A 105,557-nucleotide genomic window follows, 5' to 3' on the forward strand; every position below is an offset into this window, starting at 1 on the left:
GTAGCCCGGAAGCGTTAATTGAAAGTGCTAGAATTGCAAAGGAAAATGATTTAATGATACACATCCATGTATCAGAAACTGATTATGAAATCTTAGAAATTGAAACTCGTTATGGAAATCGACCTGTTGAGCACCTTCGTAAACTAGGTATATTAGATCAACTAACAGTAATGGCTCACGGTGTTGTTCTTAACGATGAAGAGAGAGCAATATTAAAGCAATATGATGTAAGGGTTGCTCACAATCCAATTAGTAATTTGAAGCTAGGTTCTGGTATTGCTGATGTTGTTAGTCTTTTAGATGCGGGGATTAAAGTAGGAATTGCAACAGATAGCACAGCGTCTAATAACAATCTAGATATGTTTGAAGAAGTTAGAACTGCTGCATTATTACAAAAAGGGATATATAAAGATGCAACTAAATTCTCTGCACAAACAGCACTAACCTTGGCTACTAGAGGTGGGGCTGAAGTGATAAGGATGGGACATACAGGCTCTCTTGAAGCAAATAAAAAGGCAGATTTTATTACAATTTATCCTTATAATAAAGAGCACTTACAACCGATTACTGCAGCATATTCACATTTACTTTACTCTGCACGAGGAAGTGATGTATGTGATGTATACATCGATGGCAAAACAATTGTAAAGGATGGTAAATGCTTATCGATTGATGAGGAAAAAGTGATTGCTGAATCAAATCGCCTTCTTAATAATCTTACAACTAACTAAAATCAATGGAACAATGTTGTTCCCATATTTACCTTAGAATTTTAGTTGGTTATGGTAGTAATTAAATTGATTTCTAATATTACTAATGCATGCGTTAGTTGAACTAGGGTTTATCCGTATTTTCAAAGATCTCAATTAAAAGTTAATTTAAGAAAAAAATCAGTTAAGTCTCATTCTTGATTTATGGGGATGAGGCTTATACTTATTTGTATATTTCTTTTTTGTAATTAGTACAAATAGAAAATATTCCCCATATCTAAACTCTAAAAAAATATAGTTGACACATTCAACTGTAAATAATAAAATTACAGTATACTCATTTAAATTGAGTATAGAGGTCAACCTAATTTGTTTTATTGGTAATACATTAATAATCGTTTTTATCTCAACTGTAATTTTTTTTATTACATTTTAAATATAAGGAGAGTGTAAAAAAATGGTGAATCTATATGTAACACCAAGTTGTTCATCCTGTCGCAAAGCAAAATCATGGCTAGAGGAACATCATATTGATTATAGTGTTAAAAATATTATGAATGAATCACTTACACTTGAGGAGATTAAATCTATTCTTCGCATGACAGAAAATGGTACGGAAGAGATTATATCGAATAAATCAAAAACGTTTCAGGAATTAAATATAAATATTGAATCGCTCCCACTTAATGAATTATTTAAATTAATAATAAATAATCCTAAAATGTTGCGCATGCCAATAATCTTAGACGAAAAAAGATTACAGGTTGGTTATAATGAAGATGAAATTCGTAGTTTTCTTCCTCGTAAGCTACGAACATTCACATACATTAAATCACAAAAAGTAGCTAATTAATAAACAATATTGAAAGTGAAAAAATGTCAGTTTTCTTGACAAGACAATCTGTAACACATAATATTACAGTACTAAATAATATCATCGAAGTATATTAAGAAATTAATGATTTTTAGGAGGCAGGCCATGAATAGTGATTTCACTCTTGCCATTCATAGTTTAACTTATCTTGCACTGCAGCCGGATCGGATGTCTACAAGTGATGCAATTTCAGAGAGTGCCTGTGTTCATCCAGTACGTATTCGTAAAGTGCTTAGTTTGTTAAAAAAGTATGGATTTATTAAATCGAAAGAAGGAACTGGTGGTGGATTTATATTTGCCTTAGATTTAAATGAAGTTAATCTATGGGATATTTATATGATCACCTCTGAGGGGGCATTACAACCTAAGTGCCCTGAATCAAATGAAAAGTGTGTTGTTGGGGCAAATATGCAAAATGTACTTTTTAATATTTTCATAGGTGCAGAAGAACACCTTGGGGGATATTTAAAGCAATACACTATTAAGGATATTGTCGATCATATTAAATGTGAGAAGTGAGCAGCTAAAAAAGTGAAGGCTAAGCCTTCTTTTAATCGAAATGTAATAAAAATAATTACAGTTTGATCTAAGTGCCATTATGATCACAAATTTTTTAACTTATAACTTTAAATTAGAAGGTGGAAAAAATGAACTTAAATAAAGATTCTATTTTAAAAAAAGGTGACTGGGTTAAAGGTAAATCACTGAATGGAGAATTAGTAATAGGTTATATAGAATCACTTACTATTATTGATGAAAAAGTAAAGGTAAATGTAATAACTTCAGATAATAAAACGACTGTTGGGAAAACCATTCATATGCTAAATAAAAACGTAAAGAAAATGCCTGATTCGAAAGTGACAAACAAAGAACAGATTCGCTTTCTAATTGACTTGGCCCTTTCGACGGGGGATGAGGATTGGTTTAATGAACTATCTTCTCAGTTAAACTCCATGAGGCAACTTGTGAATGGTGTAAAATAGGGATCTTGAATCAATGATAGATCAAATAAAATCTAGTTCAAAAAACGTTAACAAAGTAATAAAACTTATTCAATTAACGCATGCGTTAGTTGGAAATCATGAGTCACTGTTGTGGCTCTTTTTTTGTTGTAAATTAAAAGCAACTCATCGTGGAGGCACATTCGATTGCAGATGGGCGACTTCAAAGTAAGAAATCTTAGATTTTTAAGGAAATTGTCATTACGGCCTCCTTATTGAACTAACTCAAGAATTGGTTGAATAACACGATCGGCTGTAAAGTCGATTTTTTTTATTGTGCTAAAATACAGATTAGTTATCGGTTTCTAGCTTTTATCATTGTGAAGGAAACTTAATAATAGTATTTTAAAATGAAAAAGTTAGGAAAACAGGTAGGGATTATTATGCAGATAATAGAAAATAATAAGAGGTAGCATGACTTTTATTGAAATAGTCTACAATATAGTCAGCCACACATGGTGTATAATTCAATTTATATAAATTCGTATCAAGAGAGGCGTGAAATGAAATGGAATCAACTAAAAAAGTAACAGTAGAAACTACTATTCAGGCATCAGTAGAAAAAGTATGGGAACTTTGGACAGAACCCACACATATTAAAAAATGGAACAGTCCTTCAGACGACTGGCACACACCAATTGCTGAGAATGATTTAAGAGTTGGTGGGGAATTTCTATCGAGAATGGAAGCGAAAGATGGCAGTTTTGGTTTCGATTTTGGTGGAACTTATGACGAAGTGAAAATTAATGAGGTTATTGCTTATACTTTAGGTGATGGAAGAAAAGTTGATATAACTTTTAAAGGGAAAGAAGACCAAACAGTAGTAATTGAAACATTCGATCCTGAAACAACTAATCCTGTTGAGTTTCAACAACAAGGATGGCAAGCAATTCTAGACAATTTCAAAAAATATGTGGAACAAACAAATATATAAGTAGATATTCAGAGAATGGTGATAATGAATCATTCTCTTTTTTGTCTTATCAGGCTTTATTTCACAGCAAAAATAGAAAGATTTAAACAAAGAAATATCGAATTTTATGCAACTAACGCATGCGTTAGCTATCCATGAATCAGAGATTCACAACAGTGAATGACAGATTAAATCGTTCTCACATAGTAATTGAATATAGTGATTGGCTGCTAACAGCCTTTTTATTATGCTATCTGACAGTAAAATGAATTGTGAGAAGATTATCCTTTCCCTTTTAATTCATAATTGACACAAAAAATAAATTAATTATTTATTAATCGAGTTTCGTCTGAGTCTTTTAAACTGATATCTATTAATTATCTGAATGGGCGAAGATACACTTCAAATCGAAGTTTGAATATGATGGGTATAAATGAAAATTAATGAAAATTAATACTTGATGTTGAAAAGAGGTAAATTATGAATCAATTTTCGGGGATGTCAATTCAACAGCTGAATGAAGATCCGACGGTAAATGCATATCGATCCATTTATGAATTTGAGCGCATGTTACGAAATAATATCACATTAAGTGCAAGAGCCATGTTTCAAAGTGGAGTGAGGTTTGCAGTATTTGAAAGATCTCGATGCAATCCTATGTTCTGGCAGTTAATGAGAAGCGGAGGATTCCTATTGAGGCAAGGTGTAAAACCTTCTGATGCAATTAAAGATATTTACTTTAACAGTTCATATTATGCGTTTGAATGTGCAACGGCAATGGTCATTATCAATTACCATGCGATCCTAAGTCTTATTGGGGAATACTTATTTAATCAAATATTTCAAAACATCTATTTATACGGCTGGCATGCTGATCCTGACCTTGGAATAAATGCACAATATTCTGCCCGTTTTTATCCTGGAGATATCGTATATTTTAATAATCCAGATTTTAATCCAATAACCCCTGAGTGGAGAGGAGAAAATGCTGTAGTTCTAGGAGATGGTACGTATTTTGGACATGGATTAGGAATATTGACAGCTGAACAAATGATTTATGCTCTAAATAAAATGAGAATGCCAGGATCATATCGGTCAGCCTACCTGACTAATTCAGTTACAAGACCGAATTTTAATCATTTGGCGGAATTATCAAATTGGCAACGAGACAATTCAAATAAAAAGTATAATATAGTCTTCCATCATAACGAAAATTCGATTTCATTTGATCGATATAATTACTTGTTAAATTGGATAGAAAGTAAAATGGACTTGAAAGAGATCTGAAATTATTATTGAAATATTTTAAAATTCATTTAGCCAAAATAATATGTAGCAATAGACAAAGGTCATAGAGTTTTTATTAATTCTGTGACCTTTGATTATATAAGTTTTAAGGTTTACCTAAAATGAAATTTAATAATTTGTGCAATTACTTGATTTTATACAATAATTGTTTAATCCTTTTTGAACTAACCCAATCGTTAGTTGAAGATCATAAGTTGCTCAATATGGTTTTTTTTATTCAACATAGGCAGATTTGTTGAAGAAGGATATTTTCCAGTTTTAAGCGAATTAGAATTTCAAACAAACCTTACACGAATACAGGTATTGAAAATAACAGGTACATAGGAGGTAAGAGATATGAAGATCAATAGAATAGATCATGTGAGTATAAACGTAAATAATCTTTCAGAGGCTAAAGCATTTTTTCTTGATTTAGGACTTGAAGTGCAAGCGGAATGGGAAATGGATGGAGAACAGTTGGACAGAATAGTTGGGCTTAATGACGTTAAAACGGCATGTGTAGGATTGGGGATGCCAGATGGTCAGGCATGGATCGAGCTAGTCAAATTTTATACGCCGTTAGATGAAAAAGATATTCAGCAACCTTTTGCAAATACACTGGGTATCCGACATATTTGCTTTGCTGTTGAAGATATTGAAGCTATTATTGCAAAATTGAAAAAGAAGGGCACGGAAATCTTTAGTGAGATACAGCAATATGAAGAAAGTTATAAGTTATGTTACGTTCGTGGTCCAGAGGGAATTATTTTAGAGTTGGCAGAGAAAATCAGATAAATATTGAATGGGACTATAAATGATTAAGATCTCGAATTTTAAAGATTTCTTCTTCTAGTATATGGTGCGATAGTTGAATAAAATAGAAGAAACTTGAAAAACAGTGATGAGTTTTCTTTCCTTTCGAAACCTTTAAAGAAGCAAATGGCTCAGTCCAATACTGAGCCGTTTGCTTTTCTCTCAACTACAAGGTCAAATGTTTTGTTTTGGTAGCATTGCGATCATCGGATAAAATTCTGTTGTCATTATACCAGCTATTACGGCAGGGTCTTCTGCTATAAGTTTTGGAACTTGAGCTTCATTTTCAACTTCAATGATAGCAATTCCATAAGGCGATGAAGGATTTCTAACAGGTCCGAAAACTAAAGCAATTCCCTGGTTTTGCTTGTCCGCCCAATAAGCAATATGTTTGCCCATGATATTCCGTTCTTCATCTGTCATGTCCTGTTGAAAAGTTGTTCTAGGGGGATTAGATTTTAGCATAAAGTGCATTTTAACTGATTCATTAATTGGGGTGTTGTCTGTCATTTCTAATTTACCTCCATTAATTCAAAATTTCTTTTATGACACTCAATTTCAATTATTTCACACATCACTATCGAATACAATGAACCAACTTTTGTGTTACTAACGCCTGAATTAGTTGAACAAGTTCAAGAGTCGCAAGTAGGCTTAGCAATTTTAGTTTAATAGGGTATGCAATACTTAAGATAGTAAAAAAATATAAGGAATTTCAAATCAAAAAATGAAAGAATTAGAAAAGATGAAACCTGCCGAACTACATTAACGATACAAATCCAGATAGGACTTTCTTGATATCTGTAGAATTTTTCTACAATAGAGGTGAAAAAAAGATGAAAAAAAGTTGGTTTCTTATTGTTTTTGGTTTGTTCTGTTTCCTGTCTGCTTGTTCAACGAATTCAGATGAACATGTGTTTAGTCAGAAAATTTTTCAATCTTTTGTTGATTCGCCGGACAATACCATTCCGGATACGATTCAAGATGGTGCGATTCAAATATCGATGATTCTTGACGGACAATATTACCCGTCTGGAACCAAGGACCTTACTCTGTCAATCGTTAATAATGGTGATTCGCTATTTTACGGAACACCGTATTCAATCGAACGGTTCGATGAAAAAAGACATACGTGGAGAGAGATTCCATTCCGAAAGGATTTCGGGTTTGATCAAATTGGTTTAACGATTAACCAATCAGAGATAAAAGATGAAAAGATAACGATTGGTTCAGCGAGGTTTTCGAAACCACTTGAACCTGGGTTTTATCGGGTGATTAAGTCGTTTTCAACAAATGGAGACAAATCCGTTAAAATATCCGCTATTTTTCAACTTCTTTAAAGGTCGCTTAGAACATTTCATAGGTAAGTCGATTATAGGATAAAATTTTAAATGTATTGTGCTAACTGTCAGTATTGATCAATTTAGTAAAGGGGAATCATCAAAGATTGGAAAGGAATTTTTTCCAAGTGAAGAATATAGGAAAAGGAAAGCATTAAGAAGAAAAATGTCTTCTAAACAAAATAAACAGTTAGTAATTCATTGTTTACTTAAATATAAGAAAACATTACTTAGTAAATAGGAGGATTTTATGAGAAAAGTTATATTATTTTTACATTCTTCTTTAGATGGCTTTGTAGAAGGGCCGAATGGTGAAATGGATATTGGATGGGTAACTTACAATGAAGAATTGGAAAAGCATGCAAAAAAAATTTTAAGTACTGTGGACACAGTTTTATGGGGTAGAGGGACATATCAAATGATGAAAAATTATTGGTCTTCAGTACCTTCTAACCCTGCATCAACAAAAAATGAAATAGAACATGCTAATTGGATAGAAGAGACATCAAAGGTTGTTTTTTCTACGACACTTGAAAAAGCTGAATGGAATAATTCAAGATTAGTAAAAGAAAATATCGAAGAAGAAATTAAAAACATAAAAAAACAGCCAGGTAAAGATATTATTATTTTAGGTAGCCCAAGGTTTGCACATCATCTTATGGAACTTGATTTAATCGATGTAATTAAAATTACTATTTCACCAGTTATTATAGGAAGTGGTTTACCTTTATTTAAGGGCTCGGAATATAAACGAAACCTCTCACTTGTCGAAAACAAAACATTTAATTCTGGTGTAATTGGTCTTGCTTATAATATTGTAAAATCGTAACTAAAAAAAATAACCCTAATCAACTAACGTATGCTTTAGTTGAACAACAAATAGAGGATAATCATAATCGATCATCCTCTATTTTCACTATATAGCAGTTTAATGTAAGTGTAATTATACACAATCTTTATTTATAAATGTCTTTTTCCTCAGCACAAAGAGACTCAAAAAGGAGAATGAGTTCATTATCAAATCATCCCCTCAAATGGCTTGAAAATGCTTATTGTGATATTACTCTTCAATTACTAGCTAAACGTTTTTCAAAATCCGCCTTAAACAACAGAATAGCATCAATATTTACAGCGAAATCGTGGTCACTGATATTAAAATTAGTTATAAATTCGTTAGACCTCTCACGAACCATAATTGTCGGACGGATATTGTCTCCAATAGTGTCCTGAGTTACACCACTTCCATAAATATACCAGTTAGTTTCAGTAGGTTTATTCGCTGAATTTTTAGATAAGTCATTTTTAATTATTTCGCATAAATTATCCATAAAATCTTCATTAAGATTAATGATTTTTCCAAATTTACCTTCAACAGTTATATCAGCATCTCCATACCAAATATTCCTGCTTGTTCGCTTTCCGTCATCTGAAGTGTAAGTTTCATCAAACAAAATCTTCATTTTCATTACCTCCCCGTTAAAATACAATTTCTTCACACTATTATACAACAATTAGAAATTGTAAAATAGCTTGCTGTTGGTCTCACTAAACTTGTAAGAGTTAGGCAAATTAACTTCATAGTAGGATTCCTCCTAAAGTTGTGAGTCAGAGTGACTTCTAAATAAAAAATGTATATTCTATATTACCGATAGTAGGCAAGTCCAAAAAGTAAAAAAAATATTAAGAGATACTGGTTGGGAAAAGGCACAAGTAAATAATATGGATAAGTCCCGTCCAGCAGATTACCTATTTGTATTTAAATTCAAAAACCCTGACATTAAAGCAAAAGAGATATTGTACAGGATATGGATTAATCCAAATAAAGATAGGTTAGAAATACACAAAGGAGAGTCTCAATATGTTCAGTACGCTCTATTAACTAAAGAAAATTCAGCAGATTTATATTATATTATTACGAGTGATGAATTAGATTAAAAAGATGAATGAATGAAAAAAAGTATATGCTAAACTAAGTGGTCTTATACAACTAACGCATTAATAGTTTAATAACATTTAGGAGCCGGTGCATGTTTACCGTCTCCTATTCTATTATTTGACAGGATTGTTGAACAGAATTAGACAAGTTATTTATGTTAACCGTGTTACCATTTTCATAAAAAGTAAATGTAATTATTTACCAAAATATTTTAGGAGGTTAATATATGAAAATGAAATTAATATTATCCAAGGAGGAAAAGTTTTGAATAACTATATTTGTGAGACTTGTGGAATTCAATATGTAAGTTCTATACAAGAACCAACTAAATGCATTATCTGTAAGGAAGAAAGACAATTCGTTAGTGCTAAAGGGCAATCTTGGACCACATTAGAAAAGATGATTGAAAGTGGTACATATACTACTCTGGTGAATTTAGTAGAAGAAAGTCTTTATAGTATTAGTACGAATCCAAGTTTCGGGATTGGGCAAACAGCCTATTTAATACAAAATAATGAATTTAATTTGTTGTGGGATTGTATTACATATTTTGATCAAAATACCATCAAAACGATTAATGAACTAGGTGGAATTGATGCGATTGCCTTATCACATCCTCATTATTACTCTAGTCAGGTAGAGTGGGCGGAAACTTTTGATGCTCCGATCTATATACACGAAGATGATAGAGAATGGGTGACAAGAAAAAGCGAAAAAATCATTTTCTGGTCAGGCGAAACGCTTGAATTAAGTAAAGGTCTCGTCTTACAAAGGATAGGAGGACATTTTAAAGGCGGTACTGTATTAGAATGGAAAAATGGCAATAGACAAAAAGGAATTCTACTCTGTGGAGATATTATTCGCGTCGTAGCCGATCAAAATTGGGTAAGTTTTATGTACAGCTATCCTAACTTCATCCCATTACCAAGTGTGACTGTTGAGAGAATCTCTAAAAGGATGAATGAATTAAAGTTTACTCGATTATATGATGCATTTCATCGCGTCATAAAAGAGGATGCTGCTGTTCATGTACAGAGATCAGCAAACAGGTATGTTGAAGCAATAAATGGAAAATTATTTACTACTTAAAACTATATTTAACACTCGAGTGCTTTTTAAATTACGAACAAACTGTTTGGTAGATTGTGATTTTTGTAGAGAAGGCAGTTAAAAAAATTTACTTGTCTTATGTAACTAACCTATGGGAATTTAGGAGTCGATGATGATACACCCCTTTTAAATATTTGGCGGCATCATTCTATAAGAGAAGGACTTACTGGGATTAAATGGAATATTTATTAAGTGGTAATAACCTCACAAACTGAACGGTGAATTCTAACTCTCATAACTAATTAGCTGACACCGTTCCTCAATAATCGGCTGTTTAATGGAAGTGCAGGAATTTTTATAATGTAAATCGGAATTCTGAATTATACATTTTCATTTTCTGTAATTGAACAAGCTAATGAAAGAAAAAATCTCTTTGTTCTTTTACAGAAGAAAATTTAAGTTCTATAATGAGGTAATTACAAATTGCTTGGAGGGTTTCAAATGACAGCAGAACAAACCATACCGTTTATATCAGAACAAAGGATTACTCCATTTCTTACGTTTTGCGGCAATGCCGAGGAAGCAATGAATTATTATGTTCGTACTTTTCCGAATTCAAAACTCGTTTCACTTCGAAGAATTACAAAAGATGACCGAGGTGTAGAGGGGAAAATCCTGAATGGCATAATTGAAATTTTAGGGCAGACTTTTATGGTTTTGGATATGGAAAAAGAATTTTGTCCCGAATTTACTTGGGCAGTTTCCTTTTACTTAGAATGCAATGACGACGCGGAGTTCGATTTAATTTTTGACGGATTAAAGGGGGATGGGAAAGTGCTCATGGGGCCAGTAGAAATGTATGACTTTAGTAAAGTAACTTGGGTTACTGATTGTTTTGGTGTTACTTGGCAGCTAGTGTTAAGAAAATCTTAAACATTCAACGGTAAGTTTTTGAATACTCCTTTTACTCTTATTCAACAAGTTATATATATTTGGTTAGAAGTAATTTTAAAAAATTGAACAACAAAATACATGATTTTCCTATTAAATAGTCCAATAAAAAGTAGTGTAATTCAGGTTTGGATTTGCACTGCTTTTTTGTATTTAAAAAAATTGTACTAAAAGCGTTATTGTAGAAATAGATACTAAAATAAGCAACTACAAATCAAGTAGCTGCTCTAAACAAATCATAGTATGATGTCATACATATCATTAAAATAGTAATTAGAATTATTTTTAATTGATTTAACTTTTTCTTCTAATTTCTCAGATTCTATTAATAACTCCTTGGCCAATGAAAAAATCTTTAATCCTGCAACTGATGGTATAACACTAGAATCCCAGTAATGCTCAAATAGTTTAATTTCTAATTCATTTTCTAAACAAGTTATTGACTTTCTAATAACAGATTCACTAACAAAATTCTTTTGAGCTGCAATCAAAAAGGAGCCACTGTTTACAACTTCAGAGAAATATTTTAATTGTACTATTTTCATATAATCCTCCAATAATATCCCTTTAAAAAAAGTGCTTACTAAACTCTGTGTTTCTTCTATCTTTGACTGAGCAATCTATTGTGAAGTTTACTTGATCAATCAGTAACAAAGGAATAAACTAAATGATTAAGAATAATCTTAATAACTAAACTTATTAATGTTATTGTACTTAAGCTTGTATTTTATGTATATTGGGGGAAATTTTAGTTAGTTAATGTGTTTTGGTTAGAGAAAAATCTGCAAAATTACAGTTTTATTATCGAAAAATGTTATAAAACGTTAAAAATTACCATAAATCCACTAAATTATGATGTGAATTGAAAATGAATTAGAAAAAATATTATATAAACTTGGGGGAAATACCTATAAAAAGACGGTTTGTTGTCTATTTGACAGGGGTAATTCCAAAATCAGAACTTATTCTTATTGAACTAACGCATGCTTTAGTTGAACAACAAATAGAGGATGATCGTAATTCGACCATCCTCTATTTGCTATTTTAAAGTGTAAGAAGGTATATAAAATCTTAATAATATGAATAGCACATTGAAGAAAATTAATGCAAAAAATGACAAGATAGAGTGATCAGTTAATTACTAATTAATTTTATACCCTATTGTAATTAACGTATACAGTAAGTGAATAGAAAAAGGAGCTGATCATTATTCCCCTCCTTTTTCAATATATGGGAAGTTATTTATATTGAAAATACAGAATGTAAGTGGTTGAAGGGAATAACCCCTTCAAAGATGAATAAATATTACCATATAGAAAATAAAATATAGATTTAGAGGAAATGGGAGTTGGGTTATGAAAGAAAGGACAGAAAATAGATTTAATGTTCCAGCTGGTTCAAAAAGTGCAATTACTTTTGGTTCTGCTTTAGCCATTACAATATCTTGGAGTATTCATAAATCAGTTCTCTGGGCAATAATTCACGGGTTCTTTAGTTGGTTCTACGTTATTTATTATGTGTTGACTAGGTAAGACTTTTAGTCAAATTATAGAAGTATTTATAAATTTTTGTTACATGATTACAGTTACAGGGGGTTAGATCCAGGTGGATATAGCCTTTTCTGTCTGTTGAAAATTGAGTACCATTGAAAAATCAGGTGAACATTATTCAACTTACGCATGCGCTAATTGAATAACATGAAGACTGCTTTGGCAGTCTTTTTATTTTGCTAGCTGGCAGTAAAAACAAAGTATTTTTATTTTTATTATTTAACTACTTGATGACCTTGCTACTAAGTGTTACAATGCAGAGGTACTAAGTAGTACTGAATATCTTTAACACAAAATAGTGCCAATATATTTTATATAATTTTAACAAAACGATGCACATTTCATCTACTTAGTAATACAATATACTATTACTAAGTAATACTGAATATCAGTCAAGCTAGCTGAAAAGTGTTCACAAATAATTAACAAAAGAAATCTTTGATGTATAATCTATTCAGTGTTACTGTATACTGGTACTAAGTGATACTGAATATGAGGATTACTAATTTGCTTGTGAGGTGCTTTTATGAAAATACTATTCAATATTTTTGAACCTCCGCTACTCGTGTTACAGTTATCCTTTACTAAATAGACAGAGCTTTAATTTAACTAAACAAATAAGGGGGGTGTATGATATGGAAAATTTAACAGAAATGCTTAAAGGTTCGTTGGAAGGTTGTGTACTGGAAATCATCAGTCGGGGCGATACTTACGGCTATGAGATTACTCGTCGCCTTAATGAACTAGGTTTTACAGAGGTTGTTGAGGGTACGGTCTACACCATTTTGGTGCGACTAGAAAAGAGAGAATTAGTGAATATCGAGAAAAAGCGTTCTGAAATGGGTCCTCCTCGCAAATTTTATTCATTAAATAATGAAGGATACGAGGAACTCGAACAATTTTGGGGAAAATGGAATTTTGTTTCATCAAAAATTAATAGCCTAAAGGGGGAGAAATAATATGAAGAAATTTATAGAACTAATCATTGGCGATTTAGAAAGCAAGAAGGAATACAAAGCATTTATGAAAAAAGTAAATTCCCTGCCGAGAGATTACGCCTTTGTGTTCAAGAAGATTCAAAAGTACATGTGGAATTTCGGATATGGATTTGGTGAAGAAATTATCAATTTGTATGAACTGTTTGAAGCTAGTGCAGCAGAAGGCAAGCATGTGCTAGATGTTACCGGTGAAGACGTGGCAGCATTTGCCGACGAATTGATGGCTGCATCAAACCTAGATGGAGAATCGGCGAGCATATTAGGAGGGCAAGTAGATCTGAAAAAAGAAATTGAGAGTAGAGTTGAAAAGCAAGTAAAAATATGGACGAATAAAAAATAAGGTAGGAGGTTAATTATCATGTTAAATTTCATCAAAAAGATACTTGACGACAAAAAAGAATACAAAGAAATGATGGCGCGTGTGGAGGCTTTGCCAGGCGACTACCCAGAAGCCTATAAAAAAATATGCAACTATATGTGGGGTTTCGCATCTGGAAGCGGCATGGATATGCTAAGAATCCAATACGATCTCATTGATTTGTTTGAAGCTGGTGCGGCAGATGGCAAAAACGTTTTTGAATTGACAGGTGAAGACGTAACTGCATTCGCCAATGGACTTATCGACCAAGCGAAAAGATGGGATGATAAGTTACGCAATAATTTGAACAAAAGCATTCTGAATCAAGTGGGTAAGCAAAAATAAGCGTTGAATAACCCAACTGAATTTTTAGCTATTAAATTAATACCCTATGGATACGGTTCAAGTTTATTGAGCCGTATTTTTATGGACCTGATATGAAATAATTTTTTCGATAGACTTTCCATCTTGTGTCCGATTAAGTAATTAGAAAACCAAAAAGAACTTAATAAAGTAAAAAAGAGGCAATATGTTAGGATAACCTTTTTTTTAGAACTTAATATATTGCAAAGGGAGGCCCATAATCCTCAAATGTGTAGTATAACTTACCCGAATCTGGTGAGGGTATATTACTTTAGTTAAGAGCGATTTGGAACTTTTTTTGAAATGAAGCGTTGGGCTAATCTCCAACGAGGCGGACTTCTTTCAAAAAAGAAGGTGTCAAAAGAGTAAAAGTTAGAAACTGTGAAGTAGAACTTTTTAGTAATCACAATTTTACGAAGATGTTGTGAATCCCTAATTTACTGAAACTTCTGGAATGGAGATAAAATTACCATAAAAGGACAAGTTCGTATAATCGAATTTGTCCTTTTATTACTCAATTAAGACCTTTCCTTATGCAATTAGATGACAGGATAGACGAACATGGAATTTTAAATAACCCAGTACTAGAAGAAGGGACACCATATAAATCATATTAAAATAAACAGAAAGCGGATTCAGGAAAAATCCGTAAGAAAAAGAGTATAAATTCATTGACTCTCCCCTTGGGGGAGGCTTTACATTATGTTTTGTAAGCTTTTAAAAGGAGTTGAACAATATGAAGAAACAAAACATGATGTTAACTATTGTATTGATGAATTTATTCATTGTCTTTTTAGGGATTGGCCTAGTAATTCCGGTTACTCCTTCAATTATGAATGAGTTAAATATTTCTGGTTCGGTTGTAGGTTATATGGTTGCTGCTTTTGCTTTAACACAATTAATGATTTCACCAATTGCAGGTCATTGGGCAGACCGATTTGGACGTAAAAGAATGATTATTATTGGTCTAATAATCTTTAGTATTTCAGAGTTTTTATTCGGAATTGGAAAAACAGTAGAGGTTCTATTTATTTCGCGTATGCTTGGAGGCATTAGTGCAGCATTCATCATGCCAGCTGTAACAGCATTTATTGCAGATATTACAACGGTAGATACAAGAGCAAAAGCGCTTGGTTATATGTCAGCAGCTATTTCAACAGGTTTTATTATTGGTCCAGGTGTTGGAGGTTTTTTAGCAGAGATTAGTCCTCGTTTACCGTTTTTCTTTGCTGCTGCCCTTGCTGTATTCGCAGGTATTTTATCTATTAGTGTCCTTCCTGAACCAGTACGAAATTCAGAGAATAATGAAGAAACAAGGCAAAAACCAGGGATTAATCGTATTTTTTCACCATTGTACTTTATATCTTTTATGGTGATATTAATCTCACAATTTGGTTTAGCAGCCTTTGAATCGTTATTTTCTCTATATACGGATCACAAATTTGGATTTACACCTAGGGATATTGCTATTATGATAACAGGCGGTGGTATTATTGGTGCGATTGCTCAACTGGCATTATTTGATCGCTTAACGAAATGGATGGGAGAAATTCGATTAATTCGATATAGCTTAATTCTCTCTACGATACTTGTATTTTTAATTACAATCGTGAACTCATATTTTACGATTTTACTTGTTACAATTACAGTATTTCTAGGATTTGATTTAATGCGACCAGCAGTGACAACTTATTTATCAAAAATAGCTGATAATGAACAAGGTTTTGTAGGCGGAATGAATTCAATGTTTACAAGTATCGGGAACGTAATTGGTCCTATTATTGGTGGGGTTTTATTTGATATCGACTTAAACTATCCATTTTATTTTGCGACAGTCATATTGGCATGTGGGGTAGGGTTAACTATTTCTTGGAAAGTACCAGTTTATAGAACATCTTAAGTAACCAGAAAAAGCATATTCTTAATTTGCGAATAAAGAATATGCTTCTTTTACTAAACTAAGATTGAGGAAGTGATAGAAATGAAAGAGAAATTTTACACAATAGGTGAAGTCTCAAAATTGGTGAACATCTCGATTAAGGCCCTTCGTTATTGTGATAAAATCAACTTATTTAAACCTGCATATGTCGATCCACAAACTAACTATCGATATTATAAAGACTCACAAATTCATCTTCTCGATCTAATCAAATCTTTGAAATATATTGGTACTCCATTAGAAGAAATGAAAGAAGTACAGGGATTAAAGAGAGATGATTTTTTCGTCTTTTTAACGGAACAAGAAAAAATCGTAAGAAAAAAGATAGAATCCTTATTAGAAATCGAAAAGATTATCGTAAATGCTAAAAAGGGATTACAAAAGCAAAAGGAATATCCGGCAATTGGAGATGTATTTCTTTCCTATGAAGAAGAAATAGAAATTATACAGACAAAGGCGGAAGGAATTGTTCCGAAAAGTATTTTAAATGCTTCATATAGTAAATTGAAGAAATTTGCTGCATCGACGGAAGGATTTAGAAATAATGGTTATGGTGCCATTTTTCCTTATAAATCTTATACAAGTGTTGATGAAGTTACTTATCGGTATTTATTTACACCTGTTTTAACAAAAAAACAGATTTCATTACTTATGAAAGGTACTGAAGTTGCCAAAATACCGGAAGGAAATTACGTATGCATTACATTTAAAAGCGTATCAACAGAAGATTATTTTCTAAATTTACTAAAACTAATTAAATATGTGGAAGTTCATCAATTGACAGTTACCAGTGATATTTATGAGTCCTTAATACATAATAATTATGCTCAGAATCAAAAAGAAGAATTTCTAATTGAAATGAGAATTCAAGTAACAAATCTACGAACAACAAGTGAAAGTTAAAAGTAGTGATAGGTAACCTTATTTGATCACCGATAGACTGCTTCGGCAACTTTTTTTATTGGAGTAAATGCCAGGGGGTTAAGTAGCACTGAATTAATTAACTTTGAGATTAAAAGGGTATACTACAACTGAGGTGATGATATGAAAAAAATTTTATTACTATCAATAATTTTATTTTTAATTTCCCCAAGTGTTACATACGGTTCTGGCATAACAAATCCAAAATGTCCTAATACTGATATTCTAGTACAAACTTCTGAAAATGATATGGCTCAACTATTAAGCGCTTTAAATGAAATTATTCCAAATGTATACGGTGATGATCAATTATATAAAGAATGGAAAGTCGTTAATATACAGCCTGCTTCACAATTAAAAGGTTACCAAGAAGTATATAAAAAAATAGCAACTACCTATTGTGGAAAAAATGTAGCAGATCATTCATGGTTTGTTAGATTGGTATTCCCTAAGATTCTTCCAGCAACAAGCGCAGCTACTGGTGAACTATTCATCGTTAAAGACAAAAATAATAAGTGGATACCCTGGTACCAGTATCATTAACTGTTAATTGTAAGACTTTTTCAACTAAAGCATGAGTTAGATTTATAAAAATTTGCTATGATAATTCATTTTGTTATGTTTTACCACAAGGTTTAAATTATATTTCGTTCAAATAGGAGATTATGGCTTTGAATTGGCTCAGAGAAATGAATGTCATTACAGTTGTAAATGGTACATTAGGTAATGGGATAAGTAATGAAAAACTCGAAATAAATAGGATTCAAATAGATGGGAAATGTAATGATATAACTATCATTGCTCAATTCTTTATAGCGATACATACACTTTTTGATTTACCTATTGTGACAGCTTTTCCGATTACCAATGAAGAAGTTGAAGAGATAGTCATGGAACAAATTGCAATTCACTTCAATAAAATTCAAAAAATAATCATTAATAATCGCTTAGAACGAATTCAATTGATGGAAATAAAGGACTTCTCTAAAAACAAATTCTTAGAAATGTCTCGATTTAATCAAATTCATCCGATCATCAGGGAATTATATTTTTCGTCAGAAATTATTCCTTTAGAGCACAATTTTCTAACCTTTAGGGAAAATAAAAAACGTTACCAAGTTTTAAATGAAAAAATTGGGATACCTTCTCAAGCAGATTCAAGTTTTTTAGATGTCATCATGTTTATAAAAAAATCATTTGGTGTTTCTAAAGAAGATAATCACACATCTGTAATATCACCAGCAGGATGGAAAATAAAAAATGATATAAAAAAACTTGAATCAATTAAGTTATTCAGCCAATATTTTAATTTAGAGTTAATTGTAGACAGTGATAATGGTCAAATATTAGCAATCGATCTATTAAATCGATAAATAGAAGAAAAAATGTAGTTTATGAGTTTCTTATGCAACTAACATATCCGTTAGTCGAAGATAAAAATTGATATTACTGATTAGAGTTTACTCAACTAATGTTTGCATTAGTTGAATTTTTTTTGTTTTAATTCTATGTAGGAGATTTGATTACTTTTCTAGAAATAAAAAGATTGGACAAAATTGAGAGGGGTTACAACAATGTTTGGAGATTTATTATTAGTTGGGGAACAAGATGGGGTTAAAGGAGATTTTAATACATTAAAATCAATGATGAATTATGTTAGATATACAACACTGGAAGCTATTACAGACATAACTGTGGAAGAGCTAGATTATCTGCACACTCCGACAGGAAATTCAATTGGGATGTTACTTACTCACATAGCGGGCGTTGAATACTGGTATCAGCTTAATACATTTGAAAATCGAGATTTAAATGAGGCAGAAGAAGAAAAATGGTTACCTGGTTTAGATTTGGATGATAAGGCACGAGAGAAAATTAAAGGCAACGATGCAACATATTATATTAATCTTTTAAATGCGATTCGAGAAGATACTTATGCAAAATTTAATACACTTTCAGATGAGTGGTTGCATGAGAAGTCAGAGTTTGGAAGAACAAAAGCGACAAATTATTTTAAATGGTTTCATGTATTTGAAGATGAAATCAATCATCGAGGTCAAATAAGAATGATTCGTAAGTTATATAAAAATAGTTAAAATTAGATAGTAGGTATCGAGGATAGTTTAGCAATCGAAGTTAAAGATATAATCTTTTTTACATATGTATTTGAACCTTTTACTTAAAGTAGAAAAAATCTAACATTCGTAATGAGAAACACTTTTAGATAATTAATTAACCCATGCGCTAATTTCAAAAAAAAGATCGACACTTTCGTCGATCTTTTTTTGTTGACCTAAACTAGATTCTCTTTTTTTACTATTTCTTTTTTACTTGCTCTCAAAACTTTCATTTCTATGTAGATGCTACTGCTACTGCAAATATAGAGAATATATTTGTTTGTATTTGAAAAGATGTAGTTAGATTTTAAAACAGCAAAAAATAAGATCTATCTAAAAATGAAAGATTTGACTCTTTAACTTAATCAGTAACCAAACCAGTAAACAATACCCTTAATCCATATAAAAATTGCTCTTTAAAATCGAAGCCAAATTGATATTTTTCTCCTAAAAATGAAGTGAAAGCGGCAACTTCTTCGGGTGAGAACGAGATATGTTTTGCGCGCTGTTCGTCAGCTATGAATGACATGACGTAATTGTTAAAAAGGTTTCCTGCAACTAAACAGTTTTTATCAGAAACTCCGTATTTACTTAGAGAATCTATTGTGAATTTCACTGCTTTTAATCTGCTCGGTGTAGTTGGCATAGATTGTGAAAAGACCTCAACTGAATCCCGTGTGTCTAATAAAACTCTTCGGATCTCCAAAGCAAGGTTAGTTAAAGCTTCTTTTGGATCATCAATTTCCTCAGGTAGGACGATTTCTTTATTAATGTGTTCGGAAATTAAATTATACAAATCCTGTTTATCTTTTATATGCCAATATAAGGATGCGGCCTTAATCTCAAGTTCCTTAGCTAATGTGCGCATTGTTAAATTACTTATTCCGTCACGATTTAATATATCTAATGATGCTTTTACAATTGATTCTTTTGTTATAGGCATAAAATCTCTCCAAAAAATTTAATAATAATGCATTGACTCTAACGTTGTTAGATGATACTCTAACAACGTTAGGTAATCTAACGGTGATAGTTGTTTTCTATTCTTAATTGTACAAGAAAAGCAAAACATTATAAAGTTACTGACTTTGTTTTCCATTTAAATATATAAATTGACTCGTTAATTATGATTGAAAAATAAAAGAGATAATAGATTGGGGAAGAGTAAAATGAAAAATATGCGTAAGAAAAAAGATGTAGGTATATATGGATTAACAGCAAAATGGTATGACAAAAATTCGCGGAAGAGTCGTATGAAACAAATGCAAGAGTATGCAAATGAAATTTCAACTTTAGTTGAAAATGGGGCGAGTATATTAGAAGTAGCACCTGGCCCAGGCTATTTATCTATTGAACTAGCGAAGAAAGGGTTCAATGTTACTGGAGTAGAGTTAAGCCAAGATTTTGTTGTCATTGAAAAAAATAACGCGAAAGAAGCTAATGTTTCAGTTGATTTTAAAGAAGGTAATGCATCTAATCTACCTTGTGAAGATAACTCATTTGATTTTATTGTTTGCAGTGCCGCGTTTAAGAATTTTAAAGATCCTGTAAAAGCACTTTCCGAAATGTACAGGGTGTTAAAACCGGATGGAAAGGCTCTTGTTATCGATATGAATTATAATTCAACTTCTGAAGACATTGAAAATGAAGTAAGAAATTCAGGAATGAAAGGTTTTGATAAATATTTTGTGAAATTTGCATTTAAAACTTTCCTTAAACAAGGTGCCTATACTAAGGAAAATTTTGAGATGTTTTTACAAGAAATGCATTTCAGGAACTATAATATTAAGCAAGAGGGTATCAGTTTATATGTTTATCTTTATAAATAAAAACTTCTTTATTTCACGATATTTCAAGAATAAGAAATTACAATAATAATGGATTCCAAACCAAATTGTTTATTTATAATTAAATAAATTGTTATTGAACTAACTTATACGTTAGTTCAATAACTTATTGGAGCTAATCGATATGCTCCCATTTTCACTTTTGGGAAGGCATTATTTTAGATTCGATAGCCAACAATCACTCAAAATACAAGTGATAGTGATTTTTACACCTAGGATTAAAGTTAGACTGGCAATAAGGACATGAGTAGTTGCAATCTTGATATTCTTGAATCGTCAATTCTTTATGACAGTTACCACAAAGAATCGCTTTTATTCCCGATTCCTCTTTACTCCATACTTTTGGTTGATGATCAGCAACCTCCTCATGGCAAAAATAACATCCATAATAGAAATCACAACATTTAAATTTAATGGCAATAATATCATTATCTGTATGGTAATGTTTGCAGCGTGAATAGTTATCAATCGAACCTATTACTTTCATCATTTTGCTCCTTTTCAAATGACTTACTTGTTAATCTAGTTGTACGAATTGTGCAGGTCTTCGTAACTAAAAGGAATCTCATATTTTCATTCATATTACGACCTCTAATAAGACTGCTACACCAATTCCTCCACCGCTGCCTATTGCAGCTAATACATATTTTAGATCTTTTCTCCTTTGCACTTGGTGGAAAAGTCTTGTGATCACCATACTGCCCGAAGCCCCATAAGGATGACCTAATGTTAAAGCCCCTCCACAAACATTTAACTTTTCATAAGGAATAGAAAGTTCTTTTGAACAAGCAACTATCTTAGAAGAAAAGGCTTCATTTATTTCGAAAAGATCGATTTCTGAAATGGATAAATTGTTTCTTTTTAATATTGCTAGAATTGCTGGGATAGGGGCTTCACCTGGATAATTAGGATGTACACCTGAGACTTCACTATCCATAAATCGTAGAATAGGCTGTAATCCATTGTTTACTGCTATATTTTCTTCCATGATTAGTACAGCTGACGCCCCGTCATGAATCCCACAACTATTTGCAGCGGTAATTGTACCGTTCTTTTTAAATATAGGTTTCGCCCTAGGTAAAAGATCTTCCAAATTTCTTTTTTTGAAAAAGGCTTCATCTTCGTGGATATCAATAACGGGAATAATCTCTTGCTTAAAAAATCCTTTATTATAAGAATCCCAACTACGTTTATAACTTAATAGAGCATACTCATCCTGTAATACTCTTGAAATGGAATACTTTTCAGCGACATTCTCTGCTGCAACACCCATATCTGGATCACCTATTTTATCAGGAGCAAATTTTGCTCTAGATTGAAATGGAGAGGTACTTGTACTTTCTACACCACCAGCAATGTAACAATGGCCAGCTCCTCCTTGGACTAAGTAACAAGCCATTCGAATTGCTTCTAACCCTGCACTACATTGACGGTCGATTGTCATCCCAGTTACAGAATGAGGAAATCCTGCTTCTAAAGCAGCAATTCGAGATATGTTACCTCCAGGTCCAACTATATTCCCTAAAATGATGTCGTCGATTTTTTGTACTAATCCATTCGCTAAATGTGATAGAAGTGGAGCAGCAAGTTCATGTGATTGAATGTCTCGAAAGATTCCACCCATTTTCCCAATAGGAGTTCGTTTTGCTTTGACAATTACAGCTCTGTTAATGTCTAGTCACCTTGCTTTCTATTTGTTTTATTAGTTCAGCACGAGCGATCTTGCCACTCGTTGTGTATGGCATATCATTTTGAAAAAACCATTTTCGAGGAATTTTATAAGAAGATAAATACAACTTACAAAATCTTTTTAACTCCAATGAGTTACTCTTTCCTTTTATAACAGCAGCAACAACCTGACCCCAATATGAGTCTTCTAGGCCAATGACAGCAACTTCTTCAACATCGGGGTGGGTTGAGATGACTTTTTCGATTTCTTCAGGAAAAATATTGATTCCACCATATAAAATCATATTTTGTTCTCGACCTACAATCGATAAAAAGCCGTCGTCATCAAAGTAGCCCATATCATGGACTGTTGCCCATCTGTGAACATCTTGTATCGAATTGATGATTCTTTTACTCTGTTCAAAGTACCCATTTATCACATAATTACTTCTTACATATATTTTTCCTGTTTCATTTGGATTTGCCAATTCCTGATTTGGTCTTCGGATTTGGATCTCCACTCCATAACAGGGCTTACCTACGGTGTTTGCCTTTTGAAGTCCATCTCGATCAGAAAGTACAGTAATGAAGCTTAATTCGCTAGCACCAAAAAACTCAAACATGGTCATATTTGGAAACAGTTGTCGAATTTCGATTTTTGATTTCTCGGCCCATTTTGCGCCAGATGAAAGCATTTTTATTGGTTTATCAATTTGGATACCTTCTTTTAGAAGTGCTTCAATCATTGTTGGAACGACATAGATTGTTGTAATCGGAAAAGATTCAATCCAGGATAAGATAGTAGAAGAAGAGAACTTTTCACAAAGAAAAACGGTTCCACCTAAATATAAAGTACTAATGGCACCATAAAGAAAGTGCGAATGGATTAAGGCTCCAGGAATTAGAATTTGATCGGATTCATTTAATCCAAAATCAAAACGATTGCAATCGAAGCTAGAGACCCATGAGTCTTGAGAGCGAATAAATGCTTTGGGACTTCCAGTTGTACCAGAAGTAAATCCAATATAAAAAGATGGATCATCATCCAATTCGACTGCAGGAGATGGCTCAAATTGAGCGATTTCCTGTAAACATTCATCAAATGCTGTTAAACATGGAATAATATGGTTGATTTTGGCGTAAATATCTCTTGTTGTGACAATTATCGAGGGATTTGACAGTTTTGTCCTCTTTTGCAATTCATTTATATTCCATTTCAAATCATAAGGAACAGCAATCCATCCTGCTTTGGATGCTCCTGCAAAGAATTGCAAGAAGGGAATACCATTCGGCAATAGGATTCCAATTGTTTTCGTTTCTGAACGGAGTGAATTCAGCCAATTAGCTGTTCGATTAATTAATTCATCCCATTCTTGATAACTAATTTGTTGATTGATTGTATGGATTGCGATTTTTTTTGGTGATAATTTTGCGATAGTTTGGTAGGTTTCTGTAATATTTCCCACGATAGTTCTCCTCTATAAAAAAGAGACACTAATGTGTCTCAAAGATTTAGATATTTTTAGATGATTGATATGAATAACTTGTTGCCAATGAACGTGAAAAAACTGGGTGTTTTCTTAGTTTGTAAACTAAGAATGAAGCAAGTATAGCTTTTAACACATCTCCTGGAATATAAACGAGACTTAATTTTACAGCAGTTAAAAAAGGAATCTCCATGATTACAGCTTGGATCGGAATACCAATTAAATAGATTAATAGTATTCCTACTGTCAAATTAATCAATAAGACATGTTGTAATTTTAACGTTTGAAAACGTGATAATAGAAATCCGATACAAAAAGCCGTAATTGGCCATGAAATTAAATAACCAACACTTGGTCCGGCAAAGACACTTAGCCCACCTCGTCCTCCTGATAGAAGAGGCATCCCAACAGCAACAAGTAATAAAAAGACTGTTTGACTCATCGCTCCTAATCTTGCTCCTAATAATCCACCTGAAAGAATAACTCCTAATGTTTGTAAAGTAATTGGAACCGGGGTAAAAGAAAGCATAATCGGGGGAACTTGTCCGAGAACGCCCATAACAGCTGCAAACATTGCGACATATGTAATTTCTTTGATTTTCATCGTTCTTGCTCCTATCGTTCAATTTGTGATTACAAATATCATAATAATGATTTTAAAATTATATGTCAACCTGTATTAATTTTTGGTTAACATATAATCTTCCATATTGAAATGATATGAGCTGTTTAGAAGTTCTTTGATTAACTAACGCGTGCGTTAGTTACACAACAAATAGAGGGTGATCATTCGAACATCCACTATTTAACTATTTAACAGTAAAGTTGAAGAAGGAAAATTTTAAAATTACGGTGAATCTAATAGTAAAATTAATAAATTTATTGATAAGGATTACTTAGTGGGGTGTTTTAAATGTCAGATGTTTCAAAGAATGAAGAGAGATTAATAGAAGTTACTGAAGAATCAGATGAGTTAACTGATATTGAACGTTTTAAGATTTTTACACGTAAAAACACTAAAAAATATATAGAAAGATTAAATCTAACTAGTCAATCCGACTATGATTATCTTAAGAAAGGCAAAATCATTAGTTGGAACTGGGCAAGTTTCTTTTTAGGTATCTATTGGATGGCCTACCGAAAAATGTGGAAGTTCGTTGCGATCTATTTAGTTTATTTCGTAGTTGTTGACACGCTATTAAGAGACCAAAAAGGATTATCTTCAAGTATTAACTTTGTTGTCAATCTATTACTTGGAATGTATGGAAACTCACACTATTTTTCTTATTCTTCTAAAAAAATCGATGGGATTAAAGCAAAAGGCCTAGCGAAGGATGACGAGCTATCTTCTTTACAAAAAGCAGGGGGGCCCAGTATAGTTTCGTTTTTAATCTCTATCTTTATTGTACTAGCTTTCGCATTCATTATGGTTTTACTAGAAGAACATTGGAGCTATCAACATAACTAAAATTAATTATCTACTTAATATCTAATCTTCTTCAACTACCGCATTTAATTTTTGAATGATAAACATGAAAAATAACCTGTATCTTTAATTACTCAGTAATCATAGATACAGGTTTTATATTTAGGTTACTTTTATAGATTTGTTAATCTGCCTCGCATTTTAATACCGTTATTTTAATAATAGTATTGTTATAGTTTGTGGCGTAGACCCCGGAATTCCAGGTTTCATATTGATTGCCCCATTTGCGTTTCGGCATTCTTATTAGAGGAATTATCATTATTTCGTTTACGAGGCGCAGACATGAAATATAACACCATCCATACGCAAATGCTGAAATAGCCGCTGTGCCAAATGAAGAATCCAATGCCTCCCCAAACATCAAAATTTCTGGTTGCTGTAAAGTTGAAAATAGCTTGTTTAAGGGCATCATGTGGGACAATATTTCCGATATCCCGTGATAAATTAGCATAGTGGATGAATGGTAGTGTATAGCTCTGGAAAATTAAATATCCGCAGCACCAAACAGCCAAAATTATAAGAAAACGATTGTAACTTTTTTCTAAGGGGATGTGTTTATTAATTTGTTTCAGTCCGACTACTATCAAAGGTGAAATACTTAAAAAAGCGAACGCCCATAACGTTTCTTCTATGGCAAACAATATACGATATTGTGTTATAAGTCCACCAAAGGCAAAAAACTGTGCAAGGAAAATACAACCTAAGGCAATAAACGGTGATTTCACTAACATTAAATTAATTAGTTTATTGTTTTTTCTATAGCTATTAAACTCCATTTCATTGATTAGTTTCAGCAAGATTATTGCAATCATCCCGATAAAGCTCAATTCGGCAAAAAATGCTAAGCACCGGATAATAAAGGGGCTATTGAAAATCGTGTCAAACCAAGCCAATCTCTCTGGATAACTAGATACAAATATGGTGCGATATAATGCAACTGCAACAAATATGATCCCTAAAACTCGCAAAGTCAAAAAATACTTCGCGTTTTTCGATTCTTGAAGCTTCCATTTTAATGATCTAAAGAAGATTAATAGTGCTATAAACAAATTAAACGTACTGATAACCACCATAGTGATCCACCATTGCATGTCCAAGTTCATAAAACAACTTCCTTTCTTTTAGATAAAATTCGTTCGCTTTTTTCTTCAATTTTTTCATTGAAGTTACTTACTATTTCTACTCATTTACATTTTGCTAACTTTTTAAATTAGAAATGAATGTTTAGTCTCAATCATTTAAACCTTACTTTTCATTTACTTATATTCTATTAACTATTTGGGACTTCCTTTAAATGAATGTTTTCATCTTTAATAATATTTCTGACTTATTTCTTCAATAATAACTATAATTATCCGACTCTATTTTTTTTGAATCTAACTAACCATATTCAATTATTATTTTTTATCATTTATTTTCCAAACATAGATTTTATTATAGTAGGAACAACTAAAGACTGTTTAATAGTCATTTGTGTTATTTAACTAACGCATGCATTTGTTTAACTTAGTTTAGGGTTGTAAATGTGGTTTTTTTGGAAGTAAATGGAAGTTTGTCTGCATAATAAAAGGACTATTTGATTAATCAATAGAATTAATAAAAGTAGTTATAGTGTTTTTGGAAGATATATATATAATCACTTACCTTATACTTGAGTTCACAGTTGGGCAGGAGGAATTACGTTGAAAAGAAGGATCTATTTGATCATAACAATACTAATATGTCTAATAGTCATTGGGTATTTAAAGTTCGATAGAAATACTAACTATTCACCATTATCACAAGATGAAATTGGAAAATTTATTAAAAAGAATAATATTGCACCATTATCAGTTGTAGAAGTTAAAGATACTTCAATGATTTTATATGAGAACGGTATTTATGAACTTTCCAATTACGACGGAAAGATTATACAAAATCATACTGAATGGGGGAGCACCAGACAAGAAAAAGTTCAAATAGGTATGTCAAGTATGGGTAGTCCTTATGTTTCAGTTATTATCGATGATAAAAACTTATTGAAAGAAGCAAATGAAGTAAAAATCATATTTGAGGATGGAAAAACTGTTACAAAACTTTTTAAAGGAAAGCGTGGTATGTTTGTTTTTTATAATAAAGTGAAATCGAACTTAGCAATCGAAGACCAATTTGAAATATTAATAAAAAATAAAGAGGGTATTGTAATTTATAAGAACACACTTTAAAGATTTTTTGTAAATAGCCTTTGGTTACAAAGTGAATTCAATAAGTATTTATTACTTAGGAGATGGTATGCAATGTTTTTAGGGATAATTCTTCTATTAGGTGGAATTGTACTTACTGCATTTCCACAATTTGTTTGGCTCATATCAGAAAGTTGGAAGTCAGAAAATGCAGATGAACCCTCAACTTTATATATATGGTCAACCCGTTTTGGTGGAATTATGTGCATTTTAATTGGTACAGCTAATATAATCGCTTTATTGTACTATAAATGAACCCAGATACCCTATAAGGGGAATAGATATCGGCTGCAATTTCACTATGATATTACTACTGGAGTAGTTATTAATTTATGTTATTTAAGCAACTAAAGCATAGGTTAGTTCAAGTAAGAAGGGATTGGGTTAGACAACTTTTTTGTTGGTAGAAAATTCAAAATATAAAATGAAAAGTTTTATATAATATTTAAATGTATGAAACAGGTTAGGAGAATAGTTGAAATGGATTTTCATATTACTAAAGATTTGAATGAAAAAGATAAAAATTATATTAATAAAAGCTTGTATGAATATAATTTAAAACATTTTCCAGAAGATTTAAGAGGACGATATCAAGAAATTAATTTATTTCTTAAGGATGAAAACAATAATGTACGTGGTGGAATATTAGGTGAGATTTGCTGGAATTGGTTAGAAATTCATACTTTTATGATTGATGAAGATATTAGAAAACATGGATATGGAACTAAATTATTACTTGAAATTGAACAAATTGCATTGGAAAAGAATTGTGACTTCATAAAAGTAGATACTTTGAGTTTCCAGGCATTAGATTTTTATAAGAAACTCGGTTATCAAGTGTATGGCACTCTAAATAAAGTTGGCAGAGATTATAAGCATTACTTCTTAAAAAAGGACTTATCATATTAGGCGTTCTTATTTTACTAATATATTCGTTAGTTAAAGTTCATGAGTCACTGATGTGGCTCATTTTTTATTGAAGTAAATGGAAGATTTATTAAATATAGAATGATTTAATTTTTATGTTAATGCGTTAGTTACATAACATCTGGAAGCCAATCATGGCTCCTGTTCTATTTTTTGGCAGTTTAGTGGAATAAGAATAATCAGATGAAGAAAACTATAAAAACGATGGCATTACTTTAGAATGCGTATCGATCGGTTTTGGGTGAAAAGTAAAATAGAAAGGATGATTCAACGATGGATATGGACATTCCGAAAGATGATGATATTGAAATGGAAGAAAAGGTAGAGCTAATTGGCAGTATTGAAAAATTAACAGAGCATAAAGTATGGAGCGCACAAGGTTTCATGGATATTCCAAATCAAGGCAAGACGTACAGGAAAAGATATTTAGGAAACCGATATCAATAATTCGAGAAAACGTTGGCCAAGAAAAATATGTGAAGGTTTCAAAGTAAGAAAAGGATAATACAGCCTTTTATGCTAAGGTGATTTTTTCGATTGGGTAATATTTATTTTTCTGATTTATCCAGTTTTATATCCATTTCAACCAAGTTTTTTGAGTGAATAAATTTTGATTTAGAACAAACACATACTTTAGTTGTAGATAACGAGTTGCTTGCAGCTCGTTTTTTTATTGAAGTAAATGGCAGTTTAGTTTTAGTTCAAATATTTACAATTTCGATTGTATTATCCAACGAAAAAATCAAATTACCTTCAAACGTTCTTCAACAATTGAGGCATTTAATTGAAGAACAAAGAAATTTATTCTAATTTTGTAAATGGATATAGGGTTACTATGTATGTATAGTTCTTAGTTAAAACGATCATCAAATCGAAGATCGTTTTAACAAAAAAATCTTTCATATTAATCCAAAATTTAGTACACCTACAAGGTACCTTTTTATAATATTAAAAAGGGGTTCGACAAAATGGAAATCATCTTCATTTATTTGATTATAGGGATATTGATTAGTGCATCAATTTATGTAGTGGCAGATTTTCGATCTTGGTATGTTTTTTCTGCATCGTGTATTGCCTGGTTACCTCTAATGTTAATTGGAATAATAATAACTATATTTATGAATTTAGAAGAAATTTCCAATAAGCTAAACAGATAAATACACAAAACCAAGAAATAAATCCAAAAACCGTGACAATTGTATTTTCGGACCACCCATATTTTAAGCCAAAGTGATAGTGAATCGGTGTCATTCTGAAAATACGCTTTTGAGTAAGTTTAAATGACGAAACTTGTAAAATAACCGAAAGTATTTCAGCAAAATATATAAAGAATAAAATGGGAATTAAAATTTCAACTTTCTCAAGAACAGCAAGAAATGATAGCGATCCTCCTATTGCTAATGATCCCGTATCCCCCATAAAAGCTTTGGCAGGATATATATTATAAATGAGAAAGCCAAGTAAACATCCAATCATAATTAAACAAAAAATTTGTACCTCTGATCTGTCTGAAACCATAAAAAAGAAAAAGTAAGTAGGAATTGCAACAACGCCTAAAAGACCGTCTAAACCATCCGTAAAGTTAATGGCATTTGCAGAACCCACGACAAATAATGTGATGACAAAAACATATAACAACATAGGAAGATCCAGGGAAATATTTTTATAAATATTAATGCTGGTGTCTACGCCTAGTTCGTTGATCACGTAAAAAAGCAGAGTACCTGTAAAAATAAATTGAAAAATAAGTTTAGTCTTACTCGAAACCCCTCCTGGATCTTGACGAGAAGCTTTCCAAAAATCGTCCAAAAACCCAACAAAACTAAAAAGAATGTAGGTAATAGATAAGAAATACATTAATGGAGTAGGAGAAAAAAGAATTGATACTATAATTCCTACAAAAAGAATCATTCCAAACATTAACGGAGTCCCTTTTTTTAACTGATGACCTGAAGGAAGTTCTTTTCTTATCGGTTGAATGAGTTTAAGTTGTCTCAAAACAGCAATTAATAGTGGAGATAAAATTGAAACAACTACAAAAGAAATTAACGCTGGGATTAATTGATTAATCAATTTTCATTTACTCCTTTTCTCTTTATTGTCTATAATAAATTCTAAAAAAAACTTTTATTTCCTCTATTTCAAACAATCCAAAATAATGAGTTACCTATGAAACAATTTTCTTTGATGTGTATACGAGAAGATTTCCCATTCAATCGATTACTTAGAAAAAAACACCTTAAAAATCCTATTCTTTGATTATTTAATACAATTACTTAGTTCTGAATTCCTGTAATTTCCACTCCATTTTTAGCTGTTTTCGTCTATCCGTTTTTTCATTTACTTTTCTTAATTAGAGTACTAAAGGAACATTAAATTTAAATATTTATTTTTGTAATAAGCTCTTCATAAAAAGGGGTCACTTTCGAAATGAAATGAGAGTTACATAATAGCTAATAATTCCTTATGTAACTAAGGAATGCGTTAGTTGAACATCTTGAGTTGAATCGGTGGCTCTTTTTTTATTTAACTAAATGACCGAAAGGGTGAAGAAGGATACTTGGATTTAGTACAGAAGAAATTAGTAAAGAAATTATTTTATTGGAGGCATTAAATTATGACTCAACTTGCATTGAAAATGTACGATTATCATGTTTGGGCGAACCAAACACTATTTAAAAGATTAAGAGAACTATCTGATGACGTATACAATAAAGAAATTAAGAGCGTTTTCCCTTCTATATCGAAAGTAGTTTCTCACATGTACATAGTCGATCAGCTTTGGTTTCACATTATATCTGGTAAAAACATGACTGAAGCATTGAAAGTAGAGAAAGAAACAGGGGAGGGGAAAGGTATTGAAGAAATGGATAAATTGTTTTATGACTTATCTCAGAAGTATAAAGAATTTTTAAACCAGCAGGAAGATTTTGAAAAGTTGGTGGAACTTGATATTCCATGGGAAGTGAAACGAGAAACGAGCCTATCTGAAATGGTCTTGCATATTGTCACTCACGCAACATATCATCGCGGAAATATAACGTCGATGTTGCGCCAAATGGGTTATGCATCTGTCACGACTGATTATACGCGGTATTGGTATGCAGGCAAATAGTGTTCCTAAAGGGGAACCACAACCACGGTCGATATAATGATTTACAATGTAAAGATATTCCAGTGAAAAAATCCCAAACTCTCAGTGATTTGAATGAGAATTTGGGATTTCATTATCCATCAATTGTTTCCTTTGATGGATTAGCAAAGGAGTAATTATTATGATTTGATGTAATTCAATTAAAAGATATTTTTATTTCAATTAACAATTCCATGTTTCGTAATTTCAACTTTTACTTTTCCATTAAACTCAACTATTGGATATTCTTTTCTCCAATTAATTTTTTTCCAAGTATCATGATGAAAGGCATTAATTTGCCTTCCAACTCCTAGACTGTCCGAATTAGCTTTTTGCATTTTTTTTATAATGACATTTACTTTTTTCGTAAGCAATTTGGATAACACTTTATTCAAGTCATCAACTCGTTTGTTTGAATTTAATCCGTCTATTGGATATTCCATGATTTGTACTTGCAAATCTAACTTTAAGTCCACTGAAATATTATCAGGATTTTTTGCTTTTACAATTAAATCTCGTTTTAATTTCTCCACGTTGAATAAAATGAAATTTTTCATTTCTGGTTTTTTATCTTCATGAATTTTAAGTTTGAGCCATGCCCTTTTTTGCTTTTGATCTGCCATCAATAAATAAAGAGTTGAATCTTCGTGAGGTAAATATTGGCCAGTATATTTATTGCCACTAAACATAGCTAATCCTAAGATTTGTGCCTCGTCTTTCTTTGGTTTAATGAGCGGCAAGACAAAATCCACACCTGGATCAAACATATCTGAGATGAGTGGTCTCTTTTGTAAAGGTAAAAATGTGGAATCTTGTTCGCTTCGAATCAGTGAACTTAAATACTCACTCATAAGTCTGTTTTTTTGAATTTTAATGTTGAGCAGGTCACTAACTTTTCCTTTTACAACTGCTACGTTTGCAAGGAGAGAACTTTTTGGATCTCTATAAAATACGTCTAGTCCAGGGTAAATATCCTGCTTTGCATATTCTTCTCCTAACAGCAAAACCATTAATTTTGAAGAGTCGAACTGTTCAGCTATTCTATGATTAATTTTATTTCTAGCATCTCTTGGTGTGTCTCCGATCTCAGATAGAACTTGACTTTCTGTTGCTCCTGTAGCTTCTGGACCAGAGGTAAATAATGGAATGGTAACAGTACTTACTATTTTCCCGTCAGGCCTTAAATCAAACCCAGTGCCCATTACTAGTTTTACATCTTTTAGTAAGTGTTGATCCCAGCAGCCAGTTAAAATGGTTAAACAAATGATTGATAGAATGGCTATTTTTGTAAATTGCATTTTCAGACAGCTCCTGATGTTTCTTTTTTACCTCTAAAAATTGACACAAATAAAAGGATACAAGGTAAACCGAAGATAAAAAAATAACTGCCATACGTAGCGTATTTAGTAAGTGAATTAATCAATTTATCGTTAGTTGGTATAAAAAATGAAAGTAAAAATACGAGAGAGGCAGTGTAAAAAACAAATGTTGAACGGTTTACTTTTTTAAATATATTGGCCAAACCATTCGAAGATAAATAAAGATACATCATAAAAGAAGTTCCTACTGCTACAATCCAAATCGACAAAAAGAGTAAGTCCGTTCTTTCCATGATTTGAAAGGTCCGATATTTCATGATATATAAAATTGGTTCTGGTATAAACTTTAGAATGGAGGGACCAAGATAAGAAATACTGACGATTGTTAAAAAGGTATAAAAAATAGTTACGATGCCGTTTGCCATTAAGGCTACCTTTAATTTTCCTACACTTTTACCCAAACTATAGGGAAAAACCACTAACAAAGTTTCAAAACCCAAAAAAGCAAGGATTGAGTTTGTCGCCCCTTTAAAAATTGTAGGTAAACTGTTTTGCCCTACTGGAAGAATAGATATAAAGTTAACATCTTTGATAACAGAAGTGATTAATATTAATAAAATAATTAAGAGGAAAGAAACGATAACATAAAATCGAGCGATTACTCTTAAATTATTTTTTACACCATATACACAAATTGAAATCATGATTAAACTAATTATCCATACAGGTGTACGAGGGAGTATCCAAATACTGATCAACCGCCCAAATAGTAAAATGACTAGTGTCGCTATAGAGGTGAAATATACAATATAAGCGGTTTTTATAAAAAAAGCTATATGGTTTCCGACAACTTTATTCATCATCTCAAAAATAGTAAGTGAAGGAAATCGGCGATATAGTAACCAGATAAGTACAATATTAATCTGTACAAATAATCCAGCAATAAGTATTGATATCCAAGCATCATTTTTTGAGTACTTGAATACATCATAAGGTAGTGAAATAACCCCTATACCAATTTGTGCTTGAAGGGTAATAAAGAATAGTTGAACTTGTGAAATCTTTTTCTCTTTATTCTTCATTTTTCTTCCACTTCCTTGTTCTTGATTGTTGGAGAACCTTTACAGGCTTATGATCTAGTGGTCTAGTATTCATTTTCCATACAGGTACTCTTACAATCGCATCCTTTAAATCTTTGAATCGAAAAGGGGCAATTGGAGCGAAATAAGGTGAACCAAAGGACTCTAAATTACATAAATGGATTACCAAAATCATTAGACCAAACACAATTCCTACAAATCCAAAAGTTGCTGCTGCCATCATCATTGGGAATCGCAAAAGACGAACTGCAGCACTCATTTCATTCGATGGAACGACATATGAAGCAATAGCAGTCGTTGCGACGACCACAACCATTGTATTCGATACTAAACCGGCCTTCACAATCGCATCCCCAATAACAAGTCCGCCTACGATTCCGATCGTTGGTCCAATTGCAGAAGGAAGGCGTATACCTGCTTCACGGATCAATTCAATGGTTAGTTCCATAATTAATGCTTCAATTAATGGTGGATATGGAACATTTTCAACTGCCCCTTTTACAGTAAGAACCAACTCCTCCGGTAATACTTCAAAATGAAAACCGATAATTGCAATATAGAGGGCAGGCAAAGTTACTGCAAGTATAAAACTGCATAACCGAAGAACTCGAATAAAAGTCCCGATATATGCACGGCTATTATAATCATCAGGTGATTGATAAAAAGAAAAGAAATTTATTGGTAAAATTAACACAGTTGGGCTTCCATCAACGAGAAGTGCGATTCTTCCTTCTATTAAATTAGCGGTTACACGGTCCGGACGTTCAGTGTTTAACATTTGAGGAAAAGGCGAAGAAGTGGTATCTTCAATGAATTCTTCAAAATAACCTGGACTAAAAACCATATCAGAAGAAATGCTCTTCAATCTCTTTTGAACTTCCTTCACTACTTCTTCATTTGCAATCCCTTTAATATGTACAATTGCAATTTTTGTATTTGTTATTTCCCCAAGTGTTAGATATTCAATAAATAGATTATGATTATTAATTCTTGTGCGAATTAAGTTTAAATTGGTTGCTATACTCTCTACAAAACCTAAATGAGAACCTCTTACAACCTTTTCGTTGGTAGGTTCATCCGTACTCCTTTCATTATTTGATGCTGTATCGATTAAAAAAACATGCTTCTCCCCATCGATTAAAATAATTGAAAATCCAAGTAACATTTTTTGTGTTATTTCAGCGAAATTGATGGATTTAGGTAAATGATCTAGTATAAATCTGTCCATCTTATCCTTATCATTTGTACTTTGAGCAATCGGATTAAAAAATTTTTGTTCGAACTTCTCTTGATCAACAAGGGTTTCTAAATAAAAGACTACACACTCTTTTTGTTTTAATTTAAATGAATAAGTCATTAAATCATGCGAGTGGTTAAAAAATTCTTTTATAAAATTCACATTTTCACCAAACGAGGAAAAAATTTCAATGCTATCGATGTTAGTTTTTTGAAGCTGTTGCATATAATCTTGATTAATTTTTTGATGTTTTGGCTTAAAAAATCCCATTTTTACACATCCTGAAATTTTATAATCTTGTATTAATATGCTTCCAATATCAATTGAAAGTATTCCTTAAATTTCCAATAGCTTCATTATTTTACTAGAATATTGAATATGTTCATGGAGTTTAAGCAGATTAGAAATGATAAATATGGATTTCGTAATTTGTAGATAGTGAGAAATAGGGAGACCACGTTGAGGGTCTATTTGTTTTTTCATAAATAGTCAATGGGAATCATGATTAAGAGAGGGGTTTTGTTCAACTAGCTGGAATATGATTTGAATAAGGATTGGTAAAATTAATGTCTGAAGTAAGAGAGTGTTATATAAAAAAACAATGAAATAGTGGTTATCTGGTAAATTGAATTGGAAAGTACATATTAATTGTTAGGGAAAATGAATAATTTGTCGCAACAACATTACATTTTATAAAATTAATTTAAAATAGATAAAGACACTTCGAGCAGAAAAATCTTTTACCTCCTAATAGAAGTAAAACAAGTGTTTGTCGAAGTTCATGTTGCTTTGGCAGCTCTTGTTCTTATTAAGTAACTGTTAGTTTAGTAGAACTAGGAATTTGTATTTAATATATGAATATCTTAAGTATACGAGAAACTAAAGGAGTGGAGACTTTGTCGCTATTTGATGTTTTCTTTAACAAAATATTAGTTTATACAGCGTTACTAGATGATGACTATTGGAAAGTTACTAATGCATTTAAAGCTGAAGGCTTACAGTTCAAAGTCAAAGGCACCTTACGAAATAGTTCTACTCCCGGTCAGCAGGTTAATGTAACTGACTTTCGAGCACCAGTTATGTATGATTTCTATGTTAAAAAAGAAGATCAGTATAAAGCGCAAAAAATATTATCACATTTAAAAAACTAGATACTCTTATGAAACTAACTCATAAGTTAGTTTCATAAAATGAGTTGCTAAGGTAACTCATTTTTATTTAAGTAAATTTTGGTAATTTGGGGAGGTTTTTTCAAACTTTTACCGAAATTCCTCTAGATATAAACTAATCATTTTTTCAAGAGTGGTGATCTAAATAAGAAAACAAAATAATTTTTATTTGGACGATGAAACAGAAAAAAGCATCATTACTAGGCTTCAGGTGGCAGGTTGTGTTTTTGCTGAAGAAGAGGCCCATCTGCTTACCTCCGAGGCACAGACGATGGATGTACTCGCCGAAATGGTGGATCGACGATCAGAAGGCGTTCCCCTCGAACACGTGATTGGTTGGGTTGATTTCTGCGGTGTACGTATAGTTGTAGATCAAGGAGTATTTGTTCCGCGCCGCCGCACTGAGTTTCTCGTCCACCAGGCAGCTGCCTACACCATGTCAGATGCGATCGTCGTTGATCTATGCTGCGGAACTGGCGCAGTTGGGGTTGCACTTTCTAGAGCTCTGGGAAATATAGAGTTGCATGCAATCGATATCGACCCTGCCTCAGTTCAATGTGCTCGCCGTAATGTTACTCCAGTCGGTGGTCAAGTATATGAAGGTAACCTCTACAATCCACTGCCAACTAGACTACAAGGCAGTGTTGATGTATTGGTCGCAAACGCACCATACGTGCCAACCAAGGCAATAGAGCTGTTACCTCAAGAGGCGCGCTTATATGAGTCGATGGTAGCGCTCGATGGGGGCGCTGATGGACTAAATATACTTCGTCAAGTTGTTACTGAAGCTTCAATTTGGCTGGCACCGGGCGGTCATTTACTCGTAGAGACTAGCGAACGACAGGCTTTACAGACTGTTGAGATATTTGTTCAAAACGGGCTAATTTCAAAGGTGGCAAACTGCAACGAACTTGATGCGACTGTAGTAATTGGAACAAAGCAAGTTATCTAAAGAGATGTTTTTAACAACTAACTATTTAGATTATATAAGAGGATTTTATTATGGCAGGGCTTATTGAACTAAGGCAAATGATTATTCATTAGTAAAAAGGTCCAATGCACATACCTTATTTGTTGTACATAGTGAAATATATAAGGAATAAGTAAATGTGTAACGAAATGTACTAATAAAAATAAAACTAATTCAACGTATTACTTTCTAAATAATCTAAATTGAGAGAAATATAGTATAGAAGAGGTGGTATGAGTTTGAAGAATCTTGTGTGCGCTTTATATATATTAGTTGGACTTTTATTTGTTTATATGACATATTTTAATAATTTTCATGGTCCTCTATTATTTAGGGGTTTAGGTTGGTTTTTAGTTATTGTAGGTGTACTATATCAAATATTTCCAAATTTTAATAAAAATTTCCTTTCATTTATCGATTCATTTAATATTGATGAGAACAAATATAAAGAAGAAGAGGAAACTAATACTAAAAATTAAATAATATCATACTAATTATTCAAATGAGTGCGTGAGACGAACAACACAGGCTGCTAATGCAATCTATTTTTTTTCTCACTGCCATGATTGATGTTTCTTTTGTGCAGTTAATTCAACAACTGGAAGTGAAGAATTTTATCGGAAACTGGGATTAAAACAGCTTAAACACGTATGGCAAGGTATTTAAATCATAACTTAAGTAATAAATATGTAAAAGAAAGATTATTTTACTTATAAAATTACGTATACTTAAGTTTTAGATCAAGAGTGGCCATTGGCTGCTTTTTTTATTAAAAAAGGTAGGATTTTGAAGAGTGATATTTAACTTGTGATCAACAATCGAGAAAGAGTTGAGAAATTAATTTGAAATTTAGCACAATAGCCGTGAACAGTTTCAAAAAAATGGCAAGTTTGAACTTCAAAAAGACCCCTCGCCAAGCGAAAAGAGGTCTTTTGCATACAAAATTCCAAAATTAGAAAGGATGTATACCCCAGGATTCCTGTAATTTTTCCAAACCAGTTGGATTTGTTATCGTAAGGTTGATTTGATTGTTAGTGACTTTTTTCTCCATCAGACTATAAGGATCCCCGTCTCGCAAGCCCGGCCAATATACACTTCCGGCGCCGATACTATTAATTTTTTTGCTCATTGCGCGGATATAGTTGACGTCATTATTGCGTTTTTTTACCGAATAATCTATATCGCTTTTCATTGTTGCGCCCCATTCGGTGATGATGGCACGGTCAGAGTACTTTCCTATTTCGAGTGTTAAAATGTTGGACCAACCAGTTTCTGTCAGGGAATTTATATGAACATATCCTGCATAAAATGCATAGCAGTGAACGGCAAGCATTGTGCCTTCTAACCGTTTGTCATCACCGAGAGGATTAATATATAAAGCGGCAAGACCAATTCCGTCAAGAATTACATTTTTTCGAGGAACGTGAAATTTTGTCAACCAATCGTTGTAGATATTCCGTAAATCTTTTGTACTATAACCAAAGGGCTCATTAATTGGCTCAAAATAAGCGTTCTGGTTGCTCCCATATTTTCCGATAACAGTACTCCACATACTATAAAATCTATTGAGATCTTCAGGTTTTCCGTTTTTCGGCGGCCAATAGCAAAAAATTACCTTGCCTCTTTCTAGAGCGGAATCGATTGCTCCAGTATATGTACTCCAATAGTTTGAAATTGTAGCTTCGTTAATGGGAAGTCTGACAGTGTTAGCTCCAGTTTTCTCGAACATTTGCCCGATTACTTGTCGGCCGACCACTTTGGCAGAGTCATATGTATCATTCTTGGTCAGTCCACTTACATAAATGACACCATCAACAAAATTGTCACGTTCATCCGCCCAATTTATCCCCCTTATCCCAGATGATAGTGGTGAGTTAGGTTTGTGAACACTGATTTTAAAATGATTTAATAAAACGAAAGATGAACCCGTCAGTAGAATAATTGTTGATATAATACAAACTCCTATAATAATTGCCTTTTTTATTATTTTCAAAATTTATCCCCCCAAGTTATACTCAAATCAGTTACTTTTAAAGCATCTAAACAAATTTAGACAACTATTCTATTTATCATTTATATTGAAAGTCTTCCACTAAAAATATATGCAAAATAAACTTGAAAGAACAGTAAAGGTTCGAGAAACTTTAAAAGTGTTATATGAGAGAACAAAATTTCGTCAGTTTTTTGGGGATTCTTTTTTTATTTAAAGGAATTATCTTTATTTACAATTAATACTTGTGTTAGTTCGATAAAATCACGAGTTGCATATGCGAATTTTTTTGTTTAACTATTTTATAACTTTTGTCGTATATAGGATTGAATTCTTATACGGTACACTGGAGATAGACAACAATAGGAGGAGAGATATGAAAAAATTTAAAACTTCTGCACTTATTTTGTGTTCGATTAGTTCAGCATTTCTTTTAGCGAGTTGTTCAAACAACACTACAAATCATTTGGAAACGAAAACTAAAGTCAGTGATGAACAAACATCAAATATAGTTAAAAAACCGGGTATCGAGGGATATGTATTAGGAATTCGCGGTCATCAAATGCTTGTTGTTAGTCAAGAGCCTAAAAATTATGAATCGACGAGTGGAACTAAAGAGTTTTATAATGCAGTTTGGTTTTCAAATGCTCCAAGAAACATCAAAATCGGACAAAAGGTTCAGGTTTGGTTTGATTATATGTTGGAATCCTACCCTGGTCAGTCAAATGCAGAAAAAGTAAAGGTTATAAAAAGTAAATCATTCGTTGGTTCGAAATTAACAGAAGCCGATGTAATCAAGAAGGTAGTTCATGATCAATCAAAAAAAATAAAAGAATTAATGATTCCTAGCATTATTATCAAATCGATAGAATACGATAAACATTTCCACCGCTTTACTGTTCAAATTCAAGACCTAAATGGTAAACAAAAATGGAACTATCAATTTGAAGATAAACAATAGGCTATTAGTCTATTTATTACACTTACTAGAAAGTATTGTCGTGAGGTGAAAATATTGAATAATAGACCAAGGGCATTTGCTGCAATCATTGAGAAGGATTGCATCCTTATGGTACACGTTGTTAAAGGTGAAAAAAACTATTGGACGTTGCCAGGTGGTGGACTTGAGAATGAAGAGACATTTGAAGAGGCAGTAATCCGAGAAGTACAAGAAGAAGTTAATTTAAAGGTGAAGATAATTAAACATTTATATACAAATAGTTATGAACTTGGAGTTGAAAAGTGTTTCTTGGTGCAAGTAGTTGAAGAAAATTCAACACCGATATTAGGTTTTGACCCCGAATTACTGATCGAACAGCAGGAATTAAAAGAAATAAAGTGGCAACCGATTAAAGAAATGGAAGAGGATATTCAAGTCTCTAAGGTAATTAGAGCGTTAGGTTTAGAAGTTCATTAAAATAGATTTACTAATGGGTTGCTTTGGCTGCCCTTTTCTTGTTTCAGAAAAGGGTCAGTATAGTTGAAGAGCTGTGTTTTTTACATAACAATGAGACCTTATTTTTGAAAAAACAAAGGAAATAATAGAAAATGAATAGGACTTGATAAATAGCAGTATGTTAAATTTACATAGGAGTGGGAAGATGAGAGATATTTCGATATTAATTGCTGATGATGAGGAAGAAATTGCTAATCTGATTGCCATCCATTTAGAAAAGGAAGGGTACCATGTAATTAAAGTATCGGATGGACAAGAGGCTATTCGTGTTGTCGAGACTCAATCGATAGATTTGCTAATTTTGGATATTATGATGCCGAAGTTGGATGGATATGAAGTAACCCGCCGCATTCGCGAAAAACATAATATGCCCATCATATTTTTGAGTGCTAAAACATCTGATTTCGATAAAGTACAGGGACTGGTAATCGGAGCCGACGATTATGTGACTAAACCTTTCACTCCAATAGAATTGGTTGCTAGAGTAAATGCTCAGCTCCGACGGTTTATGAAGTTAAATCAACCTAAAACAGATTATGTTACCTGTGTGGAATTTAGAGGACTATTTATTTCTCTTGATCAGCGTACAGTTACTTTATATGGAGACAGTATCGAGCTAACACCTAAAGAGTTTGATATTTTGTATTTACTTGCTAGTCATCCAAAAAAAGTTTTTAGTGTGGAAAATATTTTTCGACAGGTGTGGGGTGAAGCGTACTTTGAAGGTGGTAATACGGTGATGGTTCATATACGTACACTTCGGAAAAAACTTGAAGAAGATATACGGAAAGACAAATGGATTAAGACAGTATGGGGAGTAGGCTATACATTCAATGGTTAAAATGATGCGCAGTTTTCGTTCAAAGATGGTGTTGTTATTTGGCTTAAGTATGTTTCTATCAGGTATCCTAACGTATCTAATCTTTAGAGGACTTCAGTTCTATTATCACATGATGGTCAGTTATGAAGATCCTATGGCTTATTTCCGTTTATTTATTGGGAGATTTGGAGATTTTAATATCTTCTTTATATTATTTATTTTACTATCTTTCCTTTTTTTCTTTTTCCTTACTAAGCCCTATTCTACCTATTTTAAAGAAATTTCAAATGGAATTCATTATCTCGCTCGCGGTGATTTTAAACATAAGGTACATATCCTTTCAAATGATGAGTTTAGGGATATTGCGGAAGATATTAATTTGGCCAGTGAAAAATTGGAAGAAGCAATTCAACGAGGAGATTATTCGGAAAGCAGTAAGGATCAATTGGTCGTGAACTTAGCTCATGATTTGCGGACACCACTTACATCTGTTTTAGGTTATTTGGATTTGATCCTAAAGGATGAGAGATTGACTAAAGATCAAGTCAGACACTTTTTAACCATTGCCTTTACTAAATCTCAACGTTTAGAAAGACTAATTGATGAATTATTCGAGATAACTAGAATGAACTATGGAATGGTGTCAGTTGAGAAAGGGAGAATAAATTTAACTGACCTACTTAATCAATTAAAGGAAGAATTGTATCCTGCATTCGAAAAGAATCATTTGATTGCTAGGATGAATAGTACGCCCCATTTACCCATTTTTGGTGATGGAGATTTGATAGTACGTGTTTTTGAAAATCTTATGACTAATGCAATACGGTATGGATATGAAGGTCAGTATGTCGATATAAACGGTTTTGTTGATGCAGAAGAAGTGGTAGTTCAAGTAGTGAATTATGGAGATATCATTCCTCCTGATGAACTCCCAAATCTCTTTGATATGTTCTATACAGGAGACAAAGCTCGAACTCATAAAGAAGATAGCACAGGTCTTGGCTTGTTTATTGCGAAGAATATTGTGGAACTGCATTATGGATCAATTAATGCCGAAAGTAGTTTAATTCAGACAATTTTTGAAGTCCGTTTCCCAATGGAAAGTGAACTAAATAAGTAAGATAGAATTAATTAAAAAATATAATTTAAGAAAAATTTAAGATTTACCCTACTCTTTTTTTAAACAGTTTTATCTATTCTTTAAAGCAAAGAAGAATACGGAGGAAACTAAAAAAATGAAGAAGTGGGGATTTTTATTATTATTACTATTGAGCTTGTGTTTATCTTTTTTGAAAATTGAACCTTTTTTCGGACCAAAAGTAGAAATACAAAAATATAGTCAATATACATATGATGAAGTAGAGGATAGTACTACTACTGAAAATATCACCAAAAATGAGATCACAAAAGAAGATATCTATCAGGGAAACCTGCTTTTGGTCAACAGTGAATACCCAGTTCACCCAGAAAGTATTAAATCAGATGTCATAAATTTATCAACTCAAAATGAAATGACAAAGGGATATGGCGTGAAAGATAGCGACATTTATTTGTCAAAGTATATAGCAAGTAGATTTACAGATATGATTACCGCTGCGGAAAAAGATGGAGTTGAAAATTACTCCATTACTAGTGGTTTTCGAGACTTTGAGAAGCAAAGTATACTATATCAAGAAATGGGTTCTGCCTATGCCTTACCAGCCGGCTATAGCGAACACAATTTGGGTTTATCTCTTGATGTAGGATCAACTCAAATGAAGATGGCTGAAGCACCTGAAGGAAAGTGGATAGAAAAAAATGCTTGGAAATATGGTTTCATTTTACGCTATCCAAAAGATAAAACAGATGTAACAGGAATTCAATATGAACCTTGGCATATTCGCTATGTTGGTTTGCCGCATAGTGCGGTTATGAAGGAAAAGAATTTTGCTTTAGAAGAATATTTAGAATACCTTAAAAAAGAAAAACACATTTCGGTTAGATATAATGGGAAAAAATACACGATTACTTATTACCCTATTTCTCAAAGAAAAACGATTAACGTACAGGGAAATAGCCAATATGAGATTTCGGGTAACAATATGGATGGAGTAATTGTTACCGTTTTTGAACCGTAAGTGAAATGAGGCAAATTTAACTTATATCCTCAGTAATCAAATTGATCAGACTTTTAAAAATGTTTAATTATTATTCAACTAATGCTAGAGAAAGTTGAACATCCGTGGACTGCTTCGGCGGTCTTTTTAATTGACTTAAAGATAGGCAAGTTTAGTAAGAGCGCTTGAAATATCATATAAATAAAATGTATTTTAGGGAATTTATACGGAATAATGGGAAAATTCAAAAAGAATCATATTGATTTTTGTGGATTAAAAAAGGTAAATGAGCTCCTTTCGAGGGGGTGAACCAGGGGCATTAGTTTATATTTTTGTAAGGACTAGTTATTTTTGTACTCCTCCTAATTTAATTATAACATGTAAAAAATGTTTATTATAGTCTGTTTATTCTCATTTATGACTGCTAAAATCAATAGACATTAATGGTTAGGAGAGATGTTGCATGAGTTCATTGGTTCTCGGTTTTCAGGAGATAGAAAAAACACAGCTTTTACTCGTTGGTGGAAAAGGGATAAATTTAGCGGAATTATCAAAAATTCAAGGAATAGAAGTACCAGAAGGCTTTTGTGTTACAACAGTAGGATATCAAGCAGCCATCGAACAAAACGAATTGTATCGTGCTTTGTTGGATCAACTAACAATGCTAAAAGTAGAAGATCGAGATCAAATAGGTGAAATCAGCAGGAAGATACGACAAATCATTATGGAAGTAGAAATTCCCTCCGATATTGCGAAAACAGTTACTGACTATCTCTCCCAGTTTGACGAGGAATATGCTTATGCAGTGCGTTCTAGTGCGACTGCTGAAGATTTACCGCATGCCTCTTTTGCTGGTCAGCAAGACACCTTTTTAAATATCATCGGCAAAGAAGCAATCTTACACCATATCAGCAAATGTTGGGCTTCACTATTTACTGATCGCGCTGTTATTTATCGCATTCAAAATGGATTTGACCACAGTCAAGTTTATTTATCCGTTATAATTCAAAGAATGGTTTTCCCACAGGCTTCAGGGATTTTATTTACTGCTGATCCAGTTACTTCCAACAGAAAATTGCTATCAATCGATGCCAGTTTTGGACTTGGAGAAGCACTGGTTTCTGGTTTAATTTCTCCCGATTGTTATAAAGTACAGAATGGGGAAATCGTCGGTAAGAAGATAGTAACAAAAAAATTGGCTATCTATGGACAAAAAGAAGGCGGAACAAAGACACAACAAATCGATCCTGATCAGCAACAAACTCAAACACTAACTGATAAACAAATTTTAGATCTAGCACGCATTGGAAAACAGATAGAAGCTTATTTTGGTAGCCCGCAAGATGTCGAATGGTGTTTGGTTGATAATACATTTTATATTGTTCAGAGTCGCCCAATCACCACTTTATACCCTATTCCAGAACCCAATGGCGGAGACAATCACGTTTATGTATCTGTCGGTCATCAACAAATGATGACCGACCCCTTGAAACCATTGGGGATGTCTTTATTCCAGTTAACATCTTTTGGTCCTAGGTTTAAAGCTGGTGGGAGGTTGTTTGTTGAGGTCACACATTTGTTGGCTTCACCTGACAGCAGAAAAAAGATTTTAGATGCGATGGGGCAACACGACCCACTCATGAAAGATGCACTCATTACCATAATAGAGCGAGGAGATTTCATAAAATCTTTACCGAGTGATAAGCAAGAACAGAGTTCCGATAAAATCAGTAAAAATGTTTCGCCTACAGATTCTCAAACACAAATCGAAAACAACCCGACAATAGTTTCTGATTTGATTAATAGTAGTCAAACATCCATAGAAGAGTTAAAACAAAATATCAAAAGGAAATCAGGAGTGGAATTAATAGATTTCATTCTAGAAGATATACAGCAATTAAAAAGGATTTTATTTGACCCAAAAAGTTCAGCTGTATTTATGGCTGCTATAAATGCTTCATCTTGGATCAATGAAAAAATGAACGAGTGGTTAGGTGAAAAAAACGCAGCAGACACACTTTCTCAATCCGTCCCTAACAATATTACTTCAGAAATGGGTCTAGCGCTATTAGATTTGGCAGATGTGATTCGTCCTTTTCCAGAAGTTATTGATTACTTACAACATGTAAAAGATGATAACTTTTTAGATGAACTTGTTAATTTTGATGGTGGAAAGGAAACCCAAGACGCTTTCTATAATTATCTCAACAAATACGGAATGCGATGTGTCGGAGAAATCGATATTACTAGAACTCGTTGGAGCGAAAAACCAGTTACTCTTGTCCCCATGATTCTAAATAATATCAAAAACTTTGAGCCTAATGCTAGTAGGAGTAAATTTGAGCAAGGGCGACTTGAAGCTTTGGCAAAAGAACAAGATTTATTAGCTCGATTGATGCAATTATCGGATGGTGAACAAAAAGCCAAAGAAACAAAAAGAAAGATCGACCTAATCCGTAATTTTATCGGTTATCGCGAATATCCAAAATACGGATTTGTTAGCCGCTATTTCGTTTATAAGAAGGCTTTAATGAAAGAAGCTGAACAACTCTTAAAAGCCAACGTTATACTTGAAAAAGAAGATATATACTATCTCACTCTTGAAGAACTTCACGAAGTAGTACGCACAAATAAACTAGATTACGAGATCGTCAAGAAAAGAAAAGAAGAGTACAAATTATATAAAAAACTAACCCCACCACGTGTCATCACCTCTGATGGAGAAATCATTGTAGGTGAATATAAACGAGAAAATCTCCCACCGGGTGCTATTGTCGGTCTACCTGTTTCTTCTGGAGTTATAGAAGGAAGAGCACGTGTCATCTTAAACATGGAAGATGCGGAGCTAGAAGATGGAGATATATTAGTAACCACCTTCACTGACCCTAGTTGGACACCATTGTTTGTATCCATTAAAGGCCTGGTCACCGAAGTTGGTGGGCTGATGACCCATGGTGCAGTTATCGCGCGTGAATATGGACTACCAGCAGTTGTCGGAGTGGAAAATGCCACCAAACTGATTAAAGACGGACAACGAATTCGGGTTCATGGAACAGAAGGGTATATCGAATTATTATAATTGGTGAAAACTTTCTAATCATATAATCCAATAGGAACGTTCCAGTGATTACTAAAGCAGTGTCTTTCAATCTTTTCATTGTGACAAAAAGTTGAAGGCAAACTCAATCGGTGGTGCACACTTTATAATTCATAGTTACCGATCCTGCTCTATTCTATAGATCAATATGGCCGATTCTCCAAATGTGGAGATCGGCTTTTTTATGAATGAATTTGTAAAAAAAGGTCGATGAAAAATGTTTTCTCCTTCATATTTCAATCATTTTATCTGATAATATAAATAGACGCATGATAAAAGGAGTGAAATAAATGACTGTAAAAGAGGGATTTATTGATGTAACAGGTGGGAAGGTGTGGTATCAGGTTCATGATACAAATACAAAAAGTACACCTGTTATTGTTTTGCATGGAGGACCTGGTTCATCGCATTATTCATTGCAGGGGTTGCAATTACTATCAGAAGATCGTCCAGTTATTTTTTATGATCAGTTGGGATGCGGGAAGTCTGATCGGCCAACTGACACTTCTTTATGGAATATTGATCGGTTTGTCGAGGAATTAGGGCAAATTCGAGAAGCGCTTTCTCTTGATAAGTATCATATACTCGGTCACTCATGGGGGACAACACTTGCTGCCGCTTATTATTTAGCCAATCCAGAAGGCGTGAATAGTATTATCTTTTCAAGCCCATGTTTAAGCGCTCCATTATGGGCAGAGGATCAGGAAAGAAATAGGAAACTACTACCAATTGATGTTCAACAAACATTAAAAAGTTGTGAGGAAAAAGGAACAACTGAGTCAGAGGACTACAAGAAAGCTACCTCGGTATTTAATAAGCATTTCGTTTGCAGATTAGACCCGTATCCAGAATTTCTGAAAAAAGGAGCACATTACAGAAATCCGGGGGTTTACAATGTTATGTGGGGTCCATCTGAGTTTCACGTGACCGGAAACTTAAAGGATTTTGACTGTACGTCGCAATTAAAAGACATTCATGTTCCAACTATATATACTTGTGGGCGGTATGATGAAGCAACGCCTAAATCAACCGAATTATTCAGCACACTAACACCGAATGGAAAATTCCACGTATTCGAGCAAAGTGCACATATGCCGTACATAGAAGAGCCAGAAGAGTATATGCGAGTGATTGGAGGCTTTTTGAAGGAAGTAGACTTAAACAATTAATTCTTCACAAAGATAACTCATGGCTGAGACTAACTGGTTTTTTATTTGAAATTAGAAAAAATCTATTGGAGCGGTCTTGTAAATAAAATATGCATAAAGTAGATATGTATAATGCAACTAAAGCAAGTTTGAGCTTAAGATAGTGGAAGATAGAGCCTAAAATTTTTGGGATCTATGAAGGAAGGAGCTCTATATGAATAAGATAGATGAATACTTTGAAACAGCGATGGAAGCCTGGAGTATGATGCAAAAAACTACAGATGATGAAGGAGCAGAATGGGCAGAAAGGTTTGAGCGCTATTTTTATGAATTTATTGATGAATTGAAGAAATGGTGGGAAACACTTGACCCAAAACCAACGAATATAGAGGATGCTGAGGAGTTACCTGAAGTGAAAAAATGGATGGAGAAAATTCCTGATCCTGTAAAACTAAATTTCCTAACTGAATTAGAGGATATATTGGATGGTTTAGATACGGTACGTTTTGATTAAATATAAGAGGTCATTAAAACAGATTTACCAAAATTTCCTAATGCTTACCTATCTCAATGTCATATAACTATAGTTTTAAGTAAGGAAAAAGGATGTATTTTTTGATTTCAATACCTTTTAATTACTGATTTGATAGAAATGAAGCAGTTTTACAAGAAAAAGCAATTATTTGTGAAACCATAAATTTTGAGATGAGAAAATAAGACGAATTTTATAGTTTCAATGAAGTTTTTAATGGTCTGCAAAATGACTATAATGCTTAAATATTTAACAAAAATTTAGGGGGATTTGATTATCTTTTACGATATTGTTAAAATTGAAATATTAAAATGTGTGTATAACACACAAGGAGGTAGCAATATTGGAACATGGTAAAGTAAAATGGTTTAATGCAGAAAAAGGGTTTGGATTCATCGAACGTGAAAATGGTGACGATGTATTCGTTCACTTCTCAGCAATTCAAACTGACGGATTCAAATCATTAGATGAAGGTCAAGCAGTTACTTTTGAAGTAGAACAAGGGCAACGCGGACCACAGGCAACTAATGTTAAAAAAGCATAATTAACTAAAAAAGTCAGATTCTATCATGTAGAATCTGACTTTTTTTAATCTTTCAATGGTTATTTCAAAGTGACTATGAGGTATTCTACTAAACGAGGGAAATAAAAAAGCTGTATCAATAATTACAAAGTAATCAGAGATACAGCTTTATATTCAGATAAATAGATGTCTTACATATATAAGGATTAGTGGTTTTTAATCGCGCATAGCTCCTGCTTCTCGGGAAGTCATTGCACCTTGTCCTGCGTTTACATCATTTTGAATTTCTTGTTTTACTTTTTGTGGATCAGTTTTGGCGAATTCTGAATTCGTATTAGAACTCATATTCCCTTTAGCTTTGTAATCCTGTGGCATATATATCCTCCTTAATTTATCATTTAACAAGCTTATTATTTACAAATAATCTGCCTGTATACCACTAGATAAAGTAAAGGAGGCTTCTTTATACAATGAGGCTTAAGTAGAAGCACTTTTTGTATTTCGATTATCTGGCAATTTAGTTCAATAAGAAGACTAATTCTTTACTATATCGATATGATTTTTTTTAATATAAAATATTCTTAATAGAAAAAATGGAAAAATAATGAATTTTTACGAATGATTAATTCAAATTTCGGGGTGGAAAAATGAAAAATGCAGTAATTTTTGACATGGATGGTACCTTGTTTCAAACTGACAAAATATTAGAAATATCACTTGTTGACACATTTGATAAATTACGAATGAAGGATTTATGGATTGGGTTAACTCCAATAGATAAATACAAACAGATAATGGGTGTACCATTACCCGTTGTATGGGAAAATTTATTGCCTGATCATTCAGATGAAGTAAGAATTTATGCTAACGATATTTTCCATCAAAAATTAGTGGAAAATATTGAAGTTGGAAATGGTGGATTATATCCAAATGTGATAGAAATTTTTGAGTTTCTATCTAAAAAAAATATACCAATCTTTATAGCGAGTAATGGCTTAACGGAATATCTAAATGCTATTATCAAATTTTACCAATTAAATCATTGGTTAATGGATGTTTATAGTATTCAGCAAATCGAATCATTAGATAAAACTGAACTTGTAAAAAATATAATCGAAACTCATTCAATAGAGGATGGAATAGTTGTTGGTGACAGATTATCTGATTTTAATGCAGCCAAAGAGAATGCCTTACTCGCAGTTGGTTGTAAATTTGACTTTGCGCAAGAAGAAGAATTGATAGAAGCAGACATTATTATAGATAATTTAATTTTATTAAAAGAAATTATAGAAGAGAGATATAAGCATAATTTGATAGCAAATCCATGAAAAATATTAATATAGAAGTTATTGTTATTTTGTTTTTGTCTTCATTATTCATTTGCAACGTGAGATGACAATGTATGTGTCTGGAGGCAATTTTTAAAGTCTTAAGCTGGTGTTTCCTTATTCAACTGAAGCACGCGTGAGATTTTATCATTGGAAAGCTTGACAAGACATGAAAAGTGTCGTAATTTAGATAGCAAATAGGACACCATTTAGTGTCTTTTGTTGATAACCAAGTGATTGAAGTTGATCGTAAAATCAGATTAAATTCTTAAATTCTAATGTTTACAACTTAAAAACTTAACAAAATCGGAGGAATAAAAATGGCAAAAACAAACCTGTGTCAAAGCTGTGGCATGCCCTTGAAAGGATCAACTGACTTTGGAACTGAAAAGGATGGAAGACCATCAGAAAAATACTGTCATCATTGTTACGAAAATGGAGCATGGATTCATCCTGATGTAACTTTCGATGAATTTTATGCATTCAGTTTAAAAAGGTTTCAAGAATCAGATATGAATCGAATTGAAAAATTTTTTCTAAATAAAATGTATACAAAAAAATTCTTGAAAAAATTAGAGCGCTGGAGCTAAACACTAAGCAAACAATTTGGCAATCAATTACTATCTGCTACTTTTGTATTTTAGAGTGGTTTAGTCCATCTGGAGCACCTAATAATCTCATTCAACAAAGGTATACCTTAGTTGAATACAAAGGACATTACATCTTAATTATGTGATGTCCTTTTATTTATACAATTTGAATAATTGTTATTTCGTATCTTCACTTAATAGAATAACTTATTAGTTCTGAATTACTAGTTTTTTTGAATACAAGCTAAAATTGACTACTTATTTACCAAACATATATGTCAATCCACGATTCGTAACTTTTGATCGATTTCTTTCTTTTAAAGATTCTTTAATGTATTTTTCACCTCAATAAATATAATGTTTTCCTCTTAATATCGTATTCTCTAAATGACTTTCTTTTCTTCATCCAGTTAAGAAGAATCATTATCAAACATATAACTTGTGCCTAGCGTGTCAGTATACCGGAACCAGTTTGTTTTACTAATCGAAAGCTTAGTTGAACAAAAAGGATTTGATAAACAGGTTGTAGAAAGTCATATTAGGAGGGATATAGATGTCAAACCATGAAAATGAAGAAATGCTATCAGGAGGGAATGTCTCAAACGTTTATCGTTCGGGAGATACTGTGCGACGAGATTTAAAGTCAGATAGTCTTAAAATTCATAAGCTATTAAAGCATTTGGAGAATAAAGGTTTCAGTTATGCACCAAAGTTTATAGGCATTGATGATAAAGGAAGAGAAATCTTATCATTTATAGAAGGAGAAGCCGGTAATTATCCTTTAAAAGAATACATGTGGTCTGATGATGTTTTAATAGAAATAGCGAAAATGCTGCGACTTTATCATGATTCTGTGAGTGATTTTTCATTTGATGATAACTGGCAATCGATAGATAATACTCCACATCAAAATGAGGTACTATGCCATAATGATTTTGCAATATACAACATAATTTTTAATAATGAAAGACCAATAGGTATTATTGATTTTGATGTTGCTGGGCCGGGTCCAAGACTTTGGGATATAGCTTATACTCTTTATACTTGCGTCCCCTTAAGTAGATTTTATCAATCTGAAGCTGGGGAGAAAGTTTATTATAATTCATCACAGCATGCTAATAAATTTAAACAAAGAATTGCGTTGTTTTTTGAATCTTACGGTGAGGAAATAGAAGGAAATCTTTTAGAAATGGTATTGCTACGATTAGAAGGTATATGTAAAACAATTACAAGAATTGCCAGTGAAGGTGACGTTGCTTTTCAAAAGATGATAGATGAAGGGCATCTTGAACATTATCAAAACGATATTAAATTTATTCGTGAATATGGAAAAGAGTGGATATAGGGGTCCATAATAAATCTTTTTATGATTTAGCAGATTAGTTGAAAAAAATAGCGAATGTCTTAATTATTTATTTGGTTAATTGATTATTTGGAGGATTTATATGGACGACATTAGGAAAGTTATAAGACAAAGTAAAACGCTTAAAGGACCCTTTCATGAATTTAATACTAATAAAACGTCGGATTATCCAAATGAACTTTTTTTAGAATGGTTTCAAGAGGCAATTGATTATGGTGTACATGAACCTCACGCAATGACACTTTCAACAACTGACCATAATGGACTTCCAGATGCTAGGGTTTTGATTATTAAAGATGTTGATCAATATGGGTGGTATTTTGCATCAAGTTCACAAAGTGTAAAAGGCAAACAGATAGATATTAATCCAAATGTAGCTATGACTTTTTATTGGTCACTAATTGGAAGACAAGTCAGAATACGTGGAAGTGCCACTAAAATGGATAAAAAATTAAGTGCCCGAGACTTTTTAGGCCGAAGTACTGTAGCACGAGGAATAGCTTTGCTTGGCCAACAGAGTTCAATCTTAAAAGAACAACATGAATTAGATGAAGCACTAAATAAACAAATTGATATTTTAAAACATAATCCAAATTTAGTGTTTCCTTCTTGGACTTTGTATCGAGTAATTGCAAAAGAGGTGGAGTTCTGGCAAGCTGATGAAGATCGTAAGCACGTAAGATTAAAATATAGTTTTGAGGGTGACAAGTGGTTAAAAAATCTATTATGGGCTTAGTTTTTATAGTCTTTAAAAAATGCGTTGCTCTGTGCAATCCTAATTTATTATTTAATATTTAAATTAACTTTATTGATATTGCTAATTCACCTATAAATATACCTTCTCAGTTTTAAAAAAGCACCTTGCCTTTTTATTTCTATTATATAATTTAAGTACATCTAGAATTTTGGGGGCAAAAAAAATAATGAGAGTTTATAAGGCGAAAGTTCAATTGATATATTTTTTCATCATAATAGGTTTCATTTCACTCTTTTTTACAATCATGTTATCAGCTAGTAAAGGTAGTTTTACTGTTTCAAATATTTTCATTTTGATTGGTTTAATTGCATTTACTTATTTTTTATTTTGGTGCTCATACTCTATGTTTCTTTCGAGAAAAAAAGGAGAAGGAATCTATTGGGATGATGAGTGTGTAGTAGTTGATTTTGAAGGAAACAAAATATTTTGGAATGAAATTGAAAATATCGAATTTTATGAATCGCAAAATGACATGTTTACAAAATCAACATATATACGGGTATTCATTTATAAACAAGAGCAAGTTAGATTGAGACATAAGCTCCCGTTCAAAAATATTATTTGGAGATATAGTGGTAGCATAGATTGGATTACGATTGAAAAACCAAAAGAAATGCACGAAGCGCTTATTCAATTTTGGGAAGAAAAAAATAAACTCAGCTCCAACAATACCGAAAACTAATTTCCAGTGATTTAATAAACAAGATAATTTCAAACCAAAAAAGTCGCATCTGGGACTCTTTATCTTATGGAATTAAAGTTTGCCAAAGATCAATTAGGAGCTAATCAATTTTTGAGAAGAATGATATAGTCATTGTGTTAACAAATTACGACGGATTCTTTACATTGGCAAAACTAAAAAAAAAAAATGGAATATTAAACTATTTAAAATAAAAAATGTGTGTTTAGTAAAGTAAACACTGATTCTATTTAGCAGGTACAGATGTTGTAAAAAGAATTTTGATAATCTCTTTTGTAACTAGTAAAAGAAAAATTTGTAATTATTTATGAATAATGATAGTAAAAGAAAAACAATCGTGAAAATCTTTTTATGATATCTATTATTTGTTTCAATAGCTCTGAACTAAGTGGAATTTGTAACATCATTTGGAGAAAGGTAGGTTGTCAAATGATAAAGAATTATATCGACTACCCAATGATAAAAATTCCTGGGGGAGAAGTGAAATTAAGAGACGATAGAATAAAAAGAAAATGGAATGTTGAAATAGAACCGTTTCTTATTGGTCGTTTTCCTGTAACGACGGATGTATACTATGCAATTACAAATCAATCGCCCAATTCTTTTAATGAAAAATTAAAACCAATTGTGAATATTTCTTGGAATGATGCAATTTCTTTTTGTAATCTGCTTTCACAGGAAAAGGGACTGAAAAACTGTTATTCTACAAGTAAAGATGGAAAAAATATTATATTTGATAGGGAATCAGATGGTTATCGACTACCTTCAGAAGCAGAGTGGCAATATGCATGTAAAGCAGGGACTACTGGTTATAGATACGGAGAGCTCGACAAAATTGCTTGGTATTATGAAAATTCTGGTGGCAGAATTCATGAAGTAGGAAGAAAAGAACCGAACCCATGGGGACTATATGATATGATTGGTAATGTTTGGGAGTGGTGTTGGGATTTATATGATGAGCAAGCGTACGGAGCTTACCGTATCTTTCGAGGCGGTTCCTGGGCTGAAGAAGCAAGGGGATGTGGGGCTACTTGTCGTCGTCGCAGCCATCCGACATTTTATATCGATGACCTTGGATTTCGTCTCGCCCGATCTTATTAACTTCAAACAAACTAATTTTAAAATTTCATATTGAATTTAACTTATTCAATTAAAACATTGAAAAAAAGCGTTTCTAGTTGGTTACAATGAACTTGGTATATTTAGAAGGGAAGTGCAAAACGATGGATTTGGAAATGGTTATGATGGAATTGGAAGCGCTTGGCAAGGAACGTATTAAAAAGACTTACATAAGTAATGGAGCAATTGAGCCGCTCTTTGGTGTAGCTACAGGCGCTATGAAGCCGATTGCAAAGAAAATCAAGAAAAATCAGACTTTGGCTGACCAACTATACGCCACCGGGAACTACGATGCGATGTATTTCGCAGGAGTAATTGCTGACCCAATGAAAATGACTGAATCAGATTTTCAGCGTTGGATTGATGCTGCGTATTTTTATATGCTATCAGATTTTGTGGTAGCGGTAACTTTAGCTGAAACCGAATTTGCACAAGATGTTGCGGATAAATGGATCGCAAGCGGTGAAGAACTTAAAATGTCTGCAGGTTGGAGTTGTTACTGCTGGCTTTTAGGTAATCGCCCGGACACTGAATTTATCACTAGCAAGATTAGCGGTATGCTTGATCAAGTGAAAAATACGATCCACAATTCTCCTGATCGAACGAAATCCGCTATGAATAATTTTGTGTACACTGTCGGGATATCATACTTACCACAACATGATAAAGCAGTTGAAACCGCAAAGGCTATTGGACCAGTTGAAATCAGGCGAGATAAGAAAAAAAACAGCATCCTGCTAGCTTCAGAAAATATACAAAAGGATGTAGATAGAGGGTTACTTGGTTTCAAACGTAAACATGTAAGGTGTTAAAATAATTTATAGTAAACTTATACATGTGTTTGTGTAAAAAGCAAAGTTGTAAGACATTTTCTTTAGTGAATTAAAGGGCCATATAGAGCAACATTTTTGACCTTTACATGTATATGAATAATATGAAGGAGGAAGACATGGAAGTTTTTGCAGAATATTTAGCAGGGATCGATAATCCAGACCATCTCTATCGAACAAATGAAATTTTGGAGTGGGTTGTAAATAAATTCCCAAATTTAGAACCACAAATCAAGTGGAATACACCAATGTTTTCTAATCACGGAACATTTATCATAGGTTTTTCCACTGCAAAGCATCATTTAAGCGTCGCACCTGAAGAAATAGGGATTTCGCACTTTGCTGATGATATTAAAAAGGCCGGGTACAGCGCTACAAAAGGCTTGTTTAAAATTCCATGGAATGAACAAGTAAATTACGATTTGCTTGAGAAAATGATTGAATTTAATATTCAGGATAAAGCAGATTATACGAATTTTTGGCGGAAATAATTCAGCACGCCTTATCTCTTTTGTTTAATTGAAGGTTATAACTATAACAAAGAAAGCTCGCCTATACTGTGGCGAGTTTTACTTTGTTATTATGATTAAGCAATTGTCATTTTGGTTGAAAACTTCGAAAGTGCACCGATATCGTAGTAACACCTTTTTAGTATTAACTGTTATACAATTGTGTTTTTCAAAGTCATATACATATTTTCTACATGTTCGTCAATTTCATCTCTTGACATTCGTAAGCGAGCCAATGAAGTCCCATATCCAATCTCTTTTTTTCGCTCTTCGAATCCTTTGAAAATACCATCTGCGAATTCATCTAATGGTACCCCATGAGTGTGTAACCCAGCTCCACCCAAATCTGATTCACCGCTGGAGGCGCAACTTCTATCACTTCTATAGACGTATCACTAAGTTGGTGTCTTAGGCTCATCGTAAATGAATGTAGTGCAGCTTTCGTAGCTGAATAAATTGGAGCAAAGACAAATGGTGTAAAAGTTAAACCGGAAGTCACGTTGATGATTGTTGCATCTTCTTTTGTTGCAAAATATTGAGTGAACAAACTATTTCCAAATAAAAAAAAGCACCATTGTTACGGTGCTTTTAAAATAGTAATTTATATATTAATATTTTTTTTAGAATCATTTTTAAATAGTGTTTTTAATATTTTTTTAGTTAGTAGGAAGATAGAAGAAATTAATGCAAAACATAAGAAAAACACTATGAAACCCCATAATCCTATAACTGCGTCTTGAAATTCCATGTGACCTCGGTTTGTAATTGCTTGTTGAATTTCAATCGCAAAAACTAAAACTACCATGAATGTAAAAGTGTAAAGGAACGAAAGTATTGTAATCCCAAATGGCATTTTTGATATTAATTTAGATAAAATAAGAACTAAGATAAATGCAGTAATTCCTATTATACCCATTATCCAAAAATGTAAGTCTTTATCACTTAATTCTAGATTCAATTTGTCACTAACATATAATTGAATAATATCATGGATATTATTTAAAATTTCTGTAAGTTTGATAATTATTTCTTTCAAATGTACCACTCCTTCATTTTTAATATTATAGCAGTAAAATTTAAATAAACCGATCCTTTCTTGCAAAATTCTCGGTAAATGCTAAATTAATAAATAAATGCTTCTTATATTAAGTTACAAAGTATATTTTGTCTCTTCCTATTTTGGATACAGCGAGATGAGCTAAGTTTATCTAACATCTTCCAATCGTTTTCTGTAAATTAATTGTCTATTTCTAAGTTAAATTAATTCACTATTATCCTTTGCCTAAGTTAGTTATTCATAACTTATCGTATAAAATCGCGCCTTATTGCAAAAAAATTTTGTTAGATTTCTATTTTTTAAGGGGTAAATTAATGAGGAATATAGTAAAAGAAATTGAAACCAAGTTTTCAAATCACGACGATTTTTTCATTGAAGAAGAGTTAGTAGATAAAACAGCAATCTTGTGAGCCTGGGATTTGCTAGTCTAATGGTAACAAACAGTTCAATCAAAAATAAAATATCAATGCGAAATAATAAACCGCAGGTGTCAAGTGACTTGAATTTAAAAATATATATCTTAGAAAGAGATAATGGAATTAAAGATAAAAGAATAAGAAAAGAACTTGAAAAGCTTATTGAAAAGAGATTTTACACTATACTTAAGAAAACACATAGAAGGCAAGCAGATATTTTTGGCTTTGGGCAACAATTTCAAAATGCGCTTTCTTACCATGAATTAAAAGATTGGAGGGATGAATATTATCCAAAACTAAAAGTGAATTTTAAGGTTTATGCTAATATGGAATAATGATATGAATTCACATACGTTAGTTTAACAAAAAGACTGCATAGTAGTCTTTTTTATTGCACTAATTGACAGTTTTGTTGAAATAGGAATGATATAATCATATTATTATGAACTTATCAATTGGAGTTTCATATGCTTGGACTAAAATAATATAATCCTAAATTGTATACTGAACAAAAGACATTGTAATAGATCACAAAGTAAAGTTACATATATTATTGGAAGGTGATTCAACCTTGAAGTTGGATATTTAGTCATATGTTGCGGACTTAATGAAAATCAAATTAGTATTGATAAAGATATTAATTATGAATATAAATATATAATTGTATTAAACCAATAACTTTGTAATTTACCAACTTAATGTTAGTTGAACAATACATTCTTTAAAAATGATATAATGCCTATTATTCAACGTGAACATTAGTTGGTTTTTCATGACGACACAATTGTTGCTCTTCTTTTTATAGTAGTGTCTAACAGGAAGATGTTAAATCAAGGATGATGGGCATTTAAAGAGCAAACTATGACTTTGATTAATACAAGAAAGCTTTTATTGATCCTCAATCGAAAATTTTTTTCCTACTAAACTACGAAATAGAGTTATTGAAAAACCTCCATTGATTTGATAAAGAATTCAGTATTAATAGAATCGATTGTGTTAAAAGAGCGTCTCGAAAAATACATTTTTCTTAATAATTTTTCTACATTGAGGGGATGGAGAAATGAAATTTGAAATGCAAAAAGCGAATATGTTGGCTGAAAGTATAGATGGATTTATAAAATTTATTCATAAAATTCATGAAAAAAGCAAAATCAATTTTATTATAAATCCTGATAAAATATATCAAATAAAACTTCTTATCGAGGAATTTAAATTTCAAAGAATAGCAGATGAACTTCTCAGAATTAATCGGTTCGTTTGGGATGAAAAGTACACATATTTATTAGTGGATAAATTTATAGAAGGGCTAAACATTATAGATGAATATGTAGAAATTAACTATAATGAACTATATATTTTTACTGCTAGATTATATACATTAAAGAACCTCTGTATTTCATTTAGTAAAAAGTTTAACTCACACCTGAATTGAAATAGTAGTCATCGTGCAATACAAGTATTAGATTATATAATATGTATAAAATATATTTTTAAATTAACGCAAACACAAGTTTTGTATCAATTGGAGTTACTTCCGTAGCTCTATTTTTGTATATGTAGCAATTTAATTTAATATAGTAACAGTAAAACAAAAATTATCTAAATCGTTAATCGTAGCAAAAAAAAGCTTCCTTAATGGGAGCTTTTTTTCATGAAGATACCGATTATTAACTGAATGAGACCAATGACAAATATGATAGGATATACGATCCACATCAACATCGCTGCCCATCCATTTCTTTTGATAATCGCATACGTTAATCCAATAGCAAACGACAAAAATGGCCCAATTGCTACCATGTTCGCGATACCCCAGATGATGTATTTTCTTTTTCTAGATTTCCCGTTGCTAAAAGGGTAAGCAAGAGCGGTACCAATAAGAGCTATGAAAAGCGCTATATTAACGGCCATTTCGCATCACCTTTCAGTCGATATACTATCATTTATTTTACCATAAATCCCCTAATTTTTATTATAAAAAATGAGGAACCAAGTAATTGTACTGCCAAACAATAAAGTATTACTTCCGTATTCATTTTTGGCAATCGGGAACTATTGCTGATTGTAAACTTATAAAGTCAGTTAACAAATGCTCACCAATCATAGGTTTATCACCGAATGAATAATACATTTTAAAAAGCACTTAACGTATTAGAACTTTTCTTGTATGAAAATGGGAAATACTTCAAATACTTCCATTATTAGAGGTACTTACTAATTATTAATTTAATTTCTCTTCATCAAATATAATGCAGGTAGTTATAGAAAGATAAGTCGAGGAGGAAACAGTCTCTATAAAATAAATGCTTGTCAAAAGTTAGGCACTTTTGATTTGCAGGATAGAAAAGGAGTAAAAATATGCATTGGTATGAAAAGCTGAATAAATATTTTCCTGTAGAGGAAATGAAATCAAGGGAGCATATGGAAACATTATTAAAAGAACGGCCTGATATTTACCATAAGGATGAAGGGCCTCATCATGTTCTTATGTATGTAGAACTGGATGATTTTGTGTTCATCGATTATTTATTCGTTTCTAAAGATGCCCGTGGACAGGGATTGGGCAATAAGTTGCTCGAGAAGCTTAAGAAAAAAGGGAAACCGATTATATTAGAAGTCGAGCCGGTTAATTATGAGGATACTGATACTGAAAAGAGACTTCGTTTTTATAAAAGAGAAGGTTTTGAGCACGCATTATCGATTGGATACAGTAGACGATCACTCGCAACTCAAGAAGTAAATTCGATGGAGATTCTGTATTGGTCTCCAAATAATGAGAGTGAAGAAATGATTTTTAAAGCCATGAAAAAAACATATAATATGATCCACACTTATCGGGACACACATTTTTACGGTGAATCCTATCAGCCAGTGGATGAAGTTCTTACCTTTAAAGAAAATAAACCCGGCCAAGACCTCTTAGAAGACATATAGGGTAATACAAGAATTACTTTTTTTAACCGCTCATAATTAAGGCTAGAGAAAAGTTATTAGCTTAAACTACATAATCTTAGAGTTGCCAATGGTAGCTCTATTTTTTATTCCATCAATGCTATTTAAAGAAGGATAATAAAATTTAAAAAAGAATCATATTAATTACAACTTTAACTAGTATTTTAAAAAAGTAACAGCCGTATTAGAGAAAATAAACCATATAACGTGAGGGGAATATTTGTGACTGAAGATTTTTACTGCGATGAAGTTTTAAGTGGAAAAACAACGGTAATAAAAGTAAAGGAAACTGAGAACGTAATGGCTTATTTTCATACGAAACCTTTTTATCCAGTACATATTGTCGTTATTCCAAAAATGCATATTTCTTCATTAATTACTTTAGAAGTGAGTGAAAATGATTTGTTAATGGAGTTGTTAACTGTAATAAAGGAAGTTGCTAAGGAGGTAAATTCAAAATATGGGGCATGTAGAGTGATAACTAATCTAGGAAATTATCAAGATTCAAAACATTTACATTGGCATGTCGTATATGGAACCCCTTTAAAAAGTTGAATTTAAAATTTTTAAAATGTCAGGATAGTTCAAGAAGTGGAATAAAATTCCTATAATTAATGGTAAATCACCACATCCCGGAAAGCCTTTATTCAATTCATCTAATGGATGCCTAGATTCAATACGTTGAACTAATAAAAAGTAAAAAAGACCTTTGAGGCCATAGCCTTGATAAAGGTCTTAAATCTTAAAGAATAAGGCATTTTAAAATTTAATCGACAGAAATAGATAGATCCTTTGAATGATCTCCAGAAAAGAATGAATCCAAAACAGTCTTTGATTTTGGTTTCTTACCCTTCAAATGTGAATGACATATAGCTCCATTCTTATTGTCTGTCTGACATCTAATTAAAGGATAACTATTTTTATTTCCTATTGAATCATCTTCAACATCAAAAGTTGTATTTTTTACAGCTTGATCAAGAGAAAATATATTATTTTCAGAGTCAGATGTCACAAATATTCCAAATTGATTATTAATGAAAAGACTTTTTTGAACAATAGCTCTTCTGGTTGTTGCTAAATAGATTCCAGCATTATTGTTGAATGATTTGTTGTCTAAAACATTCACTCCAGCATCTTGTTGAAATAATAAAATGCCAGTGGAAACAAAACCCTGACCTGTATAGTTATTCCTTGATATATTATTGGATTGAATGAAAGCTCTTGCACCACGAGAAATTTGTATTCCATTTTGGATAATGACATTGGTTGGCCCTACACCTGTAACAACTGAGTTAAAAATAGTACTGCGACTTACATTTTGACCATTTACTCGAATTCCTGTTAATTGATAGTTAGAAATGGTATTACTATCTATTGTTGCAGCTCCACCATCAACATTAATCCCTGTCCCTTGTTGAAGATCTGATAAAGGATTATCTCTAATATCAGTAACCACAGTGTTTACTATTATTGCAGAACCGTCTTTCGTTACAAGTATTCCATTTTGTAAATTTCCTTTGGTAGTTGATGGTCCAGCGATTTTAAACCGTGCAATCCTAGTACATTTCGCATTTATTGTGAGAATAGAAAGATTTCCTGTCAACCCTCCTGATGGAGGTTTAATAATTGCTCCTAGTTGTCTCGAAGAAACAATAATGAGGTTGTCCTTACCAGCGGGAATTGTAATCTGTTCCAGATAAGTTCCTGGGGCTACCGAAATTATATCCCCGTAATTTGCGGCGTTTATAGCTGCTTGTATTGTCGAGAAATCGAACGTCGGAGGTCCAGCTGGGCCAACAGTTATAGTAATATCAGTAGGATCTGGACAATCGAAAAAACCAGGATTACCTAGTTCGTGTGGCCCAGGGGATTTATGCTTTAGTAACCCTGGGACAGGAATAGGTGGACAGCACCTCTGTAGAGGCTTCTTTTTCAAAATTAAATCACCCTTTTTTATTTAATAAATTAAAATAGTATATGTTGAATCTAAAAAAGGGCTTGGACAACTAATTACACGCAAATTGAAAATATCATAGTATTTTTTGAGGATATTGTTATTGTTTATGAAAATCCAAAATAAGGATTTAGGCAGAAGTGCGACCATTTGATTCACGCTTTTTTTATGAAGCTAGATATTTTCCTAATTGTGGTAATATATATTAAAGTAGAAAACAAAGGATAAATATAGAAGAATTTTTATATAAAATACATACATTGAATAAAAAACTTTTTGACCCCGTAACTTTTTATACGTCTAGATTCGTTTATAGGTTAGAGAGTGTTAAAAGGAGTGAACACGAATGTCTAGTAAGCTTAGCCTTCACATCGTAGGAAAGGGAAACTTGGATGAAAAATCCGATGAATATTATTGGAAAGAGTTCTATCCAAAATTACAGCGCTATTGTCGTTTTATTGCTCAAAATGATTGGGATGGAGACGATATCGCACAAGAAACCTTTGTTAAAGCAAAAAAATACTATAAGAATGAAAAGATGAACTCAACTTTATTGAATAAAATTGCTTACAATCATTGGATTGATACTTTACGGAAAAGAAAAAATGTAACAGTTACTTCTGGAATTGAACTAACACAATTTGCAGTTGCAAAACAAACTTCAGATAAAACCAGTAGTGTGGAGCTTTTACTTAAACGTTTTACACCAAAACAAGCGGTTATTTTTTTTCTAAAAGAAGCGTTTCAATATCGTTTTAAGGAAATTGCAGATATTTTAGGAAGCACTGAAATGGCTATAAAATCTAGTATGCATCGAGCAAAAAAGCGATTAGAAAAAACAAACAATGACGAACAATCTCTTTCTATTGAATATTTTTGGAATGAGGAAGACCGAGAAGAGCTTGAGGAACTTTTTCATGTAGCTTTAGAAGAACAAGATCCATCAATCCTTATTCAAGCAATTCCTACTTTAGATTGTATTGTTGATAGTCCTAAAATGTCCTTCAGTAATTTAAAAGCAAGTCGAACTCAAACTCCTTTTGGCACTCTCTGTACGGCTGCATAGCCAATTAATGCTTTAAAGGAGGATTTTAAGTGAGTACAATTCCTTATGTAATCGAACAATCAAATAATGGTGAACGATCATATGATATTTATTCCCGTTTGTTAAAGGATCGGATTATTATAATTGGTGACGAAATTAATGATCATGTGGCTAATAGTGTTGTTGCCCAATTATTATTTTTGGCAGCGGATGCTCCAGATAAAGAAATATCCCTCTATATAAATAGTCCTGGTGGATCGACTTCAGCTGGTTTTGCCATTTTTGATACAATGCAATACATTAAGCCAGATGTAAGAACGATTTGTACAGGGATGGCAGCATCATTTGGTGCAATGCTTTTGCTGGCAGGAACAAAAGGCAAGCGTTATGCTCTTCCTAACAGCGAAATCATGATCCATCAACCATTGGGTGGCGCAAGAGGCCAGGCAACGGAAATCGAAATATCTGCACGTAGAATATTAAAATTACGTGAGCATATTAATCAAATCATTGCCGACCGAACAGGACAGCCGATTGAAAAGGTTGCAAAAGATACAGATAGAGACTATTTCATGAGCGCTGAAGAAGCAAAAAAATACGGAATTATTGATGAGATTCTCTATCCAAATAATTAACTTATTATTTATTAGACTCTGTTAATGTAAATTGTTAATATTTTAAAAAATTTGATTAGCAGTTACAGCTTTTTAATGAACTGTACATCAAGAATAGTTAAAATATAGAGCTAATGAATTGTCTCAGTTTTAAAGTCGCGATTGCGACTTTTTTTATTTAAGAAATTGTCGTTTTATTGAATTCGAAAAAGGTGATTTTAATAATCAAATAGAATAAAAGGAAATAATGATTAAAGATAAGTGGTGGTCTTATTGAAGCAAAATTTACCAAATAAAATACATATTATTGGTTCAGTTGGAAGTGGAAAGACAACATTAGCAAGAGAATTATCTTCTAAACTAGAGATACCATTCTATGAATTAGATAATGTTGTATGGAAAAGGAATGAAGGGCATATCGATTTAATGCGAACCGAAGAAGAAAGAGAAGTATTCTTAAATAAGCTAATTAGTTCTGATACTTGGATTGTCGAAGGTGTTCACAATGAAGAATGGGTTAGTGATAGTTTTCGAGATGCAGAATTGATTATCTTTTTGGATACTAACTATTCAGTTAGAACGTACAGAATTATACGCAGGTTTCTCTTACAGAAACTAAAACTAGAAAAATCAAATTATAAACCAACACTAAAAATATTCTTTAAAATGTTTAAATGGAATAGGTATTTTGAAGAAGTTAGTAAACCGAAATTTTATCTTAAATTTGGGAAATACGCTGACAAGATAGTAGTAATAACTAATAAAAATGAGATTAATAATCACATTAATTAATCCATTTGTTAGTTGAACAGATATAATATGAGTAGCATCCCTGTAAAATGTACGTTATAGAGTGGACACCTAAAAATTCTACCCTATAACGTACATTTTACTTTTAAAAATCCCTATCCATTAAACCTGCGTAAGTTGCATTTCTTGTTAATAGTACTCAGTAACATAGGTACCAGCTATAAAATCATGTATCGCTCTTTTGTCTCTTCTATAATGAATCATCAAAGCACTTATAATTGTTGAGATTCCAAATGTAATTGTAGCTAAAATATATTTTCCAATAAATTCACGTAAAAACATTCGAAACAGATTTAAAGACTCTTTATTTTTATCCACTATTTTGATTTTTTCAAAACTCTTTCCAACCGTTTTACCACCCCAAAATAATGGAGTAATGGTTAAATAAATGATCAAACAAATGTTCAACAAAAAACTTTCCCAGTTGTTAAAGAAGAGATTTCCATTAATCATTAAGAAGACAATGCATAATGGAATAAACAATATGAGGATATCAATTACACCAGCAGTTAACCTACTTCCGAAACTTGCAACAAAGTGTTCCTCGTTATTCATTTTCTTCCTCCTAGATAACTACTTTCTTTAATAAAGTTATTAAATATTTTGAGGAAATAATCCTCCTTTTCGATCGAACCATACTGCAAGTTAATAATAGCTTTATCACTTTTTTGTTATTAGGAAACCTTAAATTATTTAGAAATGACTTTAATTTAAACGTACGATGGTTTACATGCTTTACTTTCTAATTGAAAAATTGTATGATAATTGCAATAAGTTAGATTTCAATGAACTTAAATATAAATTAATAGAGGTGCTTTTGTGAGTGCGGTAGGTTCTAAATAGGAAAAATTTAATGAAATAAGCATGATATAAAGGGGATTTTCATAAAAATCGCACCCCTAAATTTGTCATGTATTTATTTCAAGACCTATGGAGATACCTACAATACTTTATAAAGCGTGTAATTGTTATGAGATAGCTATACTTTTTAGTTAGTTTATTTCATTGTATTTGCATATTGCACATGCCTTGTAATGTAAAGAAAGCTGCGGTATCCATCTCCGCAGCTTTTTTAAGTTTATCTATATATAATTAGTTAAAACTCATTGAAATCTAATTGTAGGTATCTTCATTTATGATACTAATAAATCGTAGTGAGGAGAATAGAAAGTGAATCAGACAACTTTTGAAAAGTTACAATATAACGAACTAAAGGACATAGTTAAATCCTATTGTGTAAGTGGATTAGGAAAACAATTGATCAGCAAATTGGAGCCAAGCGCAAATATAAAAGTAGTAAAAAATCGTTTAAATGAAACAACTGAGGCACGAGCGATATTAGATGCAGAAGGTCATGTACCATTTTTAGGAGTTTCAAATATAGGACATATCATTCAAAATCTCGAAAAAGGTATCATTTTAGATCCAACCGATTTGCTTAGTACATCGGATTTTTTACGAGGTTGTAGGAAAATTAAAAAGTTTATGGAGGAAAAAGTATTTTTTGCCCCAGTCCTAGCATCGTACGCTAATTCAATGACTGAATTTAAAAAAGTGGAAGAAGAAATTAATTTTTCAATAAAAGGAAATATTGTGGATTCCGCTGCAAGTAAAGAATTAAAACGAATTCGAAGTCAAATAGACTCAGTTGAAGTGAAAATTAAAGAGCGGTTAACCAAATTTTTAAATAGCAGTGCCAATAAGATGTATATTCAAGAATTTTTTATTAGTAAGAAAGATGAACGTTTCACAATTCCAATTAAAGCTTCTTTTAAAAATCAAGTTCCAGGAACGATTATTGAAGCTTCATCAAAGGGATCAACAGTATTTATGGAACTGAGTTCAGTTTCAAAATTAAATGGAGAACTTGCAAGTTTAAAAGCTGAGGAAGCAATGGAAGAATATCAAATATTAGCTACTCTCTCCGGAATGATCTTAGAAAACATTTACGGAATTAAGATAAATATGGAGCTTATTAGCCAATATGATATGGTATTTGCGAAAGCGAAATTTAGCAAACAAACTGATGCGATCGAGCCAAGGTTAAATGATTATGGTTATATAAAATTGGTAAACTGCAAGCACCCTCTTCTATCCGGAGAAGTTGTTCCACTTAATTTTGAAATCGGACAAAATTATCGTAGTTTAATTATTACAGGACCAAATGCTGGTGGCAAAACGATTGTACTGAAAACAATTGGATTATTAACTTTAGCAACAATGTCAGGTTTCCATATTATTGCAGACAAGGAAACGGAAATTGCAGTATTTGAAAATGTCTTTGTTGATATTGGTGATAACCAAAGTTTAGAAAATGCATTAAGTACATTTTCATCCCATATGAAAAACCTTTCGGAAATCATGAAAAGCTCAAATAATAATACACTTTTATTATTCGATGAAATTGGAAGTGGTACGGAGCCAAATGAAGGAGCTGCCCTTGCGATTTCTATATTAGAAGAATTTTACCATATGGGTAGCCTTACAATTGCAACAACTCATTATGGTGAAATTAAACGCTTTTCAGAAATTCATAATGATTTTATGAATGCAGCAATGCAATTTAATAGTGAAACATTGGAACCGTTATACAAATTAATGATTGGAAAATCTGGTGAAAGTAATGCCCTTTGGATTTCAAGAAAAATGAATATACCGGAAAGCGTGCTTCAAAGAGCAAAGGAATATATGGAAAATAAAGATTATCGGTTAGAACAGGTAAATGAAAGTAGAATTAGAAAACCTAGGATTATCAAAGAGAAACCAGTGGAGAAATATGAATTTAAAAAAGGAGATCGCGTAAAGTTACTAGACAATAATAATTTTGGGATTATTTATAAAGAAGAAGATAATTTCCAAAATGTGATTGTGTTTTATAATGGTGAATTTATTGAAATAAATCACAAGCGAATATCTTTAGAAGTAAAAGCAACAGAACTATATCCAAACGGGTATGATTTAGAGTCATTATTTGTAGATTATCAGACGAGGAAAATGGAGCATGATATCGAGAGAGGTTCGAAAAAAGCACTTCGGAAAATTCAAAAAGAAATAAGAAAGAATGATGAGCGAAGTTAAATGGCTTGAGGAGTAAGTTATAGATTATAGCTTGATTTAAATATAGGCTAGAGTTTACAGAATTAGTTCTGATACTCTAGCCTGCTTTTATTTTTTTGTGATAATTAAATCTTGTTCAACTAACTTAAGTAATATATTTAGGTTAATCAAGAGAATAAATTCGTAAAAAACAATAAAGCAGATGTGAATCAAATATAGTATGACATACTCTTTTCAACATCAATAATCATCAGTATTATTGTATTAGTAAACTAAAAGAGGGTGATTGCCATTTATACAAACGAGGAAGTCGTACTATGCTTAAAGGATTTAAAGAAGGACTATGGTGCAAAATCAGTTTTAAAAGGGATTGATTTGAAGGTTAATCGTGGTCAAATTATTGGCTATATAGGACCAAACGGTGCTGGGAAGAGTACGACAATTAAGATTTTGTTAGGGCTTGAGGGGGATTATTCCGGAACAGTTGAGATTTTTGGGAAAGAAATCACTGACGATAAGATCGACTTTAAGAGGAAGATTGGTTATGTTCCGGAAATTGCAGAACTCTATGATAATCTCACGGCTAGAGAGTACTTAACTTTTGTTGGTGAATTATATGGTATGGGTTTTGAAGAAGCCGATGAAAAAGCACAAAGGCTGATGAACGTTTTTGGTCTTGAAGAGGTTTATCACACAAGAATTAGCTCTTATTCAAAAGGAATGAAACAAAAGGTACTTATCATTTCAAGTCTATTACATAACCCAGACCTACTGTTTTTGGACGAGCCGTTAAGTGGACTGGATGCGAATAGTGTAATGGTATTTAAAGAGATTTTAGGCGTACTTGCTGCCAATGGTAAAACGATATTCTATTCATCACATATCATGGATGTAGTCGAGAAAATAAGCAATCGGATTATATTGATCAATGATGGTAAGATTGTGGCGGATGGTAGTTTCATAGAATTAAAGGAGCAAAATAAAGAAGGTACGCTGGAACAGATATTTAATCAGCTAACTGGTTTTAATGAACATCAGGCGCTGGCCGAGGAATTTGTTTCCATTGTTCGAGGGGGCTAAAGCGTGAAAGACTTTCAAACTTTAAAAATCTTAGATTTATTTCGTTTCATTTTCGAGCGTTTTGGAGTAGATTATCCCACAATGAGAAAAATATTAGCAGTTAAATTAACGATGGATGGTCGTCGGACTTCAACGATTTTTAATCAGCATGCTAAGAAATCGAATAAGCCGGAAGAAAATGGGTTTATCAAGTCGTTAGGCATGTATGTGTTTATTAGCCTCGTATTCATTCCTTTGATTCTTTTTGGAAAGAACTACCTTTATCAAATGAGCGCTTTTTTTGGAATTGTAATGTTTCTGGTCATGACTTCGATGATATCAGATTTTTCGAATGTACTTCTCGATATCAGAGATAAAGGAATTCTTCATACGAAACCAATTGGAAAAAAGACTATTAATGCCGCAAAAACGGTACATATATCAATCTATCTATTTTTATTAACTGCCGCTCTTACAATTTTACCAGTAGTAGTTGGAACATTTAAGCATGGATTATTATTTTTGTTTATGGCAATAATCGGGCTAATTTTAGTGAATTTATTCATTGTTGTTTTAACGTCGATTATTTACTATTTCATTTTGCGTTTCTTTGATGGTGAGATGCTAAAAGATATTATTAATTATGTTCAAATTGGACTTTCTATTACGATTGCAGTAGGTTATCAAGTTCTAGGAAGAGCCTTTAGCTTAGTTGATTTGAAAATTACTTTTTCACCAAGCTGGTGGCATTTTCTGATCCCTCCTTTTTGGTTTGGCGCACCATTTGAGCTAATTCTAAACCGACACTCAAGCTTTTATCTCATCGGTTTTTCAATTTTAGCTGTGGTGATTCCTATTCTATCGATAGTTGTTTATAACATGATGATGCCATCTTTCGAGAAGAATCTCCAAAAATTAACGAATAACAGTGGCAAAAGTAAACGAAAGGACCGAAAGTGGAAAGATTGGTTAATTGGAGTTGTTTGTCGAAGTAATGAAGAGAAGTTATTTTTTCGATTCGCAGATAATATGATGCGTAACGAAAGGGAATTTCGATTAAAGGTATACCCCGCATTAGGTCTATCATTGGTGATTCCTTTTGTTTTTTTGTTTAATAAGCTTCAACTTTCTACATATAACGAGTTAAGTTCGAGTAAGAGTTATTTAGCCATCTATACTTCTTGCTTAATCATTCCAAATGCAATCGCAATGCTAAAATATTCAGGGAAGTATAAAGGTGCTTGGTTATATAAAACAGCACCCATACAAAACTTGGCACCATTATACAGCGCAGTATTAAAGGTATTTATTGCTAATCTCTATTTTCCTGTTTATTTTGTATTAAGTTTAATTTTTATAGGCATTTTTGGAATAAGAATAATTCCTGATCTTTTGATTGTATTTGTAACCTCGATTTTATATTCGGTTATTTGTTCTCATGATTTTAAAGGGTCACTACCATTTTCAGAGTCATTTGATGATGCTAAGCAGAATTCTGGCCTGAAAATAATTCTTGCACTTATATTGGCAGGTCTATTTGCAGGAGTTCATTTCGCTGTCACCTTTATTCCATACGGAGTGTTTTTTTACTTAGTACTGCTCATCACTGTGACATTCTTTTCATGGAAAAGGGCTTACAAGACAATATGGAATTATTGAACTCAAAAACTCTGTGATAACCGAGACATCTGTAAAGCTTAAAGTTATTTAGTAATTGTATAGAGATGGATAAAATAAGGTAATTTTATGAATGTACGATTCCTATAATTAAAACGCTAATATAGCGTAAGTGAAATTCCATTGTAAAAAGCCCAATTACTCAAAGTGAAAATTGATAATTAGGGCTTTTTATTTTTAAAAGATATACTTGATCGATTATCTAAACTAGAAAGTGATGATTAACCAATTTGTTTAAAACGAATAATGTATTGGTCGAACATTTTAGTAAAGTAATTTTTATTTTAGTGTATTTTGATTGGTAAAGTATCAACAAGCTGAGATAGAAATACAAATTTTGCTTCTTGTTTAATTCTAGGAATATACCCTTTAATCACATTTGAGGTAATTTCACCAGACGGTCCCACATGCCCAATTGCAATCATAGTAGGCTCTATTTTTATTTTTTCTAAAAGTAATTGACTCTGCTTTTCTATATGATTAAGTGTATATAAATCATCGAAAAACAACTTATTTTCAATTACCGGTACACTTAACTCTTTTGCAATTTTTGAGACAATACTCCTGTAGTTTGTTTTGCTATCAAGAAAATATAATCCACGCTCTTTGCAAACAGATAAGACAATTCGCATCACACGCTCATCACCAGTTGCTTTTGAACCCATATGATTATTCATACCAATTGCATAAGGAACATCATCAATAGCAGCAATAACTCGTCTTCGGATTTCTTCATTGCTTAAGTCAGTCGTTATAGCATTTGGACCTAGCCAGCTTGCCTTACCATGCCTTGGTTCCATTGGCATATGAACAATTACTTCATAGCCTTTATCATGAGCAGTTGTTGCATCTTTTTTTGTTGAAGGTAAAAAGGGCATAACAGCAGCTGTTAATGGAATGGGCAGAGAAAGCATTTGTTCTGTCCCTTTCATATTATTTCCAAAATCATCAATGACAATTGCAACCTTATGAGTTGGTTCAGCAAATACAGAAGTACAAGCAATAGAAAGAACGACAATAAAAGTAAAAATAGATGTAACCCAAAGCTTCATAGAGAATTCTCCTTTTCCGTAAATAACCATTCAATTCTATTTTCTGTGTTTCCAGAGAAAATAACCGTATTAATCGAAAAAAGATCTGTTAAATTCCATATTGAAGTAAAGTTCAGGGAAAAAAGCATCAAATGTTTACGAAATTTTTTTTGGGAACATTAATTTAATGTGTATTTTACGCATACGATAGTTGAAATGCTTAATTGAGTGTTCAAATACCTTTTTATTTTGATGTCAAGTCGTATTGTATTTATTAATTAGGTGGTGTTTTGATTGAAAAACCGTTCGAAGGAATCCTGGATTCGATGGTATGAAGACGGAATGTCATTTGAAACAATGAGGGAATCACATGAGTGGGCATATAGTGTAATTTATAATGAAATAGGTAATATTTTTGACGGATACAAAACTAAAGATGAAAAAATTGCTACTGCCTTAGTTTTTGAGTTAGTAAGATCAAATACCTTAAATGGAGAAAGATTTAATCTATTTTCAGATGTAGAAAAAATAAATAATCAGCTGATTTTTAAAGTTTGGGTCAAGAAAATCGAAGGATCTCATGAAGATAATTGAAAAGTAAGAACTGTATTGGTCAGTTCATTTTTTATTGAAATAACTGGAAATTTAGTTAAAAAGGTTATATTAGAGTAAACAGCTAATAATTTCGCTAAGGATTAATCTAATGGTTGGATAAATATTATTTAGCAGAGATTCAATGAATACAGTAAGAAAAGCTGGAGAGGGAATGGATAGTTGAAAATAAACCTTATAATAATCTAATTGAAATCTTTTAGTAATAAATTAAATAGTCAATGAAAGGAAAGAAATAAAAGAACATCAAAATTTTTATAGTTAGTTAAATGATTCAATAATTTCCGAGTTTTGAACTAAGTTGTGCGTTATATGACTAACTAGGACTACAGCGGTAGTCCTTTTATTTTGCCATGTTTCTTTTTTCGATTAACCTCTTAACATTTTCTTTTGGATCCCAGCAGTTAAAGATATAGTTCGGTTTGGTTATAAATCCTAGTCTCTTACATATATATTGAATTTCAAATCCCGCTACTTTTTTCACTTCAAAATGAACACATGTTGCGCAGTAATGATAGTTTTCTATTTTAAACACTCTCCAGTCTTTATGGCCTACCAAAATAGTAAATCGATCGACTAATAATTAAAAGCTTGATGCTGTGTATAGATAAGAGCTATTCATATAGCAAAGTCTAAGTATAATCTGTGCTCCTTTATTAATGCAAAACCTATCAACTTATAAAAAGGCACAATATACGACATAGTATTGCATAATTAAACAAGAATAGATATAATTATTTAAAGTCTAAATATAGTAAATATTCTATATATTTAAATTATTAGGCAATTAAACTACATATATATCTATTTGGGGGTAAATTTAATGAAAAAGTTCAAAAAACTATCTTTTGCTTTTGCGGTTTCTACAGCACTTATTTTATCTGGATGTGGAACAAAGGATTCAAAAACTGGCGGGAAAAGCTCAGATGATAAGCCTTTACGAGTTGTAACAGACGCGGCTTATGCTCCATTTGAATATCTTGATAAAGGTAAAATTGTCGGATTTGATGTTGATTTTACAAATGCAGTTGCTAAAGAAGCGGGAATAAAAATTGATATTGTCAACACAGGATGGGACCCATTATTTGCTGAGATTGGTGGAAAGCTTGCTGATATCGGTATGTCTTCTATTTCTATTAATGCAGAGCGTGAGAAAACATATGACTTTACTACTCCTTATTTCCTTTCTATTAATAAAATCTTAGTTCCTGAAGGTAGTGATATTAAATCTGCACAGGACTTAAAAGGTAAAACGGTCGCAGTTCAAAATGGAACAACAGGACAAGAAGCAATTGAAAAAATGTTTGGAAAAAATAATAAAAATCTAAAAAAATTCGAAAATAATAATCTTGCAATCTTAGAATTAACAAGTGGTGGGGCTGATGCAGTAGTAGCAGATAATGGTGTAATTGAGGCTTATGCAAAAAATAACCCTGATAAAAAATTAGTCGTTATCGGTGATGATAATAGCTTTGATCCTGAATACTATGGCTTATTGCTACAAGATGGAAGCAAATTAAAAGGAAAACTTGATAAAGCAATTAAAGCAGTAGTTGAAAATGGAACATATGAAGAACTTTATAAAAAACACTTTGGTGCTGAACCAGATCTTGAGACATTAAAGGCTGAACAAAATAAATAGTTTAAAAGAAATTGCGTAACGCAAGTGGTGTTACGCAATTTTAGTTAAATAGGGGGACTGTACATGGGATTTGATTTTAAAATCATTCAAGAATATTTGCCATTTTTCTTTCAAGGGACACTACTTACCATATCCCTATCGTTAGCAGGAATTGCGTTAGGTACCATTATCGGTTTATTTATTGGTTTAGGTAAAATGCAAACAAATAAATGGTTAGCTTTGCCATTTGTTTGGTATATCAATTTCTTCCGAGGCACGCCATTATTTGTTCAACTTCTATTAATTCACTTTGGAGTTGTCCCTTTATTTATTGATAAAACGAATGCAATTGCTGCAACAATTATCGCGCTATCGTTAAATTCTGCAGCATATATAGCTGAGATTTTCCGAGCGGGGATTCAATCAATTGATAAAGGTCAAATGGAAGCTTCACGCTCTTTAGGTATGACACATGTACAAGCCATGAGATATGTAATTATACCCCAAGCCGTAAAACGTATGATTCCGCCACTCGGAAATGAATTTATCGTATTAATTAAAGAATCTTCAATTGCTGCGATTATAGCCGCTCCTGAGATTATGTATTGGAGTAGAGCAATGCAAGGTCAATACTATAAAGTATGGGAGCCATTCTTATCCGCTGCAATCATCTACCTAGTCCTAACGCTTACATTAAACTTTGTCTTAAATCGCGTTGAAAGAAGGCTGACAACAAAATGATTAAAGTAGATAAATTAAAAAAGTCATTTGGTGCATTAGAGGTTTTAAAAGATATCAGTATCGAAATTGAACCACGAGAGGTTGTAGTAGTGATTGGTCCTTCGGGTTCAGGTAAATCGACATTCCTCCGCTGTTTGAATATGTTAGAGGATATAACAGAGGGAAATGTGTATATTGAAGGTATTGAACTAACAGATAAAAATACAAATATTAATGAAATACGAACAGAAGTAGGTATGGTATTTCAGCATTTTAATCTATTTCCCCATCTTTCAGTCTTGGAAAATATTATGCTAGCACCAACTAAAGTGCGAAATAAAACAAAAGAAGCTTCTAAGGATAAAGCACTCGAGCTCTTAAATAAAGTAGGACTTGCTGACAAAGCAAATAAGTTCCCAGATTCTTTATCTGGTGGTCAAAAGCAACGAGTTGCAATAGCAAGAGCATTAGCAATGGAACCTAAAATTATGTTATTTGACGAGCCTACTTCAGCATTAGATCCTGAAATGGTTGGTGAAGTATTAGAAGTAATGAAGCAATTAGCTAGAGAAGGAATGACAATGGTTGTCGTAACACATGAAATGGGATTTGCTCGTGAGGTTGGAGATCGAGTGATATTTATGGATCAAGGTTATATTGTTGAAGAAAATGAACCGGATCAAATTTTTGATCATCCTATGAATGAACGTACGAAGAGTTTCTTAAGTAAAGTACTTTAGCCAATTAGGAGCTGACTATATGTCAGTTCTTTTTTATTTATAAGCCATTTTTACCATTAATTTCTTTTAATCATAATTAACATGAAACAATCTTATATTAGTACAAGAGTATTTCCATTCTATAAAAGTAAGGAAGACAATAAAAAGAAGATAGTAATCTATCATTTTTAAGTGCGCTAAAATTTAATGGATAGGAGTAGGTCGTATTGATCCTTCCTCAGTCTGTCATATTGAAGGAAGTTGGCCCTAGAATTCGATTAATAGATGGCAATCAACTTCAAATCGAACAGAAATTACACTGGATACATTTATTAGTTGATAGTGGCTTATCAAATATTGAAGTTTCTTCCTTTATTCGTACGGAAAATAAACAGGATTTTAATAAGGCAGCTGAATTAGTTTTAAAACTTAAAAGAAATGTAGATTTAAAATATAGTGTACTCGTTCCTAATAAAAGAGGTTTAACAAGAGCGTTTGTCGTAAACGCAGATGAAGTTAATCTATTTGTTTCAGCAAGTGAAACTTCTAATCAAAAAATGAAAGATTGTAGTATTCAGCATACGATGAATGAAATTAGAAAAATAGTTGGAGAATGTAAAGATAATAAGACAAAGACAAGGGCTTATATAGCAAATGTATTTGGCTGTCGCTATGAGGGCAATATAAGCTTTCAAAAATCAATAAATCTATCAAACCAGTTGTTAGAAGATGGAATTGATGAATTATCATTTATAGATTCTACGGGCCTTGCAACTCCACCTCTTGTAACTCATTTTTTAGAAGAACTCTTACTGGAAGTTCCAAAAGATCGATGTTCAATGCAATTTGATAATACGTATGGTTTAGCGATAACGAATGTATACACTTCATTATTGTATGGAGTGGAGCGTTTTGAATCATCAAACGGTGGATATGGTGGTAGTTTACCAAATACGATGATAAACCAAACAGTTGCAACAGAAGATATCATCTCTTTGATGCATCAATTAGGTGTATATACAGGTGTTGATGAACAAAAACTCCATGAAGCGACCAACTATATTTCAAATCAAATAAACAAAGAACCGATTAGTAAATTATTTTCGGTCCTGAAAACGGAATAGTATCTTTATTTTTGCGAGCAGACTGAAACAAATATTTTTTGGATATTGTTAGTACGCTGATAGCATCTTTTTAGATGCTATTTTTTATTGCAAGTCTTTGTGCAGAAATTAAATTGTTTTAACTTTTTATGATACCTGATTTGTTTAGCTTATAAGTTTCATATTATTTTCATAGCTTTTCTAAAATTAGCATAAAGTGTAGAAGGACAAGTGTTTTCTAAAAATGTAATTCAATTCAGTTAGAAGGTTGAGTAAAGGGGGAAAAGTGTATGTCTAGTTTTGAGGCATTTATATTAGGAATCATACAAGGTTTAACTGAATTCCTTCCAATTAGTAGTACAGGCCATTTATATATAGGCAGACATTTATTTGGTTTAGATGAAGCGGGGCTATTATTAGATACACTATTGCATATTGGGACGCTATTAGCAGTTTTTGTTTTTTATAAAGATGAATGGAAGATGTTATTGAAAAAACCTTTTTCAAAATTAACTTTATTATTAGTAGTAGGTACAATTCCAGCTGTTATTGTTGGCTTGTTATTTAAAGATTTCTTTGATGCAATCTCAGTATCAGGTAAAACAATTGGTTGGGAGTTCATCTTTACAGGCATCATTTTATTTTTGGCAGATCGAAATCGAAAAGGTAGTAAAACAATGGAAGAATTAACTTGGAAGGACGCATTATTCATTGGATTTTTCCAAGCATTAGCCATTTTCCCAGCGGTTTCACGTTCGGGACTAACGATTGCCGCTGCATTATTTAAAGGAATGGAACGAAAAAGTGCAGCTTATTTTTCATTTCTTTTGTCAACACCAGCTATTGTTGGAGGTATCGTATTACAAGGGAAAGATCTAATAGGTGGGAGTGTCGAGCAAATATCATTTGTTCCATTGTTCATTGGTACTTTAGCATCAGCGATATTTGGATATCTTGCGATCAACTGGATGATTAATTTATTAAAGAAACAATCACTTAATGTGTTTGGATATTACGTTATATTCCTTGGAGTAGGAATAGTCATTCTCCAGCATTTACATATCTTTTAAAAGTGATTTTTTAAAATGGATGCGACAATCATATATAAGCTACGAGTCGTACGAATACAGATCAGTTATTTGTAAACTTTAAGAAAAACTCTAGAAGTATAGAGGGGGGATGAAATTGATTAATAGAATGGATTTATCAGAAAAAGAACTGCTAATAGTATCAGCAGAGATGCAATATAAAAAGAAACATTTATCTGTATCATACTTACTATTATTTATAACAGGTATCTTTGGTGGCCATAGATTTTATAATAGAAGATACGGTACTGCTGTTACTCAATTAATTTTAACTATTTCATTCTTCCTATCACCAATTACACTTATTTGGTTGATATTTGACCTGTTACACTTATTTGGTTGATATTTGACCTGTATTATATTTTAGAAATAGTGGAAGAAAATAATGAAGAAGAAGAAAAACTTATTATAAAAAAATGTTTTAAAGCAAGAGGAACGATATAAAAAATTTGATGTACTATTGTAAGTGGAAAATTCTTTATATAAATTTACTTTTTTCGAAACTATAATTGGCATTAAGTGTTTTAAAAATATATTGACTTTAAAAGAATAGTATCAATAAAAAAGCACAGGGAAATTACTTCCTGTGCTTTGGCATTTTATAATTTTTTCACTTTTTCCTCTCGGCCATTCGTTGCATTGATAAAGATGTCATACGTGTCATTACCTAATGTACCTAAAAACTCATAGCATAGAACTTCTTTATTAAAGTCACTTAGCAGAATAGCTAATCTTTCTTCTTGGACTTTTACATTTCGATTGATTTTTTTGCGTGCTTGATCCATTGAGAGCTTAGGCTTTGGAATCGTACGAACATGGTTTGAAGTTACATAATTTTTTGCATTTAATCCGATGACTTGACCATTATCAAGTGCCACTTTTAATTGAATCGCTTCTGGATATATTCTTACTTTATTGACTGTCTTTACGAATTGAAATACACCGATTGTATCGTACTGTGAGCTATCATAAAGTTCCATATCCGTATATTTTCTTGAATCTAAATATTTCTGTCCTTTTTTAGAAGCGTCGTCTAAACTAATTTTTTGTGAACTGATGTCTCTAGTCGTAATAAAGAATAACGGGTATCCACCAGTTTCTGTAATTTCCATATAAGAACTAGCAGTAGGTCGTTTATGTTCCATTGATATTGAAAAAAACGGTTCCGCACTACCATTCATACTTTTATTTACTGCAATATCTTTACTATTTTTAATAGATATAAATGACTTAGCAATTTTGATTGCTTCAGATTCATTAATTTTTTTCCCAGTAAGCTTTTTCAAACCTTTCGATTCTTCTTGACCATTCGAAAATGTAGGACCAAAATCTTGATCCGTCGTAGCTTTCGTTTGTTCAACATGTTTAAAACCATTCATAATAACATTGTCTCGAGGTGCTTTTCGTTGAGCGGACATCGTTTCAACTTCCATCCAACTCAAGTTTTTATTCATAATATTTGTTTGTACGCCACGTAATCCGTTTTGTACACTTTCTGCCTTTTTATAAATACCTTTTAACGTACTATATTCTTGCTCAGTAAGTGGTTCCTTTTCTAAATCTCTAATCGCTGTGCGGTAACTAAAATTACCTACATTCGTAAGGAACGCCTGCGTTTTATCAAATGGTAAAAATTTTAACGGTAATTGAGCAATATTTGATTTAGACTCGATTGATATCCTCCATACATCTGCAAGTTCAGGAGAGAGGGAGGTTCTAGAGTTCATTGCAAGCGTACTACCAATTTTATCGTGTAGTAAGTCGATATCATAAGCTAACTCATTGAATGCACGTTGATAGTTATTTTCAGCCTGTAAATGTGTGTTCTGCAGATTCTTATGTTGTGTATAACCCCAATATCCAGTACCTGCTAGAGCGGCACAAAGTGCGCCAATAATAATTCCATTTCTCATAAATACACCTCACTGCAATTATTTGCAAAAAATATGTTGACCAAGGGTAAGGATTTTAGGACGGTTGCGAATCCATTGATTTGTAGCTGTTTTAGGATTGTAATAGTAAATACAACCTGTTGTAGGATCCCATCCATTAATCGCATCAATAACAGCCTTTTTAGCTACTTCATTAGGAGTTAAGTTAATTTGTCCGTCTGCTACTGCCGTAAATGCACCTGGCTGATAAATAACCCCAGAAATTGAATTTGGAAAAGAGGAGCTAGTTAGACGATTTAATATAACTGCCGCAACTGCTACTTGACCAATATAAGGTTCGCCTCGTGATTCTCCATATACTGCATTGGCCATTAATTTAATATCATTATTTGTATAGCCGCTTGGTGCATTAACAATTGGTTTTTTATTAGGTATGGGATTCGAATTTTTACTAGAATTATTATTATTTTTGTTACTAGTCTTATTAGCTGTACTATTTTTTGTGCCTGCTGCTGTATTTTTATAATTTTTTGTAGCCTTCTGCAATTTTTCCTTTAGTTTTGGACCTGCAATTCCATCAACTTTCATACCAAATTCATTTTGGAATTTTCGAAGTGACCAGTATGTGCCCCAACCAAAAATACCATCGACCTTTCCATTAAAGAAACCAATGAACTTGAGTCGTTCTTGTAATTCTTTTACATCTTGGCCTGTAGAACCCCGACTAAGAACTTGGCTAGTAAATGCATTTACTTCTTTTTTAGGTAGATAAGAATTTACCATTAAAAGTGATAAGCATATTATGCAAAAGATTATGAATGCAGTTTTAACATGAAGTTTTTTTTGCAAAATAAGTCCTCCTTAAAAAACATATAAGCTTACTATTTGTAAAAAATTGTATTTTATTAACAGTTTGAGTAAAAATTGATAAATTTTGCTCAAATATGTCGTGAATAGGTTCAATGGAGCGGTCAAATAGTAAAGATATAAGGAGGAGGTCATATGAAAAAGTCATTTAAATTCATTATGATGGTGATTGTACTATTTTTTGCATTCACTACGATCACGATTGTTAAATCTGAACGTGTTTATGAACCTCCATATGCTAAATGGGGAAAAATCGCGGTTGAAAAAACAAAAGAACGATATCCGGCTTCAGATGTAATAGATTATTTACATATAGGTAGAGAAAGGAAAACAACAAGTATTTCGATTGAAAAATTTAAGCTTTGGTTAAGAGTCAAAGATGGAAGTAGGGAATTTGGGGTATTTGTAAACGTAGAATTCGAGCCAAGCACGGATAGATTTGTAGGTATTACTTATCAAGAAACGGATCGTTAATTGGAAGTAACCTAGATACTGACAACATCACAAATAGATTGTGGTGTTGATTTTTTGTTGAAAAGGGCTCAAATTAGATAGGGGAAGAAAAAAACTTGATGAAAATGGCCAAATTAAAATCGTACAGTAAAAAATATTTGGATAAGAACGTAAAATGCTTGAATGTGTAAATTTTTATTTGCTCAGAAGATGAATTAGAAGGGGGAAGAGGCATGTTTCAAAATTAAATAAATAAGTCTTTAATATGTAAAGACTATAAATAATAAAGGTTTCTGTAGAGTGAATAAATCGAAATCATAACGTTTTAAATTAAAAATGAAACAAAATATCGGATTCGGTAATTAACAAAAGGTTTTACTGCAAAAAAGATCTTTATGTTAAGTGATGAGTTAAAGTTAAATGTATATGATCCGACCAATAAGTATTTTTCGGATATTCTACAAGTTACTGAAATGAATATGAATTATAGTTTAAAACATTGTTTGGGAAAGCCAAATTTTACGAGTTTTCCTGATATTCGGTTTAGACCAATGATATTGCCAGCGTCACTTATGTGTAATATGAATTTGAGTTTAAACCAAGTACTGAGTTATTATTCGAATACTGGTTTATATTACTTATAGCAATTATTTAAATATTCAGCGGTCAAATATGCTAAATAACTAAATAAAAAAGTATTGTAGCTATTAGAAATAAGAGAAACTGATTGGGTTAACGGTGAGACACTAGCAAGTATGGTATGTGATGATGTAATTGAAGAAGCAAAAGAAATTATCACATAAATAGTCAAATTGCTGGAAATCACTCAGATCAGCAGTTTGAAATAAATCAATTGCAATAGATATCAAAAATAAATACCTTACATAGTCGCTTCTAAAATGGATGAAGTTATCTATAAATTCAAATTTATACTAATCAGATAATTCGAAAACGAAATTGAACTGATGATTGAAATAATAAATGAAAACATTATTGGAATGATTAAGTTTAATAATTAAACGAACAAATCGATTGTATGGATTATAAAATAAAAAAATTTATTTGAAAAAATCTAGGTACTAAATTATTGCTTAAATTATTAAATCGATAAAATTGCGTTTTAAATAAAAATGATTGCTTTATAAGTAATTTAGTGAATTCAGTGCAAATATAATGAAATTTTTCGTCTCATCTCAAAACTCTAAGAATACTTAGTTAATGAGATGGTTTTATTAGTTTTACATTCAACTTCCTATAATATATATTATGTAAACTAGAAAAATGAAAAGTAGATCATTATCTAATCAATATCTCTAGTTTAATCTCTTCCTACTCTCTTGTCTGTTGAACCAAACATGTAAACATAGCAGTCACCAAATGTGTATACATGTTTGGTCTATTACTTTTGCGGTGTTGACTATTAAGCAGCCCAAGGGAAAGTCTTCTTCTTGTTCGATTGCCCAATTAAAAATGAATCGGATCGCTGTATCAGTTATTCCACTCTTAATTATTAGCTGGCCAATTTCGAAATAATGTTCCAATGTGTTGACGTAAAAGGTTTGTTTATAAACAAAGGTATCATACATGCTCCCTTTATGAATTCTACAGCTTGTTCCACGCCACCAGTCATTTTCATGCGTCATCATTCTTTTTTAATGATTGTTTTTTCTGTTCTTTTTTCAATTTTTCAGGCGTAACATCATTACCTAAAGGGTCTAATATCGTTAAACCCATAACTGTGCTGTTTACTTGACCACGAATAATTTGAAGATATTCTTGGCGTAATTCTTGACGGTGCTTTAATTCTATTTGTGTTAAACCATCTTCTTTCTGTTTTTTAGCTAATATGTTAATTCGATTTAAAATTTCAATCATTTCTTTCTCCGCCTTTCTTTTTATAAAAGTTCTTGTGCAAGTAATCGATAAGACTGTAGTCTTGCTTCATGACTATGACTGATTGTCCCAATCACTGCTTCATTAATACCAAAATTTTCGTCATGTGCACGTAATGTATTTGCAACATCTTTTGCACTCCCCACTAAGAATCGTTTACGGTTATTCTGTATATGCATCTTATCCATTTCGGTATAAGAATAATTTAATGCGTCCTCAGGAGATAATATTTGAAAAGGCATCCTTTTATCTAAAAATAATAAGTTTAAATCTAAACTAGCTGCATGATATTCAGCTTCTTCATCTGTTTCTGCCACCATCACGAAATAACCAACATTAATTTTAGGGTTTTGCATAAACTCTGATGGAATAAAATTAGTACGATAAGACTCCAACGTTTCGGTTGATAATTGCCCACTAATGAATTGAGCAAACGAATATCCAATACCGAATCGTCCTGCTTGTACAGCGCTGCTGCCACTTGAGCCTAATAGCCAAACTTCAGGTAATGGAGCTCCCAATGGAGTTGCAAGTGTACGATTATATAGATGATCAACAGGCATCGTTTCTGACATAAACATCATCGTTTCTACTAATTTATCGTACTGGTTGAACAGGTTCGGTTGTTTTCCTTCATGTAATGCAAGAGTAGAAAATTGGTCACCACCAGGTGCACGGCCTACACCGAAATCAATTCTATTAGGGTATAAAGTCGTTAATGTTTTAAAAATTTCTGCCATTTTTAATGGCGAGTAATGCATCAGCATGATTCCACCAGAACCAACACGAATTTGGTTTGTCACGGAAGCAATATGGGCAATCAATATTTCAGGTGAAGCACTGGCTAAGTTTGCAGATCCATGATGTTCGGAATACCAAATTCTTTGATATCCTAAACCATCTACTAATTGAGCTAATTCAATCGTATTTTGTATAGTTTCATGAGGAGTCTGTCCATTTGAAACTGGAGTTTGATCCAAAACGCTTAATTTCATTAAAAAACCTTCTTTCGTAGTTATTATAGATACTTAATTTCGATAATTTCAGATTATTTCTTTCTAACTTAATTTAAAAAAAGTTTATAAATCCTGTGACTAAAAACTTATTTTGGATAACGCATTTAGTGTTAGGGGAACATCTTTAACGATGGTGTCCCCCTGCTATACATTGTTAAATAGTTATGTTTAATGTTTTCCATACCAGTAAGTTACTTCATTAACATCTAATTATCCGTTGGTGATCCTACTGCTCGTGATTTACCAACAGCATTCATTAAGCTATTAACTAAATTTTCAATTCTTTAAGGAACTCTTCGCTGCTGTAACCAATCAAAGGTACTGTATTGTATTTTTAAAAATTTCTCATTCCAGCTTCTCTGAATCATTAACTAATCCACTGAACAATATCCTTCATGTCTCTTCTTCCTCTAGGGAATAAATTAGCATCATTTGCTCGGTATCCAAATGCGACCATAGCTGAAACAGCTAAGTAACCATCCTCTAGTAGGTTTTCTTCCGCAAGGAGTTTTTCTACCTTATCGATATAAAAGCCTTCTATTGGACAAGAGTCAATTCCAAGTAATGCTGCCACAGTCATCATATTGGCAAAGGGAAGAAAAGTTTGTCTTTTAGTCCAATCCAACGCTTTTTGCTCACTTTCTAACACATTTAATTGGTTTTCTTGGAAATTTCTTATACTCTCGATTACTTGATCAGAAATTTCAGCTGGGAAACCCGTTACATTAAGCACTTGATTTTTTACATATTCTGAGTCGTACCTTGTATCCTTGCTTGTTCTTGAAAGAATGATAACGAAATGGCTCGCAGTTGGCAGATGACCTTGTGCGCCTGGAGAAATTTCTTTTAGCTTTTCTCTGAATTCCTGATTTTGAACAATGAGGAATTTCCAAGGTTCAAGTCCACATGAGCTCGGCGAAAGTCGGGCTGCTTCTAGAATTACATTAAAGTCTTCCTCTGAGATTTTTTTTGTTGGATCAAAAGTCTTTATAGCACGTCTAAAATTAAACGCATCAAGAATTTCTTGTCTTCTTACTACTTTTTGTGTCATGTTCAAACACTTCCTTCTTAGTTGTTTTATATAAGCTAACCTTTACTAGCATTTCAACAAGTTGACAAATATTAAAGATGTAGAATCCAACATCTTTTTTTTCAGCAACGGATGTTGTATACTCGATTCTAAATTAGAAATCATTAAGTCTCAATCATCAATATCGGTGTTTTATCGCCTAAACAACAAACGAAATAAATTGTTGTCTATTCATAGAAAAGAGAGTGTTAAATATGGAAGAGAAGAAAGTGGATCCACGTATTATACGGACAAGAAGATTGTTAATGGATGCCTTTATAAAAATAGCTCAAAAAAAGGAGTTCAAAGACATTACAATAAAGGACATTACGGAGGAAGCAACCGTAAATCGTGCCACTTTTTATTCTCATTTTCAAGATAAATACGAGTTAATGGATGCTTCCATTACAGAAGAATTATTTGAAAGCATTGTGAAAGACTTCAATCATTACGATCGGTTAAATGAAGAGACTATTGTAAAAATTTTTTATACATTAACTAAGTTTCATACAAAAAAACGTACAGAATATACTTCACAATGTAGAAGAAGTGTGGAATCCTTTTATTCAATAATTGAACAAAAAATAAAAAAAGAACTGGGTGAATTATTTTATTCCCTATTTTTAAAGCAGCAACTTAACTTGGATTCGGAAGCCTTAAAAATTGGTACTACTCTGTTGAGTTGGGGAATTTACGGAGCTTCTGTGGATTGGGAAAATAATAGTTCTCTTTCAGCAGAACAATATATAAAAAAAGCCTTACCTTTTATTGTGACGGAAATAAATAATTTTAAAGGATGATTATTGACCATTTTTTTCACAATATCCAATTATCTTACTAAGCGTTTCTATCCAATCGAGTAATAAAAAAACCGCTGTTTATAAACTTTAACAGCGGTTTTTTATATTTAAAAAAAGATTTACTAGATGTATTTGGGACGTATATTCCAATTTATTGACTTATTAAAGCGTATCCAAACCAAGTATAATCAGCACAATATTAGGTGAAATCAAAATTATAGATAAACATTTCTTTTTATTACTTAGTAAAAAACTACCAAAATTTATGAATGATATATAAATTCATCATAAAAAATTAATTTATCTCGATTTTTAAACTTTAATAAATTTCAGATCGTTCTTTTCATTAAATTCTTCCATAATTTTAGGCATTTCTCCCAATTATCTTCCTGACTAACTTGTTGATATAAGTATTGCTCATAATATATCGTTAATTCGGTCATTTCGCTTGTAGTAAAAAGGGAATCAATATATTTTGCATAAGTTCTTAGTGTTTCGCTTTCGTTACGTTTTAATCCATAACGAGCTAATTGACGTAATAATGTTAGGTAAGCTGATTCTAATCTATTTTCCTTCTTACTAAAACGGTAAATTAGCATGAAAAAGTAAGGGAGCCATTTTCTACGATTTAGATAAATGATTCCTATAACAACAAGGATCAAACCTAGAGAAAGAAAAACCTCTTTCCAATCACTCATACTTGACTGTTTAACCTTATTCCAGAGGCTAGAAAAGACATTTGTTTTTTCAGTTTTCTTTGATTCTTCACCATTTACTTCTAATTCAGGATTCGGTTTATTTTTAATTACATTTGTAGGTAAATCTTGCTGTTGGCTGGTTGATGAATTTTCGTTGTTGTAATTGATATTTAGTTCATTTGAAAATCCTTTGGTAGGTTCAAATGCCACCCAGCCTTGATTGGGTAAATATACCTCAACCCATGAGTGAGCATTGTCACCATTCACTTCGTAAATTTGTTTTGATGAGTCTTCTTTACTGTTTCTAACAAAATTCCCTCCAGTGAATCCTTTAACCCAACGTGTAGGTATCCCTAGTGTTCTAAGCATTACTGCCATCGAAGTTGAAAAATTATTACAATAACCAGTTTTTGTGTTAAATAAAAATTGGTCCACATAATCAACATTCTGACCTGGAAGTGCAACATTCTTTTGATTATAACTGTATTCATCCTTGTCAAAGTAATTCTCTATTGCTTTCGCTTTGTCATACCAATTTGTTTTTCCTGTTGTTATTTGCTGCGCCAGCTCACCTATTCTCTTAGGTAAATTTGCTGGTAATTGAGTATAATTTTGGTAAAAGACAGCATTGATCAAATTTGAATCATGTTTTACTGTTTTGATTAAATCGTTTGCTTTATATCTAGGTATTTCATATTCTACTTCAAAACTGGCTGGAATTTCTGGAATGCTATAATTGAAATAGCTTATTCTGTCAATGGTTGTATCAATTTTGAAAACATTTCGATCGGGTTTAAAAGGTAGAATTTTTACTAATTTTTTAATTCCTTCAGGATACATAATATAGTTATACTGATAGTTATCAAAAATTTTGATTCTTGCTGTTTCAATTTTGGTCTCAATCGCATTTGGATAAGTATTTAACATTACAAAATCTTCTTTTTTCATAGGACGCTGTGTCGATGCAGAATCAACCCAACCTCGACCTGTATAAGTGTCTTTAGTCTCCATTTTCCAATATATACTTTGATTTGATTCATATTGAAAAAGCGGGTTATCATTTCCTTTTATAGGCCCACCTAGTCTTGAATCATCGGTGTCGTATCCACCTGTCTTTGTTCCTCCACCGGAGCCACCATTGTTATCCTGTTTTGATAGTTGGAATGACCAATTTTGGAAAGTCCTGATTGGTGATGGCTTAGGAGCCAAGGATCCAATTAGGACAAAAAGAGTAATCATACTAACGAGTGGAGCCAACCATTTTTTTACATATTCTGAATAATAATGAACTCGTCCCTTTTCCATTAGATTGTCAAAAGTTAAAATACCCATGGTTGTAAAAGCAAGTAAAACTGTTCGAACAATGGCAGTTTTGCCACCGTAGTCGGTAAGCGAATCTAATAGAGAAATATATAGAACTGTCAAAAGGAATAAGAAAAAAATCCACATGCGGTTTAAAAAGAAATTGATGAAATAGACGATTATAGAAAGTGAAAGTAAGAATAAAAATGTCTTGAATTCGTCAGTCAATTCATTCAAGCGGCCTGTTGTAAGCCAAATGATGTTTTCAACTACATGCTTAATGAATATTAATATCCATCTTAAATGAAGGAAACCTATATCGTAATGAAATCGATTAACGAAGATTAAAACTAAGAATATGTTTATAATCCATTGTAGGATTCTTTTTACTTTAAAAAAAGACAATGTAAAAACTATTAAACTGTAAAATATAAAAATATTTATGTGATACGTAGTAGTTAAATGATCAATGGGCCTTATCCATTCCCATAACAATATACAGCCATATGAATACAACAAAAATAAGGTGAAATTACTTTTTATCATCGTAAATCTCCCCCTGTAAAGGCTGCATTAAAATTACCTTCACGTACAATGATTGTTCTCACCCCGCGTGCATTTGCGATTGAAATGAGTGATTTTTCACTTTCTGATACGACCATTGATTCTGCCTTAATGACAAATAGTGTAAATGAGGCTTTTCTATTTTTAATAAAATTAGCTTTTTCGATTAAATTTTTCGACAAGTGGGTCGTTATCAAGATATATGATACATTTTGTTGAATGAAACTGAGATTTTTTTCTATAACCATCTCAATTGGTGAATTATTATTTGCCTCTATTTTAGCAAGATGGTGTAAAAGCTTTTGAAAATGTCCTTCTCCTCCTCTAATTGGAAAGGAATCTCGTTTTTTGTTATTTGTTAAAAGGCCAACTTGAATTCCCTTTTTCAGTACAGTATGTAGAAAAGATGCTGTAAACGAAACGATTGATTCTAATAGTCCATTTTGTGCACAATCCATTATGACAAACAGATCATTAGATTGTAATTCTTCAAACTCTTTTGTCATCATCTTATTTCGTTTCGCGGAGGCTTTCCAATTAATCCAGGAAAACCGGTCTCCAGACTGATATTCTCTTATACCAACAGCCATTGATATATCCCGCTGAAAGTGATGACTCGATATTGATGAACCTTGATTATTTTGATGCTCAAGCGGACGATAATAAAGCTCCGAATACTGAGGGTATACTACGAACTTATTCATAATGGTGAACATTCTTTTCGATTCAAAAATACCAAGAGGATCACCAACCTTAATTGTTAAGGAATTAAAACAGTACTCCCCTCGTGGTAATTTATAAATTGTATAATCAAAAGAACATTCCTTTTTAAAGCCAGTAAGAATCAGTTCCTTTGTATATTTTTGTTGATCAGTAGTATGTATATTATTTGAGTAATTTTCTTCGATTAAAAAATAAAATAATGGTAAAAAATTTGACTTTCTCACGGTTAAAATAACTTTTATTGGATCACCGACCTGGAAAACGTTTTTAGTAAGTTCTCTAGTCACTTTCAGATTTTCCAAAGGATAAAATGATAATGCCACATAGTATAAGATAAAAGGTAGAAAACTATAGAATAAAAACCAACTTACAAATCCTCCTTGTAACAAAGCATTCAAAAATAGTAAGGGTAATAGAAAAAATAACAATAAGAACTTCCTGGCTTTTTTGAGGACACGTAATTGCATTTTCATTATAATTTCACTTTCCTTTGAACGGGTACAGAACTATTTTTAACAATATATTTAATAATTTTTTCAGCGGTAATTCCTTCAAATTTTGTTTCAGAATTTAAAATAATTCTGTGGGATAATACAAATGGCGCTAGATATTGTATATCATCCGGTATAACGTAATCACGTCCATACATGAATGCATATGCTTGTCCCGCTTTCATAAGTGCGATGGAACCTCTTGGACTTGCACCCAAATAAACATTTCCATGCTGTCTTGTACCATTAACAATACTCACTATATATTTCTTAATCGATTCATCGATAAATACATTCTTCATTTCCTTTTGAAGCGAAAGCAAACCATCGATGTCAATGACAGGTTTTAACTCTTCAATTGGAGGGATATTTTGCAACCTATTTAATATTTCTAGTTCTTCATCTATTGTCGGATATCCCATTGTCATCTTTAACAAAAATCGATCTAGCTGTGCTTCAGGAAGTGGATATGTCCCTTCATATTCAATTGGATTTTGTGTCGCCATAACGAAAAAGGGCTTGGCTAGCTCATAGGTTGTCCCATCAATTGTTATACTTGCTTCCTCCAAACCTTCTAATAGTGCAGACTGTGTTTTTGGAGATGTTCGGTTAATTTCATCAGCAAGGATAATATTCCCCATTAAAGGTCCTGGATGGAACTGAAACTCCATCTCTTTTGGATTATAAATTGAAACCCCTGTTACATCTGAAGGCAACAAGTCTGGGGTAAATTGAATTCTACGGAAATTTGCATTAACGGATTTAGCAAGTGCTTTTACCATCATTGTTTTCCCAACACCTGGAACATCTTCTAATAAAACATGCCCTCCTGCAAGAAGGGCTACCAAACTTAGTTCGACTTCATTTCTTTTTCCAATTATTACATTTTCGATATTTATAATGATATTTTTGATTTCAGGATGCATTTTTTCGTAGACCACGTTTTTGCTCCTCCTTTAAGTGTAGTAGTTTGATAAAATAATAACCTTTTATTTCATCGTTCGATTCCGACTTGGGATAATGTTCAAGGAGTATTTAAAAAATAATTAGTTACTTTAAATCCTTCTTTATTGACAGACATCTTCAATAAAACAATTGGAATAAATATAAATCGTTTCATTATAGGTGGTTAGAAGCAAAATAATCACTTAACTTCAGTTTTACAATACAAGGTAATTTAAAAGTACAATTTTCATACTCCAAATAATGATCATGCTGACTATGGGAATCACTATCTAAATTATAGTATAATTTCAAAAAAATTTCGATAATTTAAAATATTTTTTATGGGAAATAATTCCAATTTAGAGGGATATTATTTCTATAAAAAAAGATGACTCATTTGTTGAGTCATCTTTTTCATATTTATTCGATGTTAAAATATTAATTCAATTTGTTAATTAAGATTTTTATTAAGAAAAATATTTACATGTTCTGCAAATATTTCTGGATATTGGAAAAGAAATCCATGACCAGAATCCGGATAAATAATCAGTTGAGAATTCGGAATTCGTTGAGAGATAATATAAGAATTAACGGTAGGAATCATGATATCGCGATTTCCGTTGGCCACGAGCACGGGCTGCTTGATTTCTCCCAGTCGATCGAAGGTTGAGATCGTTCTCCATTCCCCAGCACCTTTGATTTGGGCTTGCACCGATTCCGGTTTTACAAGCGGCGCTCTTGATTCTTTTCTTCTGGCAAGACGCTCTAAATACGCTAAACCTGCCGCTTTGCTCGTCTCGCTTTGCTCAAAGAACAAGTACAAGAAATCTTCGGGTTCGTTAACCGGCTTGAACGCAACTTGAAATACTTCAGGTTTTCCGGCTTCCGTGCCTTCCCCGGTTCCTCCCCCCGTACCTGCCAAAATCAAGCGACGGACCAAATCCGGATGCTCTAACGCCACGATTTGAGCAATGTAACCGCCCATTGAAAATCCCAACAAGTCGACTTGTTTAAGTCCTAACGCTCGAATGAAAGCATATGCGTATTTCGCCGTTCCAAAGAACGACTCCGGTGTCTCTCCCGATGATAATCCTATGCCCGCGCTATCGAACAGGATGATCGTCCGTTCTCTTGCCAGTGCATTGATGAGAGCAGGATCCCAATCGTCTATCGTGCCTCTGAAACGTTGGCAGAAAACGAGCGGAACATCCGATGGTTTACCGAAAGTCCGATAAGCGAACCGAATACCATCCGCTTCTAAATAAGATGTTTCTACTGTTTCTGCAGTGAAAGTATTAAATTTTTGTTCTAAATTTTTCATTTTATACCATCCTCATAGTTTATTATTTATTTATTAATCTCTGAGTTTGTATTTAAACGTTGAATTTCCTTTAATATATAGGTTGAAGTCGTTGAATGCTGTACTTCATGTATTGTTACAAACCCTAAAATATCCCCAATAGTTTCAAACGTAGTATCACGAATCAAAAATGGATCTTTCAGCTTCTCATCTAATTTACCCGTAAAGGTTGAATTTATATCGTCTAATTGTATTTTTAGTAGTTGAATCAATTCAACTTTTGAAGGTGGAGATATAGTCCAGTCTGAAGGTTTTGTTCCGCCTTTAAAAAGTTCATTGAATCCATCAGGTAGCCTTGATGAACCCGTAATTCGTTTGAAAAGCATGCTATCCATAATCGTAATGAAATGACCTATATTCCACCTAATTGTGTTATTAAACTGGATCGGCTGTATATCATAATACTCTTCTGACATAGACTCAAATTTTCGTATATTATTTAAACGTACATAGTTTGCAGTTTTCAATATGGTATTCGAGCTCATGATAGCCCTCCTTATTTTTGTATTTTATCTAATAGAAAGAGCTATATTTATAAACTATCATTGAATTTCTTAAATACTAAAACTGCATTATGTCCACCGAATCCGAATCCATTTGAAATCGCATAGTTTACTTCTGCATGAACTGGATAGTTTGGAACATAATCTAGATCACATTCTTCATCTGGATATTCATAGTTAATTGTAGGTGGAATTGTATTTTCCAAAATACTTTTAAGAGTGATGATTGCTTCAATTCCACCAGCAGCTCCAAATAAGTGCCCTGTCATAGATTTAGTTGAACTTACTTTCAGTTTATATGCATGGTCACCAAAAACACTTTTAATTGCTTTCGTTTCAGATTTGTCACCTTCAGGTGTGCTCGTGCCATGAGCATTAATGTAATCGACATCTATTGGTTGGATCTGTGCCATATTCAATGCGAGATTCATTGCTCGTTCTGCTCCATGAAAGTCAGGGGAAGTAATATGGTAGGCATCAGTTGTTGATCCATAACCTATGATTTCACCTAAAATAGTTGCCCCTCTTTTTTTAGCATGCTCATATTCCTCAAGCAACAAAATTCCTGCTCCTTCCGACATAACAAAACCATCTCTTTTTTTGTCAAATGGTCTGCTGGCAGTCTCGGGTGAATCATTATTAGTTGACATTGCTTTCATCCTAGAGAAACCAGCATAAGCTAAAGGACTGATGGAAGCTTCAGATCCTCCTGCCAAAATGGCGTCAGAATATCCGTGCCGAATATTAAGAAAGGCTTCTCCAATTGCATGATTGCCAGTTGCACAGGCAGATACAGGTGAAAAACTTGTTCCTTTGAATCCTGTTTTGATTGAAACGATTCCTACAGCCATATTGCTGATCATCATTGGTGCCATGAAAGGAGATACTTTTCTTGCTCCTTTTTCTAAAAGCATATTATGATTTTCTAGTACAGTGTCTAATCCACCAATTCCTGAGCCAATAAATACTCCTAATCGATTAGGATCTGTTTTTTCGAGGTCTAGTCTTGCTTGATCTAATGCTTGTTTGACTGCAATATACGCATATTGAACAAATTTATCGTATTTACCTAATTCTTTTTTATCAAAATATTCTTCAGGAAAAAGTTTTTCGATATGACCACCAATTTTTGAACTTATATCTTCATAACCCTCGAACTCAACCTTTTTAATGCCAGATTTTGCAGCCTTGATATTTTTCCATAATGTTTCTACATCATTACCTAATGGTGATACTACACCATAACCAGTTATTACAACCCTGCGATTCATAAAGATCCTCCTTGAATAATTCTAGAGATTTTGCCATTGTTATCTATTTTTTGCAATTTCACCTTTAAGCGTCATGCATGTAGAACTTGCTTTCGCAATCAATGACTTTTTTTCATCATATATTGAGCAATCAATAAAACCGATGTTGCTGCCTTTTTTGATTACAACCGCATGGGCTTTTAAAGTTGTCTGCCATATAGGTTTTAAATAATTTATTTTTAATTCAACAGTTGTAAAGGATTCACTTTCATTTAATAAGGTAGCATAAGCAACTCCCATTGCTGCATCCGCCAAGTCACAAAGTATGCCACCATGAACGGTTCCCATTGGATTGAAATGGTCTTCTTTTGTCTCAAGTTGAAATACAGTCTCTCCTCTTTTAATCTCTATTGGATAAAAGCCTATTAATTTTGCAACAGGAGGAACAGAAATTTCCTTCTGTGAATTTAATTTAATGGTATTCTTCATTAAAATTCCCCTTTCAGTATAAAATATTATTTAAATACATAAACCTAAAATGAAAATAAAGAATTGATAATAGCAAAGTCACAAATTATTATGCAATTCACTTCTCTAAATACATTCAACTAAAAGAACCGAACGGTCTGTTTTTGTTTCAAAAAAATATGGAAATCGCAATTAGAAAAGAATTTCTATTAATTGCATATTTACCATATCTAAATAATTTTTATCTTTGTATAAACGACTAAGGGCTAATGCTCCTTCTAATGAAGACAGAATGAAAACGGCCATCTTTTCTGGATCTATGTCTCTTCCGATTTCATTTCGATTCTTTCCATGAATGATAATCGTTCTAATAAGTTTGATTAAGCCAGTAAATCCTTCTTTTATTGTATCCTCGAATTCAATAGTTGAATCATCAGCTTCTATTGCTGCATTCATCAACGGGCATCCACCTATGACAATTTCATCTTGAGACAAAGTACTAAAAACGCTAATAAATGCTTTAAATTGGTCATAAGCAGAATCTTTTGATGCAACTGCTTCTTTATAATTTTCTTTAAGAGTATTTAAAGAATGAGCAAACGAAGCTTCGGCCAATGTATCTTTATTTTCAAAATGATTATAAATACCACCCTTTTTTAAACCAGTGGCAGTCATTATATCAGAGATAGATGTCGATTTATATCCATGTTTATTGAATAATGTAGAAGATTTCTCAATGATGTATTTTTTAGTTCGTTCACCTTTATTCATTTACTACTTACCTCCTTTTTTCAAAAAAGAACAATTGGTCTGTTTTGATTTAAACATATTATTATAAGTATTGTCAATCTAACATTAACGTATTTTCAATACATTTAGAAAGATATGTAAAAATCTCATCTATAAAATTTTGGCAAAGTCATAACAATATGAAATGGTAAAACTCCAATAGCAAATGCTTTAAATAATTTATAAGAATTCTTTTCTCATAAGAGTATATAAAATTATCAAAAAACAGGCGGCTTATCATTTTTAGCAAGCTGCCTGTTTTTTATCAAAGAGAATAGGTACTCCTTGTATTTATTTCAAAATATTTAAAGCTTCTTTCGTAAATGAATGAAGTTCTTCGGTGTTATCTTCACGAATTTTTGCTACCCAAGCCGGATCTCCTAGTAGTGCTCGTCCTACGGCTACTAGATCAAACTCTTCTCGCTCAAGACGGTCGATCAGATTATCAATATCTGCCGGTTGTCCACCCTTACCTTCTGTGAATAAGGTCATCATCTCAGAATCCAAACCAACTGATCCGACTGTAATTGCTGGTTTACCAGTAATTTTACGAGCCCAGCCAGCCAGGTTAAGGTCTGATTCCTCGAACTCTGGCTCCCAGAATCGTCTTGTTGAAGCATGGAAAATATCTACACCAGCCTCAGACAAAGGTTCTAAGAAAAGTTTCAATTCATCGGAAGTCTTTGCTAGTTTGAAATTATAGTCGGTAAGTTTCCATTGAGAAAATCGGAAAATAATAGTGAAGTTAGGACCAACAGCTTGACGCACGGCTTTGATTACTTCTACAGCAAAACGTGTGCGACTTACTAAATCACCACCATATTCATCTGTACGCTTATTTGTTACTTCCCAGAAGAACTGGTCTATAAGGTATCCATGCGCGCCATGTATTTCCACTGCATCAAACCCAAGCTTCTTAGCATTAGAGGCAGCAGTTGCGTAAGCTTGAATAAGTTCTTGAATCTCTTCAACGCTTAACGGTTCAGATACCTTTTCACCAGTTAAACTGATACCTGATGGACCGATTGGATTGACATCTGAATCAGGAAAATTTTTCTTTTCGCGCGCCATACCAGTGTGCCAAATCTGTGGAGCAATTTTTCCTCCAGCCTCATGTACTTCTTTAACAACTTGCGCCCATCCGTTTAGAGCTTCTTCACCATAAAAATGCGGAACATTATGTTCTGCTCCAGCTGCAGGATGCTCAATTAGTGTACCTTCAGTGATAATTAAACCAACACCGTTTTCAGCTCGTCGTCGATAATATTCAGCTACATTGGATCCTGGAATCCCATTCGGTGAAAACTTACGAGTCATTGGTGCCATAACAAATCGATTTTCAAGCTTCAATTCTCCAATTTCAAATGAGGTAAATAATGGTTTAACAGATTTTCTTGATTTCATAAAATTCTCTCCTTTTTAAACAAATAAAATAATTGGTTAATCAAAAGTAGTCACTTTTGACATAGTTACTCGTTCCATCTATTTAATTTAGAAATGCCTGTTGTAATGACTCTAAGCCGCCTCTATTGAGTCCATGGCACAGACTTATCCCCTCAAAGAGAAGAGCTTAAATAAATAGACTAGTGATTACAGTTGACTGGATTAAGGTCAGTATCAGTATTAACACTTACAATCTATTTTCATTCACTGAGGTGAATCGTAGTTTTTTGCGATTCGTGGTTGGCTAATGCATGAGTTAGTTGATTGTTAAATATTTAATATAAAGTGTCTGAAAAATAATCCAACTACAAGGAGTAGGAGACCTATTCTAACAACACTTTTTATTGGAGTATGTTTAAATTTTTTTTGTAAACGATTGAAGTCCTTTAAGACAACAAACAAGATATAAATAGTGATAACAGATAAAAAAATTCCTTTTTCTATTAATTACTTTTCCTCCAAAATGTCAAACATAATTTAGACTCTCAATATTTCTTGTAACATTCCTTATTAAACTGCCATTTAGCACTATAAAAAATAGACTACCGTGGCAGCCCATCGTGTCGTGTTGAACTAACGCTTGCGTTAGTTGTTTAGGAATCTCTAATTTTAGTAATTTACTTGCTTATTACAGCCTTATTTTAAGCCATTTATTCATTTGGATAATCGTTTTATACTGGTTTATTTGCTGAATTAATCACATTTGTCGGGGTATTTTAGCCATATTCATTATTAAAAATGACTAATACCTTATTCAACATAAATTAAAAGGTCTTTCCAGTAAATCATCAATATTTTTTAAAATTAATCAGGTTTACGTTCATTATTTTCATTTATTATAGATGTTACAATGTGTAGTGAATCCCATTCTCCACTTGAAAATTTTATAATTGGGTATTTTTTTGGAAATAGCTTATTACGGATAACTTCAGCTGAATTCCCTTCTTTTTGTAAAGTTAATACTTTATGTTTAATAGATAATAGATAGTCTCGTTTACGTTCAAGTGCTGCGCGACCATCTTCTACAAACCCTACATGGTTGCAAAATACATCTTGAAAATCATAAGTTAATACTCTCTCTAATGAGTTAATAATTGAAGGGATACATTCTTCTGCTAACACGACTTTTGTCCGGTCACTTACAAATAAATCTCCCGTAAATAATTGACCTGTCTCCTGATTTAATAATGCTTTATGATCAAAAGCATGACCAGGTGTATCGATTACTTTCCATGTCGCATTTCTGGATGTAAACGTTTCAGGGATAGCCTTAGCATGAAACGGCTTTCTTCTCCCCCAAAATAGTTGCCTATATAAAGGATAATCTGCACGTCGTGCGCAATAATCTATTGCTTTTTCACTTAAATAAATTGGTAGATTCTTAGTTTTTTCAATATAAGCAGCACAACCTGAATGATCTTCATGAGAATGAGTGATCATTACTTGATCAAAATCTGCTTGGTCAATAAAAGATTCGAAATATCTATGTAAGGACTGCGATCCTGTATCAATTAATACACCATCCACTAAATAACTGTAAACATTTAATGAAATACTTAGATATTTAACTTCACCATTCAAGTAGGAGACGCCATTTTTCTCTCCTAAGTATGATTTTTTCTTTAAAAACATCACTTTTCATCTCCTTTGTATTAAACTATTATTTACATTCAATTAGTCATCTGTAGTTACGGTATGTATAATACGTAGAAAATCCAGACTACAGTTACCGCATTTTCATATTTATAAATATTCTGATTTCGAATTTATCATATAAATGAATGAATAACCACTCATTTTTATGATCCTAGTAATTTAATTATCTTTTATATCAAATTTATTTACTTACTCATCATAGCTATACTCTTTTCTTTTAAGATATACTGCTTTTCGTAAACTTAATTGTAAATAAATATACGCACAAACAATTGATAGAACCACAATGATTGTTAGTCCCCAATAAATATTACTGTACGCCTGACCAATTGAAAAATTCTTCTGCCAATTAAGAGCACTTGCTGTCGTCGCAACTCCTAATGCTCCACTAAAAAATTGTAATAATTGGAACAGGCCTAGCCCAGATCCAATTTGAGTTGGTTGTAATATTTTAGACATTTCATTTGAAATACTACTTGAAAGGATTGTGATACTTACGCTCATTACCATGTAAATTCCCATGATTGCAAAGTAAGAAACCCCTTCAAATAATGCAAACATTAGGACCGAAGCTAAAAGTAATAGCGGAATATGCTTAATTAGCGCATTGTTTCCGTTCGTATCGATGAACCAGCCGATCTTTTTTGAAACAATCATAGCTAGGAATGATCCTGGGAATATGACCAACCCGGCTTGTATTGCACTTAAACTATATTGGTTGACTAGTATTTGTGGCATTAAAAATAATGTTGCAAAGCTAGTCATATAAGCCGAGATCCCCACTGCTCCTAGAACAAGGTAAGAACGATTTAAAAATAATGAAGGTAATACAAATGGTTCCTTGGCAGTGCGTATACGAATAATAAACAATGAAATTGCGATTAAACCATTAACTAGAGCAGTTAAAGAATGATTTGTTAAGAATAAAAGTAAACCAGTAATTCCAACCCCAATAAACAGTGCACCAAAAACGTCAAATGATCCTTTTCTTGAGGCTTCATTTGGAATAAGCTTGATAAAAAGTGGTACTAAAAATAATGTGATAGCTGTCACGATAAATAATGATTTCCATCCTATATATTCAACGATTGCTCCACCCACAACAGGACCTAGACCAAACCCAAGTGATACAGAAGATAAAATTAATGCCATTGCCCTACCACGTCGCTCAAGTGGTACATAACGTGTGATTAAAACTAAGGATAATGCTGGAAATGACCCCGCACCTGAAGCTTGAATAATACGGACAATTAATAGCATTATGAAGCTATTACTAAATATTCCAGCAATTGCTGCAAAACTCAGTGATAATAATCCTAATACAAAAAGTCTTCTGATTGGTACAAAATCTGCAAGTCGACTATATGTGATAGATGAAATAGCAAATACAATTGAATAACCTGTCACAATCCATGATGTTGAAGAAGCTGATAGTTGGTAATCCCTAGCTACATCAGGTAAAGCTAAATTAAACATCGTCGTATTCATAATGACTAATACGATTGCAATGCCAAGCAACAACGTAACTATTCCTTCATTTAACTGAGATTGCTTAGCACTTTTATTCAATTGATTATTTGATTTCATTTTATTAATTTCCTCCAATTTTATTAAATTTACATATTTAGAACGAACATTCATATAAAGGAAAAAGAGCAGCAACTTTATTGACTGCTCTTTTTATTTCTTCGCATTTTTATTTACCTTTTTTAATTTCAATCAAAGTTAATACCATTTCCTCATCACATTTATCTAGATACTAAGTAACTTGTTATTTCTTATGACAATTTTAATATTAGAAATTACTTCAGACTAGTATCTTTACAGCTATGATTTACGAACGAACATTCTCGAAATTTCAAAAAAAGAAAGCTAAATTAGTAAAATGCATTTCCTCGCAAAGTGCCATAAAAAATTCTAACTGATTCAATTCCATGTATTTCACAAACTTTGTAATATTCTCCTCTGTATATGGAACCGTACAATATCAACTCTTATAACCTAACAACCACTATAAGACAAGATCATCTCTAAAATTTACTGAAATTTAATCAAATGTTTCAATTTAATTAGGTTTAACTATTACTGGAATAATAATTTTAATTCCATCATATTCCGCAATGATTACAGCGGCTCCTACGGACCTCGTTAGGATCTTATGATCAGCGGTCACTTCCGCTACTTCCGTATTGGAACTAAACCATTTTACATCAGCTGAAACGTCTTTTATCGTTCCATCGCTTGACATAGCATTAATGACTATATCATTTGTTGAACCTGTTGAATTTACTATATAACCAGCCGAGGAGCTTATCCCCCTAGTAAATGTAGGATACTTTGATACAACTTCAACATCGATTGTCTTTGACATTCCAAAAACAGTAGCAGTTATTTTCGTTTTTCCTAGAGAGTGAGCAATGATATGTCCATCAGCAGAAATCGTTGCAACCGATTCGTCCGCCACCGTAAATTTTGCTTTGCTATTAAGATTATAACAATCACAATTTCCATCTCTGCCATGATGACCAAAGAAGCCATTAATTGAGATGTCAGTGGACTTTTTAGGTTCTAACATTACATTGCTAGTTGTCCATTTATTGTTTTCAGCCCAATATAAATCTACAGGTTTAGTGTTTCTTACCCAAATAGCATCTCTCAAACCATAATAATTGAACCAGATGTATGCTTCACCAACGCCGACCCATGTAATGACTCCGTTCTGGTCAACAGTTGCTACACTTTCGTCGGAAGATTCCCATTTCCCTTCTGTATCAACCTGAACTATATTATGATCTGTATATTCAGCAAACGCGTTCGCATCAATAGTTCCTTCTTCAGGGTGTAATATCATCCCATTGCTAGTATTAGTTATCGCTTCTACTATATTTCCGGCTTCAGGCTGTATTATCATCCCCGCGCTAACAATTCCTACTAAATTTACTGGTCCAGCTGGATCTTGTACTTTTACTGGAATTTTAATAGAAGAGAAACCTGCTATTGTTGCACTAACCGTCGTTTTTCCAGTTTTCATTCCAATAAATTTCCCGTCGTTAACACTTACAACTGTAGGATCCTCTGTTGTCCATTGAATTGACTTCGTTATTTCTCTTTGAGTTCCATCATTGTATTGAGCAAAAAAATGTACTGGATATAGCTTATCTTTTTGAACAACAATATCCAATGAGGAAGCAAGCAAGGACTCAATTTTTAAATCTTTTATTGACGCATCATTCCCAGAAAGAATTGAAACATTCAAGATTTTTGTGCTTGTTCCGTAATCGATAAGTACCTGCGTTGTTCCTGCTGCTACTGCTGTAAGGACCCCATTCTTAACTGTAACTTTGTCCGGGTCTAATGTAGTGAATCTTGAGTCTGATGTGACGTCAGCAGTTGACCCATCCTTATATTTTGCTTTTACAGAGAACGAATGCGTGTGCTCAGATAATCTAAAGGTAATATCATTTTCACTAGGAATCAGATCAACAATTTTATTTGCAAAATCTTTAGAAGGTTCATTTGAAACGACAATTGAAACCTGCTTTGAGTATCCAGAGCTATCTACGGTAATAATTGTTGTACCAGTGCCTACAGCTGTAAGCAGGCCATCCTTATTTACTTTAACAACATCAGGATTAGATGATTTATATACCGCATATGAACTCGAATTTGATCTGTCTGAATAGGTCGTTTTTACCTCTAATTGCTGCTGTTGATTTACTACCATATTTTTCATATCTGGTGTAACAGAAATTGATTCAGGGTTTGGAGCCTGCTTCTGACCGTCTTTATCCGTGACTGCCACCGGGATATCTACAAAGTAACGAAAATCATTATAGATAGCATGCAAGACAGTTGTGCCACTTAATTGACCAATAACTTTTGAATCACCACCATATTTTCGGGAAACTGAAGCTACGTGGAAATTGTCGGAGTACAATTCAACGGAATCTGTTACATCCTCAGTACTCCCATCACTATAAATCGCATTTATTTTAATAGGCGTTTCTTCACCTATTCCTAAAGAGAGGTTTGGTTGAGAAGCTGTCAAACCAATAACTCTAGGAGTTGTAAGCTTATTGGTAACAGTAACCTCAATTTTAACTGGAGGAAGAACATCTGAACGATAGGAAGCTGTCACAAACGTTTTACCTGTCTTACCTCCAATGATATATCCTGAATCAGTAACCGTTGCAATGCTGTTATCTTCGACTGTCCATTTGACATCATTTGGATTTACATTTTCAACTAAAGTCATACCACCTTCTGATATTCCATTAGTGAATACTTCGGTTAAATTAACGGGCCAATTTTGTCCTGGCATTAGTTCAACTGTAGGTTCATCAGTTAAAAGCTTTGTAGGCTTAACAATATTAACCTGTACAGCACCAACCAACTTATCATATTTAAAATAAATATATGCTTGGCCGATTCCAACTGGAGTTATTTGACCATCTTTACTTACCGTAGCTACATTTCGATCTGACGTTGACCAACTTCCTAAAGAAGTAACCTCTTTATTCCCCAGCATGGGGTTCTTTGTAGTGGCACTTACTTGAACCGACTTATCAGAGGTTTCTAACCTCAACATGTCAGCCGACAGGTACAGCCCCGTTACATTTTCAGGAATATCTCTTATCGAAGCAAAGAAATTTATTTGTGGAAAATTTGCGTAAGTTACTTTCATTGAAACATTACCTGGTGAAATTCCTTTTAATACACCTTTTTCAACCAATGCAATTGAAGGATCTTTTGATTCCCATTTAGCTGATTTCGTTACATCTTTCATTGAACCATCACTATAAAGCGCTTTCAAAGTGATAGGACGCTCTTGCCCTTCATTTATGTATGTAACTTGATTTGCCTCTAAAACAAGCGATACAATTTTTTTCTCTTTTGAAGGATTTGACATTTGACTTAAAACAAGAGCATCTTTAGCAACATTTACTATAACGTTTAAAACTGCATTACCAAGATTGAATTGTACATTTGTAGTCCCAACATTTACAGCCGTTAGCTTTCCATTTGCAACTGTTACAACTTTTTCATCTAATGATGTCCATTTTCCTTCCGTTGTAACATCTGCCTTAGTACCATCCTTATATTCTGCTTCAGCCTTTATATCGTAGTGACTTTGAGAAAGGGTGAATGAGACTGTTGATTCACTTGGACTGAGTTTTACAATCTCCTTCGAAGGTGGATTTTTTGTTACATTTACTGACTTTTCAGTTGAGGCAAAAACCAAACTACTAAATAGAGACATGAATAAAGTTAGTACGAGCGTTAATGAAGTAATTCTTTTTGTCATCTTTGTTCTCATTTGTTAACCTCCATATTTTTTTTATATTAATCAGCCTGTAAATAAAGGCTGATAATATCCACAGAACGAATCATTAACTTAGTACTCATTGCAGTTTGTTTCTATTTTTCAACATAGTCTAATGTTTTCTTAAACATCACCTTTAACATAAATTGCATTTTAGGATAGAGGCATTAAACCATTAATAAAAAACAGGAAAATTTAGACTTTTCAAAATGTTAAGGTAATTATATGGTGAACTATTTTTTTAGTAAATGACATTCTCGTTATCATAATGATTCATTTTAGTTATCGATATAAAAAGAATGAGGCAAGATTATAGGAGGAAAATCAATATAAATTACAAAATATTAGGGTACACTAGTTTAACAACGACAAGTAAATATACACATATATAGTAATAGACCCATTGAGTTAAATCTAACTTTGGGCTAACAGTTTTATCATTTAATTAGAATGTTTTCTTACCATGCAATTACTTTTTTGATAAAATGTTTTTCCTTAAAAAAGTCTATGTAATTTGTCAGATCCTAATTGGTGTTGTAGGTATTGAACTATCGCTTGGGATAGTTCAATACCTACTTTTACTTTTTATTCATTTTTATAAATGATGTGTCCTTATTTTTCTTCATCTAAGGGAATAGTTATTGTTCAAACAATTGTGGGTAAATCTCTTTTACACCGCCAGCGAAATTTTTCTGAACCATTCGGCTCATATTGTCTGCTAGAATTTCAAAGCTATTTGCTTCTAAACCGTCGATAGCAATCTTTGCAATTTCAGCAGGGTTTGATTTTGGTGCCTTAATATTTGCTGTCATGTCTGTGTCCATATATGCTACATGTAACCCAGAAACAAGAATATTTTTAGGTGCTAGTTCCAGTCGGAGCGAATTCGACAAACTCCATTCTGCCGACTTTGCTGCTGAATATGCCCCCACTCCGTTCACGCTCAGCCAAGATAGAACAGAGAGAATATTTAGGATTGTTCCTCCGCCATTTTTCTAAATAATCGGTGCAAAAGCACGTATCATTGAGAGAGTGCCGAAAAAATGAGTTTCCATTTCCGAACGAATTTTATTAATATCACCATCTAGCAAATCAGCTCCAGTGCTTGATCCAGCATTATTGATTAATAAAGTTACATCCTTTGCAATCTCGGCTGCCGTAGAAATTGACTTTTCATCTGTAATGTCTATCTTTAGTGGGATGACTCCAGGAAGATCAATCAAATCTGGTTTTCTAACTCCTGCATAAACCTTAACTCCTCTCGCAAGAAGTTCCTCTGCAAGATGACGACCAAGGCCACGATTTGCTCCTGTAATTAGTGCTATTTGTTTTGGAATTTCCATATACCTAAACACCCCATTTTGTATTTTTTTAAACATCTGTTTTATAATTCGAATCATTAAGTTGTAAAAACATTTGAGAATAATCATTCTTAAATTCACAAAAAAATTTAGTATTCTTATTTGAATCTCCTTTTTCCATTAGGAGATTTATAACATATTTACGCTCCTTGATTTGGTATGGATGGACTGGAAGTATTTTGTTTAAATCTAACTGAATACAACAATACATAAACGACAATCAAGGAAGAAAACAGATTTAGCACGATAAGAGAAATGTTTAAATTGAAAATTTGAGTAAGTGCTCCAACAAAAACAGGAGGCACAATAAACCCTATATACGCACACATCCAGAAAGCCGAAATCACACGTGGTTTCGCTTCAGGTACAGGCAGTTGCCCTGCAAAAAATAGTGCATTTTGGAAAGTCCATCCACCACCAAGTGCTTGTATGAATATACTGATCCATAATAATGGTAAACTTGCTATAAAACCAGATGTAACAATCAACCAAGAACCAATAACTAAAAGCAAGATCCCCCATCTAATACGTGTAACAGGTTGAGAAGGTCTAGGAATAAACTGTGCGAATGCACCACCACCTAATAGAATTAAAAAGATCAAACCAGAAATA

Annotated in this window: 105 protein-coding genes and 3 pseudogenes (1 of these 108 only partly in view); 68 read left to right on the plus strand and 40 right to left on the minus strand. The window is 32.5% G+C overall.

Features of this window, described 5'->3' with window-relative positions; all coding sequences use genetic code 11:
* The 7 genes from B7R65_RS13620 to B7R65_RS13650 all read left to right on the plus strand — a co-directional run.
* On the plus strand, nt 1–731 hold the 3' portion of the coding sequence (locus B7R65_RS13620; protein ID WP_179194884.1) for an amidohydrolase family protein. The gene continues 547 nt to the left of window position 1, outside the view; the window shows 731 of its 1,278 coding nt (coding positions 548–1,278); its start codon lies beyond the left edge, outside the window; its stop codon occupies nt 729–731.
* A 436-nt stretch (nt 732–1,167) separates the two neighbouring features.
* Nucleotides 1,168–1,563, plus strand: a complete 396-nt coding sequence (gene spxA, locus B7R65_RS13625) for a transcriptional regulator SpxA (protein WP_088043341.1) — start codon at nt 1,168–1,170, stop codon at nt 1,561–1,563.
* Nucleotides 1,564–1,689: 126 nt separating this feature from the next.
* Nucleotides 1,690–2,103, plus strand: a complete 414-nt coding sequence (locus tag B7R65_RS13630; RefSeq protein WP_088043342.1) for an RrF2 family transcriptional regulator — start codon at nt 1,690–1,692, stop codon at nt 2,101–2,103.
* A gap of 128 nt (nt 2,104–2,231) precedes the next feature.
* Nucleotides 2,232–2,567, plus strand: coding sequence for an IDEAL domain-containing protein (locus B7R65_RS13635; protein WP_088043343.1), 336 nt, complete (start codon nt 2,232–2,234; stop codon nt 2,565–2,567).
* Between the two features lie 526 nt (nt 2,568–3,093).
* Nucleotides 3,094–3,519, plus strand: a complete 426-nt coding sequence (locus B7R65_RS13640; protein WP_088043344.1) for an SRPBCC family protein — start codon at nt 3,094–3,096, stop codon at nt 3,517–3,519.
* A 459-nt stretch (nt 3,520–3,978) separates the two neighbouring features.
* Nucleotides 3,979–4,785, plus strand: a complete 807-nt coding sequence (locus B7R65_RS13645) for a protein-glutamine gamma-glutamyltransferase (protein ID WP_088043345.1) — start codon at nt 3,979–3,981, stop codon at nt 4,783–4,785.
* A 357-nt stretch (nt 4,786–5,142) separates the two neighbouring features.
* Nucleotides 5,143–5,580, plus strand: coding sequence for a VOC family protein (locus tag B7R65_RS13650; RefSeq protein WP_088043346.1), 438 nt, complete (start codon nt 5,143–5,145; stop codon nt 5,578–5,580).
* A 192-nt stretch (nt 5,581–5,772) separates the two neighbouring features.
* On the opposite strand, the gene B7R65_RS13655 is transcribed toward B7R65_RS13650, so the two are convergent.
* A complete protein-coding gene (locus tag B7R65_RS13655; protein WP_088043347.1) occupies nt 5,773–6,108 on the minus strand; it encodes a YciI family protein in 336 nt (111 codons plus the stop codon).
* 326 nt (nt 6,109–6,434) lie between these two features.
* Between B7R65_RS13655 and B7R65_RS13660 the strand changes: the two genes are divergently transcribed.
* Complete coding sequence (locus B7R65_RS13660; RefSeq protein WP_088043348.1) at nt 6,435–6,938, plus strand: immunoglobulin-like domain-containing protein; 504 nt, start codon at nt 6,435–6,437, stop codon at nt 6,936–6,938.
* 250 nt (nt 6,939–7,188) lie between these two features.
* Entirely contained in the window at nt 7,189–7,767 is a 579-nt protein-coding gene (locus B7R65_RS13670) for a dihydrofolate reductase family protein (RefSeq protein WP_088043350.1), read from the plus strand.
* Nucleotides 7,768–8,005: 238 nt separating this feature from the next.
* Here the strand turns inward: B7R65_RS13670 and B7R65_RS13675 are convergent, their stop codons facing one another.
* Nucleotides 8,006–8,398 carry a hypothetical protein gene (locus tag B7R65_RS13675; RefSeq protein WP_088043351.1) on the minus strand — a complete coding sequence of 131 codons (393 nt, stop codon included), beginning with the start codon at nt 8,396–8,398 and terminating at the stop codon, nt 8,006–8,008.
* A gap of 259 nt (nt 8,399–8,657) precedes the next feature.
* Here B7R65_RS13675 and B7R65_RS21530 point away from each other — a divergent pair, with 259 nt between their 5' ends.
* The 3 genes from B7R65_RS21530 (at nt 8,658) to B7R65_RS13690 (ending at nt 10,857) form a co-directional block, all read left to right on the plus strand.
* Entirely contained in the window at nt 8,658–8,873 is a 216-nt protein-coding gene (locus B7R65_RS21530) for a hypothetical protein (protein ID WP_088043352.1), read from the plus strand.
* A gap of 265 nt (nt 8,874–9,138) precedes the next feature.
* A complete protein-coding gene (locus B7R65_RS13685) occupies nt 9,139–9,963 on the plus strand; it encodes an MBL fold metallo-hydrolase (protein WP_088043353.1) in 825 nt (274 codons plus the stop codon).
* Between the two features lie 462 nt (nt 9,964–10,425).
* Nucleotides 10,426–10,857 carry a VOC family protein gene (locus B7R65_RS13690; RefSeq protein ID WP_218780436.1) on the plus strand — a complete coding sequence of 144 codons (432 nt, stop codon included), beginning with the start codon at nt 10,426–10,428 and terminating at the stop codon, nt 10,855–10,857.
* 254 nt (nt 10,858–11,111) lie between these two features.
* Here B7R65_RS13690 and B7R65_RS13695 read toward each other — a convergent pair whose 3' ends face one another.
* Nucleotides 11,112–11,420 carry a LysR family transcriptional regulator gene (locus B7R65_RS13695; protein WP_088043354.1) on the minus strand — a complete coding sequence of 103 codons (309 nt, stop codon included), beginning with the start codon at nt 11,418–11,420 and terminating at the stop codon, nt 11,112–11,114.
* 350 nt (nt 11,421–11,770) lie between these two features.
* Here B7R65_RS13695 and B7R65_RS21535 point away from each other — a divergent pair, with 350 nt between their 5' ends.
* The 10 genes from B7R65_RS21535 (at nt 11,771) to B7R65_RS13735 (ending at nt 19,100) form a co-directional block, all read left to right on the plus strand.
* Entirely contained in the window at nt 11,771–11,923 is a 153-nt protein-coding gene (locus tag B7R65_RS21535) for a hypothetical protein (protein ID WP_218780437.1), read from the plus strand.
* Between the two features lie 307 nt (nt 11,924–12,230).
* The gene (locus tag B7R65_RS21355) at nt 12,231–12,407 is read left to right on the plus strand and encodes a hypothetical protein (RefSeq protein ID WP_179194878.1); all 177 of its coding nucleotides are present in this window, start codon (nt 12,231–12,233) and stop codon (nt 12,405–12,407) included.
* A gap of 653 nt (nt 12,408–13,060) precedes the next feature.
* A complete protein-coding gene (locus B7R65_RS13700; protein ID WP_088043355.1) occupies nt 13,061–13,384 on the plus strand; it encodes a PadR family transcriptional regulator in 324 nt (107 codons plus the stop codon).
* A 1-nt stretch (nt 13,385) separates the two neighbouring features.
* Nucleotides 13,386–13,763, plus strand: coding sequence for a DUF1048 domain-containing protein (locus B7R65_RS13705; RefSeq protein WP_088043356.1), 378 nt, complete (start codon nt 13,386–13,388; stop codon nt 13,761–13,763).
* A gap of 18 nt (nt 13,764–13,781) precedes the next feature.
* Nucleotides 13,782–14,126, plus strand: a complete 345-nt coding sequence (locus tag B7R65_RS13710; protein WP_088043357.1) for a DUF1048 domain-containing protein — start codon at nt 13,782–13,784, stop codon at nt 14,124–14,126.
* A 754-nt stretch (nt 14,127–14,880) separates the two neighbouring features.
* Entirely contained in the window at nt 14,881–16,044 is a 1,164-nt protein-coding gene (norA, locus tag B7R65_RS13715) for a multidrug efflux MFS transporter NorA (RefSeq protein ID WP_088043358.1), read from the plus strand.
* An 81-nt stretch (nt 16,045–16,125) separates the two neighbouring features.
* Nucleotides 16,126–16,986, plus strand: a complete 861-nt coding sequence (locus B7R65_RS13720; protein ID WP_088043359.1) for a MerR family transcriptional regulator — start codon at nt 16,126–16,128, stop codon at nt 16,984–16,986.
* A 141-nt stretch (nt 16,987–17,127) separates the two neighbouring features.
* Entirely contained in the window at nt 17,128–17,547 is a 420-nt protein-coding gene (locus B7R65_RS13725) for a hypothetical protein (RefSeq protein ID WP_088043360.1), read from the plus strand.
* Nucleotides 17,548–17,675: 128 nt separating this feature from the next.
* Nucleotides 17,676–18,377, plus strand: a complete 702-nt coding sequence (locus B7R65_RS13730; RefSeq protein WP_088043361.1) for a hypothetical protein — start codon at nt 17,676–17,678, stop codon at nt 18,375–18,377.
* 201 nt (nt 18,378–18,578) lie between these two features.
* Complete coding sequence (locus tag B7R65_RS13735; protein ID WP_256941309.1) at nt 18,579–19,100, plus strand: DinB family protein; 522 nt, start codon at nt 18,579–18,581, stop codon at nt 19,098–19,100.
* A gap of 382 nt (nt 19,101–19,482) precedes the next feature.
* Here B7R65_RS13735 and B7R65_RS13740 read toward each other — a convergent pair whose 3' ends face one another.
* Nucleotides 19,483–20,064 carry a TetR/AcrR family transcriptional regulator C-terminal domain-containing protein gene (locus tag B7R65_RS13740; protein WP_088043362.1) on the minus strand — a complete coding sequence of 194 codons (582 nt, stop codon included), beginning with the start codon at nt 20,062–20,064 and terminating at the stop codon, nt 19,483–19,485.
* A gap of 187 nt (nt 20,065–20,251) precedes the next feature.
* On the opposite strand from B7R65_RS13740, the gene B7R65_RS13745 reads away from it, so the two are divergent.
* On the plus strand, nt 20,252–20,950 hold the full coding sequence (locus B7R65_RS13745; RefSeq protein ID WP_256941311.1) for a class I SAM-dependent methyltransferase: 699 nt from the start codon (nt 20,252–20,254) through the stop codon (nt 20,948–20,950).
* Nucleotides 20,951–21,146: 196 nt separating this feature from the next.
* Here the strand turns inward: B7R65_RS13745 and B7R65_RS13750 are convergent, their stop codons facing one another.
* The 4 genes from B7R65_RS13750 to B7R65_RS13765 form a co-directional block, all read right to left on the minus strand.
* Nucleotides 21,147–21,458, minus strand: coding sequence for a CHY zinc finger protein (locus B7R65_RS13750; protein WP_088043364.1), 312 nt, complete (start codon nt 21,456–21,458; stop codon nt 21,147–21,149).
* 87 nt (nt 21,459–21,545) lie between these two features.
* Nucleotides 21,546–22,640 (minus strand): acetyl-CoA C-acyltransferase, encoded by a 1,095-nt coding sequence (locus B7R65_RS13755; protein ID WP_088043365.1) that lies wholly within the window; start codon nt 22,638–22,640, stop codon nt 21,546–21,548.
* The gene (locus B7R65_RS13760) at nt 22,636–24,102 is read right to left on the minus strand and encodes an AMP-binding protein (RefSeq protein WP_088043366.1); all 1,467 of its coding nucleotides are present in this window, start codon (nt 24,100–24,102) and stop codon (nt 22,636–22,638) included. The genes B7R65_RS13755 and B7R65_RS13760 overlap by 5 nt, the downstream gene beginning before the upstream one ends.
* Nucleotides 24,103–24,148: 46 nt before the next feature.
* On the minus strand, nt 24,149–24,727 hold the full coding sequence (locus B7R65_RS13765; protein WP_088043367.1) for a biotin transporter BioY: 579 nt from the start codon (nt 24,725–24,727) through the stop codon (nt 24,149–24,151).
* Nucleotides 24,728–25,036: 309 nt separating this feature from the next.
* Between B7R65_RS13765 and B7R65_RS13770 the strand changes: the two genes are divergently transcribed.
* The gene (locus B7R65_RS13770) at nt 25,037–25,591 is read left to right on the plus strand and encodes a DUF2628 domain-containing protein (RefSeq protein ID WP_088043368.1); all 555 of its coding nucleotides are present in this window, start codon (nt 25,037–25,039) and stop codon (nt 25,589–25,591) included.
* A gap of 224 nt (nt 25,592–25,815) precedes the next feature.
* Here the strand turns inward: B7R65_RS13770 and B7R65_RS13775 are convergent, their stop codons facing one another.
* A complete protein-coding gene (locus tag B7R65_RS13775) occupies nt 25,816–26,700 on the minus strand; it encodes a hypothetical protein (protein WP_218780438.1) in 885 nt (294 codons plus the stop codon).
* A 591-nt stretch (nt 26,701–27,291) separates the two neighbouring features.
* On the opposite strand from B7R65_RS13775, the gene B7R65_RS13780 reads away from it, so the two are divergent.
* The 4 genes from B7R65_RS13780 (at nt 27,292) to B7R65_RS21360 (ending at nt 29,205) form a co-directional block, all read left to right on the plus strand.
* Complete coding sequence (locus B7R65_RS13780; RefSeq protein ID WP_088043370.1) at nt 27,292–27,813, plus strand: hypothetical protein; 522 nt, start codon at nt 27,292–27,294, stop codon at nt 27,811–27,813.
* A 72-nt stretch (nt 27,814–27,885) separates the two neighbouring features.
* Complete coding sequence (locus tag B7R65_RS13785) at nt 27,886–28,086, plus strand: DUF6199 family natural product biosynthesis protein (protein WP_088043371.1); 201 nt, start codon at nt 27,886–27,888, stop codon at nt 28,084–28,086.
* 225 nt (nt 28,087–28,311) lie between these two features.
* On the plus strand, nt 28,312–28,740 hold the full coding sequence (locus tag B7R65_RS13790) for a GNAT family N-acetyltransferase (protein ID WP_088043372.1): 429 nt from the start codon (nt 28,312–28,314) through the stop codon (nt 28,738–28,740).
* Nucleotides 28,741–29,031: 291 nt separating this feature from the next.
* Nucleotides 29,032–29,205 carry a hypothetical protein gene (locus B7R65_RS21360; RefSeq protein ID WP_179194879.1) on the plus strand — a complete coding sequence of 58 codons (174 nt, stop codon included), beginning with the start codon at nt 29,032–29,034 and terminating at the stop codon, nt 29,203–29,205.
* A gap of 669 nt (nt 29,206–29,874) precedes the next feature.
* Here B7R65_RS21360 and mraY read toward each other — a convergent pair.
* The gene (gene mraY / locus B7R65_RS13800; RefSeq protein ID WP_088043374.1) at nt 29,875–30,831 is read right to left on the minus strand and encodes a phospho-N-acetylmuramoyl-pentapeptide-transferase; all 957 of its coding nucleotides are present in this window, start codon (nt 30,829–30,831) and stop codon (nt 29,875–29,877) included.
* A 544-nt stretch (nt 30,832–31,375) separates the two neighbouring features.
* Here mraY and B7R65_RS13805 point away from each other — a divergent pair.
* Nucleotides 31,376–31,873 (plus strand): DinB family protein, encoded by a 498-nt coding sequence (locus tag B7R65_RS13805; RefSeq protein WP_088043375.1) that lies wholly within the window; start codon nt 31,376–31,378, stop codon nt 31,871–31,873.
* Nucleotides 31,874–32,070: 197 nt separating this feature from the next.
* Here B7R65_RS13805 and B7R65_RS13810 read toward each other — a convergent pair whose 3' ends face one another.
* From B7R65_RS13810 to B7R65_RS13820, 3 genes are read right to left on the minus strand one after another with little or no spacing between them, the layout of a single operon-like run.
* The gene (locus B7R65_RS13810) at nt 32,071–33,189 is read right to left on the minus strand and encodes a Ger(x)C family spore germination protein (RefSeq protein WP_088043376.1); all 1,119 of its coding nucleotides are present in this window, start codon (nt 33,187–33,189) and stop codon (nt 32,071–32,073) included.
* 2 nt (nt 33,190–33,191) lie between these two features.
* Nucleotides 33,192–34,292, minus strand: coding sequence for a GerAB/ArcD/ProY family transporter (locus B7R65_RS13815; RefSeq protein ID WP_088043377.1), 1,101 nt, complete (start codon nt 34,290–34,292; stop codon nt 33,192–33,194).
* Nucleotides 34,282–35,817 carry a spore germination protein gene (locus tag B7R65_RS13820; protein ID WP_256941312.1) on the minus strand — a complete coding sequence of 512 codons (1,536 nt, stop codon included), beginning with the start codon at nt 35,815–35,817 and terminating at the stop codon, nt 34,282–34,284. The genes B7R65_RS13815 and B7R65_RS13820 overlap by 11 nt, the downstream gene beginning before the upstream one ends.
* A 626-nt stretch (nt 35,818–36,443) precedes the next feature.
* Between B7R65_RS13820 and B7R65_RS13825 the strand changes: the two genes are divergently transcribed.
* From B7R65_RS13825 to B7R65_RS13835, 3 genes are all read left to right on the plus strand, one after another.
* Entirely contained in the window at nt 36,444–36,698 is a 255-nt protein-coding gene (locus tag B7R65_RS13825; protein ID WP_088043378.1) for a hypothetical protein, read from the plus strand.
* Between the two features lie 187 nt (nt 36,699–36,885).
* On the plus strand, nt 36,886–37,668 hold the full coding sequence (locus B7R65_RS13830; RefSeq protein ID WP_088043379.1) for a putative protein N(5)-glutamine methyltransferase: 783 nt from the start codon (nt 36,886–36,888) through the stop codon (nt 37,666–37,668).
* A 257-nt stretch (nt 37,669–37,925) separates the two neighbouring features.
* Nucleotides 37,926–38,165, plus strand: coding sequence for a hypothetical protein (locus B7R65_RS13835; protein WP_088043380.1), 240 nt, complete (start codon nt 37,926–37,928; stop codon nt 38,163–38,165).
* Nucleotides 38,166–38,638: 473 nt separating this feature from the next.
* Here the strand turns inward: B7R65_RS13835 and B7R65_RS13840 are convergent, their stop codons facing one another.
* Nucleotides 38,639–39,679 carry a cellulase family glycosylhydrolase gene (locus B7R65_RS13840; RefSeq protein ID WP_088043381.1) on the minus strand — a complete coding sequence of 347 codons (1,041 nt, stop codon included), beginning with the start codon at nt 39,677–39,679 and terminating at the stop codon, nt 38,639–38,641.
* 373 nt (nt 39,680–40,052) lie between these two features.
* Here B7R65_RS13840 and B7R65_RS13845 point away from each other — a divergent pair, with 373 nt between their 5' ends.
* From B7R65_RS13845 to B7R65_RS13885, 9 genes are all read left to right on the plus strand, one after another.
* Entirely contained in the window at nt 40,053–40,637 is a 585-nt protein-coding gene (locus B7R65_RS13845; RefSeq protein WP_179194880.1) for a YobA family protein, read from the plus strand.
* Between the two features lie 54 nt (nt 40,638–40,691).
* Nucleotides 40,692–41,093 carry an NUDIX domain-containing protein gene (locus B7R65_RS13850; protein ID WP_088043383.1) on the plus strand — a complete coding sequence of 134 codons (402 nt, stop codon included), beginning with the start codon at nt 40,692–40,694 and terminating at the stop codon, nt 41,091–41,093.
* A gap of 184 nt (nt 41,094–41,277) precedes the next feature.
* Nucleotides 41,278–41,973 carry a vancomycin resistance response regulator transcription factor, VanR-F/VanR-M family gene (vanR, locus tag B7R65_RS13855; protein WP_088043384.1) on the plus strand — a complete coding sequence of 232 codons (696 nt, stop codon included), beginning with the start codon at nt 41,278–41,280 and terminating at the stop codon, nt 41,971–41,973.
* Nucleotides 41,966–43,072 (plus strand): HAMP domain-containing sensor histidine kinase, encoded by a 1,107-nt coding sequence (locus B7R65_RS13860; RefSeq protein ID WP_088043385.1) that lies wholly within the window; start codon nt 41,966–41,968, stop codon nt 43,070–43,072. The genes vanR and B7R65_RS13860 overlap by 8 nt, the downstream gene beginning before the upstream one ends.
* Nucleotides 43,073–43,187: 115 nt before the next feature.
* Nucleotides 43,188–44,069 carry a VanY-A/VanY-F/VanY-M family D-Ala-D-Ala carboxypeptidase gene (gene vanY, locus B7R65_RS13865; protein ID WP_088043386.1) on the plus strand — a complete coding sequence of 294 codons (882 nt, stop codon included), beginning with the start codon at nt 43,188–43,190 and terminating at the stop codon, nt 44,067–44,069.
* Nucleotides 44,070–44,511: 442 nt separating this feature from the next.
* Complete coding sequence (gene ppsA, locus B7R65_RS13870) at nt 44,512–47,127, plus strand: phosphoenolpyruvate synthase (protein WP_088043387.1); 2,616 nt, start codon at nt 44,512–44,514, stop codon at nt 47,125–47,127.
* Nucleotides 47,128–47,435: 308 nt separating this feature from the next.
* A complete protein-coding gene (locus B7R65_RS13875; protein WP_088043388.1) occupies nt 47,436–48,314 on the plus strand; it encodes a proline iminopeptidase-family hydrolase in 879 nt (292 codons plus the stop codon).
* A 193-nt stretch (nt 48,315–48,507) separates the two neighbouring features.
* Nucleotides 48,508–48,807 (plus strand): hypothetical protein, encoded by a 300-nt coding sequence (locus B7R65_RS13880; RefSeq protein WP_088043389.1) that lies wholly within the window; start codon nt 48,508–48,510, stop codon nt 48,805–48,807.
* A gap of 361 nt (nt 48,808–49,168) precedes the next feature.
* Nucleotides 49,169–49,369 (plus strand): cold-shock protein, encoded by a 201-nt coding sequence (locus tag B7R65_RS13885; RefSeq protein WP_069032402.1) that lies wholly within the window; start codon nt 49,169–49,171, stop codon nt 49,367–49,369.
* 195 nt (nt 49,370–49,564) lie between these two features.
* Here B7R65_RS13885 and B7R65_RS21365 read toward each other — a convergent pair whose 3' ends face one another.
* On the minus strand, nt 49,565–49,723 hold the full coding sequence (locus B7R65_RS21365) for a hypothetical protein (RefSeq protein ID WP_179194881.1): 159 nt from the start codon (nt 49,721–49,723) through the stop codon (nt 49,565–49,567).
* 272 nt (nt 49,724–49,995) lie between these two features.
* Here B7R65_RS21365 and B7R65_RS13890 point away from each other — a divergent pair, with 272 nt between their 5' ends.
* The 8 genes from B7R65_RS13890 (at nt 49,996) to B7R65_RS13925 (ending at nt 56,526) form a co-directional block, all read left to right on the plus strand.
* Nucleotides 49,996–50,676: an HAD hydrolase-like protein gene (locus B7R65_RS13890; RefSeq protein WP_088043390.1), complete on the plus strand. Its 681-nt coding sequence runs from the start codon at nt 49,996–49,998 to the stop codon at nt 50,674–50,676.
* Nucleotides 50,677–50,996: 320 nt separating this feature from the next.
* The gene (locus tag B7R65_RS13895) at nt 50,997–51,266 is read left to right on the plus strand and encodes a zinc ribbon domain-containing protein (protein WP_088043391.1); all 270 of its coding nucleotides are present in this window, start codon (nt 50,997–50,999) and stop codon (nt 51,264–51,266) included.
* Between the two features lie 553 nt (nt 51,267–51,819).
* A complete protein-coding gene (locus tag B7R65_RS13900) occupies nt 51,820–52,611 on the plus strand; it encodes a phosphotransferase (RefSeq protein WP_088043392.1) in 792 nt (263 codons plus the stop codon).
* A 100-nt stretch (nt 52,612–52,711) separates the two neighbouring features.
* A complete protein-coding gene (locus tag B7R65_RS13905) occupies nt 52,712–53,365 on the plus strand; it encodes a pyridoxine/pyridoxamine 5'-phosphate oxidase (RefSeq protein WP_088043393.1) in 654 nt (217 codons plus the stop codon).
* Nucleotides 53,366–53,552: 187 nt separating this feature from the next.
* Nucleotides 53,553–54,068: a hypothetical protein gene (locus B7R65_RS13910; RefSeq protein ID WP_088043394.1), complete on the plus strand. Its 516-nt coding sequence runs from the start codon at nt 53,553–53,555 to the stop codon at nt 54,066–54,068.
* A gap of 447 nt (nt 54,069–54,515) precedes the next feature.
* Complete coding sequence (locus tag B7R65_RS13915) at nt 54,516–55,187, plus strand: formylglycine-generating enzyme family protein (protein ID WP_088043395.1); 672 nt, start codon at nt 54,516–54,518, stop codon at nt 55,185–55,187.
* A 122-nt stretch (nt 55,188–55,309) separates the two neighbouring features.
* Nucleotides 55,310–56,017 (plus strand): DNA alkylation repair protein, encoded by a 708-nt coding sequence (locus B7R65_RS13920; RefSeq protein WP_088043396.1) that lies wholly within the window; start codon nt 55,310–55,312, stop codon nt 56,015–56,017.
* Nucleotides 56,018–56,154: 137 nt separating this feature from the next.
* On the plus strand, nt 56,155–56,526 hold the full coding sequence (locus B7R65_RS13925) for an iron chaperone (RefSeq protein ID WP_088043397.1): 372 nt from the start codon (nt 56,155–56,157) through the stop codon (nt 56,524–56,526).
* Between the two features lie 170 nt (nt 56,527–56,696).
* Here the strand turns inward: B7R65_RS13925 and B7R65_RS13930 are convergent.
* Nucleotides 56,697–57,091, minus strand: a pseudogene (locus tag B7R65_RS13930) (SDR family NAD(P)-dependent oxidoreductase); the annotation flags it as partial.
* 54 nt (nt 57,092–57,145) lie between these two features.
* Nucleotides 57,146–57,580, minus strand: a complete 435-nt coding sequence (locus tag B7R65_RS13935; RefSeq protein ID WP_088043398.1) for a hypothetical protein — start codon at nt 57,578–57,580, stop codon at nt 57,146–57,148.
* Between the two features lie 451 nt (nt 57,581–58,031).
* Here B7R65_RS13935 and B7R65_RS13940 point away from each other — a divergent pair, with 451 nt between their 5' ends.
* The gene (locus B7R65_RS13940; protein WP_142288254.1) at nt 58,032–58,352 is read left to right on the plus strand and encodes a Ger(x)C family spore germination C-terminal domain-containing protein; all 321 of its coding nucleotides are present in this window, start codon (nt 58,032–58,034) and stop codon (nt 58,350–58,352) included.
* A gap of 725 nt (nt 58,353–59,077) precedes the next feature.
* Nucleotides 59,078–59,449: a hypothetical protein gene (locus B7R65_RS13945; RefSeq protein WP_088043400.1), complete on the plus strand. Its 372-nt coding sequence runs from the start codon at nt 59,078–59,080 to the stop codon at nt 59,447–59,449.
* A 200-nt stretch (nt 59,450–59,649) separates the two neighbouring features.
* Here the strand turns inward: B7R65_RS13945 and B7R65_RS13950 are convergent, their stop codons facing one another.
* Nucleotides 59,650–59,928 (minus strand): hypothetical protein, encoded by a 279-nt coding sequence (locus B7R65_RS13950; RefSeq protein WP_088043401.1) that lies wholly within the window; start codon nt 59,926–59,928, stop codon nt 59,650–59,652.
* A 447-nt stretch (nt 59,929–60,375) separates the two neighbouring features.
* Between B7R65_RS13950 and B7R65_RS13955 the strand changes: the two genes are divergently transcribed.
* Both B7R65_RS13955 and B7R65_RS13960 read left to right on the plus strand, forming a co-directional pair.
* Nucleotides 60,376–60,951 carry a GNAT family N-acetyltransferase gene (locus B7R65_RS13955; protein WP_088043402.1) on the plus strand — a complete coding sequence of 192 codons (576 nt, stop codon included), beginning with the start codon at nt 60,376–60,378 and terminating at the stop codon, nt 60,949–60,951.
* A gap of 240 nt (nt 60,952–61,191) precedes the next feature.
* A complete protein-coding gene (locus B7R65_RS13960) occupies nt 61,192–61,524 on the plus strand; it encodes an HIT family protein (protein ID WP_088043403.1) in 333 nt (110 codons plus the stop codon).
* Between the two features lie 211 nt (nt 61,525–61,735).
* Here the strand turns inward: B7R65_RS13960 and B7R65_RS13965 are convergent, their stop codons facing one another.
* A complete protein-coding gene (locus tag B7R65_RS13965) occupies nt 61,736–62,905 on the minus strand; it encodes a right-handed parallel beta-helix repeat-containing protein (protein ID WP_179194882.1) in 1,170 nt (389 codons plus the stop codon).
* A 364-nt stretch (nt 62,906–63,269) separates the two neighbouring features.
* On the opposite strand from B7R65_RS13965, the gene B7R65_RS13970 reads away from it, so the two are divergent.
* The 3 genes from B7R65_RS13970 to B7R65_RS13980 all read left to right on the plus strand — a co-directional run bounded on the left by B7R65_RS13970 (nt 63,270) and on the right by B7R65_RS13980 (nt 65,374).
* Nucleotides 63,270–63,989, plus strand: a complete 720-nt coding sequence (locus B7R65_RS13970; RefSeq protein ID WP_088043405.1) for a sigma-70 family RNA polymerase sigma factor — start codon at nt 63,270–63,272, stop codon at nt 63,987–63,989.
* A gap of 29 nt (nt 63,990–64,018) precedes the next feature.
* Nucleotides 64,019–64,603 (plus strand): ATP-dependent Clp endopeptidase proteolytic subunit ClpP, encoded by a 585-nt coding sequence (gene clpP, locus B7R65_RS13975; RefSeq protein WP_088043406.1) that lies wholly within the window; start codon nt 64,019–64,021, stop codon nt 64,601–64,603.
* Between the two features lie 252 nt (nt 64,604–64,855).
* The gene (locus B7R65_RS13980; protein WP_088043407.1) at nt 64,856–65,374 is read left to right on the plus strand and encodes an AAA family ATPase; all 519 of its coding nucleotides are present in this window, start codon (nt 64,856–64,858) and stop codon (nt 65,372–65,374) included.
* A 147-nt stretch (nt 65,375–65,521) separates the two neighbouring features.
* Here the strand turns inward: B7R65_RS13980 and B7R65_RS13985 are convergent, their stop codons facing one another.
* A complete protein-coding gene (locus B7R65_RS13985) occupies nt 65,522–65,947 on the minus strand; it encodes an RDD family protein (protein WP_088043408.1) in 426 nt (141 codons plus the stop codon).
* Nucleotides 65,948–66,562: 615 nt separating this feature from the next.
* Here B7R65_RS13985 and B7R65_RS13990 point away from each other — a divergent pair.
* The 3 genes from B7R65_RS13990 to B7R65_RS14000 all read left to right on the plus strand — a co-directional run bounded on the left by B7R65_RS13990 (nt 66,563) and on the right by B7R65_RS14000 (nt 71,167).
* Nucleotides 66,563–68,470 (plus strand): endonuclease MutS2, encoded by a 1,908-nt coding sequence (locus tag B7R65_RS13990; protein WP_088043409.1) that lies wholly within the window; start codon nt 66,563–66,565, stop codon nt 68,468–68,470.
* Nucleotides 68,471–68,731: 261 nt separating this feature from the next.
* Nucleotides 68,732–69,529, plus strand: a complete 798-nt coding sequence (locus tag B7R65_RS13995) for an ABC transporter ATP-binding protein (RefSeq protein WP_256941313.1) — start codon at nt 68,732–68,734, stop codon at nt 69,527–69,529.
* Nucleotides 69,530–69,532: 3 nt separating this feature from the next.
* Nucleotides 69,533–71,167 carry a hypothetical protein gene (locus B7R65_RS14000; protein ID WP_088043410.1) on the plus strand — a complete coding sequence of 545 codons (1,635 nt, stop codon included), beginning with the start codon at nt 69,533–69,535 and terminating at the stop codon, nt 71,165–71,167.
* Nucleotides 71,168–71,469: 302 nt separating this feature from the next.
* Here the strand turns inward: B7R65_RS14000 and B7R65_RS14005 are convergent, their stop codons facing one another.
* On the minus strand, nt 71,470–72,267 hold the full coding sequence (locus tag B7R65_RS14005; protein WP_373419584.1) for a divergent polysaccharide deacetylase family protein: 798 nt from the start codon (nt 72,265–72,267) through the stop codon (nt 71,470–71,472).
* Nucleotides 72,268–72,510: 243 nt separating this feature from the next.
* Here B7R65_RS14005 and B7R65_RS14010 point away from each other — a divergent pair, with 243 nt between their 5' ends.
* The 7 genes from B7R65_RS14010 to B7R65_RS14045 all read left to right on the plus strand — a co-directional run bounded on the left by B7R65_RS14010 (nt 72,511) and on the right by B7R65_RS14045 (nt 78,422).
* Nucleotides 72,511–72,810, plus strand: coding sequence for a hypothetical protein (locus B7R65_RS14010; RefSeq protein WP_256941314.1), 300 nt, complete (start codon nt 72,511–72,513; stop codon nt 72,808–72,810).
* Nucleotides 72,811–73,651: 841 nt separating this feature from the next.
* Nucleotides 73,652–74,470, plus strand: a complete 819-nt coding sequence (locus tag B7R65_RS14020) for a basic amino acid ABC transporter substrate-binding protein (RefSeq protein WP_088043412.1) — start codon at nt 73,652–73,654, stop codon at nt 74,468–74,470.
* A gap of 63 nt (nt 74,471–74,533) precedes the next feature.
* The gene (locus B7R65_RS14025; protein ID WP_088043413.1) at nt 74,534–75,190 is read left to right on the plus strand and encodes an amino acid ABC transporter permease; all 657 of its coding nucleotides are present in this window, start codon (nt 74,534–74,536) and stop codon (nt 75,188–75,190) included.
* On the plus strand, nt 75,187–75,909 hold the full coding sequence (locus B7R65_RS14030; RefSeq protein WP_088043414.1) for an amino acid ABC transporter ATP-binding protein: 723 nt from the start codon (nt 75,187–75,189) through the stop codon (nt 75,907–75,909). The genes B7R65_RS14025 and B7R65_RS14030 overlap by 4 nt, the downstream gene beginning before the upstream one ends.
* 206 nt (nt 75,910–76,115) lie before the next feature.
* A complete protein-coding gene (locus tag B7R65_RS14035; RefSeq protein ID WP_088043415.1) occupies nt 76,116–77,012 on the plus strand; it encodes a hydroxymethylglutaryl-CoA lyase in 897 nt (298 codons plus the stop codon).
* A gap of 269 nt (nt 77,013–77,281) precedes the next feature.
* Nucleotides 77,282–78,061: an undecaprenyl-diphosphate phosphatase gene (locus B7R65_RS14040; RefSeq protein WP_088043416.1), complete on the plus strand. Its 780-nt coding sequence runs from the start codon at nt 77,282–77,284 to the stop codon at nt 78,059–78,061.
* A 115-nt stretch (nt 78,062–78,176) separates the two neighbouring features.
* Nucleotides 78,177–78,422 carry an NINE protein gene (locus B7R65_RS14045; RefSeq protein ID WP_179194883.1) on the plus strand — a complete coding sequence of 82 codons (246 nt, stop codon included), beginning with the start codon at nt 78,177–78,179 and terminating at the stop codon, nt 78,420–78,422.
* Between the two features lie 256 nt (nt 78,423–78,678).
* Here B7R65_RS14045 and ypeB read toward each other — a convergent pair whose 3' ends face one another.
* Nucleotides 78,679–79,992, minus strand: coding sequence for a germination protein YpeB (ypeB, locus tag B7R65_RS14050; protein ID WP_088043418.1), 1,314 nt, complete (start codon nt 79,990–79,992; stop codon nt 78,679–78,681).
* A gap of 18 nt (nt 79,993–80,010) precedes the next feature.
* Nucleotides 80,011–80,754: a spore cortex-lytic enzyme gene (gene sleB / locus B7R65_RS14055; RefSeq protein ID WP_088043445.1), complete on the minus strand. Its 744-nt coding sequence runs from the start codon at nt 80,752–80,754 to the stop codon at nt 80,011–80,013.
* 219 nt (nt 80,755–80,973) lie between these two features.
* Between sleB and B7R65_RS14060 the strand changes: the two genes are divergently transcribed.
* On the plus strand, nt 80,974–81,312 hold the full coding sequence (locus B7R65_RS14060; protein WP_088043419.1) for a DUF3889 domain-containing protein: 339 nt from the start codon (nt 80,974–80,976) through the stop codon (nt 81,310–81,312).
* Nucleotides 81,313–82,923: 1,611 nt separating this feature from the next.
* Here B7R65_RS14060 and B7R65_RS14065 read toward each other — a convergent pair.
* The 3 genes from B7R65_RS14065 to B7R65_RS14075 all read right to left on the minus strand — a co-directional run bounded on the left by B7R65_RS14065 (nt 82,924) and on the right by B7R65_RS14075 (nt 85,251).
* Nucleotides 82,924–83,166 carry a DUF896 domain-containing protein gene (locus tag B7R65_RS14065; RefSeq protein ID WP_088043420.1) on the minus strand — a complete coding sequence of 81 codons (243 nt, stop codon included), beginning with the start codon at nt 83,164–83,166 and terminating at the stop codon, nt 82,924–82,926.
* A gap of 20 nt (nt 83,167–83,186) precedes the next feature.
* Nucleotides 83,187–84,179, minus strand: coding sequence for an LLM class flavin-dependent oxidoreductase (locus tag B7R65_RS14070; protein ID WP_088043421.1), 993 nt, complete (start codon nt 84,177–84,179; stop codon nt 83,187–83,189).
* 388 nt (nt 84,180–84,567) lie between these two features.
* Complete coding sequence (locus B7R65_RS14075; RefSeq protein ID WP_088043422.1) at nt 84,568–85,251, minus strand: NAD(P)H-dependent oxidoreductase; 684 nt, start codon at nt 85,249–85,251, stop codon at nt 84,568–84,570.
* 233 nt (nt 85,252–85,484) lie between these two features.
* Between B7R65_RS14075 and B7R65_RS14080 the strand changes: the two genes are divergently transcribed.
* Nucleotides 85,485–86,069 carry a TetR/AcrR family transcriptional regulator gene (locus B7R65_RS14080; RefSeq protein WP_088043423.1) on the plus strand — a complete coding sequence of 195 codons (585 nt, stop codon included), beginning with the start codon at nt 85,485–85,487 and terminating at the stop codon, nt 86,067–86,069.
* A gap of 329 nt (nt 86,070–86,398) precedes the next feature.
* Here the strand turns inward: B7R65_RS14080 and B7R65_RS14085 are convergent, their stop codons facing one another.
* The 14 genes and pseudogenes from B7R65_RS14085 to B7R65_RS14150 all read right to left on the minus strand — a co-directional run.
* Nucleotides 86,399–88,615, minus strand: a complete 2,217-nt coding sequence (locus B7R65_RS14085; RefSeq protein WP_088043424.1) for a DUF4129 domain-containing transglutaminase family protein — start codon at nt 88,613–88,615, stop codon at nt 86,399–86,401.
* Nucleotides 88,612–89,643, minus strand: coding sequence for a DUF58 domain-containing protein (locus B7R65_RS14090; protein ID WP_256941315.1), 1,032 nt, complete (start codon nt 89,641–89,643; stop codon nt 88,612–88,614). Before B7R65_RS14090 ends, B7R65_RS14085 begins: the two co-directional genes overlap by 4 nt.
* Before the next feature lie 185 nt (nt 89,644–89,828).
* Complete coding sequence (locus B7R65_RS14095; RefSeq protein WP_373419585.1) at nt 89,829–90,788, minus strand: AAA family ATPase; 960 nt, start codon at nt 90,786–90,788, stop codon at nt 89,829–89,831.
* A 455-nt stretch (nt 90,789–91,243) separates the two neighbouring features.
* Nucleotides 91,244–92,113 (minus strand): alpha/beta fold hydrolase, encoded by an 870-nt coding sequence (locus B7R65_RS14100; RefSeq protein WP_088043426.1) that lies wholly within the window; start codon nt 92,111–92,113, stop codon nt 91,244–91,246.
* A gap of 26 nt (nt 92,114–92,139) precedes the next feature.
* On the minus strand, nt 92,140–92,637 hold the full coding sequence (locus B7R65_RS14105) for a DinB family protein (RefSeq protein ID WP_088043427.1): 498 nt from the start codon (nt 92,635–92,637) through the stop codon (nt 92,140–92,142).
* A gap of 47 nt (nt 92,638–92,684) precedes the next feature.
* Nucleotides 92,685–93,926, minus strand: coding sequence for a beta-ketoacyl-ACP synthase II (fabF, locus tag B7R65_RS14110; protein ID WP_088043428.1), 1,242 nt, complete (start codon nt 93,924–93,926; stop codon nt 92,685–92,687).
* Nucleotides 93,927–93,965: 39 nt separating this feature from the next.
* On the minus strand, nt 93,966–94,394 hold the full coding sequence (locus B7R65_RS14115; protein WP_088043429.1) for a PaaI family thioesterase: 429 nt from the start codon (nt 94,392–94,394) through the stop codon (nt 93,966–93,968).
* 171 nt (nt 94,395–94,565) lie between these two features.
* Nucleotides 94,566–95,144, minus strand: coding sequence for a TetR/AcrR family transcriptional regulator (locus tag B7R65_RS14120; protein WP_088043430.1), 579 nt, complete (start codon nt 95,142–95,144; stop codon nt 94,566–94,568).
* Nucleotides 95,145–95,453: 309 nt separating this feature from the next.
* A complete protein-coding gene (locus tag B7R65_RS14125; protein WP_088043431.1) occupies nt 95,454–96,566 on the minus strand; it encodes an NADH:flavin oxidoreductase in 1,113 nt (370 codons plus the stop codon).
* A gap of 843 nt (nt 96,567–97,409) precedes the next feature.
* The gene (locus tag B7R65_RS14130; protein ID WP_088043432.1) at nt 97,410–98,237 is read right to left on the minus strand and encodes an MBL fold metallo-hydrolase; all 828 of its coding nucleotides are present in this window, start codon (nt 98,235–98,237) and stop codon (nt 97,410–97,412) included.
* 213 nt (nt 98,238–98,450) lie between these two features.
* Nucleotides 98,451–99,848: an MFS transporter gene (locus B7R65_RS14135; protein ID WP_088043433.1), complete on the minus strand. Its 1,398-nt coding sequence runs from the start codon at nt 99,846–99,848 to the stop codon at nt 98,451–98,453.
* A 478-nt stretch (nt 99,849–100,326) separates the two neighbouring features.
* A complete protein-coding gene (locus B7R65_RS14140) occupies nt 100,327–103,578 on the minus strand; it encodes an Ig-like domain-containing protein (RefSeq protein WP_088043434.1) in 3,252 nt (1,083 codons plus the stop codon).
* A gap of 644 nt (nt 103,579–104,222) precedes the next feature.
* Nucleotides 104,223–105,014, minus strand: a pseudogene (locus B7R65_RS14145) (SDR family oxidoreductase).
* A 71-nt stretch (nt 105,015–105,085) separates the two neighbouring features.
* A pseudogene (locus B7R65_RS14150) lies at nt 105,086–105,557 on the minus strand (MFS transporter); the annotation flags it as partial.

The organism is Bacillus sp. EAC (assembly GCF_002156875.1).
Lineage (GTDB): Bacteria > Bacillota > Bacilli > Bacillales > Bacillaceae_G > Gottfriedia.

Coding starts and splice junctions, on each gene's coding strand:
- norA (WP_088043358.1), top strand. CDS start 14,881: ATGAAGAAACAAAACATGATGTTAACTATTGTATTGATGAATTTATTC.
- B7R65_RS14105 (WP_088043427.1), bottom strand. CDS start 92,637: ATGAGCTCGAATACCATATTGAAAACTGCAAACTATGTACGTTTAAAT.
- B7R65_RS13705 (WP_088043356.1), top strand. CDS start 13,386: ATGAAGAAATTTATAGAACTAATCATTGGCGATTTAGAAAGCAAGAAG.
- B7R65_RS13820 (WP_256941312.1), bottom strand. CDS start 35,817: ATGGGATTTTTTAAGCCAAAACATCAAAAAATTAATCAAGATTATATG.
- ypeB (WP_088043418.1), bottom strand. CDS start 79,992: ATGAGAAATGGAATTATTATTGGCGCACTTTGTGCCGCTCTAGCAGGT.
- B7R65_RS13950 (WP_088043401.1), bottom strand. CDS start 59,928: ATGGCCGTTAATATAGCGCTTTTCATAGCTCTTATTGGTACCGCTCTT.
- B7R65_RS14025 (WP_088043413.1), top strand. CDS start 74,534: ATGGGATTTGATTTTAAAATCATTCAAGAATATTTGCCATTTTTCTTT.
- sleB (WP_088043445.1), bottom strand. CDS start 80,754: ATGGTAAATTCTTATCTACCTAAAAAAGAAGTAAATGCATTTACTAGC.
- B7R65_RS13910 (WP_088043394.1), top strand. CDS start 53,553: ATGAGAGTTTATAAGGCGAAAGTTCAATTGATATATTTTTTCATCATA.
- ppsA (WP_088043387.1), top strand. CDS start 44,512: ATGAGTTCATTGGTTCTCGGTTTTCAGGAGATAGAAAAAACACAGCTT.
- B7R65_RS13765 (WP_088043367.1), bottom strand. CDS start 24,727: ATGAAAATCAAAGAAATTACATATGTCGCAATGTTTGCAGCTGTTATG.
- B7R65_RS21360 (WP_179194879.1), top strand. CDS start 29,032: ATGGATATGGACATTCCGAAAGATGATGATATTGAAATGGAAGAAAAG.
- B7R65_RS13925 (WP_088043397.1), top strand. CDS start 56,155: ATGGAAGTTTTTGCAGAATATTTAGCAGGGATCGATAATCCAGACCAT.
- B7R65_RS13890 (WP_088043390.1), top strand. CDS start 49,996: ATGAAAAATGCAGTAATTTTTGACATGGATGGTACCTTGTTTCAAACT.
- B7R65_RS13750 (WP_088043364.1), bottom strand. CDS start 21,458: ATGATGAAAGTAATAGGTTCGATTGATAACTATTCACGCTGCAAACAT.
- B7R65_RS14100 (WP_088043426.1), bottom strand. CDS start 92,113: ATGAAAAATTTAGAACAAAAATTTAATACTTTCACTGCAGAAACAGTA.
- B7R65_RS13815 (WP_088043377.1), bottom strand. CDS start 34,292: ATGAAGAATAAAGAGAAAAAGATTTCACAAGTTCAACTATTCTTTATT.
- B7R65_RS14020 (WP_088043412.1), top strand. CDS start 73,652: ATGAAAAAGTTCAAAAAACTATCTTTTGCTTTTGCGGTTTCTACAGCA.
- B7R65_RS14040 (WP_088043416.1), top strand. CDS start 77,282: ATGTCTAGTTTTGAGGCATTTATATTAGGAATCATACAAGGTTTAACT.
- B7R65_RS13945 (WP_088043400.1), top strand. CDS start 59,078: ATGAAATTTGAAATGCAAAAAGCGAATATGTTGGCTGAAAGTATAGAT.
- B7R65_RS13690 (WP_218780436.1), top strand. CDS start 10,426: ATGACAGCAGAACAAACCATACCGTTTATATCAGAACAAAGGATTACT.
- B7R65_RS13710 (WP_088043357.1), top strand. CDS start 13,782: ATGTTAAATTTCATCAAAAAGATACTTGACGACAAAAAAGAATACAAA.
- B7R65_RS21355 (WP_179194878.1), top strand. CDS start 12,231: ATGAAAGAAAGGACAGAAAATAGATTTAATGTTCCAGCTGGTTCAAAA.
- B7R65_RS13655 (WP_088043347.1), bottom strand. CDS start 6,108: ATGACAGACAACACCCCAATTAATGAATCAGTTAAAATGCACTTTATG.
- B7R65_RS14005 (WP_373419584.1), bottom strand. CDS start 72,267: ATGGTTATTTACGGAAAAGGAGAATTCTCTATGAAGCTTTGGGTTACA.
- B7R65_RS14135 (WP_088043433.1), bottom strand. CDS start 99,848: ATGAAATCAAATAATCAATTGAATAAAAGTGCTAAGCAATCTCAGTTA.
- B7R65_RS13785 (WP_088043371.1), top strand. CDS start 27,886: ATGTTTTTAGGGATAATTCTTCTATTAGGTGGAATTGTACTTACTGCA.
- B7R65_RS21365 (WP_179194881.1), bottom strand. CDS start 49,723: ATGCCACAGGATTACAAAGCTAAAGGGAATATGAGTTCTAATACGAAT.
- B7R65_RS13630 (WP_088043342.1), top strand. CDS start 1,690: ATGAATAGTGATTTCACTCTTGCCATTCATAGTTTAACTTATCTTGCA.
- B7R65_RS13810 (WP_088043376.1), bottom strand. CDS start 33,189: ATGCAATTTACAAAAATAGCCATTCTATCAATCATTTGTTTAACCATT.
- spxA (WP_088043341.1), top strand. CDS start 1,168: ATGGTGAATCTATATGTAACACCAAGTTGTTCATCCTGTCGCAAAGCA.
- B7R65_RS14125 (WP_088043431.1), bottom strand. CDS start 96,566: ATGAAATCAAGAAAATCTGTTAAACCATTATTTACCTCATTTGAAATT.
- B7R65_RS14080 (WP_088043423.1), top strand. CDS start 85,485: ATGGAAGAGAAGAAAGTGGATCCACGTATTATACGGACAAGAAGATTG.
- vanR (WP_088043384.1), top strand. CDS start 41,278: ATGAGAGATATTTCGATATTAATTGCTGATGATGAGGAAGAAATTGCT.
- B7R65_RS13645 (WP_088043345.1), top strand. CDS start 3,979: ATGAATCAATTTTCGGGGATGTCAATTCAACAGCTGAATGAAGATCCG.
- B7R65_RS13695 (WP_088043354.1), bottom strand. CDS start 11,420: ATGAAAATAGTACAATTAAAATATTTCTCTGAAGTTGTAAACAGTGGC.
- B7R65_RS13670 (WP_088043350.1), top strand. CDS start 7,189: ATGAGAAAAGTTATATTATTTTTACATTCTTCTTTAGATGGCTTTGTA.
- B7R65_RS13770 (WP_088043368.1), top strand. CDS start 25,037: ATGTCAGATGTTTCAAAGAATGAAGAGAGATTAATAGAAGTTACTGAA.
- B7R65_RS14085 (WP_088043424.1), bottom strand. CDS start 88,615: ATGATAAAAAGTAATTTCACCTTATTTTTGTTGTATTCATATGGCTGT.
- B7R65_RS13790 (WP_088043372.1), top strand. CDS start 28,312: ATGGATTTTCATATTACTAAAGATTTGAATGAAAAAGATAAAAATTAT.
- B7R65_RS14140 (WP_088043434.1), bottom strand. CDS start 103,578: ATGAGAACAAAGATGACAAAAAGAATTACTTCATTAACGCTCGTACTA.
- B7R65_RS13725 (WP_088043360.1), top strand. CDS start 17,128: ATGAAAAAAATTTTATTACTATCAATAATTTTATTTTTAATTTCCCCA.
- B7R65_RS13640 (WP_088043344.1), top strand. CDS start 3,094: ATGGAATCAACTAAAAAAGTAACAGTAGAAACTACTATTCAGGCATCA.
- B7R65_RS14060 (WP_088043419.1), top strand. CDS start 80,974: ATGAAAAAGTCATTTAAATTCATTATGATGGTGATTGTACTATTTTTT.
- B7R65_RS13805 (WP_088043375.1), top strand. CDS start 31,376: ATGACTCAACTTGCATTGAAAATGTACGATTATCATGTTTGGGCGAAC.
- B7R65_RS14075 (WP_088043422.1), bottom strand. CDS start 85,251: ATGACACAAAAAGTAGTAAGAAGACAAGAAATTCTTGATGCGTTTAAT.
- B7R65_RS13635 (WP_088043343.1), top strand. CDS start 2,232: ATGAACTTAAATAAAGATTCTATTTTAAAAAAAGGTGACTGGGTTAAA.
- B7R65_RS13675 (WP_088043351.1), bottom strand. CDS start 8,398: ATGAAGATTTTGTTTGATGAAACTTACACTTCAGATGACGGAAAGCGA.
- B7R65_RS13955 (WP_088043402.1), top strand. CDS start 60,376: ATGCATTGGTATGAAAAGCTGAATAAATATTTTCCTGTAGAGGAAATG.
- fabF (WP_088043428.1), bottom strand. CDS start 93,926: ATGAATCGCAGGGTTGTAATAACTGGTTATGGTGTAGTATCACCATTA.
- B7R65_RS13915 (WP_088043395.1), top strand. CDS start 54,516: ATGATAAAGAATTATATCGACTACCCAATGATAAAAATTCCTGGGGGA.
- B7R65_RS13880 (WP_088043389.1), top strand. CDS start 48,508: ATGAATAAGATAGATGAATACTTTGAAACAGCGATGGAAGCCTGGAGT.
- B7R65_RS13920 (WP_088043396.1), top strand. CDS start 55,310: ATGGATTTGGAAATGGTTATGATGGAATTGGAAGCGCTTGGCAAGGAA.
- B7R65_RS13860 (WP_088043385.1), top strand. CDS start 41,966: ATGGTTAAAATGATGCGCAGTTTTCGTTCAAAGATGGTGTTGTTATTT.
- B7R65_RS13720 (WP_088043359.1), top strand. CDS start 16,126: ATGAAAGAGAAATTTTACACAATAGGTGAAGTCTCAAAATTGGTGAAC.
- B7R65_RS13905 (WP_088043393.1), top strand. CDS start 52,712: ATGGACGACATTAGGAAAGTTATAAGACAAAGTAAAACGCTTAAAGGA.
- B7R65_RS13700 (WP_088043355.1), top strand. CDS start 13,061: ATGGAAAATTTAACAGAAATGCTTAAAGGTTCGTTGGAAGGTTGTGTA.
- B7R65_RS13900 (WP_088043392.1), top strand. CDS start 51,820: ATGTCAAACCATGAAAATGAAGAAATGCTATCAGGAGGGAATGTCTCA.
- B7R65_RS21530 (WP_088043352.1), top strand. CDS start 8,658: ATGGATAAGTCCCGTCCAGCAGATTACCTATTTGTATTTAAATTCAAA.
- B7R65_RS14065 (WP_088043420.1), bottom strand. CDS start 83,166: ATGATTGAAATTTTAAATCGAATTAACATATTAGCTAAAAAACAGAAA.
- B7R65_RS13970 (WP_088043405.1), top strand. CDS start 63,270: ATGTCTAGTAAGCTTAGCCTTCACATCGTAGGAAAGGGAAACTTGGAT.
- B7R65_RS13845 (WP_179194880.1), top strand. CDS start 40,053: ATGAAAAAATTTAAAACTTCTGCACTTATTTTGTGTTCGATTAGTTCA.
- B7R65_RS13650 (WP_088043346.1), top strand. CDS start 5,143: ATGAAGATCAATAGAATAGATCATGTGAGTATAAACGTAAATAATCTT.
- B7R65_RS13740 (WP_088043362.1), bottom strand. CDS start 20,064: ATGCCTATAACAAAAGAATCAATTGTAAAAGCATCATTAGATATATTA.
- B7R65_RS13940 (WP_142288254.1), top strand. CDS start 58,032: ATGGTAACAAACAGTTCAATCAAAAATAAAATATCAATGCGAAATAAT.
- B7R65_RS13895 (WP_088043391.1), top strand. CDS start 50,997: ATGGCAAAAACAAACCTGTGTCAAAGCTGTGGCATGCCCTTGAAAGGA.
- B7R65_RS14115 (WP_088043429.1), bottom strand. CDS start 94,394: ATGAAGAATACCATTAAATTAAATTCACAGAAGGAAATTTCTGTTCCT.
- B7R65_RS14070 (WP_088043421.1), bottom strand. CDS start 84,179: ATGAAATTAAGCGTTTTGGATCAAACTCCAGTTTCAAATGGACAGACT.
- B7R65_RS13660 (WP_088043348.1), top strand. CDS start 6,435: ATGAAAAAAAGTTGGTTTCTTATTGTTTTTGGTTTGTTCTGTTTCCTG.
- B7R65_RS14030 (WP_088043414.1), top strand. CDS start 75,187: ATGATTAAAGTAGATAAATTAAAAAAGTCATTTGGTGCATTAGAGGTT.
- B7R65_RS13985 (WP_088043408.1), bottom strand. CDS start 65,947: ATGAATAACGAGGAACACTTTGTTGCAAGTTTCGGAAGTAGGTTAACT.
- vanY (WP_088043386.1), top strand. CDS start 43,188: ATGAAGAAGTGGGGATTTTTATTATTATTACTATTGAGCTTGTGTTTA.
- B7R65_RS13735 (WP_256941309.1), top strand. CDS start 18,579: ATGTTTGGAGATTTATTATTAGTTGGGGAACAAGATGGGGTTAAAGGA.
- B7R65_RS14130 (WP_088043432.1), bottom strand. CDS start 98,237: ATGTTTTTAAAGAAAAAATCATACTTAGGAGAGAAAAATGGCGTCTCC.
- B7R65_RS13775 (WP_218780438.1), bottom strand. CDS start 26,700: ATGCAATGGTGGATCACTATGGTGGTTATCAGTACGTTTAATTTGTTT.
- B7R65_RS13875 (WP_088043388.1), top strand. CDS start 47,436: ATGACTGTAAAAGAGGGATTTATTGATGTAACAGGTGGGAAGGTGTGG.
- B7R65_RS14120 (WP_088043430.1), bottom strand. CDS start 95,144: ATGAATAAAGGTGAACGAACTAAAAAATACATCATTGAGAAATCTTCT.